85 protein-coding genes and 2 pseudogenes (1 of these 87 cut by a window edge) are annotated in these 99,086 nt (G+C 53.4%); 32 read left to right on the forward strand and 55 right to left on the reverse strand.

Features of this window, described 5'->3' with window-relative positions:
• The 9 genes from HOL66_00760 to HOL66_00800 form a co-directional block, all read right to left on the reverse strand.
• On the reverse strand, positions 1 to 974 hold the 5' portion of the coding sequence (locus HOL66_00760) for an ABC transporter substrate-binding protein (GenBank protein MBT5242755.1). 736 nt of this gene lie to the left of the window's left edge; only the first 974 of its 1,710 coding nucleotides appear in the window; its start codon is at positions 972 to 974; the stop codon falls past the left edge of the window.
• A gap of 401 nt (positions 975 to 1,375) precedes the next feature.
• The gene (locus HOL66_00765) at positions 1,376 to 2,332 is read right to left on the reverse strand and encodes an NAD(P)-dependent oxidoreductase (GenBank protein ID MBT5242756.1); all 957 of its coding nucleotides are present in this window, start codon (positions 2,330 to 2,332) and stop codon (positions 1,376 to 1,378) included.
• Between the two features lie 10 nt (positions 2,333 to 2,342).
• On the reverse strand, positions 2,343 to 3,530 hold the full coding sequence (locus HOL66_00770; protein ID MBT5242757.1) for a mandelate racemase/muconate lactonizing enzyme family protein: 1,188 nt from the start codon (positions 3,528 to 3,530) through the stop codon (positions 2,343 to 2,345).
• 18 nt (positions 3,531 to 3,548) lie between these two features.
• Complete coding sequence (locus tag HOL66_00775; protein ID MBT5242758.1) at positions 3,549 to 4,628, reverse strand: Zn-dependent alcohol dehydrogenase; 1,080 nt, start codon at positions 4,626 to 4,628, stop codon at positions 3,549 to 3,551.
• A 51-nt stretch (positions 4,629 to 4,679) separates the two neighbouring features.
• Positions 4,680 to 5,465 (reverse strand): crotonobetainyl-CoA hydratase, encoded by a 786-nt coding sequence (gene caiD / locus HOL66_00780; protein ID MBT5242759.1) that lies wholly within the window; start codon positions 5,463 to 5,465, stop codon positions 4,680 to 4,682.
• 1 nt (position 5,466) lies between these two features.
• Positions 5,467 to 7,506 carry an acetate--CoA ligase family protein gene (locus tag HOL66_00785; GenBank protein ID MBT5242760.1) on the reverse strand — a complete coding sequence of 680 codons (2,040 nt, stop codon included), beginning with the start codon at positions 7,504 to 7,506 and terminating at the stop codon, positions 5,467 to 5,469.
• The gene (locus tag HOL66_00790) at positions 7,506 to 8,666 is read right to left on the reverse strand and encodes an acyl-CoA/acyl-ACP dehydrogenase (GenBank protein MBT5242761.1); all 1,161 of its coding nucleotides are present in this window, start codon (positions 8,664 to 8,666) and stop codon (positions 7,506 to 7,508) included. Before HOL66_00790 ends, HOL66_00785 begins: the two co-directional genes overlap by 1 nt.
• Positions 8,666 to 9,655 (reverse strand): L-carnitine dehydrogenase, encoded by a 990-nt coding sequence (locus tag HOL66_00795; protein ID MBT5242762.1) that lies wholly within the window; start codon positions 9,653 to 9,655, stop codon positions 8,666 to 8,668. The genes HOL66_00790 and HOL66_00795 overlap by 1 nt, the downstream gene beginning before the upstream one ends.
• Positions 9,652 to 10,551 (reverse strand): 3-keto-5-aminohexanoate cleavage protein, encoded by a 900-nt coding sequence (locus HOL66_00800; GenBank protein ID MBT5242763.1) that lies wholly within the window; start codon positions 10,549 to 10,551, stop codon positions 9,652 to 9,654. The genes HOL66_00795 and HOL66_00800 overlap by 4 nt, the downstream gene beginning before the upstream one ends.
• Positions 10,552 to 10,589: 38 nt before the next feature.
• Here HOL66_00800 and HOL66_00805 point away from each other — a divergent pair, with 38 nt between their 5' ends.
• Positions 10,590 to 11,600, forward strand: coding sequence for a GlxA family transcriptional regulator (locus HOL66_00805; protein ID MBT5242764.1), 1,011 nt, complete (start codon positions 10,590 to 10,592; stop codon positions 11,598 to 11,600).
• Here HOL66_00805 and HOL66_00810 read toward each other — a convergent pair.
• The 20 genes and pseudogenes from HOL66_00810 to ccoN all read right to left on the reverse strand — a co-directional run bounded on the left by HOL66_00810 (position 11,595) and on the right by ccoN (position 31,248).
• Positions 11,595 to 12,056: a thioesterase gene (locus tag HOL66_00810; protein MBT5242765.1), complete on the reverse strand. Its 462-nt coding sequence runs from the start codon at positions 12,054 to 12,056 to the stop codon at positions 11,595 to 11,597. The genes HOL66_00805 and HOL66_00810 overlap by 6 nt on opposite strands.
• 12 nt (positions 12,057 to 12,068) lie before the next feature.
• Positions 12,069 to 13,685, reverse strand: coding sequence for a 5-guanidino-2-oxopentanoate decarboxylase (locus tag HOL66_00815; protein MBT5242766.1), 1,617 nt, complete (start codon positions 13,683 to 13,685; stop codon positions 12,069 to 12,071).
• A gap of 26 nt (positions 13,686 to 13,711) precedes the next feature.
• Positions 13,712 to 15,691 carry an FAD-dependent oxidoreductase gene (locus HOL66_00820; GenBank protein MBT5242767.1) on the reverse strand — a complete coding sequence of 660 codons (1,980 nt, stop codon included), beginning with the start codon at positions 15,689 to 15,691 and terminating at the stop codon, positions 13,712 to 13,714.
• A 13-nt stretch (positions 15,692 to 15,704) separates the two neighbouring features.
• On the reverse strand, positions 15,705 to 16,532 hold the full coding sequence (locus HOL66_00825; GenBank protein MBT5242768.1) for a pirin family protein: 828 nt from the start codon (positions 16,530 to 16,532) through the stop codon (positions 15,705 to 15,707).
• A gap of 30 nt (positions 16,533 to 16,562) precedes the next feature.
• Positions 16,563 to 17,468, reverse strand: coding sequence for a dihydrodipicolinate synthase family protein (locus tag HOL66_00830; GenBank protein ID MBT5242769.1), 906 nt, complete (start codon positions 17,466 to 17,468; stop codon positions 16,563 to 16,565).
• Between the two features lie 3 nt (positions 17,469 to 17,471).
• The gene (locus HOL66_00835; protein ID MBT5242770.1) at positions 17,472 to 18,515 is read right to left on the reverse strand and encodes a proline racemase; all 1,044 of its coding nucleotides are present in this window, start codon (positions 18,513 to 18,515) and stop codon (positions 17,472 to 17,474) included.
• Positions 18,516 to 18,530: 15 nt separating this feature from the next.
• Positions 18,531 to 19,265, reverse strand: coding sequence for a sulfite exporter TauE/SafE family protein (locus tag HOL66_00840; GenBank protein MBT5242771.1), 735 nt, complete (start codon positions 19,263 to 19,265; stop codon positions 18,531 to 18,533).
• Positions 19,265 to 20,284, reverse strand: a complete 1,020-nt coding sequence (locus tag HOL66_00845; protein ID MBT5242772.1) for a D-cysteine desulfhydrase family protein — start codon at positions 20,282 to 20,284, stop codon at positions 19,265 to 19,267. Before HOL66_00845 ends, HOL66_00840 begins: the two co-directional genes overlap by 1 nt.
• 37 nt (positions 20,285 to 20,321) lie before the next feature.
• Positions 20,322 to 20,978, reverse strand: coding sequence for a DUF3394 domain-containing protein (locus HOL66_00850; GenBank protein MBT5242773.1), 657 nt, complete (start codon positions 20,976 to 20,978; stop codon positions 20,322 to 20,324).
• A 124-nt stretch (positions 20,979 to 21,102) separates the two neighbouring features.
• Positions 21,103 to 21,381 (reverse strand): annotated as a pseudogene (locus tag HOL66_00855) (alcohol dehydrogenase catalytic domain-containing protein).
• Between the two features lie 13 nt (positions 21,382 to 21,394).
• The gene (locus HOL66_00860; protein MBT5242774.1) at positions 21,395 to 22,582 is read right to left on the reverse strand and encodes a glycine C-acetyltransferase; all 1,188 of its coding nucleotides are present in this window, start codon (positions 22,580 to 22,582) and stop codon (positions 21,395 to 21,397) included.
• Positions 22,583 to 22,660: 78 nt separating this feature from the next.
• Positions 22,661 to 22,972 (reverse strand): hypothetical protein, encoded by a 312-nt coding sequence (locus tag HOL66_00865; protein ID MBT5242775.1) that lies wholly within the window; start codon positions 22,970 to 22,972, stop codon positions 22,661 to 22,663.
• A gap of 393 nt (positions 22,973 to 23,365) precedes the next feature.
• Complete coding sequence (gene ccoS, locus HOL66_00870; protein MBT5242776.1) at positions 23,366 to 23,593, reverse strand: cbb3-type cytochrome oxidase assembly protein CcoS; 228 nt, start codon at positions 23,591 to 23,593, stop codon at positions 23,366 to 23,368.
• A gap of 12 nt (positions 23,594 to 23,605) precedes the next feature.
• A complete protein-coding gene (gene cadA, locus HOL66_00875) occupies positions 23,606 to 25,939 on the reverse strand; it encodes a cadmium-translocating P-type ATPase (GenBank protein ID MBT5242777.1) in 2,334 nt (777 codons plus the stop codon).
• 5 nt (positions 25,940 to 25,944) lie between these two features.
• Positions 25,945 to 26,436, reverse strand: a complete 492-nt coding sequence (locus tag HOL66_00880; protein ID MBT5242778.1) for a FixH family protein — start codon at positions 26,434 to 26,436, stop codon at positions 25,945 to 25,947.
• 26 nt (positions 26,437 to 26,462) lie between these two features.
• Positions 26,463 to 27,914 carry a cytochrome c oxidase accessory protein CcoG gene (ccoG, locus tag HOL66_00885; GenBank protein MBT5242779.1) on the reverse strand — a complete coding sequence of 484 codons (1,452 nt, stop codon included), beginning with the start codon at positions 27,912 to 27,914 and terminating at the stop codon, positions 26,463 to 26,465.
• Between the two features lie 80 nt (positions 27,915 to 27,994).
• The gene (gene ccoP, locus HOL66_00890) at positions 27,995 to 28,861 is read right to left on the reverse strand and encodes a cytochrome-c oxidase, cbb3-type subunit III (GenBank protein MBT5242780.1); all 867 of its coding nucleotides are present in this window, start codon (positions 28,859 to 28,861) and stop codon (positions 27,995 to 27,997) included.
• 2 nt (positions 28,862 to 28,863) lie between these two features.
• Positions 28,864 to 29,025, reverse strand: coding sequence for a cbb3-type cytochrome c oxidase subunit 3 (locus HOL66_00895; protein MBT5242781.1), 162 nt, complete (start codon positions 29,023 to 29,025; stop codon positions 28,864 to 28,866).
• Positions 29,026 to 29,036: 11 nt separating this feature from the next.
• Positions 29,037 to 29,756 carry a cytochrome-c oxidase, cbb3-type subunit II gene (gene ccoO / locus HOL66_00900; GenBank protein ID MBT5242782.1) on the reverse strand — a complete coding sequence of 240 codons (720 nt, stop codon included), beginning with the start codon at positions 29,754 to 29,756 and terminating at the stop codon, positions 29,037 to 29,039.
• Between the two features lie 16 nt (positions 29,757 to 29,772).
• Positions 29,773 to 31,248, reverse strand: coding sequence for a cytochrome-c oxidase, cbb3-type subunit I (gene ccoN, locus HOL66_00905; GenBank protein ID MBT5242783.1), 1,476 nt, complete (start codon positions 31,246 to 31,248; stop codon positions 29,773 to 29,775).
• 201 nt (positions 31,249 to 31,449) lie between these two features.
• On the opposite strand from ccoN, the gene HOL66_00910 reads away from it, so the two are divergent.
• Positions 31,450 to 32,220 carry a sulfite exporter TauE/SafE family protein gene (locus tag HOL66_00910; GenBank protein MBT5242784.1) on the forward strand — a complete coding sequence of 257 codons (771 nt, stop codon included), beginning with the start codon at positions 31,450 to 31,452 and terminating at the stop codon, positions 32,218 to 32,220.
• A gap of 449 nt (positions 32,221 to 32,669) precedes the next feature.
• Here the strand turns inward: HOL66_00910 and HOL66_00915 are convergent, their stop codons facing one another.
• Entirely contained in the window at positions 32,670 to 33,029 is a 360-nt protein-coding gene (locus HOL66_00915) for a cupin domain-containing protein (GenBank protein ID MBT5242785.1), read from the reverse strand.
• A 41-nt stretch (positions 33,030 to 33,070) separates the two neighbouring features.
• Positions 33,071 to 33,403, reverse strand: coding sequence for a hypothetical protein (locus HOL66_00920; protein ID MBT5242786.1), 333 nt, complete (start codon positions 33,401 to 33,403; stop codon positions 33,071 to 33,073).
• Positions 33,404 to 33,860: 457 nt separating this feature from the next.
• Here HOL66_00920 and HOL66_00925 point away from each other — a divergent pair, with 457 nt between their 5' ends.
• The 7 genes from HOL66_00925 to HOL66_00955 all read left to right on the forward strand — a co-directional run bounded on the left by HOL66_00925 (position 33,861) and on the right by HOL66_00955 (position 43,523).
• On the forward strand, positions 33,861 to 34,478 hold the full coding sequence (locus tag HOL66_00925) for a helix-turn-helix domain-containing protein (protein ID MBT5242787.1): 618 nt from the start codon (positions 33,861 to 33,863) through the stop codon (positions 34,476 to 34,478).
• A 123-nt stretch (positions 34,479 to 34,601) separates the two neighbouring features.
• Entirely contained in the window at positions 34,602 to 35,513 is a 912-nt protein-coding gene (locus HOL66_00930; protein ID MBT5242788.1) for an amidophosphoribosyltransferase, read from the forward strand.
• Positions 35,495 to 37,453 carry a glutamate synthase gene (locus HOL66_00935; protein MBT5242789.1) on the forward strand — a complete coding sequence of 653 codons (1,959 nt, stop codon included), beginning with the start codon at positions 35,495 to 35,497 and terminating at the stop codon, positions 37,451 to 37,453. Before HOL66_00930 ends, HOL66_00935 begins: the two co-directional genes overlap by 19 nt.
• A complete protein-coding gene (locus HOL66_00940) occupies positions 37,454 to 39,988 on the forward strand; it encodes an FAD-dependent oxidoreductase (protein MBT5242790.1) in 2,535 nt (844 codons plus the stop codon).
• Between the two features lie 100 nt (positions 39,989 to 40,088).
• Positions 40,089 to 41,396 (forward strand): type III glutamate--ammonia ligase, encoded by a 1,308-nt coding sequence (gene glnT / locus HOL66_00945; GenBank protein MBT5242791.1) that lies wholly within the window; start codon positions 40,089 to 40,091, stop codon positions 41,394 to 41,396.
• Positions 41,397 to 41,884: 488 nt separating this feature from the next.
• Positions 41,885 to 42,634, forward strand: coding sequence for a cytochrome c (locus HOL66_00950; GenBank protein MBT5242792.1), 750 nt, complete (start codon positions 41,885 to 41,887; stop codon positions 42,632 to 42,634).
• A gap of 157 nt (positions 42,635 to 42,791) precedes the next feature.
• The gene (locus tag HOL66_00955; GenBank protein ID MBT5242793.1) at positions 42,792 to 43,523 is read left to right on the forward strand and encodes a Crp/Fnr family transcriptional regulator; all 732 of its coding nucleotides are present in this window, start codon (positions 42,792 to 42,794) and stop codon (positions 43,521 to 43,523) included.
• A 1,027-nt stretch (positions 43,524 to 44,550) separates the two neighbouring features.
• Here HOL66_00955 and HOL66_00960 read toward each other — a convergent pair.
• The 5 genes from HOL66_00960 to HOL66_00980 form a co-directional block, all read right to left on the reverse strand.
• Complete coding sequence (locus HOL66_00960; protein MBT5242794.1) at positions 44,551 to 44,964, reverse strand: acyl-CoA thioesterase; 414 nt, start codon at positions 44,962 to 44,964, stop codon at positions 44,551 to 44,553.
• Positions 44,965 to 45,024: 60 nt separating this feature from the next.
• The gene (locus tag HOL66_00965; protein ID MBT5242795.1) at positions 45,025 to 46,653 is read right to left on the reverse strand and encodes an ABC transporter ATP-binding protein; all 1,629 of its coding nucleotides are present in this window, start codon (positions 46,651 to 46,653) and stop codon (positions 45,025 to 45,027) included.
• 12 nt (positions 46,654 to 46,665) lie between these two features.
• The gene (locus HOL66_00970; protein MBT5242796.1) at positions 46,666 to 47,496 is read right to left on the reverse strand and encodes an ABC transporter permease; all 831 of its coding nucleotides are present in this window, start codon (positions 47,494 to 47,496) and stop codon (positions 46,666 to 46,668) included.
• A gap of 6 nt (positions 47,497 to 47,502) precedes the next feature.
• Positions 47,503 to 48,462 carry an ABC transporter permease gene (locus tag HOL66_00975; protein ID MBT5242797.1) on the reverse strand — a complete coding sequence of 320 codons (960 nt, stop codon included), beginning with the start codon at positions 48,460 to 48,462 and terminating at the stop codon, positions 47,503 to 47,505.
• Between the two features lie 104 nt (positions 48,463 to 48,566).
• The gene (locus tag HOL66_00980; GenBank protein MBT5242798.1) at positions 48,567 to 50,210 is read right to left on the reverse strand and encodes an ABC transporter substrate-binding protein; all 1,644 of its coding nucleotides are present in this window, start codon (positions 50,208 to 50,210) and stop codon (positions 48,567 to 48,569) included.
• A 394-nt stretch (positions 50,211 to 50,604) separates the two neighbouring features.
• Here HOL66_00980 and HOL66_00985 point away from each other — a divergent pair, with 394 nt between their 5' ends.
• Genes HOL66_00985 through HOL66_00995 form a run of 3 tightly spaced genes read left to right on the forward strand, consistent with a single transcriptional unit; the run spans position 50,605 to position 54,941 of the window.
• Positions 50,605 to 52,032 carry an amidase gene (locus tag HOL66_00985; protein ID MBT5242799.1) on the forward strand — a complete coding sequence of 476 codons (1,428 nt, stop codon included), beginning with the start codon at positions 50,605 to 50,607 and terminating at the stop codon, positions 52,030 to 52,032.
• Positions 52,033 to 52,038: 6 nt separating this feature from the next.
• A complete protein-coding gene (locus tag HOL66_00990) occupies positions 52,039 to 53,310 on the forward strand; it encodes an acetyl-CoA hydrolase/transferase family protein (protein ID MBT5242800.1) in 1,272 nt (423 codons plus the stop codon).
• A gap of 32 nt (positions 53,311 to 53,342) precedes the next feature.
• On the forward strand, positions 53,343 to 54,941 hold the full coding sequence (locus HOL66_00995) for an amidohydrolase (protein MBT5242801.1): 1,599 nt from the start codon (positions 53,343 to 53,345) through the stop codon (positions 54,939 to 54,941).
• Between the two features lie 32 nt (positions 54,942 to 54,973).
• Here HOL66_00995 and HOL66_01000 read toward each other — a convergent pair whose 3' ends face one another.
• The 7 genes from HOL66_01000 to HOL66_01030 all read right to left on the reverse strand — a co-directional run bounded on the left by HOL66_01000 (position 54,974) and on the right by HOL66_01030 (position 62,313).
• Positions 54,974 to 56,140, reverse strand: a complete 1,167-nt coding sequence (locus tag HOL66_01000) for an acyl-CoA/acyl-ACP dehydrogenase (GenBank protein MBT5242802.1) — start codon at positions 56,138 to 56,140, stop codon at positions 54,974 to 54,976.
• Between the two features lie 16 nt (positions 56,141 to 56,156).
• The gene (locus HOL66_01005) at positions 56,157 to 57,794 is read right to left on the reverse strand and encodes an AMP-binding protein (protein ID MBT5242803.1); all 1,638 of its coding nucleotides are present in this window, start codon (positions 57,792 to 57,794) and stop codon (positions 56,157 to 56,159) included.
• 63 nt (positions 57,795 to 57,857) lie between these two features.
• Positions 57,858 to 58,658 carry an SDR family oxidoreductase gene (locus HOL66_01010; protein ID MBT5242804.1) on the reverse strand — a complete coding sequence of 267 codons (801 nt, stop codon included), beginning with the start codon at positions 58,656 to 58,658 and terminating at the stop codon, positions 57,858 to 57,860.
• A 32-nt stretch (positions 58,659 to 58,690) separates the two neighbouring features.
• A complete protein-coding gene (locus tag HOL66_01015) occupies positions 58,691 to 59,485 on the reverse strand; it encodes an enoyl-CoA hydratase/isomerase family protein (GenBank protein MBT5242805.1) in 795 nt (264 codons plus the stop codon).
• Positions 59,486 to 59,503: 18 nt separating this feature from the next.
• Positions 59,504 to 60,268, reverse strand: coding sequence for an alpha/beta fold hydrolase (locus tag HOL66_01020; protein ID MBT5242806.1), 765 nt, complete (start codon positions 60,266 to 60,268; stop codon positions 59,504 to 59,506).
• An 11-nt stretch (positions 60,269 to 60,279) separates the two neighbouring features.
• Positions 60,280 to 61,281, reverse strand: a complete 1,002-nt coding sequence (locus HOL66_01025) for an LLM class flavin-dependent oxidoreductase (protein MBT5242807.1) — start codon at positions 61,279 to 61,281, stop codon at positions 60,280 to 60,282.
• A gap of 138 nt (positions 61,282 to 61,419) precedes the next feature.
• Positions 61,420 to 62,313 (reverse strand): LysR family transcriptional regulator, encoded by an 894-nt coding sequence (locus tag HOL66_01030; GenBank protein ID MBT5242808.1) that lies wholly within the window; start codon positions 62,311 to 62,313, stop codon positions 61,420 to 61,422.
• Between the two features lie 161 nt (positions 62,314 to 62,474).
• Here HOL66_01030 and HOL66_01035 point away from each other — a divergent pair, with 161 nt between their 5' ends.
• Genes HOL66_01035 through HOL66_01050 form a run of 4 tightly spaced genes read left to right on the forward strand, consistent with a single transcriptional unit; the run spans position 62,475 to position 66,808 of the window.
• Positions 62,475 to 63,386, forward strand: coding sequence for a hypothetical protein (locus HOL66_01035; GenBank protein MBT5242809.1), 912 nt, complete (start codon positions 62,475 to 62,477; stop codon positions 63,384 to 63,386).
• Positions 63,383 to 63,838 (forward strand): 2Fe-2S iron-sulfur cluster binding domain-containing protein, encoded by a 456-nt coding sequence (locus tag HOL66_01040; GenBank protein ID MBT5242810.1) that lies wholly within the window; start codon positions 63,383 to 63,385, stop codon positions 63,836 to 63,838. The genes HOL66_01035 and HOL66_01040 overlap by 4 nt, the downstream gene beginning before the upstream one ends.
• Positions 63,835 to 66,048 (forward strand): xanthine dehydrogenase family protein molybdopterin-binding subunit, encoded by a 2,214-nt coding sequence (locus HOL66_01045; protein MBT5242811.1) that lies wholly within the window; start codon positions 63,835 to 63,837, stop codon positions 66,046 to 66,048. The genes HOL66_01040 and HOL66_01045 overlap by 4 nt, the downstream gene beginning before the upstream one ends.
• Positions 66,049 to 66,058: 10 nt before the next feature.
• Positions 66,059 to 66,808 (forward strand): enoyl-CoA hydratase/isomerase family protein, encoded by a 750-nt coding sequence (locus HOL66_01050; GenBank protein ID MBT5242812.1) that lies wholly within the window; start codon positions 66,059 to 66,061, stop codon positions 66,806 to 66,808.
• 18 nt (positions 66,809 to 66,826) lie between these two features.
• On the opposite strand, the gene cofE is transcribed toward HOL66_01050, so the two are convergent.
• Positions 66,827 to 67,597 (reverse strand): coenzyme F420-0:L-glutamate ligase, encoded by a 771-nt coding sequence (gene cofE / locus HOL66_01055; protein MBT5242813.1) that lies wholly within the window; start codon positions 67,595 to 67,597, stop codon positions 66,827 to 66,829.
• A gap of 238 nt (positions 67,598 to 67,835) precedes the next feature.
• Here cofE and HOL66_01060 point away from each other — a divergent pair, with 238 nt between their 5' ends.
• The 6 genes from HOL66_01060 to cofH all read left to right on the forward strand — a co-directional run bounded on the left by HOL66_01060 (position 67,836) and on the right by cofH (position 75,992).
• A complete protein-coding gene (locus tag HOL66_01060) occupies positions 67,836 to 69,128 on the forward strand; it encodes a 4Fe-4S binding protein (protein ID MBT5242814.1) in 1,293 nt (430 codons plus the stop codon).
• The gene (locus tag HOL66_01065) at positions 69,125 to 70,918 is read left to right on the forward strand and encodes a 2-oxoacid:acceptor oxidoreductase subunit alpha (GenBank protein ID MBT5242815.1); all 1,794 of its coding nucleotides are present in this window, start codon (positions 69,125 to 69,127) and stop codon (positions 70,916 to 70,918) included. The genes HOL66_01060 and HOL66_01065 overlap by 4 nt, the downstream gene beginning before the upstream one ends.
• Positions 70,915 to 71,778, forward strand: a complete 864-nt coding sequence (locus tag HOL66_01070; GenBank protein ID MBT5242816.1) for a 2-oxoacid:ferredoxin oxidoreductase subunit beta — start codon at positions 70,915 to 70,917, stop codon at positions 71,776 to 71,778. The genes HOL66_01065 and HOL66_01070 overlap by 4 nt, the downstream gene beginning before the upstream one ends.
• An 82-nt stretch (positions 71,779 to 71,860) precedes the next feature.
• Entirely contained in the window at positions 71,861 to 72,871 is a 1,011-nt protein-coding gene (locus tag HOL66_01075; protein ID MBT5242817.1) for a 2-phospho-L-lactate transferase, read from the forward strand.
• A 2-nt stretch (positions 72,872 to 72,873) separates the two neighbouring features.
• Positions 72,874 to 73,575, forward strand: coding sequence for a 2-phospho-L-lactate guanylyltransferase (gene cofC / locus HOL66_01080; GenBank protein ID MBT5242818.1), 702 nt, complete (start codon positions 72,874 to 72,876; stop codon positions 73,573 to 73,575).
• A complete protein-coding gene (gene cofH, locus HOL66_01085) occupies positions 73,572 to 75,992 on the forward strand; it encodes a 5-amino-6-(D-ribitylamino)uracil--L-tyrosine 4-hydroxyphenyl transferase CofH (protein ID MBT5242819.1) in 2,421 nt (806 codons plus the stop codon). The genes cofC and cofH overlap by 4 nt, the downstream gene beginning before the upstream one ends.
• 1 nt (position 75,993) lies before the next feature.
• Here cofH and HOL66_01090 read toward each other — a convergent pair whose 3' ends face one another.
• The 3 genes from HOL66_01090 to HOL66_01100 are packed head-to-tail and all read right to left on the reverse strand — an operon-like array spanning position 75,994 to position 79,696.
• Complete coding sequence (locus HOL66_01090) at positions 75,994 to 76,410, reverse strand: TIGR03618 family F420-dependent PPOX class oxidoreductase (protein ID MBT5242820.1); 417 nt, start codon at positions 76,408 to 76,410, stop codon at positions 75,994 to 75,996.
• A gap of 29 nt (positions 76,411 to 76,439) precedes the next feature.
• Positions 76,440 to 78,539 carry an acetate--CoA ligase family protein gene (locus HOL66_01095; protein ID MBT5242821.1) on the reverse strand — a complete coding sequence of 700 codons (2,100 nt, stop codon included), beginning with the start codon at positions 78,537 to 78,539 and terminating at the stop codon, positions 76,440 to 76,442.
• Complete coding sequence (locus HOL66_01100) at positions 78,536 to 79,696, reverse strand: acyl-CoA dehydrogenase (protein ID MBT5242822.1); 1,161 nt, start codon at positions 79,694 to 79,696, stop codon at positions 78,536 to 78,538. The genes HOL66_01095 and HOL66_01100 overlap by 4 nt, the downstream gene beginning before the upstream one ends.
• 200 nt (positions 79,697 to 79,896) lie before the next feature.
• Between HOL66_01100 and caiD (HOL66_01105) the strand changes: the two genes are divergently transcribed.
• The gene (caiD, locus tag HOL66_01105; protein ID MBT5242823.1) at positions 79,897 to 80,709 is read left to right on the forward strand and encodes a crotonobetainyl-CoA hydratase; all 813 of its coding nucleotides are present in this window, start codon (positions 79,897 to 79,899) and stop codon (positions 80,707 to 80,709) included.
• Between the two features lie 4 nt (positions 80,710 to 80,713).
• Positions 80,714 to 81,664 (forward strand): 3-hydroxybutyryl-CoA dehydrogenase, encoded by a 951-nt coding sequence (locus HOL66_01110; GenBank protein MBT5242824.1) that lies wholly within the window; start codon positions 80,714 to 80,716, stop codon positions 81,662 to 81,664.
• On the opposite strand, the gene HOL66_01115 is transcribed toward HOL66_01110, so the two are convergent.
• The 5 genes from HOL66_01115 to HOL66_01135 all read right to left on the reverse strand — a co-directional run bounded on the left by HOL66_01115 (position 81,661) and on the right by HOL66_01135 (position 86,493).
• A complete protein-coding gene (locus HOL66_01115; protein MBT5242825.1) occupies positions 81,661 to 82,095 on the reverse strand; it encodes a nitroreductase family deazaflavin-dependent oxidoreductase in 435 nt (144 codons plus the stop codon). The two genes, HOL66_01110 and HOL66_01115, sit on opposite strands and share 4 nt — an antisense overlap.
• Before the next feature lie 883 nt (positions 82,096 to 82,978).
• Positions 82,979 to 83,302, reverse strand: coding sequence for a DCL family protein (locus HOL66_01120; protein ID MBT5242826.1), 324 nt, complete (start codon positions 83,300 to 83,302; stop codon positions 82,979 to 82,981).
• A 74-nt stretch (positions 83,303 to 83,376) separates the two neighbouring features.
• Complete coding sequence (locus HOL66_01125) at positions 83,377 to 84,399, reverse strand: hypothetical protein (GenBank protein MBT5242827.1); 1,023 nt, start codon at positions 84,397 to 84,399, stop codon at positions 83,377 to 83,379.
• Positions 84,392 to 85,312: an IS1595 family transposase gene (locus tag HOL66_01130; protein MBT5242828.1), complete on the reverse strand. Its 921-nt coding sequence runs from the start codon at positions 85,310 to 85,312 to the stop codon at positions 84,392 to 84,394. The genes HOL66_01125 and HOL66_01130 overlap by 8 nt, the downstream gene beginning before the upstream one ends.
• A gap of 119 nt (positions 85,313 to 85,431) precedes the next feature.
• Positions 85,432 to 86,493: a GlxA family transcriptional regulator gene (locus HOL66_01135; GenBank protein MBT5242829.1), complete on the reverse strand. Its 1,062-nt coding sequence runs from the start codon at positions 86,491 to 86,493 to the stop codon at positions 85,432 to 85,434.
• A 105-nt stretch (positions 86,494 to 86,598) separates the two neighbouring features.
• Here HOL66_01135 and HOL66_01140 point away from each other — a divergent pair, with 105 nt between their 5' ends.
• Positions 86,599 to 87,483: a 3-keto-5-aminohexanoate cleavage protein gene (locus HOL66_01140; protein ID MBT5242830.1), complete on the forward strand. Its 885-nt coding sequence runs from the start codon at positions 86,599 to 86,601 to the stop codon at positions 87,481 to 87,483.
• Positions 87,484 to 87,499: 16 nt separating this feature from the next.
• Here HOL66_01140 and HOL66_01145 read toward each other — a convergent pair whose 3' ends face one another.
• Positions 87,500 to 88,141 (reverse strand): nitroreductase family protein, encoded by a 642-nt coding sequence (locus tag HOL66_01145; GenBank protein MBT5242831.1) that lies wholly within the window; start codon positions 88,139 to 88,141, stop codon positions 87,500 to 87,502.
• A 336-nt stretch (positions 88,142 to 88,477) separates the two neighbouring features.
• Here HOL66_01145 and HOL66_01150 point away from each other — a divergent pair, with 336 nt between their 5' ends.
• From HOL66_01150 to HOL66_01170, 5 genes are all read left to right on the forward strand, one after another.
• Positions 88,478 to 89,683: an ABC transporter substrate-binding protein gene (locus HOL66_01150; GenBank protein MBT5242832.1), complete on the forward strand. Its 1,206-nt coding sequence runs from the start codon at positions 88,478 to 88,480 to the stop codon at positions 89,681 to 89,683.
• A gap of 78 nt (positions 89,684 to 89,761) precedes the next feature.
• Positions 89,762 to 91,618 (forward strand): ABC transporter permease, encoded by a 1,857-nt coding sequence (locus tag HOL66_01155; GenBank protein ID MBT5242833.1) that lies wholly within the window; start codon positions 89,762 to 89,764, stop codon positions 91,616 to 91,618.
• Complete coding sequence (locus HOL66_01160; GenBank protein MBT5242834.1) at positions 91,615 to 92,367, forward strand: ABC transporter ATP-binding protein; 753 nt, start codon at positions 91,615 to 91,617, stop codon at positions 92,365 to 92,367. The genes HOL66_01155 and HOL66_01160 overlap by 4 nt, the downstream gene beginning before the upstream one ends.
• On the forward strand, positions 92,360 to 93,061 hold the full coding sequence (locus HOL66_01165) for an ABC transporter ATP-binding protein (protein ID MBT5242835.1): 702 nt from the start codon (positions 92,360 to 92,362) through the stop codon (positions 93,059 to 93,061). The genes HOL66_01160 and HOL66_01165 overlap by 8 nt, the downstream gene beginning before the upstream one ends.
• Positions 93,062 to 93,081: 20 nt before the next feature.
• Positions 93,082 to 94,263, forward strand: a complete 1,182-nt coding sequence (locus HOL66_01170) for an FAD-dependent oxidoreductase (GenBank protein ID MBT5242836.1) — start codon at positions 93,082 to 93,084, stop codon at positions 94,261 to 94,263.
• A gap of 316 nt (positions 94,264 to 94,579) precedes the next feature.
• On the opposite strand, the pseudogene HOL66_01175 reads toward HOL66_01170, so the two are convergent.
• A pseudogene (locus HOL66_01175) lies at positions 94,580 to 95,474 on the reverse strand (restriction endonuclease).
• A gap of 372 nt (positions 95,475 to 95,846) precedes the next feature.
• Here HOL66_01175 and HOL66_01180 point away from each other — a divergent pair.
• A complete protein-coding gene (locus tag HOL66_01180; protein MBT5242837.1) occupies positions 95,847 to 96,905 on the forward strand; it encodes a Fic family protein in 1,059 nt (352 codons plus the stop codon).
• A gap of 189 nt (positions 96,906 to 97,094) precedes the next feature.
• Here HOL66_01180 and HOL66_01185 read toward each other — a convergent pair whose 3' ends face one another.
• Complete coding sequence (locus HOL66_01185) at positions 97,095 to 97,709, reverse strand: site-specific integrase (protein ID MBT5242838.1); 615 nt, start codon at positions 97,707 to 97,709, stop codon at positions 97,095 to 97,097.
• Between the two features lie 752 nt (positions 97,710 to 98,461).
• Here HOL66_01185 and HOL66_01190 point away from each other — a divergent pair.
• Positions 98,462 to 99,086, forward strand: a 625-nt coding sequence (locus HOL66_01190) for a phosphate/phosphite/phosphonate ABC transporter substrate-binding protein (GenBank protein ID MBT5242839.1), incomplete at its 3' end; no start/stop codon positions are given.

A 99,086-nucleotide genomic window follows, 5' to 3' on the forward strand; every position in this document is an offset into this window, starting at 1 on the left:
TTAACGCCCGGCATGGTCTCGGCGGCGCCGAGCAGCGTCAGGTCGAGCACATACATAGTATCGACCTGGCCCGAAGCGAGTGCCGCAAGGGAAGCGGCAGAGTCCTGCCCGGTGTCGATGTAGTGAATTTCATCAAGGAGTGGGTCTTCGCCCCAATACTTGAAACCACCACCACGGCGTTTCAGGATCGCAATTTCACCAACCCTGAATTCGGCCAGCGTATAAGGACCGGTGCCAAGATCAGGTGTCTTGGTAATGTTGGCACCTTTTTCGGCAAAGCTGCGATGCATGATAACAGCCGGGTAATGGTACATTTTTTCGGGGATCGACAGATCCGGCGAATTCAGGTGAATGCGAACGGTGTAAGTGTCAACCTTCTCGACAGAGCCTTCGATCATACGCTTGACCTTGATCGCCTTGCCGTCTTTGTCCTTACCGTCTTCTTCCTTAAGCATGGTGTTGAGCATACCGACCATGGAAGAGCCGACATTAGGGTCGAGCCAGCGCTTGATGTTGACGATGACATCGTCGGCGGTCAACTCGTCGCCGTTACCAAACTTGACGCCTTTGCGAATATGGAACGTCCATGTTTTCAAGTCATCTGAGGGCACCCATTTTTCAGCCAGATAGGGCCGGGTCACGTTATCGGAACCGGTGATCGTCAGATATTCAGCCATCTGCCGCGTGACGTTGGATTTTTCAACCCAGTCATAGACTGCCGGGTCGGACATGTCCTGAACCTGCATGGCGCAACGGATGGTGCCGCCTTTTTTCGGGGTCGCGGCTTCGGCGCTGGAAATCAGGCTTGGAAGTTCATTGCTGAATGTATCGGTAAATGAATAAGCGGCGGCGGCGCTAAGTCCCAGAAGCGTGGTTGTGCGCAGGAATTCCCTGCGGTCCACTTCGCCTTTTAGAAATTTGTTCTTGAGGTCCGCTACTCTTGGGTGTACGCGACCCTGTTTTTCATGGTCCATCTTTGTCTTCGTCATAACTCCCCTCCCTAGGCTTGTTTTTGATGCTTTCATTAAAGAAGCTCTATGTAGACGTAGGACAGGTGATCGCATCGTTAGTTTATCTAACTTAAACGATCCTGAATTTAAGAACTTCTCCCGTTTTTTTTATAATGATAATGCTTTGTTACGTATCAGGGCATGATAACCCTTCAACCGCATTATTCAAGGTTACATATATTTTTCACAGCATTATCAATTGCGACCTTGCCATCCTCAACAGGCACGGAGAAATATAATATTCCCATTGCGACAATCCTTATTCCCTACCCGTCCTGCATTATCATCGTTGATAACAAAGATTGCGAGTGGGGATAGTATTGTGATCTCTGGTCACGTTTTTACACTGTCTTGCCAAAAAAATTCTATTGGGCCTTAACAACAACTTCATGCCCTGCTTCCTCTGTTTCCGTATCGATCATTTCTGGCGGGAAGCCAGGGGCACGCAAGTCCATCTCGCAAGCATCTTCAAGGCGTTTGACGATCATCGATGACCAGGCCCGTGATCCGTATTTTTCCTGCCCCTGTTTAAAAATGTCGAGCACCTTGGGGGAAATTTCAAGGGGAACCCCGGCCCGCTCTGCTACGCTTTGGAACAGCGTCATATCCTTGATTACAAGATCCATGGTGAAGTTGATATTGTAGCTGCCATTGAGAATGACCTGACTTTCAGTTTCATGTACGAAGGAGTTGCCAGAGGATATGCGGATCGCTTCAAACGTCGTGCTCATATCCATACCGGCCTTGGCAGCGGTCATCATGGCCTCGCCCAGCGACACCAGATGCACAGACGCCAGATAATTGGTCACCACTTTCAACACCGACGCAGAGCCCAGGGGGCCAGTATGAAGAATACGCCTACCCATGGCGCTGAGTGCTGGCAAGGCGCGCTCGAAGGCGGCGCGTTCACCACCCGCGAAGATGGCGATGTTCCCCGTCGCGGCCCTGTGACATCCACCTGATACCGGCGTGTCCATGGGCGTCGCCCCCGTGGCGATGACCTTTTCGGCCAGGCGCTTAACTTCGGCCTCGTCAGTGGTGCTCATCTCGAGCCAGATTTTCCCCTCCCCCAACCCGGCAAGGATACCGTCTTCGGCCTCCATAACGGCGGCGCTGGCTGCCGGGGACGGTAAACAGGTGATGATCATGTCAACCGCTTCGGCCATTTCCTTCGGGCTTTCAGCCCAAGTGGCGCCGTCGTCCAGAAACGGTTGGGCTAAATCCCGATCAAGATCGCGGACCGTCAGATCAAAGCCATTCCGCAGCAAACTTCCGGCCAATTTACCACCGACATTGCCAAGCCCGATGAAACCAATTTTCATGATGTTCTCCTTAAAGAGGGTCTTCCGACATTTCCAGGTGCAGTTTGTCGTCTGTATAAGGGTTGGCCAAGGCGACCTCCTCATTCAACTCGACACCCAGTCCTGGGTCTGTGGGTGGAATGACGTAACCATCTTCCCACTGGATTGGTTTTTTCAGAATTTCAGCGTGAAACCCGCCCCATTGCTGAATGCTTTCCAGGATCAGAAAGTTTGGCGTGCAGGTGCTGATTTGAATGTTTGCAGCCCCTTCGATCGGCCCGCAATAAAGATGCGGTGCGATCTGTGCATAGTAAGTTTCGGCCATGCCCGCGATTTTCTTGGCTTCCAGAATGCCACCGCAACGGCCCAGCGCCAGTTGCAGGATCGAGGCTGCCTGATCTTCCAGTACCCGGGCGAATTCATACTTTGTCGTCAGCCGTTCGCCGGTTGCAATCGGGATCGTCGTTTGACGGGCGACGCGACCCATCTCAGAGGTGTTTTCCGGCGGCGTCGGCTCTTCAAACCAAAGTGGATCGTAAGGTTCCAACTGGCGCGCCAATCGAATGGCGCCCGCTGTTGTGAATTGACCATGGGTGCCAAACAACAGATCGGCCCGGGTTCCAACGGCCTCACGAATTTTCTTCACAAATTCAACAGAGCGGGCAATGTCATCAAGCGAGGGCTGACGGGGATCGTAAACACTGTAGGGTCCAGCCGGATCAAACTTCACCGCCGTAAAGCCTTGCGATACGTATTCCAGGGCGCGCTCGGCGGAGCGATCCGGATCGGCGTAGAAGGTCGTCGCATCCTCGTCCTCGTGCGGGTACAGATAGGTGTACGAACGGAGCCGGTCACGCACCATACCGCCCAAAAGCTCGTAAACGGGCTTGTCGACATCCTTTCCGATAATGTCCCAACACGCCATTTCGATGCCGCTTAGAACACCCATCACCGAAACATCCGGCCGCAAGGTGTATCCGGCCCCGTAAACATTTCGCCACAAGCGTTCGATCTTGAAGGGATCGTGGCCAATGACATGACGGGCGCACACATCTTCAATCATTTTGGCAATAACGTGGGGGCCGAAGGTCGCCGCGTAAACTTCACCGACACCTTCAATGCCGCTATCGGTTACCAGCTTCAGGAAGATGAAATAGCGACCGCCAAAATGTGGTGGTGGATTCCCAACGACAAACGTTTTGACTTCAATAATCTTCATACTCTTAACCCTTACCGGTCAAAAAACAATCACGTTACGCAGGGCCTCGCCGCGCCTCGCCGACGCGATGGCTTCATTGATATCTTCCAGTGGGTAGCGTCCCGAAATCAGCTCATCCAGCTTCAGGCGACCCTGCTGGTACAAGGTGACGAGATAGGGAATATCAATCTGGACCCGGCCGGAGCCCATCTTGGAGCCCAGAATGCGCTGGCTTTGATCGGCGATGTTGCCGGGCTCGAATTCAGACATCACACCATTTTCCGGCATCCCCACCAGAACCACCGCCCCCGTTGATCCCATCAGGGCGTAGGCGCTATTGATGGCGACGATGGAGCCAACCGTAACAAAGACATAATCGGCACCGCGTCCACCGGTCAACGCCCGAACCTGACTGACAATATCTGCATCGCTTGCGTTGATCGCGTGAGTTGCGCCAAATTCCTGCGCCGCTTTCAGTTTATCTGCTGAAACGTCAATGGCGATAATGGTCGCAGCCCCACTGATCCTGGCCCCTTGCACACTGTTAAGGCCAACGCCACCGGTGCCGATAACAACAACACTGCTGCCTGTTTCAACCGCTGCCGTATTAACCACGGCGCCAAAGCCCGTGAGCACCCCGCAAGCCAGCAATGAGGCGCTATCCAGGGCGACACTGCGGTCGATGGCGACGGCCTGAGAGTCGTGGACAACAACATATTCCGCAAATCCGCCGGTCCTGAGACCATGCTTCAGGACATCGCCATTAGCGGTTGAAAGCGGGCTTTGCTGATCAAGATGAAAAGTCGTCTCGCAAGCCACCGATGCCCCTTGTGAACAGTAGTGACAATGCCCGCAGGAGCGGATCAGGGTGACCACCACATGATCACCCGGGGTCATGCTTTCGACACCATCGCCGACACTCTCGACAATTCCTGCTGCTTCATGCCCGTATACGGCGGGAAGATCACCGCCCCAACCACCGTCCATAAAAATGATATCACTGTGACAGATGGCGCAGGCGGCAAGTTTGACTAGGACTTCACCCGGCCCCGGTGAGGCGATCGCGACGTCTTCGATTTGAAGAGGATCGCCAAACTTTCGACAGACAGCAGCTTTCATTTATTTGTTCTCCCTCCCTACCTGCATAATCTTTTTTTGTTCCTGTTGGTATTATTTTCCCTTCCACACAGGCTCGCGCTTTTCAGCAAAAGCCAATGACCCTTCCTTGACATCCTCACTGCCATAAAGAATATCGACGGTTGGCAGTTTACGGTTTGTCACCTGCGACAAGGCTTTATGAAATGTCATGCCTTCGGTTTCACGGGCGACTTCCTTGATGGCGGCGAAAACCAATGACGGCCCGGATGCCAGAAGGTCGGCAACTTCACGGGCTCGCTCCATCAGTAAATCCTGCGCGACAATTTCATTAATCAAGCCCCAGTGCAGGGCTTCGGGGGCATCCATCCAGCGACCGGTGAATAAAAACTCCATAGCCACATGATAAGGAATGCGCTTGGGCAATTTAATCGTCGCAGCATCCGCGACCGTACCCGCCTTGATTTCGGGCAGGGCAAAACGCACATGATCGGCGGCGATGATAATATCGGCTGATAAGGCAATCTCGAAGCCGCCACCAACCGTCATGCCATTCAGTGCGGCGATCACCGGTTTGTTCAGGTTCGGCAATTCCTGCAAGCCGCCAAAGCCGCCTACACCGTAATCGGAATCCGGAACTTCACCTTCGGCGGCTGCCTTCAAATCCCAACCGGCCGAAAAAAACTTGTCTCCGCCACCGGTGATAATGGCCACCTTCAAGTCGGGGTCATCGCGAAAGGATGCAAAGACTTCGCCCATTATACGGCTCGTCGCCACATCGATGGCGTTTGCCTTTGGCCTGTCGATGGTGACTTCAAGAACAGCGCCGCGGCGCTCAACCTTAATCGCATCTTCTGTCATCTTATTTCTCCAGTCTTATAAGGGCGTCCACAGCAACCGCCCCGTCAGATTTGACGATAAGCGGGTTGATATCCAGTTCGATTAATTTGTCTGCGTGATCAAGGGCGAATTTCTGAACCCCGATCACCGCATTGATAACAGCGTCCAGGTCAGCCGTCGCCTGACCCCTGTGCCCCAGTAGCAGGGGGGCTGCCTTCAGCGACAGGATGGACTGCCTGATCTCATCGGCCTCTGCTGGTATTAATATGATGCAGGAATCGCGAACAATTTCCGCCAGGATACCACCAAAACCAACAAGCAAATGCAGACCAATAACCGGATCACTGGTAACCCCGATGATCAATTCGCAAAGCGGGTTTTCGCTCATCCGTTCAACAAGAACGCCCTCGCCCTGATTAAAAAGATCAGTGGCCGCAGCGCGCACGTCGGCCTCGTTTGAAATACCCAGGCGCACCGCGTTCTGTTCGGTTTTATGGACAAGTTCCGCCCCGACAGCCTTGAGTACAAGTGGATAGCCCAGCGCCTGACCCGCCGCCACGGCTTTGTTAACGGAGCCACACATGCGGCCTTCTGGAATTTCAATGCCGTATTCAGCCAGTCGTTGCTTGCTTTGCCATTCGTTCAATGTTCGCACATCGTTTGAAGATAGTGGTCCGGGCAGGTGTTGGAATGGCTGGGCCGAACGGGGTGAACCCAACTTGGCCGCGGCGCTGATCGTCGCCATGGCGTCATCGATTCCTGACAAGGGGGTGATGCCCATTTCCAACAGACCCGTCACCACCCGCTCAGGCATATTTTCAGGCAAGGTCGCCAAAACGGCGGCGCGGCTCCCGGTTTCGTCAGCCGCCGCTTTCAGGGCGCGAAGGGATACATGCCATTCATCGTCACTGCCACTTTCTTCGCGGGGGAAATCCAGAACAATAATATTCAGGTCAAAACCGCTCTTCATCACCGCCGTGAACGTCGCCCCCAGACGCTCCTCATTGGCCCAGTCGAACATGTGATAATCAAACGGGTTGGAAACCGTGACCAGTTCATTGACGGTTTTCCCGATGCGTTCGCTGTCGACTTTCGTGAAGGGGCGGAAGTTAATGCCCCGGTGCGCCCCGACATCTGAAATCAGGGCCGCCTCGCCGCCTGAACAGCTCATGCTGACAACGCTGTTACCGGCAAGCGGCCCGCCAACGTGAAGCAGCATCAGGGTTTCGAGAAACCGGGACAGGGTATCAACCCGGGCGATCCCCAACCGGCCAAAATAGGCATCCATGACCACGTCACTACCCGAAAGAGAAGCCGTGTGACTAAGGGTCAGGCGGGCCCCACCTTCGGATTTGCCGGATTTAATGGCAACCACAGGAACGCCCTTTGCGTGAGCTTTTTCCATAACCGCCGCCAGCGCTTGCGGATCACTAATCCCTTCCATGTGAAGGCCAATGGCGGTGACACGCGGATCATCAAGAAAGGCCTCGATCAGGTCCGGCACGGTAACGACGGCCTGATTGCCAACCGTCGCCATGTAAGCAATGGGCAAGCCGCGCCTGTTCATGGTCAGATTAATGGCGATGTTGCTGGACTGGGCCAGTATGGCAACACCGCGCTCAACCCGTTTTCCGCCATGGACGTCCGGCCAAAGCAGGGCGCTGTCCAGATAGTTGATCAAGCCGTAGCAATTAGGGCCAATAACCGGCATCTCGCCCGCCGCCTTTATAAAGGCGTTTTGCAAATCTTCGCCTTCCTCGCCGGTCTCTTTAAAACCCGAGGCAAAAGCCGTCGCCCCGCCTGCACCCATGGCGGCAAGAGATTCAATCACCTCAATCGTCTGGTTGCGATTGACGCCGATGAAGGCCGCGTCAGGGACACCGGGAAGCGCTTCCACATCGGCAAAGCACTTGTGGCCGTGAATGTCACTACGCTTGGGATTTATCGGCCAAAGAGCGCCAGCGTATCCAGCCCGGTCGCATTGCTCAACCACCGCTTCGGCAAAGTGGCCGCCGAAGACGGCTATCGATCGCGGGCGCAGGAGCCGGGATAAATCCATCATTATCCGCCGATAGGCCGCAATAGTTCGCGCGAGATGATGTGGCGCTGGATTTCACTGGTTCCATCCCAAATACGCTCGACCCGGGCATCCCGCCAGAAACGTTCAAGCGGCAGGTCGCTCATCAACCCCATGCCGCCATGAATCTGGATTGCCTCATCGGTTACACGAGCCAGCATTTCAGTGGCGTAGAGCTTGGCCTGGGATATGGCAAGATTGGCGTCGACACCCTGATCGAGCTGCCAGGCTGCGGCCAGGGTGAGAAGATCGGCAGCGTCGATTTCGGTAATCATGTCAGCCAGTTTGAATGACACACCCTGAAACTTGCTGATCTGCTGGCCGAACTGTTTTCGTTCCGTCGTCCAGTTCAAGGCCAAATCGAAAGCCCGGCGTGCGCGCCCGACCGAAAACGCCGCCACAGAAAGCCGGGTCGCGACGAGCCAGGTATTGGCCACTTCAAAGCCGCCGCCTTCTTCCCCCAGCATCTGGTTTGAGGGCACCCGGCATTCATCAAAATTCAAAATACAATTATGATACCCACGATGCGAGACCGACTGGTAACCATCGCGGATTTCAAAACCGGGGGTTCCCCGATCAACCAGAAAGCATGATATTTGCTTGCGCGTGCCCCGCGACGTTTCATCTTCGCCGGTGGCCACGAAAACGATGATAAAATCGGCAATGTCTGCATGAGAAATGAAATGCTTGGTGCCGTTAATGATCCAGTCATCGCCGTCTTTGCGAGCCACAGTTTTCATACCACGCACGTCAGAACCCGCATCAGGTTCGGTCATCGCCAAGGCGTCAATTTTCTCTCCCCTGACACACGGATCAAGATAACGGGCGCGCTGCTCGTCATTACAGGCGCACAGGATGTTGGATGGTCGTCCCCAGAATGTGGTTAAGGCCATGGAGGCCCGCCCCAATTCCCGCTCAAGCAAGGTGAAGGTCAGGTGATCGAGGCCACCGCCGCCAAATTCTTCCGGAATGTTGGCCGCGTAAAACCCCAATTCCAGAACCTTGTTTTGAATTTCCCGGCCCATGTCGGGCGGCACCTGTCCGGTTCGTTCGACTTCTTCCTCCAACGGGTAGAGTTCTTTTTCAACAAAGGCGCGGACCGTGTCCACGACCATTTCCTGTTCATGGCTTAATCCGAAATCCATCACCAGTCCCCTTTTTGAAGACGCGCTTTGTACTGTCCCAGCACTTCACCCGCCCCGTAATTTTGGCTTTCAAGTCCCTGCATGACCGAAACCAGACAATCATCGCGCAGACGTTCCAGTTCGCGAATGGATGTGTCACCCGCCTGTTCGTCGGACTGCCTGGCAATCTTGTCGATCAAGTCGTCGGTCAAGTCCGGGACATCCATCAGCTTGGTCCACGGCAACTTAAGAGTTGGGCCGAATTGCTCCATAAAATGTCGCATTCCGCCGGTTCCACCGGCAACCCGGTAGGTCATGAAGGTTCCCATAAATGCCCACCGCAGACCGGGACCGAAGCGCATGGCATCGTCTATTTCTTCGGCCGTGGCGACATCGTCGTTGATCATCCACAGGGCTTCTCGCCACAAGGCTTCCATCAGGCGGTCGGCGATGAAGCCATCAATTTCCTTGCGAACATGCAAGGGCCGCATACCAATGGAGGTGTAAAATTCCATTGCCCGCTCTTTGGTTTCCGGTGATGTCAAATCGCCGCCGCAAATCTCGACAAGCGGCATCAGATAAACCGGGTTGAACGGATGACCGACGACAAATCTTTCAGGGCCCTTGATGCCCGCCTGAATACGAGAGGGAAGCAAGCCTGACGTTGAAGAGCCAATGATCACTTGCGGATCAAGCACCTGACAGAGCTCTGCCAGAACGGAAATTTTCAAATCCTCGCGCTCGGGCAAACTTTCCTGAACAAAATCTGCGGCCCCACCGACTTCACCAATACTGCCAGCAAAGCGAATCGTACCTTCGCCGGGCAGTGAAGAAGGAGAAATTTTCTGATATGCGCGGCGGGCGTTTTCCAGAACCTCGGTGGTTTTCTTCTCATTCTCCGAATCGGGATCGAAGACAACCACATCCAGCCCGTTAAGCAGGCAGCGAGCCGCCCAACCAGCGCCGATAACCCCGCCGCCTAGCAATCCAACCGTTTTAATTTTGTTCATTGTGTGCGCTTCGTTATTTCAAGTTTCTGGCGCACTTCATCCGGGCCAATAACCTTGACGTTCATGTTTTCAAGAAGCGTCGTAGCGCGCTCGACCAAGCCAGCGTTAGATGTCTTAACCCCCTTGGACAGGTAGATATTGTCTTCCAGTCCGACTCGCACGTTGCCGCCAGCAAGGGTTGCCATGGCGACAAAGGGGATTTGCATACGACCAATTGAAAACGCCGAAAAGACAGCCTTTTCCGGCAAGGCATTGACCATCGCCATAAACGTATTTGGATCATCGGGCGCGCCGTAGGGAATGCCCATGCAGAGCTGGATCATCACCGGATCATCAATCAGGCCTTCCTTGATCAAATCCTTGACCATGACGATGTGACCAAAATCGAAAACTTCCAGTTCCGGTCGCACCCCCATGGCTTTCACCTGTGCGGCCATGGCACGCAAGGTGTCGGGTGTGTTGGTCATCACATAATCGCCACCGGCGGCAAAATTCATGGAACCACAATCGAGCGTACAGATATCGGGCAGCAGGTTGGCGACATGAGTAAGGCGTTCGGTGGCCCCGGCCATATCAGTGCCCGCATCATTGAGCGGCAAAGGTGTTTCAGCACCGCCAAGCACAAGATCGCCGCCCATCCCCGCCGTCAGGTTGATCACCGCATCAACATCGGCGGAACGAATACGATCAACGGTTTCCTTAAACAGTTCAGGGTCGCGCGCGCCCTTTCCGGTTTCCGGATCACGAACATGGATATGAACGATGGCGGCACCGGCCTTGGCCGCGTCAATGGCCGAGTCCGCAATTTCCTGCGGGGTCACCGGCACATGTTCACTTTTATCGGCGGTGTCACCGGCACCGGTGACGGCGCAGGTCAAAAATACTTCCCAGTTCATTATCGCATCCTCCCCATTTGATTTAGTGGTCAAGTCTATTGCCCACGCGCCTGCGCTTTGATACATTTTTCGACAATATGATACCTTTATCGACAAATAATCTGACTGAACATCTTGGTTTTCTGCTTTTGCCGAAATTCAGCAGCCTGTGTCTGGCCAATGCCCTGGAACCGCTCAGGGCCACCAATCTTATTGCCGGGCGTCCGCTTTACCGATGGAGCCTGTATTCCCCTGACGGCGAAGACGTGGTCAGTTCCAGCGGAATCACGACCGGGCCGATCAAACCCCTGAATGAAGCCCGCGATGTAGACGCTCTTTTTGTGGTTTCCAGTTACGACTACAGACGTCAGATATCCAAGCCACTACTCAGAGATCTGGTCAGCCTGTCCCGGCACATCCCCACTCTTGGTGGCCTTGATACGGGAAGTTTCGTCCTTGCCGAGGCGGGTTTGCTTGATGGTTACCACGCCACCATTCACTGGCAAGAATTGGCAATTTTTGAAGAAGCCTTTCATGATGTTAGCCCTGTCAGCGATCGTTTTGTCATTGACCGCAATCGAATCACCGCTGGTGGAGCAACAACAACCCTTGATCTGATGCTTCATCTCATTCGCGCAAGCAACGGCGAAGCCCTGCGGTTGGAGGTAGCGGCCTTATTTATTTACGATGGAACCCACGTCGCCGAAGAACCGCAACGCCCGCCGCCACCCATAGACAGTTTGCCTTTTCCCGCCGACATGGGGCCGGTTATCGCACTCATGGAAACCAATATCGAAGCGCCCCTGAAGATCGGTGAAATTGCCCGCCGTCTTGGCCTGTCACAAAAGAAACTTGAACGCCGGGTCAGGCGTATCCTCAACACAACACCGGTCGCCTATTATCAACACATTCGCCTGTCGGCAGCACGGTCCATGGCTTTGGAAACCGTTATGCCCATTTCTGAAATAGCCGTGCGAACAGGGTTTTCCTCAGCCAGCGCCCTGACTCGCGCCTTTGCCCGGCATTTTTCCATCACCCCAAGTGATTTAAGGCGACGAGCCCTGCTATAGATTTGCGACGCTGCGACCGGCCCAATCGGGAAGTTCCGCAACACACGCTTGCCTAAGCGACGCCTGGGCCTCATCAGACATCGCTGCTGTTTTTCCGGCGCGGGTATCAAAATGCAGGCCTAAGCATTCAAAAGTCGCCCGTTGCACCCCATCCACATGCATCACATGGGCAATACGAAGGCGCTTGGCGTCAAGGCCAAGAACAAGTGATTCAATTTCCATAACCGCCGGGGCGCGAACTTCCTGTAAATACCGGACATGCGTTTCGACGGTGTAGAGAGCAGCCCCCGTGCGCTCAAAATAAGGAACGCCAATATCGAAATGCTCCTGAAGCGCCCATGTGGCATTGCTGAAAGGAACAAGATAATAGGCTTCGTTTAAATGCCCGTAAGCATCAAGCCAGATATCCTGCACGGGTTCTGAGTGCAGCTGTAAACCACCGGCATAAGAACTCATTTAATGATCCTATCAATTTTCAGAAAACACAGACTGCCTGACATCAATAAGCCAAACCCCGGATCCATCCTGCGCTTGCCGCACGTCAGCAGCCAGATCATCCAGCCCACCGGGGCGCAGATAGTGTACGCCGTAAGCATCGGCAAGCTTTTCAAAATCAGGATTGTGTAACTCGACGCCGGTCTTCTTAATGCCTCTGGCTACCATATCATCACGGATTTGGCCAAAGGCCGAGTTGTTCCACATGATGATTGTTAGGTTGAGATCAAGCTCAACGGCGACAGCCAGTTCCTGAAGGGTAAATTGGAAACCGCCGTCCCCGGCAAGGGCCACCACCGGTGTTTCCGGGGACGCCAGTTTGGCGCCAATTGCCGATGGCATGGCGATACCCAGGGTGCCAAAACCACGCGGATGAAACCATGACTTGGGCCGCGCCGCGGGGAAAATTTCATTGCCCGAGTAGGCAATCTGGGTCATGTCCGTAAAGACCGTCGCCGTATCGGGCAGCGCCCCATGCACAGCCAGCAAAACCCGCCGATGGGTTTGCCGAAGCTCTGTTTCATTATCAGCGGCGACTTTGCGCATACCACGGACCCGCTCTTCCATGCCCCTGACATCATTCGCCTTCTTGTCCGACAACGAGTCCGCCAATGCGCCAAGCGCCGTAGCCCCGTCACCGATCAGGCCAATGGTGGGAACGTACTGGGCGTTGACTTGTTCAGGGTCGATATCGACACGCACCAGTGCATCCGGCAAAGAAAGACGATCAACCCAACTGTCCGTTTCGGCTAACTCAGTGCCGACAGCGAGCACGACATCGGCCTCGGCCAGAAGATTCTGGGTCTCCTCGTGGGCTAACATGCCCGGCAAGTGAAGAGAATGGTCATGTGCCAAAAGGCCCTTCCCGGCGACCGTGGTGATAACCGGCGCTCCAAGGAGTTCGGCCAGTCGGGCCAAATCATCTGCCCCACCCCCATCGGAACCCCGAGCGCCACCACCGGCGATAATGACAGGCATTTTGGCCTCGGCAAGCATGGCAGCGGCGCTGGACAATCCCGCCGGATCAAGGGTCGGTTTGGATGCCCGTGGCCCGGGCTGCCAATCCTCATCAACTTCCATGGCCACCACATCAAGCGGTATCTCTATATGTACGGGACGTGGACGAGCGCTTTCAAAGACGGTGAACGCCTTATCAATCAAACCCGGCACTTCTTCGGGCGACATAGCGGTTGCCGAAAAAGCGCATAGCTGTTCGGTGACGCTGCGCTGGTCGACTATTTCATGCAAGCGGCCAAAGTTATCATCCAAATCGGCGGTTTTACGCACTGTCGATATAACCAGCATGGGCACGGAATCCGAATACGCCTGACCCATGGCCGTGGCGATATTGGTGACGCCGGGTCCGGTAATAACGAAGCAGACGCCCGGACGCCCACTGATACGGGCGTATCCGTCGGCCATGAAACCGGCACCCTGCTCGTGACGCACCAACACATGTTGGATGGGACTGTTCGACAGGCCGCGGTAGAGATCCAGCGTATGAACACCGGGAATGCCAAACACAGTATCAACGCCGCGGCGCTCCAACAATCTGACCAGTGCCTCACCGCATGTTTGTTTTTGTGTCATGATTCATTCCAGCTTTAAGCAAAAAATTATAAATTCAATCCCAGGGCACGGCCTTCATAGATGGCCGCGACGGCCAGCCTTGGTGACACGCAGTCGCCAATGGAATGAACCTCTAAATCACCTTCACCAAGGTCGTCAATAACTTTGCTTTCAGCGACATTGGTGGTAGCCAGAACCAGTGCATCTGCTTTGATGAATTCTTCCGAACCATCGAGCAGATTTCGAACGGTGCCGCCTTCGTCTTGCCAGTCAATCAGGGCCGACTCGGTCATCCACAAAGCGCCATTCCTCTTCAATTGCTCGCGCAATGTTCCGTCTGCCGCCGTTCGCACAATCCATTTTCCGACCATAGCAGCGCCGGTGACGATGATCACCTCGTGTCCCTGCAAAGCCAGATGCAATGCCGTACCGCCACCGCGCCAGTCGCTGGTGTCATCAACGAGCAGGACCTTTTTGCCGGGTCTTGCAGCATTTCCCATGATGTCTTCCACTGACCAGACATTGGCTTTGTTGACACCCGGCAGCTCATCAATACCCGGAATACCGCGCTGAAAACCGGTTTCTGCTGGCAATGAACCCGTCGCGACAACCACACAATCGGCCTCGTAGCCATCGATCTCGTCTGCCTCCACATAGGTATGGTATTTGATCTGCACCTGAAGTTTCTCCAGTTGGCGTCCATACCACTGAATCAATTCGATAATCTGTTCGCGGCGCGGCTGCATTCCGGCCAGACGGAACTGACCACCCAGTTCCCCCGATGCCTCAAGCAAGGTCACCCGGTGCCCGCGTTCTGCCGCCACGCGTGCGCACTCAAGACCGGCAGGGCCACCGCCAACAACCAGAATGTGGCGCGGGGTATCTGCAGGTGTAAAGCGATCTCCGCCCCATTCAAATTCCCGACCTGCCGATGGATTGACCAGACAGGATATCCAGTAATCCCGGGAACGCCGCCCCCAGCACATCTGATTACACGAGATACAACCGCGAACGTCTTCATCACGACCTTCCCTGGCCTTGTTAGCCAGATGCGGGTCGGCGATTTGTCCACGCACAAGACTGACCGTGTCGGCCTGCCCTGCGGCAATAACATAGTTGGCGTTCTCCGGGGTTCGGATATGGCTTTCGGCCTGAATGCGCGTGTGTTTAACCACCTGTTTGAGAGATTCAGCCAAAGGTACGCCAAGTTTTTCACCAAAAAAGAATGTCGGCATCAATTCGGCAAAATCGAAATAGCTGGCCGTGCCGCATGAAATATAATCGACCAGTGCCCGCTCGTCATGATAGGCAGCGATTTCCTGCAGGGCTTCGTTACTGAGGGCAATGTCTGTCTTGTGATCGGATGCCGTCGCCATACCGATGATGAAATCTTCCCCAACCCGGGCTCGAATCCTCGAGGTAATTTCGGTCGAAAACCGCATACGATTCTCAAACGATCCGCCCCAGCGATCATCACGACGATTGTTCCATGGCAGCCAGAACTGATCAATCAGGGCGTTGTAGGCGGCGAACAATTCAACGCCATCAAACCCGGCTTCATAGGCCCGCCTCGCTGCTTCGACAAAGCTCTCGATGATTTCTTCAATTTCCGCTTCGTTCATTTTGTGGCTGCCGTCGGCATCATGAAATGATGGCAATCCAGACGGCGACCAGTTGGGTTGAAAGGAAAGATCGTAATCACCGTGTTGGCCCACGTGATAGAGCTGGTGGATCATGACCACGCCTTCGGCCTTGCAGGCATCGGTAATTTTTCGAAAAGCAGGAATGATCGCATCGTCCCCGTGGCGAAAATTACCCCGCGTCAAAACGCCGGTGGCATGAACGGGTACAGGCTCAACGACGATCATTGCCGCCCCACCCAATGCGCGCTCAAGGTAATAACCCAAATGACGCTCTCCGGGCAGCCCCTGCGTTGCCATATTGGCTGTATGAGCACCAAAGACGATACGGTTGCGCAGAGTTTTGTGCCGTAAGTCGAGGGGCTCAAATAAGGGGAGGTGCGCCATCAATTCCCGTCCTTTAAAACCGGCCATTCTGGAAATCATCAATGGCCTGGCGGATTTCATCTTTGGTGTTCATGACGAAAGGTCCATATCGGGCAATCGGTTCACCAAACGGGCGGCCAGCCAAAAGAATAAACCGCCCACCCATGGAACTGTTGACGCTGACATGGTCTCCTTCACTTAATATCGCCAAATGGTCCGACGTCACAGGCTCTCCCGCGACGTCCACCATGCCATCAAAGACATAGATAAAAGACGTATGAGCAGCAGGCACGTCCTGTTGATAGACACCCCCACCGGGTAAGGAAACATCCACGTACAGGGGTTCAATATCGATGCCGTTGACAGGCCCTTCGACCCCGTCCACGACCCCCGCAATGATACGAATTTGCGTACCGTCTTCCCTGTTAACGGTGGGCACATCTTCAGGATCGATATCCTGATAACGCGGTTTACACATTTTTCTCGACGCCGGAAGATTAACCCACAACTGGAAGCCACTCATCTCCCCTTCGCTCTGTTCGGGCATTTCAGAATGAATGATGCCGCGCCCTGCGGTCATCCATTGAACACCGCCGGGCTTAAGCAAACCCTCCGCGCCCGTATTATCACGATGACGCATCAGCCCCTTGATCATATAAGTGACGGTCTCGAAACCGCGATGAGGATGATCGGGGAAACCGGCGATGTAATCGTCAGGGTTTTCAGTGCCAAAATTATCGAGAAGAAGAAACGGGTCGAGTTCTTCAAGCATTTGGGATCCGATTGACCGCCTGAGGGTAACTCCTGCTCCGTCGGATGTCAGCTGGGACTTAAGAACGTTGGTAACAGTGCGTTGGCTCATCGCGTTAACCTCCACAAAAAAGCAATGCCTTTATGCCTCGGCAAGAAGGGCCTGAATGTCTGACCTGGCAGACATTAGAACGACGCGCAGATTATCCACATCGGACTCCGGCAGGGGTTTAAGCGGCGGCCGCACCGTGCCTGCGGGAAGGTCAAAGAGTTGACAAGCGAACTTGGTGCATTGAATAAGCTGCCCGCCGCCTTCAAGAACGCTGGTTAATTCCGGCAGTGCCGCCATGATCCGCCGGGCCTTGACAAAATCATGCTGCTTCACGCAAGCGTCATACAAGGCAACGACTTCTTCGGCGAAGAAGTTGCCCATGGGCGTGACCCAACTGGTCGCCCCCCAGACGAAGAATTCCAGAGCCTGATCTTCGGCCCCACAGCTCAGCTCAATACCGGGATAATGATTGGCCAGCAAATGAAGGCGATTGATATCGCCACTGGCTTCCTTGATCGCCTTGATGTTGGGACTTTTTGAAACAAGATCAAGATAGTCCTCGCCCATGCTGACCCCGGTGCGGCCCGGATAATTATAAAGCATGATCGGCAGGCCTGTTGTCTTGTCGATGGCCAGACAATGGGCGGCGTTTTCCTGTTCCGTGGGTAACGAATAATAGGGTGCGGCAACAAGCAGGCCGTCGGCGCCTGCGTCACGGGCAGCTTCTGCATAACCACAAGCGACCGCGGTACTAATGTCATTGACCCCGCAAATAAACTGCGCCCGCCCGCTGATAACGTCACTGGCAAACTGGAACTGGCGAACCCGCTCTTCGGGCGACAGTGCATAAAACTCACCGGTGGTGCCACCAACGATAATGCCATACACACCCTTGTCGAGCATGTATTCGATGACCGTGGCAAAGCCGTCTTCATCAATGGAGTGATCGTCATGAAGCGGCGTGATCACCGGTGGTATAATGCCCTCGAATTTCATTGATTAATCCTCTAGTTCCGCAAGTGCCGGTCCCCAAGTGTCGGACAGGGAGAAACCTTCGGGGAACGGGTCCGTCGGATCAAGCCCTATCTGCTGAAATCCGTATATCCATGCCCGTCCGGTAACCCGGGGAAGAACAACAACCTTCTCGCCCAGCGTGTCGGTGCCAAGAAGGCTGACCTCAAATTCACTGCCGATAATCGAGATTGTCTTTGTTTGATCGCCCACCGTGACCTCGCCGCGCGCGAACTGGGTCGCCAGATTTGCCGAACTGCCCGTCCCGCAGGGCGAGCGATCGACGCGACCCGGGGACATGGTCGTACAGGTACGGACGAAATCCGGCTGACCGCGATCACGAAACATAACGTAGGCGATGCCATTGATTTCAGGTGTCGTTGGATGGACCACAGGATAATCCCGGTTGCAGGCGGCTTTCAATATCATCCCGGCTTCAACCAGCTCTCGTGCATTGTCAGGGGTGATGGTCAGGCCCAACTGCTGGACATCGACGATGGCGTAGAAGACACCGCCAAAAGCCAGATCAACACTGACCTCGCCCCATTCTTCGGTGCCGATGACCTGATCAAGACTTTCCACAAATGACGGCACCATATTGAGCGAGACCTGCTGAGCGCGGCCATCCTGGCAACGAGCCGTTGCCCGAACCAGCCCTGCGGCCGTATCCAGAGTGATGATGGTTTCAGGTTCTACCATCTCAATGGTGCCGGTTTCCAAAAGGGCCGTAACCACACAGATGGAATTACTGCCGGACATAGCATGGGCCTGATCGGGTTGCAGGACGATAAACCCGGCATCGGCGTCCGGATGTGTCGGTGGAGTCAGAATGTTGACCGATGCCTGAACGCAACCGCGGGGTTCAAAAATCAGAAACTTGCGAAGTTCCGTACCCGGCCCCGGTGCATTCAGATAGGCCAACTTGGCCGCCATGGTGTCGCCGGGAATATCGATAATCCCGGACGTTACGACCTTGCCGACCTCGCCTTCGCAATGAACATCAACAAGCTGTACGGTTTTCTTCCAGCGCAATGATCCAGCCTCCCTTTAGATCAACAAGGTAATACCCGAAAGCAGGATCAAGCCAATGATAATTCGTTTAAACAGGTTATCGTTCAGATGCGGGTAAAATTTCACGCCAAACCAGGAACCGATGATAACGGCGGGTACACACCACAAAAAATCAACAAGGGTGCGTTGGGTGATCATGCCGCTGGCGGCGAACGTGGCGACCCCCAAGCCATGCATGACAATCACAAAAGGCTGGTAGGTTCCGCGTTGCAAATCTTTTGGCCAACCCCTGATGCCGACAAACAAGGTTGGCAACAATCCGGACAACCCGGCAAAGCCACCCATGAAACCGCCACTTAAACCGACAAGGCCATCAACCGGGCGGCCGCCGGCCTCACCAACCGATGTATGTGGACGGAACAGCATCCAGATACCATAGGCGACCAGAAATGCACCGACGACGATGCGAAAAATATCCGGCCCCATATAATTTAAAGCCCAGGTGCCGATGGGAACGCCAAAGACCCCACAAACCACAAACGGCCACAGCCTCGAGAAATCCAGAGTTTTGCGCAATTTGTAAAGCGGCGTCATATGCATCATAAACCCGCAGGCAACAACAAGGGGGATGGCCGCCACCGGTTCCATAATATGTAACCAGACCGCATTGAGGATCAGGGCGTCGGCAAAGCCAACAGCGCCAATGACAAACGCCGCGGCAAAGGCTCCCGCGATCAGCACCGGCAAATAAAGGGTCGGGTCGAGGGCCATTATATATTATCGCTCAATAATGGCTCCAGATCGGCTTCGTAACCAAACACCGCAGGTTGGCCGCCCGTATGGATAAACAACAGCTTCTGCCCAGGCTCAGCTTGACGGGCGCGGCTCAGAAATCCGGCCATGGTGCGCCCGGTATAAACCGGGTCAAGGATGATGCCTTCACAATGGGCCGTCAGTTTGATGGCTTCGAGAACGGCGTCATTCATCTTGCCATATCCGGGAGCCAGGACATCATCATTGATATCGATGTCATGATCGGAAACCGGATTTTCAATACCTAACAATTCAGCAATTTTCTGACACAGGCCGACAATACGTAGGCGTTGTAATTCTTCAGACCTGCGAACGCAGATGCCTTTAACGGCGACGGAGCAGCCAAGGGCACGCAGGCCAAAAAGCAATCCCGCATGGGTCGCCCCGCTACCAGAGGCAACGATGATTTCATCGAACATGGCGCCTGTCTTGTCAAATTGTTCGACCAGTTCCCGTGCCGCGTCAACATAGCCCAAAGATCCCAATGGCGGGTGCCCCGCCCCCAGATGAATAACGTAAGGCTTTTTACCTTGCGCCCTTAAATCCTCGGCAATGTCTTCAAGGTTTTGATCAGCGCCTTCTTCATTTTCTCCTTCCGGGAAACTGTACAAGGTCGCCCCCAGAATCCTGTTGAGCAGCACATTTCCCGAGTGTCGATAAAGGGGTGACGGATTGGCGACACGTTCTTCGAGCTGGATGTGGCATTCCATGCCAACTTTGCGGGCCGCAGCTGCGGCCATGCGAACAAAGTTTGACTGAACCGCGCCGGTAATCAGGATGCAGTCGGCTCCTTGGGCTGCCGCCGCGCCAATATAAAACTCCATCTGGCGCGCCTTGTTGCCGCCCATGCCCAGGCCCGTACAGTCATCACGTTTGATGAACAGACCCGGACCAGCAAGGGCCGTCGTCAAATTGGGCATTTCCTCCAGCGGTGTCGGTGTGTGGCTCAACAACACACGCGGAATGTCAGCCAGCACGCCAAGGGCTGAAGACGTCACTTTCCAAAAACCTTTCTTATGCCTCGGTTTTACGCCGCCGCTGGCTGATGACAATGAAGCCTAACAGGATAAGAGCCGGTATGTAGAACAGTTCTTTAGGCATACGATCCGCTTTTTTCTGAATCGTAGACATGATCACCGGGGCGTCGCCGTAATAATCGAACAGGCTGCCGATACTTTGGAAAAACGGCGTTCCCTGCATTGGCTCCTCGATTTTAGTCAAGCCGTCTTCAACGGTTACTGACAGTCCAGCGGACCGCAAACGTTCCGCGGCTTCTAACGGCCGCCCCAGGGGAACCATCAATGTCGTCGTTGTCTGTTCGCCGGTATCATAGTCGGGCCCGGTAACAACAACGGTCATCATTCCGTTTTCCGGAACATCGTTGACGAATTCGTACACCTTACTTGGATTTACGGGAATAAAAGGCGATACGATCTGATCCAGCCAAAATCCGGGCCGGAACAGGGTAAAGGCAACCAGCAACAAGGCGACGGTTTCCCATATCTTGTTTCGAACAAGGAAAAATCCCTGCGTTGCCGCTGCGAACAGCATCATGGCTATGACCGCAATGACGAATACGAACACCGCCTTGATCGGCCCGACATTAATCAGCAGCAATTCGGTATTGAAGACAAACAGGAATGGCAGCAAGGCCGTACGAATGTCGTACATGAAACCCTGAATACCGGTCTTGATCGGATCGCCGCCGGAAATTGCGGCAGCTCAGCCTGATTTCCCTGATAAACAGGGAAAATATAGGGAATTTTTATACTTTTGGCCCCTAAATTGCTCCCTGACCTTCCCCCGACGCCCGTTGTCCAACCTGATACTTTTTAGCCGCAGCACCTGTCTCAACAATCTCGCCAAAGAATTCATGACCAACCACCATCGGCACAGGAATTGTCGCCTGTGCCCACGCATCCCAGTTATAAATATGCAGGTCAGTACCACAAATTGCCGTTTTTTTGACACGGATCAAAACATCATTTGGCCCAGGTTCGGGTAGAGGCACTTGCTCCACCCATATGCCCGGTTCAGATTTTGCTTTAACCAAGGCCTTCATTAAGTTTGGCATTTGGGTATCCTATTTAAATAAGACCAAGCTCACGACCGACCTCAATAAACACATCAATGGCACGGCTCACATCATCACTGCTGTGTGCAGCCGACATCTGGGTGCGAATTCTGGCTTGTCCCTCGGGCACAACTGGGAAGGTAAACCCTACGACATAAATACCTTTTTCAAGCATCCGAGCAGCCATATCCTTGGCTAGGGATGCATCGCCAATCATCACCGGAATTATTGGATGATCGGCCCCTGCGAGGGTGAACCCGGCCTTGCTCATCTCTTTCCTGAACAGATTACTATTGGCCGATAAACGCTCACGTAAGTCATCTCCGCTTTCGATCAAATCGAAAACTTTAAGCGTCGTCGCAGCAATCATCGGGGCAAGGGTATTTGAAAAAAGATACGGACGGGAGCGTTGGCGCAGCCAATCGATGACTTCTGCTTTACCCGAAGTATATCCGCCGGAAGCACCGCCTAAAGCCTTGCCGAGGGTTCCGGTGATGATATCGACGCGCCCATCGACGCCGCAGTATTCGACAGAGCCACATCCATTATCGCCAAGAAATCCAACAGCGTGGCTATCATCGACCATCACCATGGCATCATATTTTTCAGCCAGATCACATATCCCTTTCAGGTTGGCAATAATACCATCCATTGAAAAAACACCGTCGGTGGCAATTAGTTTAAAACGGGCTCCTTCTGCCGCAACCAGCTGTTCTTCCAGTGCTGACATATCGTTGTTGGCGTAGCGCAGTCGTTTAGCCTTGCACAACCGGACACCATCGATGATCGATGCATGATTTAAGGCATCTGAAATGACCGCGTCCTGCTCACCGAGCAAGGTTTCAAAAAGCCCGGTGTTTGCATCGAAGCAACTGGAATACAGAATGGTATCTTCCATGCCCAAAAATGTTGAGATTTTCGCTTCCAGCTGTTTGTGTTCTTCCTGAGTGCCGCAAATAAAGCGCACCGAAGACATGCCGTATCCATAGCGATCGAGAGCCGCCTTTCCAGCTGCAATAAGATCTTCACTGTTTGCCAAACCCAGGTAGTTATTGGCGCAAAAGTTAAGAACGTGCTGGCCGGAGTCGATCTCGATTTCGCTACCCTGCTTGGACGTAATGACGTGTTCGGATTTATAAAGGCCCGACGACTTTAAAGTCTCAAGCTCATCGCTCAGGCTGCTAATAAATGTCTTGGTCATGACAGGTCTTCTTTCATTCGGCGTTTTGGGATTTTAGCCAATCAGAAAAATATGATGCATAGCTGCGTTCAATTCCGATCATCCATTTGATCGCTGTTTTCGATGAATAATAGCAGGTATCCCGGCCATTATAGTACGGTTAGCGTGGCCTTCAGGAAGCCCCTCGTTTGCCAAAGAGATAAAACCTCCCTGACGTAAAGCATCCTCAGTAGCTTCTCCTTCAAGTGAAAGCCAGCAAAGATAATCGCTAAAGGCACTTGCGTGTATAGACCTGTCCGGGAAGTTGGCGTTTATGTTATCGAGCAACTCTGGTTCATCATCCAGCCTGCATGAAATTAGCCAGGACCGGGGCGACAACCAAACGGCGTAGCGCTCATCTGCTTGAGCCACAAGCCCGGATAATAAGGGGAATTTACAGGGGAATTTTCAATAATTGAGGTCAGGAAGCCAATCTGCACATCAAGACTGGGAGATGAATGGAAAGAAATTGTGAGTACGTTAATTATCGGCATGGATAAAAAATAGTCTGACATTGTGGATGGTTGTGGGGGCACGCAAGCACCTTTACCGAACAAGTGCGAAATGGTGGAAGAATTCGGTATAAAGTCTAATCATCGGCGGGATTATTGAATTACTTAACATACCCAATTCGCACCCCCCTCCTCGTCGCTTAATGCCCGTTGTTGGAGGTAAAGCGGACGTCATTTGGAGCTGGTGTTTGAATCCGAAAATGACCCAAAACAGACCTTCTGTAGGTCACGTATTTTAAGAGCTGAAACGGTTTTAATCCGGCGTTGATGCCTTATGTTGAACTTTCAGGTCTTTTTCGGCGGGCGACTTTTCTGAATTGGCGAGAAGTTGTTGGGAAGTGTCTTCATCGTCGAACAGAATACGATTGGCGGCGCCTTCCATGTCCTCAAACTGACCAGATTTCAGCGACCACAGGAAGGCGGCCAAAGCGATACTGCCGAGCAACAGTGCAATCGGGATCAGGTACAAAAGGATGTCCATCGATCTTGTTTCCTATTTTCGCGCAAGCCTGAGCGCGTTGACGATCACCACCAGCGACGACGACGACATGGCGATGGCCGCCACGAGTGGCGAGACGTAGCCCAGGATCGCCAGCGGGATCGTCACTGTATTATAAAGGAAAGAGAAGACGATGTTCTGTTTAACCAGAGCATCGGCCCGGCGGGCCGTCAACAGGGTTTCGACGACCGGTTGCAGGCACTCTCCCTGAAAAACAATGTCGGCAGCGTTCTGCGAAATATCCGCCGCCGTCGAGGGCGAAATCGAAACCCAGGCAGCGGCCAAGGCCGGTGCATCGTTAAGGCCATCGCCAACCATCAACGGGTATTGCCCCGCCGCTTTCAGCTCTTCCAGCCGGGCGACCTTATCGGCGGGCAGGGCTTCGGCGCGCCAAATGTCGATACCGGCGTTTCGGGCGACGTCGGAAACAACTGTCTCACGGTCACCCGAAAGCAGTTCCGGCTCCAGCCCCTGATTGACCAGGCTATCGATGACTTCCGTAGCGTCCGGTCGCAATTTGTCCTGAAACTGAAAGCGATACGGCACGTCTCCGGGACGGGATAACCACAATTCGGGAAGATCGCTGCCCGTCGCGCCGCCGCCGCACCATGCCCCGCGGCCAAGACGGATCTCCCCTTCGGGGGTCGACAAACTCAGGCCGCGACCGGGAATTTCCTCAACCCCGGAAGACGGAGTAGCCGCAGGAACGGTACGGACGAGAGCCCTGGAGAGCGGATGCTTGCTATTGGCCGCCATGGACGCTGCCAATTCAAGGACCTCGGGATCGGTCCCCTGTGACAGTAGTTCCGGCTTACCCTGTGTCAGGGTGCCGGTCTTGTCGAAGACAACCTTGTCGGCCAGGGCCAGGCGTTCAAGGGCGGCCCCCGATTTCAACAGGACGCCACGGCGGAACAGGCGACCGCTGGCGACCACCTGCACCGTTGGTACGGCCAGAGCAAGGGCGCACGGGCAGGTGATAATCAGCACCGCCACGGCATAGAGCAAAGCCTGTTGCCAGCCGATGTCGGTAAACAACATCCATCCGGCAAAGGTCAACAGGGCGAGGCCATGAACGACCGGGGCGTACAACCTGGAAATACGGTCGGCCAGGGTGACGTAACGGGATTTCGACTGCTCGGCGTTTTCCATCAGGCGGACGATCCCTGACAGCAGGGTTTCTTCGCCGGAGGCCGTCACCCTGATTTTCAGGGGGCCTGATAAGTTGAGGGCCCCGGCCTCGACGGGGTCGCCAGGACTGACCGGGTGCGGCAAGGTTTCGCCGTTAATCAGCGATCGATCGACCTCGCTCTCGCCCTCTATGATCTCGCCATCGATAGCTATCCGTTCGCCAACACTGGTCAGCACCGTCATGCCGGGGGTAGTCTTGTCGGGGGGGATGACTTTCGTGCCACCATCCGTATCAATGACCGTCACGGCGGCTGCGGAAAGTGACAGCAGATGCTCGCCGACAGCGCGCGCCCGCCCCCTTGCACGGAGGTCGAGATAGCGTCCTACCAGCAGGAAAAAAAGCAGGGTGAGGACAGAGTCGAAATAAACGTGTTCGGTTGCCCGGATCGTTTCGAACAGACTCATTCCGGCAGTCAGAATAAGCGCCAGCGAGATCGGGACATCCATGTTCATGCGTCCCCGGCGCAAGACGCTCAAAGCCGAACTGAAAAAATGCTGTCCTGCGTAGATTGTTGTCGGCAAGGCTATCAGGGCCGACAGCCAATGCAGCAGGCTACGGGTCGAAGGCCCCATATCGTCGCCGACCCCGGACCACACAGAAACCGACAGCAGCATGACGTTGCCGGCGGCGAAGCCGGCAACGGCCATAGCCCTGAGCAACACGTTCTGGCGCTGTGTGGTTTCATGTTCCAGCAATGCCGGATCATACGGGGCAAGGCGATAGCCAAGGGATGTAATTTTTGCAACAAGCTGATCGGCGTTGGTATCCTTACCTTTCCACGTCACAATAAGGCGCCGTGTCGTCATGTTGAGGCGGGCTGAAATCACACCTGGATGCCTGACCAGTACATTTTCGATCAACCAGACGCAAGCCGCACAATGAAGACCGCCAACCATTAAATGAAGGGTGAGGTTGTTATCCTTGTCCCGTTTTACGAAAGACGCATAGTTTCTTGGTGTTTCTTCATCATCCGGCTTGAGCGCAACTTCGTCGGGATCAAGGGAACGTTGATTGTAATAACGCTCTAGTCCCAATCCACGAACCAGCTCAAAAGCAGCCTGACATCCATGACAGCAAAAATCTTCACCACCCAGGCTACCCTTGGGAATTTCCAGCCCACAATGGTGGCAATCGGCCATAATTATTAAGGGGTCACAATCCGCTCGACGCGCTGATAATCATCTTTGCCGCGTCGGGCGAGAATACGAAATTCCCATTGGCCTTTCAGGGGAAGGCTAAAGGGCACGCGATAACGACCATTACCTTCATGCAGGACGAAAAATTCCTGATCGAAGCCATCATGGGTTGGCCGGGTTGCCAGAATTTTAACCGTTAAATCCGTCAAAGGATTTCCCGCCTTGTCTGAAAATTTGACATGGGCTAGGCCCGTCACGGGGATGCTGCTTCCCGTGAACTCAATTTCCATTTCATCATGCCACTCCAGAGCCTGTTGGCGTTTGGCTGCATCAAGATTATTGTTATAAGCCAATCCCTTGGCGTAATGCTGCTCGGTCTCAAGGCCCGTCCAGGTATTGAGCGCATAATAGACCAAGAAGCCGTTGGCGATCAGGACGATGGAAAATCCTGCGATGATTATCCATAAGGGCTTTTTTGATGAGGTTACGGGGCCGGGCATTGAAAATTCCATTGTTATCGGGTGCTTCAATCTTTGGGTCCGTAGAAGAATGTATCCTGTTCGGCTTTATCATCGCTTTCAAGATCAATCAGTTCTAATTCCATTTCGTTTGAGGCTTCATCCAGAATATCCGCAGGTGCGCGAACAAAGACACGGAAAGTTCCAACTCCGTCCGCCCTTACCGGTAACTCAACGGCCTCAGCACCATCTTTTTCAAAACCAATGACCGTGATCAAAGCCTGATCGATTCCACTGACCTCGAGCCTGAATACCCGTTGACGGTTTTCCATGTTGAGAATTTTCAGGGTGTAACCGTTGCGAATATCCCCGTTCGACAGGGTAACGAACAAGGGAGAACGATCGCGTTGTAAATTGATTTCCAGATTAGCGCGGGTGGCAAACGTAAACACCATCAAGGCTAAAACCAGAATCAGGGTAAATGTGTAAATAAGCGTTCGCGGGCGAATCAGATGAAAGGATGTAGGGCGTCCCGCCGCCCGGGCATTCATGTTGGCGATAGAATCATAAGCAATTAGATTGCGCGGGCGCTTAAGCTTTTCCATGATTGAATTACAGGCATCAATACAAAGCGCACAGCCAATGCATTCCATTTGCTGACCGTCACGAATATCGATTCCTGTCGGGCAAACGTTGACGCACAAATTACAATCAATGCAATCACCTAACTGAGCCTGTTCTTTATTTTTTGATTTGCCGCGTGGTTCCCCGCGCCATTCTTCATAAGTGACGATCAGGGAATCTTCGTCGAACATGGCACCCTGAAAACGCGGCCAGGGGCACATGTATGTACAAACCTGTTCGCGCGCCAATCCGGCCAGTACATATGTCGTTGCCGAAAACAGGCCGATAAACCCGTAAATGGTGAACGATGCACCTCCGCTAATAATTTCGCGTGTCACCGTGGGTGCATCGACGAAATACCATATCCACGCTCCGCCTGTGGCAACCGCGATCAACAACCAGATCACATGTTTGGTGCTGCGGCGTGCCATTTTGTTCAGGCTCATGGGTGCCGCATCCAGCTTAAGGCGTTTATTGCGATCACCCTCCACCCAACGTTCGACCAGCATAAATAGGTCCGTCCAGATCGTTTGCGGACAGGTAAAACCACACCACACACGCCCGGCAAGAGCCGTTACCAGGAACAGGCCAATGGCGCCAAGGATCAAAAGCCCCGTCAGGTAATAAATTTCCTGTGGCCAAATTTCGATTTCAAAGAAAAACAGGCGTCGCCCTGTTATGTCAGCGAGGATTGCCTGATCGGGCATGCCAGCGCCACGATCCCAGCGCAACCATGGAAGGACATAATAAAGTGCGAGCAGGATGGACAACACCACCCATTTTAAACGACGGAAAAAACCCGCTATGCGCTGCGGATGAATTTTTACCCGGCTGGCATAAAGAGGGCCGTCAAACTCGGCACCCGCGTCGTCAGGTTTGTTTACATTCATATCCATCTGTATTTTTTATCAGACAAATCGGGGGATACAGTGTTAACCGCATCCCCCGTTGTTGATGTTTTCAGTGCAAACGGTTGTTATTGACCGCCGCCCAGCGAGTGAACATACAAGCTGACCTGCTTGATTTCGACGTCACTCAAACGACCAAACCATGCCGGCATGACACCATGCTTTGGTGAGCCTATTTGAGTGCTGACTGCTTTTTCATCCTTACCAAAAAGCCAGATGCCGTCAGTCAAGTTAGGTCCGCCCATATCGGCAACGCCTTTGGCTTCTTCACCGTGACAAGAAGAGCACTCGTCTTCAAATACGGCTGCACCACGTTTTGCCGCATCCGCATTACTTGCTTCATTGGATAGGGACAAGACGTACTGGGTAACGTCGGTAATTTGCGATTTCTCAAGAACTTCGTCTGCCAGAAATTCCGGCATGGAACTATCGCGAGTGTCATCGTGGCCGGAACGGATGCCGAATGCCACAGTCGTATGAATATCTTCGCGGGTTCCACCCCAAATCCAGTCATCATCTGCCAATACCGGATAGCCTGGGGCACCCGAACCGGCGGCACCATGACACGGCGCACAGTTTTCAGCGAAAATGAATTTCCCACCCGCCATGGCAAAGTTAAGAAGCTGCTGGTCAGCACCGATTTCATCGATGCTCATCGTGTTAAATTTTGACGACCACTGAGAACGTTCCTGTTTGAGCGATGCCAGATCCTGATCAAGGTCGGCCCGGGAAGAATACCCGCCCATGCCCTTGGTGAACCCTGAAAGGCTCGGCCAAGCAGGGTAAACAACCCAGTATCCAACGGAAAAAACAATGCAGGCGTAATAGGTGTATAGCCACCATTTAGGCATTGGCGTATTGAGTTCCTTGATGCCATCCCACTCATGGCCGGTGGTTTCCTGGCCGGATATCTCGTCTTTTTCGACATTAGCCATGATTAAACTCCATTGCTTTCGTCTTTGAAGATGATTTTTGCATCGTCTTCAAAACGTTCTTTATTTCGGGGCAAAAAAGCCCACAACACGATGCCGCTAAACAGCATCACCATCCATATGACCCAGGTCGATCGGGCTAATTCATAAAGGGTTTCCAATGTCATGTTTTCCTCCCCTAACGCCGGTTCAATTCGGGTTTGTAGGTGGTGAAATCGACCATCTGGCCGAGCACCTGCAAATACGCAATCATGGCATCCAGTTCCGTAACCTTGTCGGGATTACCGTCAAAATCGCCAATGGCTGCCTTTGGATAGCGAGCAAGAAATCCATCAACATCACTATCTTCACCATTTGCCTGGATGTTGACGTCAGCGACGGCACTTCTGATTTGCTCATCTGTATACGGATCACCAACCTGGCGAAGCGTGTACAGATGCTCATCCATATTCAGGTAGCTAAGTTGACGTTCGGCCATAAAGCCGTATCCGGGCATGATCGATTCCGGAACAACGCTTCTGGGATCAATCATATGGGCGACATGCCAGTCATTGGAATACTTGCCGCCAACGCGGGCCAAATCGGGGCCCGTTCGTTTTGAGCCCCACTGGAAAGGATGGTCGTACATGCTTTCAGCAGCCAGAGAATAATGGCCATAGCGTTCCGCTTCATCACGGAAAGGACGGATCATCTGGCTGTGGCACAAATAGCACCCTTCGCGCAGGTAGATGTTACGCCCCGCCAGTTCCAGTGGAGAATAGGGCCGAACACCCTCAACTTCTTCGATTGTGCTTTCAATTGTGTACAAGGGCACAATTTGAACAAGGCCACCGACAGAAACCGTTACCAGAATGGCGACGATCAACAGGATCAGGTTTTTTTCGAGAATTTTATGCATTTTATTTCCTCCGATCCTAATTTCCGCCAACGGCAGCTGCCGTTGACGCACCAATCGGTGTTTCGTTACGAACATGCCCCTTGATGGTTTTGACCAGGTTGTAAACCATGATCAAAGAGCCCAGCAGGAACAGGACGCCGCCCAGACCACGAATGACGTAGTACGGATGCATGGCTTCGACCGTTTCGATGAACGAATACTGCAGGAAGCCCAGTTCATCATACGTTCGCCACATCAAGCCCTGCATGATGCCTGATACCCACATGGACGAGATGTAAAGGACGATACCGACGGTGGCGATCCAGAAATGCGTGTTGACCAGGCGCAGCGAATACAGGCGTTTGCGACCCCACAATCTGGGCACCAGATAATAAAGCGCGCCAAAAGTAATGAAGGCATTCCAGCCCAGAGCGCCCGAATGCACATGGCCAATGGTCCAGTCCGTGTAGTGGCTTAGCGCGTTGACCGCCTTGATGGACATGAGTGGTCCTTCGAACGTGCTCATGCCGTAGAATCCGACTGACGTCACCAGGAAGCGCAGGATCGGGTCCGTACGCAGTTTGTCCCATGCCCCGGAAAGGGTCATGAAGCCGTTAATCATGCCACCCCAGGACGGCATCCACAGCATGACAGAAAATGTCATACCCAGAGTCTGCGTCCAATCCGGAAGCGCCGTGTAATGCAGGTGATGCGGACCGGCCCAGATATAAAGGAAGGTAATCGACCAGAAGTGAACCACCGACAGGCGATATGAATAGACCGGTCGTTCGGCCTGTTTGGGGATGAAGTAATACATGATCCCCAAAAAACCAGCCGTCAGGAAAAAACCAACAGCATTATGGCCGTACCACCACTGGGTCATGGCGTCCTGAACACCGGACCAAAGGATGTAGCTTTTGGCGCCCGTAAACGATACTGGAACAGCAAGGTTGTTGATGATGTGCAACATCGCAATGGTCAGGATAAAGGCCATGAAAAACCAGTTGGCGACGTAAATGTGCTTTTCCTTACGGGTGAAGATCGTACCGGCGAAAACGACCAGATAGATCACCCAGACAACTGTCAGCCACAGGTCAATAAACCATTCCGGCTCGGCATATTCCTTGCTTTGCGAGAAGCCGAGCACGTAGCTCAAGGCAGCCATAACAATGAATATTTGGTATCCCCAAAAAATAACATGAGCCCACTTTTCGCCACCGAAAAGCGTAACCCGGCTGGTTCGCTGAACAACATACAGGGATGTCGCGAGCAGGATGTTTCCGCCAAAGGCGAAAATAACTGCTGATGTATGAACGGGACGTAGTCGCCCGAACGATGTCCACTCCAAATCCATGTTCAGGGCTGGAAAGGCAAGCTGAAAGGCGATAAGAACGCCGACGGTAAAGCCGACGACGCCCCAGAAAATTGTGGCAATGACAAATTTGCGAATGGCCTCGTCATTATAGACGGGGGCAGACACGGCAGATGTCATCGGACCGTTTTGGTCTATCATTGTTTGGCTCCGTTTAATTCTATTAATCTTTAGGGAACACTCTATCACGTGGGTGGCCGGGAGGGCTTCCTCAACATGCCATTAAATACAGGTTGGAAATGTACAAATGGCGACACGAGATTTCAACCTTTAAATTAGCCGTGCCTAATATTATTATGGTTGACGACGCTGAAGGTTATCTGAACACGGGCGAAAGCAAACATGGGTGAAAGCCAAGTCATGGATTTATTGGCGGCCGGCTTTTTTATATGCCGGGCCAGTGCCGTTGATAATTCCGCTACGCTGATGAGTCTGTTTCTGGCCGGCCTTGCCGGAAGCGGGGCCCATTGCATCGGCATGTGCGGCCCGATTGTCTTGTCGCAGGTGACGTCGCGCCTTGAGGGCATTCCGGCTTCCTCCATGGTCGAGATGAACCGCCTGAGCGGTGCGGCGCTGGTTCCTTATCATTTTGGCAGAATGACCACCTACGCCGCCTTGGGCGGGATTGCCGCCTCGCTCTCCGGAGGCATTATCGCTATCAGCGGCCTTCGCTTTCTCGCCGGAGTCCTGCTTGGCTTTGCGGGATTGTTCTTTCTTGGCTATGCGGGGCGCACCCTGGGGATTGCTATGCCCGGTTTCGGTGCCAGCAGCGGCAAAAGCAAGGCGGCGGCCATGCTTGGGGGCCATATTCGCCCCTTGTTTCGGAAACCCGTCGGCTGGAGAGGCTACTTGCTCGGCGTCGCCCTGGGCTTCCTCCCATGCGGCTTGCTGTATGGGGCGCTGGCCGCGGCGTCATCGACCGCCGATCCCATCGCCGGCGTTTTCGGCATGGTGGCGTTCGCCCTCGGAACGGTGCCCGCCCTTACCGTCGTCGGGATTAGCGGTCATATCGCGGCCGGGCGTTGGAACGCATGGATGGTTTGGGTAGCGCCGATCCTACTTTTGGTCAACGGCTTCTTCCTACTGATATTGGCAGGGGGAATGATGATATGAACCCGTTTCAATATAATATCCGCAGCTGGCTATTATCGGACTCATTTCCAACCCATGGTTTGGATCCTGAAAGGAGTCTCCAGAGACTTTTCGATATTTCCTGCCATTTCGTCTCTTTTCCGCCGTCTCTGCACAAAACAAATGCCGCCAAGGCCCCCGCAACCGCGAGGTTTGGGGCGATTCATGGTCTGGCTGTGGGTTCGTGTGAGAAAGAGTGGTGGTGGACGCAGCCTGGAGCGAACCCGTCTCTGTTCGAATTCCGTGATAAACAGGGAAAATACAGGGAAAGATAATCTTTGTTCAGGGAATGCTAACGTCCGTTTAGCAACGCATAACGGACTAACTTTATGGCTGTCATGGAAGTCTGCTTTTGACCCATAGCGGACGTTCTTACTGTCAAATACCGACTGTCCGCTATCGGCCATCAACGGAAGTTTTGACATGGCAAATCAATAGTAGGTGACGTCTCCGTCGTGACCACCGCTGGGAGGTGAATACACGTCGATAAAGATCACTGGTTTCTCGCCCAGTATCTCCCCGCCGTGAGACACACTGGAGGGTGCAAACCACATGTCGCCTGGGCCGACTTCACGAACTTCGTCACCCACGGTGAGACGCATGTGACCCTGAATTACGACACTCGTCTGCTCGTAGGGGTGGGAGTGAAGCGGATAACTGCTGCCGGGTTCGAACTTGACCCAGTGGAGCTCCTGGTGCGTGCCAGCAGCTAACATGGTGTGCCAAACCTGCATTTCGGGAAAGTACTCCGCTGCTGCTTCAGCTGCGGTCAAAGGAACAATATTGGACATGATCTACCTCTAGCGGCTTTAGGACGTAATCGTTTTGTCATTCAAAGCAAATCCTGCCAACAGATGAAGATAGGATCTTGCACTTTCTTGTATACGTCATTGTGCGATGATTCGCCTGGCTCGACATGCTTCTTGATATATGCGTATGCGGCGTCAACTTGAGTTTGGTTTCTAAAGGACATGATCACAAAATACTCGTGCTGGCGCTCGTTATCAGTATCCATTGGCGTGTCCGGCTGGCGGCGGCCGATGGCACCACTGTCTTCAACCAAATCAATGCTTTTCATGTAATCGACGAAATCAACATATGCGCTACGGAATGCGTCCATATCTTCGCCGAGTTTGAGATTAAAACACGAGAGCATGTGGAACATTGGTTGCATTACCTCTTCATTGGCTTTTTCTTGATGGATCCAAAGTTAATATAGGTGAGATTTTGCTGTTTGCCGATTATTACACGCCCATGTTTGGCGTAGGTATTGATGTCGGCTTGGGACCCATTGCGGACATTCTGGTGGACTGCCCTAAAATGGTCTTTCTGAATATTTAGGCAATTTAGCAGTCAAATGGAGAACAAGTTTCGCCTATCCGTATTCGGCGTCAGTGTAACAACCTTGTGGTAATTTCTTGAAAATACTGTTTCCGAAGAGAGACAGAAATCAAAAATCACTTAATGTGATAGACCTCAACGTCTTTAGCAAAAGAACACGGGCCCGGTAATCATCGCTAAACGGGAATGAACAGGGCGCTGTAACGTGTTGCCTTTGTGCGTGTTTCAAATACACTCAAGAATTCCTTGCAACGTATAACACGGGGAAGGGCAGGAAGTTCATGCAGCAAAATCCTCACGGATACGGGGCCTCACTTGAAAACAATCTGGAAGTTGCCATCGGCCGACAGGCCCGGGCCTTTCGCAAAAACCTGGGTATGACGGTTGTCGAAGTTTCCCGCTTGGCCAACTTATCGCCCGGGATGTTGTCTAAAATTGAACACGGGCAAACATCACCGTCCTTGTCGACGTTGCAAAATCTTGCCAAGGCCCTGAACGTTCCGGTTACCTCCTTGTTCCGACAATTCGAGGAAGAACGTGATGCCAGTTTCGTCAAGGCCGGGGAAGGAATCGAGATTGAACGTCGCGGCACTCGTGCGGGGCATCATTATCGCCTGCTTGGCCACACTGTCGGCGGCACGCTCAACGTCGAGCCGTATCTGATTACGTTGAGCAAGGAATCCGACGTCTTTCCGATTTTTCAACACGCCGGGGTCGAATTTGTCCATCTTCTGGAGGGTGCGCTTGATTACCGGCACGGTGATCAGATTTATTCAATGACACCCGGTGATTCACTTTTTTTCGATGCCGATGCCCCACACGGCCCGGAAAACCTTACAAAATTACCAATTAAGTTCCTGTCCATCATCAGCTATCCAAGTGGCGAAAGCACCGACTGAGCCTCTTATCCATTATTTTTGTGAATAAGGTGGAATTTTCCTCCCAAGAACATTATTTTCTTAGCATTGATTTCCTGATGGTTCTTCGCTAAACCGAAGACCACCAAAATTGAGGGCTGAAAGATGTGCGGTATTGCTGGCATTATGTATAAAAACGACCTGGGCAAATCACAGGTCGGCAAGGCCCTGATTTCAATGCTGGATGGTTGCCAGCATCGCGGCCCTGATTCCACCGGTTTTGCTCTTTATCATGGACACAAGGAAGATTTGTTGCGGCTGCGCTTCTTCGTTGAAGATGGCCCTGAGGGTGAAAAAACGCTGGAGCGTATCCGCGCCAAGCTGGGCGAATTTCAGGCAGAAGTGGTTGAAGAGGAGCGCATCGGCTCGACCGGTCGCTTCGAAGTCCATTTCAAGGGTAATCTGCAAAAGCTGTCCTACGCCCTGGAACACGTTGCCAAGGTTGTCTCGATTGGCGAAAGCCTGGATATCATCAAGGACATTGGCGGCGCCCATGATGTCGATGATGTTTATTCAGTTGAAAACTTTCAGGGCAGTCACGGCATTGGCCATGTCCGTCTGGCAACTGAATCCGACGTCGCCCCGGAAGCCTCGCACCCGTTCTGGGCCACAGGGTTCGCCGATGTTGCCATTGTTCACAATGGTCAGATCACCAATTACTGGAAAATGCGTCGGCGGCTCGAAAAACGACGTTTTGAATTCAACACGGACAATGACAGCGAACTGATCGCTGTTTATCTGGCCGACAAACTATCCCAAGGGTACAAACTGGCCGATGCGCTGAAGACATCGATTGACGACATGGACGGCACGTTTTCTTTTCTGGTTTCAACCAAAGGGGAAATCGGTTTCGCCAAGGACCATCTGGCGGCCAAGCCAATGGTCATGTTTGAGAGCAATGAGTTGATTGCAATCGCTTCGGAAGAAGTCTCACTTAATAAATTGTTTCCGGGCGAAGCATTAAGCACGTCGGAACCACCGCCGGGGACATACGGTACATGGCAACGATCGATTTAGCGGCGACTTCTGTCCGCCAAGCCAACGAACAAATACGAAATTTTGGAACCCAGGGTGAAGATGTAGAAGTCATCAACCCGGATGCCCGCCATCACATCGGGGTTGGGCTTGTCCATAACATCAAAGTCAAGATACGTGGATCGGCGGGTTATTTTTGCGCCGGGTTGACGGATGGTTGCCGCGTTGAAATTGATAATAATGTCGGCTGGGGACTGGCCGATAACATGCTGGGTGGTTGTGCCATCGTGCGTGGAAACGCCAGTGCCATCGCCGCCGTTGCCATGCGCGGCGGTGAAGTCGTCGTTCACGGCAATATCGGCTCACGTGCCGGTCAAGTGATGAAAGAAGGCACCTTACTGGCCGCCGGCAATGCAAATTTCATGGCCGGATACATGATGTACGGCGGGCGCATAATCATCCTGGGAAATTCCGGTGAAAAACTGGGCCAGGACATGACCGGTGGTGACATTTACGTCGGCGGCAAGATTGATTCCCTTGGCACTGACGCCCAACAGATCGATTTACCGGGTGAAGAAGAAGACTCGATCCGGGAATTTCTGGAGCACTACCAAATACCTTTTAAAGGCGGTTTTCAGAAGGTCGTTAATGCGGGTGAGAAACTGCGCTACGACAGGACCGAACCACGGGTTCGTAATGTTCCGTTTTTTGTTGCTTCAGGAAAATCCGATTACTGGAATGAAAAAGTACAGGAAGACATTCACGTAAAATCTGTCATTGGCCGCTACCGTATTCGTGGTTACGGGACGACGCGGGCGTTGCCGCACCTTTCCGACATCGCTTTTAAAAGAGATCTTTCGACCATCAAGGCCGACGCCGATGTCGTTAGAAAGGTTAATTTGGCGACCGAAGTCGGTGGTCGAAATGGCGGCAAACCTATTTCGCTAAGCATGCCGGTGATGATCGCCCCGATGAGCTACGGCGCGCTGTCAAAATCGACAAAACTTGCCCTCGCCATAGCCTCGAAAAAATCCGGCATATCGGAAAATACCGGCGAAGGCGGCATGATTGACAAACAACGCGAGGTTGCCGATCAACTGATCTACCAGTGCCTGTCGGGAAGACTGGGTTGGAATATTCACGACATGCAGCGCGCTGACGGCCTTGAGATTTATATCTCTCAAGGGGCCAAGCCTGGCTTGGGCGGCCAATTAATGGCCAAGAAGGTGACCAAAGAAATAGCAACTATTCGCGGCATCCCCGAAGGCATTGATTTGCGTTCGCCATCGCGTCATCCTGATGTTCTGGGGGCCGACGATCTGGTCATTAAAATTGAGGAATTCCGCGAGGCGACTGGCTACCGGGTACCGGTGTCAGTCAAGTTGGGAGCCGGTCGCGTTCGCGACGACATTAAGATCGCCTGGAAGGACGGTTTTGATTTTGTCGAACTGGACGGCTTGCAGGGCTCAACCGGTGCTGCCGGAAATGAAGTCCTGGAATACGTTGGCATTCCTACTCTTTCAGCCATTCAGGAAACCATGGATTCACTGGACGAGGTCGGTGGTCGCGAGGATATGCCGATAGTCCTTATGGGTGGCGTCAAAGATGGCGTCGATGCGGCCAAGGCGATTGCTTTGGGTGCTCATGCTGTTGCGGTTGGAACGGCGGCCATAATCGCGGGCGGCTGTATTGCCTGCCTGCAATGTCATGTCGGTCAATGTGTGGTTGGTATTGCCACACAGGACCCGGAACACGAAAAACGCTACGATACCGATGCTGAGGCTGAGCACATTCACAAGTTCCTGGAATCAGTGCGCTGGCAAATAGCGGCTATCGCTGATGCCCATGGCTACAAGGAGATTCACCAGTTAGGCCGTGATGATCTGGTTGCCCTAACACCGGAAGCGGCTGAAATCACCCGCCTTCCTTACGCCCCTGAATATCGCCAAAACGACAAAAACATGCGTAAGGATGCGCTCTAGATGGATAACGTATACAACCTTGATCGCATTAATCCGCCATGCGCGCCAGCTGGTTCCGAAGACGATACCGGTGACCCTCATTTTGTACCCGCGCCCTGCCAGGTAGCCTGTCCGGTCGGCACCGATGCGCCGTCCTACATCGCCCATATCTGGGACGGCAAAATAGAACAGGCTTTTGAAGCCATCACAGCGACAAATCCTTTCAGTTCTATCTGCGGGCGTGTCTGCGACGCACCTTGTGAACCGGCATGCCGTCGTGCCGACAGCGACGGGCCGATCGCCATCCGAAACCTGAAGCGATACGTTATGGAAAAACTGGGCCGCGATCACCATTTGCCACCGCTCAAGGTCTCTCGCAGTGAGAGTATCGCCATCGTCGGAGGCGGTCCGGCAGGATTAACGGCGGCTCAGGATTTGGCCGAGGCAGGGTTCGCGGTTCATATTTATGAAATGACCGACCGTTTGGGCGGCATGATGGTCTGGGGTATACCCGCCTTCCGGCTGCCGCCCGGCACCGTAGAGGAGGATCTGGAGCGCATGCTCAAGCGCTGTCCGGGGATCGAAGTTCATTTGAAAACCGGGCTGGGTGAAGGCGGCGTGACGCTGGACGAATTAAAAGACAAACACGATGCCGTGTTGCTGACGATTGGTGCCTGGTGGGGCAAGTCCATGGACATACCGGGTGCCGAAAACGAGCGGGTTATTGATGGCGTGGAATTCTTACGTCGCATCAATAGTGGTGAGCGACCTGAACTGCCGGATACTGTATTAGTGATCGGCGGTGGGGACGTTGCCATGGATGCCTGCCGCGCCGCCAAGCGCCTGAACGGTGGTAAGACCGTCAAGGTTCTTTACCGGCGTGGGCCGGATGAAATTCCCGCCCGCAAGGAAGAACTTGAAGACGCCATCAGGGAAGGTGTCGAAATTATCTACAACCGGCAACCGGTTGGTGTCGTTGAAGCTGAAGACGGTTTCGCCCTGAGCTGTGTCGAAACCAGTCTTGGCGCGCCCGATGAAGATGGTCGCAGACGTCCTGAAAACATCGCCGGAAGTGAAAGCGATTTTGCTTGCGGTCTTGTTGTCCTTGCCATCGGCCAATCTGCAGAAAGCGTGGAGCTGGACCGATTAGGCCTGATGAACAAGGACCGTATAAATACCGATTGGCAGACCATGACCACCGATGATCCTCGGGTATTCGCCGCCGGTGATGGCGCTTTTGGTGGTTCGACCATTGTCATGGCCATGCAGCATGGCCACCGGGCGGCCTATTACATACGCGCGTTTCTGGATGGTATTTCTGATCCGATGCCCTACCACACACCGTTCAAGACACGGCGGGTGGCGGTTTCGCAGGATCCCAATTGGGAAGTCTTCCCACGAATTGAACAACCTTTTCACGGCCTTGGCGACAAACCGGCGGCATTTCCGGAAATTATGTCCACTTACACCGACGAGGAGGCCCTTAAAGAAGCCGCTCGATGTTATCGCTGTGATGCCGAAACCGGGTCATCCGATTACACGGTTAAATCCCGCGAAGATATTTTCGTCATGGCCCGCACCGAACCCGATGATGCGGTCACGCAACGGGCGATCCTTGAAAAAAGGCTTGCACTGAGAGACGATCCTTTTGGTAAGGATGTGCCAGCTTCATTTGATGATTTGGTGTTTCTGCCAGCAAACCTGTCACGGCTTGTGATTGATCCGTACCGCGACCCCTGCAACGTCTCGACACTTTTATGCGAAACCCTGAACATCGATTCCCCGTTCATTGTCAGCGGCTTTGATGACGCCCCTGATGAGGTCAAGGCGGCCCTTGCTGAAGGATTGCGACAAGGGGGGTCAGCCTATGTGGGGCAGGTTGCGTTGGCCGATGACGTCCCCTGGCTACAGTTGATCGCCGAAGGCGACAAAGCCGATGATCGCGCCGCCGTTCAAATCCATTGCCCTGACGCGGGCAAAGTGACGCGCGTGCGCAAGGCGACCGGCGTTCCTCAAGGGTTAGCGGTGGGCCTAGCCGATCTGGAAACGGCCATTGAGTACGCACTTGAAAACGAATTTGATCTGCTGATGCTTCTTGGCAATGGCCCCATCACCTCGCAATGGCCTGAACTGGCTGGCGGGCCTGATTTAAAGGTCATTCGCGACACACTTGCCACCCTGCGCCGAATGAACCGGGAGGAAGATATCAAAATCGCCTTTTTTGGCGGCATTCGCACCGGCACGGATGGTGCAAAATTGATCAGCCTGGGAGCCAACGTGATGATTGTTGGCCTCGCCATGGCTTTCGCCATGGGGGGCAATCTGGAAGATGGCAGCATCGTCTTCCATTCCAATTACACACCAGAAGACAGGACAGAGGCCGCCACCCTGTTCCTGAAAGCGCTTTCCGGAGAGGCCGCTATTATGGCGCGCTGTACCGGGAAGACCGACGTTCACAACCTGGAGCCGGAAGATTTGCGATCCATCACCTTGCAGACATCAAAATCCACAGGCATTCCGCTTGCCGGTGCCCGGCCAAAAGCGGTGAGCGAATAGGACTTTGGATCTGTTCGGTAACGGGAGAATCCGGTGTCCAGTAAGAACGACAAAGTGTATAAAAAACGACGTCAAATAATTCAGTTTAGGGGAGGTTATAATGGCTAAAAATCTGGCCGAAATTGCAAAAAAACGGAAGATCAAATATTTCCTGATAAGTTTTGTCGATCTTTTCGGGGTGCTTCGGGCCAAACTGGTGCCGGCCCGTGCTATCGCCGGCATGCAAAAGGATGGTGCTGGCTTCGCCGGCTTTGCAGCCTGGCTCGACATGACCCCGGCGCATCCGGACATGTTTGCCATTCCTGATCCTGACAGCCTGATCCAACTTCCCTGGAAACCCGAGGTTGCCTGGTTGGCCAGTGACCTGTGGATGGACGGTAAGCCGGTTGCGGCCTCACCCCGCGTCATGCTGAAAAATCAATTAGCGAAAGCCAGCAAGAAGGGCTATCGCATGAAGGCTGGCGTCGAGTGCGAGTATTTCCTGACCAACCCGGACGGTTCCGCCATTTCCGATGGTTTGGATACTCAGGAAAAACCCTGTTACGACCAAAGCGCCTTAATGCGGCGTTATGACGTGGTTTCCGAAATTTGCGACTGCATGTTGAAACTCGGCTGGAATCCTTATCAAAACGATCATGAAGACGGCAACGGTCAGTTCGAAATGAACTGGGACTATGACGATGCCCTGAAGACAGCCGACAAGCACACCTTCTTCAAATACATGACACGGACAATTGCCGAAAATCATGGTTTTCGTGCGACTTTCATGCCCAAACCGTTCACCAACCTGACCGGCAACGGCTGTCACTCTCACGTTTCGGTTTGGGACAAAGCGGGCAAGAAAAACCTGTTTCTGGACAACAAGGATGAAAACGGCCTGTCAAAGGTGTCCTATAATTTTCTCGGTGGCATCCTTCACAGTGCCACGGCCTTGTGTGCGGTCTTCAATCCGACGGTCAACAGCTACAAGCGTATCAATGCGCCACGCACCATGTCGGGCGCGACTTGGGCACCGAACACCGTAACGTGGACCGGCAATAACCGAACTCACATGATCCGGGTGCCTGAGGCCGGGCGCTTCGAGTTGCGCCTGATGGACGGGGCCACCAACCCCTATTTGGCGCAGGCCTTTATCCTTGCGGCGGGGCTTGACGGTATTGCCAACAAGCGCGATCACGGCAAACGCAGCGATCACAATATGTATGCCGAAGGTTATAAGGTGAAGGATGCCCAAAAACTGCCTCTGAACCTGCTGGATGCGCTACGCCTGACGGAAAAGAGCAAAGTCCTGAAGGACGCATTTGGCGCCGATGTCATTGACAGTTATGTCAAACTGAAGATGGACGAATGGTTAAGTTACTGCAGTTATTTGACTGCCTGGGAACGTCAATACACACTCGATTGTTAGGCTTGGAAACTAAATCGTCATGATCCGTTTTTCCGCATGGAACGTTTTCCTTAATGGCCCTACCGGCCAGCGGAGAAGAGACCATCAATGGGGCTAATAGATCATTACTACGCATCGAGCCCCTGATATTCTGGATAGTCGGCCGTGAGGCTCTGGCTTTGTCGCCAGACGAAGGGGCCGTGCTGGATATTTCCCATTCCAGAACCCATATCCGGATTTCCGGTCCCCAGCTCGCGGATTTGTCTTATCTCTGTGGGAAGTACTGTTGGAGGGGGGCGGTTACAGGATCCTAACCGGAAGTTCGTGAAGCTTTCCAGATGACCTACTAGCAAATTGAAAACCTGTCACTTTCAATTTGGCTTTAATTTCTACTGTATGACATAGATCAACGAAACGGTTCATAAAGGTCCATAGGCTTCTGTCACAATTATAAGAGGGGAAAACCCCCTATTTTTGGCACCTTTTAATATCTGACAGAGGAAAAAATCATGCTCACAGTTCGATTGCTGATTTCGGGATTAATTATTATGGCTTTTGGAATCGTGACGATGCCAATTGCAAAATCAGATGAATTGACGATCAACACCTCCAATCTTACGGACATCCTTGACGGTGGTATGTTGTACGATAACTGGATCTCCGTTCTGGAGGCTGATAAGCCGGGCGCAACACACGCCTTGTGGCCAGCTTCCAACACCAAGAAAAAAGGCGGCACCACATGGCGCTGCAAGTCTTGTCACGGATGGGACTTCATGGGCAAGGACGGCGCCTATGCCAGCGGTTCCTACAAAACGGGAATTAAAGGCATCCGCGCCTCGGCTGGCAAAGCCCCGGCGGAAGTGGCGAAAATGCTCCGCGGTCCGAAACATGGGTACACAGCGGCTATGATACCCGACGCTGCTCTCAATAAAGTCGCCCTTTTCGTCGCCAAAGGGCAATACAGTCTTGATGTATATATCGACCGTGCTAGTAAAAAAGCCAAGGGTAACGTTGCAATAGGCAAGGTCTTTTACGACACCAGTTGCAACCGCTGCCATGGCGACGATGGCAGAGAAATGAACTTTAAGACTCCAGACAAACCCGAATATTTAGGCACCCTTTCCAACGGGAATCCGTGGGAAACCATCAATAAAATAAGGCACGGTCAACCGGACTCGCAAATGCCGGCACTTGGCGCTTTGGGTCTTCAGACCATGGCCGACATTTTGGCCTATCTTCAAACCTTGCCGCTTAAATAGCCGTTCCGTTCTCACATTAGCTTAAACTAGGTATCCGGTCCCTTCGGGGGCCGGTTAGGGAGCGTGATCTATGTCAATGCAAGTGGCAGAAAGAAATGGTTGTTAGGGCGCGCCATAGGCATACCCTTCTCGGCAAGGTGAGCAGGAAAGCTAGTTAATGAAAACCATCAACATTATAGGCAAAGCAGCCTGCCTAACCGGTAGAATGGCTCAAGGCACGGAATGGTCGGTCCTGACGCGGGAAGAAATTGAAATCTTCAATGAGAATGTTATTTGCAGAATCTATGACGCGGGCGAAACCATTTTCTACGAGAGGGATGACTGCAAAGGCCTCTATCTCGTTGAAGATGGGCTGGTCGGGGTCAGGAAAATCGATATAGAGGGGGGGCAGGTTCTCATCCGACTGGCCAATCCTGGAGACACCCTTGGCTATCGCCCTTTGCTGGCCGGAGAGAAACACCGGGCGGGGGCGGATGTCATTCAGCGGGCAAGGATATGTTTCCTGCCGAAAACGATCACGAATCGCTTATTCATCAGCAACCCGGAACTGGGTGCCGGATTCCTTCAACGTACCGCGCAAGCGCTTGGCGCAGCTGATGAGCGATTTTTTGAAACCGTCACCCTGCCAGCCCGGGTTCGCTTCATTCACTTGCTAATGTTAATGAGAAAGAACTACGGCTCAATCATCGAAGACGGGAGTCTTTCTTTGGAACTGCCATTAACGCGCCGGGACATAGCTTCAATGCTGGGAATAAAGGCTGAGTCATTATCGCGTGTTGTCCGTGATATTGAGTCTGAAGGCCTCGCCCATTTTTCCGGCAAACGGATAAAAGTTGCTAATCCAAATTTGCTTCTTGAGGAATTGGATGCCGGTCTTTGCTTGTTGTAGCGTCTGAATCGGACAACGCAATTTCCACCACGCTCTCTAACAATTATTCAATGCCTGCATAGCACCGGAAAACTGCCATTATCTATGAATGACTGATTTTATATTCCAATTTTAATAATCAGGACGAGGATCAGTTTACCTGAATTTTTTTATATTAGAGATTATATAAAATGAAAAAGGGTACGAGAATTATTACTAATATCCACACAAAGGCCAGCCATTTCTCCTTCCAAAAAAGCCATATTTGGGAAATGTCGTATCGTGGCCCCGAATCGGAATCAACATGTTTCATCCGCTCCATCCCTTGTTTAAATTTAGTGACCTAATACTTCTGTAATGTCGAAATTTCCATTTACGTCACAACGCCTGATAACGAATAGGTGAATTTTTTGGATATCCGCCCCTGCCTATGCCAAGCTCATTGCTTGTTTAATTGATTTTTGTAGTCAATAACCGGTAAAATTAGCAGAGACCAAACCGCCAACAATTGATCTATGTTATGATCCTTTTCATTTTGCTGTCGGCGGCTTGCCAACCACTGTTTTCCTATCGACGTCACAATGTCCGCTTCGGGTCAAAAGCAGCCCTAATTATCAGGCATTGTCACATTAACTGGCTGCGATCACAGAGAATCACCACCACCAATTTTCATGTAGCGGCACTCGCGCTTTTCCATACATCTATAGCCTCTGCCCGAAATTGCTTGAAAGTGGTTCTATTGAGAAGATGGCGTTGGACGTAGAAGGTGTTGTATGTGGCGGATTGAATATTGAGAAATTTCTGAAACCACCGCCGAACCGTTTTGCATGAAATATCCAGCCCACGTTCAGCAGGTAAATCCTCAATATCTCGATAACTCAAAGTGAATCGAGCATATAGGCAAATGGCATGACGGATGGCAGTGGGTGGGAAACGGTGACGCTTGAAGGAAATGTTCTGCATCCCAATATGCTACTTTGGTGCAGCACTCAGACGCCAGCCAGTTAAAGTGACAATGCCATTTTAGATGACGTGCCGTATTGTTACATCAGCTAAAATGGGCGCGAATGTTATCGGGGACGGTTTGGGCACGGAAACCACTTGGATGATTATCGTCTGGAACCACCCAGGCTCGGACTTCATGGCCCAAAACGGCTTCAACATCTCCATTGTAAATTTTGTGGCTGACTTTGAACGAGGTATTTCCCCATCTTTCGATACCGCTTTCAACAGTGATGACATCACGGAACCTGGACGGATGCACAAATTTTGAATGAGCGTCGAGTATTGGAATGCCGAGTATACCGCAATCGTCAAACATATGGGACCAATCCAATCCTACAGAAGCAAAAAGTTCTGACGTTCCATTGTCAAACCAGCGGAAAAAATTAGGGTAATAAACAATTTCGCCGGGATCGCAATCGCCAAATTGAACGGTCATTTTAAAGCGGTTTGTTTTCATGTTTTACTCGATCCAATTGTTTTCCACTGAAATATCATCGAGGTTTTTCCTGAGTAGCGTTCATTGAGTTTCAGATGCTGCGGCTTTTCGGGACTGCCTCAGATCATCCAGCCAGTCGGGATCCATTTCCGGTACCGAGGAAAGCAAAAGTTCTGTGTAGGAGGCATGGGGCGGCGAGAGAATATCAGCCTTAGGACCTTGTTCGACGACGGAACCCTGATACATCACCACGATTTCATCGGCAATCGACTTCACCGTCGCCAGATCGTGTGTAATGAACAGGTATGAAACACCTAGTTCCTGTTGAAGGTTGAGCAATAAATCCAGAATTTCTTCTGCGACCAGTTGGTCGAGTGCCGAGGTAACTTCATCGCAAATAATAATTTCCGGTTCAGCGGCCAACGCCCGGGCGATACAAACACGTTGCTTTTCACCGCCCGAAAGTTGCGCCGGGTAGCGCTCGGCATAATCTTCTGGAAGTTCAATATGACGTATTAATTCGAGAACCTTTTCGTCACGCTGCTTGCCTTTCATTCCAAGATAGAACTCCAGCGGACGACCAATAATATCCTTGATTTTATGACGTGGGTTCATGGCCACATCGGCCATCTGATAAATCATCTGAACTGATTTCAGATCCTTCTTGGGACGGGATTTTAGATCAGGCGTCAAGGCGCGACCATGGAATTTCACAGAACCCTGAGACGGCGGCAGCAAGCCGGTAATAACACGCGCCAGGGTACTCTTTCCGCTGCCGGATTCACCGACGACAGCCACCGTTTTACCTTTTTTTATCGTTATGTTTATGTCTTCCAGGATATTGAACATCAACCCCGGATACGTCGCCGTGATATTGTCAATGTGAAGTTGGAGATCCTGATCATCGTAGTCGGGTAACGCATCGCGGACGGCTCGAACATTGAGTAGCTTCCTTGTGTATTCTTCTTTTGGGTTGGCCAACATTTCCCGGGCATTTCCAAATTCGACAATATTTCCGTAGCGCAAGACCATGATCTGGTCCGCCATTTGCGCGACAACCGCCAGGTCATGGGTGATGTAAATGGCAGCGACATTGCGTGCCTTTACGGCCTCCTTGATGGCACCCAGAACCTCGATTTGTGTAGTCACATCCAGTGCCGTTGTCGGTTCATCAAAAATAACCAGATCCGGATCTGAACCCAGGGCCATAGCCGTCATGGCACGCTGCAATTGCCCGCCCGATACCTGGTGTGGGTAACGATCAAGAATGGTTTCCGGATCAGGTAAATCGAGTTGACGGAACAGATCGATACAGCGCTCACGCGCTTCGGTCAAATTGGATTTTCCGTGCTGTACCAGTGATTCGGCGAACTGTTCGAACAAGGTGTGGGCAGGGTTAAACGAGGCAGCCGCACTTTGGGCAACATAGGTCACCTTGTTGCCGCGAATATTGCGCAGATCTGCTTCGGATGCCCCTACCAATTCATCCCCATCAAGCTTGATCGACCCTGATACGACACGGCAGCCGGGTTTGGTGTATCCTAGCGCGGTCAGGCCGAAGGTTGATTTGCCGGCCCCGGATTCGCCAATAAAGCCGATAATTTCACCACGCTCCAGGGACATCGACAGGCCGTGAACAATAGGTGTCCATTTGTCATCGACGTCCGCTTCGATCACCAGGTCCTTAATTTCGAGCAGTTTTTCAGCCATGGAAAATAACCTCTATTGATCGTCGCGCAGACCGCTTGCCTTATGCACCCAGCGATCGACCAGAAAGTTGATACCAACCGTCAGGGCCGCTATACAGGCGGCCGGCATCAGCGGATGGTAATATCCCCAGGCTATGCCGTCGGCGTTGCCGCGCACCATTGCGCCCCAGTCCGCCAGGGGTGGTTGCAGGCCGAGGCCAAGGAAACTCAAACTGGCGATTAGCAGGAAGACAAAGCAGAAGCGTACACCGAATTCAGCAGCAAGTGGTGTCATCGAATTGGGCAAAATTTCCTTGCTCATGATCCACCACATACCTTCGCCACGAAGCCTAGCCGCTTCGACATAGTCCATGACTTCAATATCCATGGCCACGGCTCGCGCAATTCGGAATACAGGCATGGAATAAATAATGCCAATGACCAACACCAGTGTAGGGGTGGCTGTTCCAACAGCTGACAGGACGATCAAGGAGGCAATCAGGGTGGGAATTGAAATAATAATATCGACGATGCGGCTTAAAACCTGATCAACGGCACCGCCCATCGTGGCGGCGATAAAACCGAACAAAGCGCCCGTCGTAAAGGAAACCGTTGTCGAAACCATCGCCAGCGTCATTGTGTTGCGCGCACCGTAAATCAGGCGGGTCAGGATATCGCGGCCAATCTGATCGGTGCCGAGAATGAACGTTCCTCCAATCGGTTCCCAGACATCGCCGACAAGCTCACTTTCACCGTACGGCGCCAGCCACGGGGCGAAAATTGCACAAAACGAGAAGAACAAAACGATAAACAGGCCAACGCGGGCGCTTGCGTTAAGGGCATTCCAAATGTTGATGATAAACATGCCGGATTACCGCCTGTGCCGCATGCGCGGGTTGGCCAACATCGACAAAACATCGGCCAGCAAAAATAAAAGAACATATACGGTGGCAAATACCATCGCCGTCCCCTGGATAACGGGTAAATCCCGGTTTAACACAGCATCGACGATGAGCGCCCCCAAGCCGGGATAGACAAAAACCACTTCGATCACAACGACACCGACGATCATGTAGGCGAGGTTCAGCACCACCACCTGAATAATCGGTGACCAAGCGTTTGGCAGGGCGTGCTTGACGATAATCCGACTGGGCTTCAACCCCTTGAGTTTGGCCATTTCAATGTACGGACTGGCCATCAGGCTAACAATTGAAGCCCTTGTCATACGCATCATATGCGCGACAGTCACCAGCATGAGCGTGATGACAGGCAATGCAGACGCCTCAAGCCGAGCCCAGAATCCCATGGAATTGTCGATATTTGAAATCGCCGGGAACCAGCCCAAATTGACGGCAAAAACCGCCATTAGAATGTAGCCGACAAAAAATTCAGGCGACGAAATGGTCGTCAGAGTACTTGTGGAAATCAGGTGGTCGATAAAGCTGTTGCGGTACAGGGCGGCAATAACGCCCAGCAGAATCCCGATAGGAACGGCAAATATAGCCGTCGTGCCCGCTAGGTAGAGGGTATTGCCAAGTCGTGGGATCAGTTGTTCCAAAACATCGCGCCTGCTGGCCAGTGAAAAGCCGAAATCACCCTGCACGATGTTGAAAAGCCATTCCACATAACGAAGGTGCATGGGGCGATCAAGACCAAGTTCCGTACGACAAGCCTGGACCGTTGCCGGTTCAGCCGCCTGACCAAGAACGGCCTGGCAAACGTCTCCGGACAATCCTTCAATTCCAAGCGTGATCAGGACGGAAACCCCGAACAGGATGAAGACGCCCGCTGCGAGGCGTTTAAGAACCATGGCCAATAGAAAATTGTTCATATTGAATGGACCGACACGCCAAATATTACAAAAAAGGGTGATCAGGTTTTTTTGACCTGACCACCCTATCTTTTAATTACAACAAGTTCAAATTCGGACTGGTTTTACTTAAACCACCAACGCGCTGCGCTGCGTCCTCCATCCAACTCGTAATTTCCGGCCAGCTTGCTAGGCATGCCTAACTTATCAGACGCTGCATCGACATTATTGGCGAAGCACGGAATGACGGCGCCACCCTCGTCGCGACAAATGCTTTGCATTTCCTGATAGATTTCGCTGCGTTTGGCCTCGTTTAACTCGGCTCGGCCGGCAACCAGCAATTTCTCGAACTTGGCATTGTCCCAGAAGGTTTCGGTCCAGTTGCCACCGGCGGCATAGCCAATGGTGAACATCCAGTCAGCGGTCGGGCGACCACTCCAATAACTGGAGCTCCACGGAACTTTCATCCAGGTGTTGGACCAGTATCCGTCCGGCGACGCACGCTTAACGGTCAGATTGATGCCGGCCGCTTTCAGGGACTCGGCGTAAAGTTGGGTCGCATCAACGGCTCCTGCGAAGGCTGCGTCAGACGCAGACATTTCCACATCCAGGCCACTCATGCCGGCTTGCTTCAAGTGCCACTTGGCTTTTTCGGGGTCATATTTGCGTTGCGGAAGATTTCCGGCATGGTAGTTCTGCGAGGTGCTGATCGGATGATCGTTACCCAGAGAGCCATAGCCGCGCAACACGGTTTTGACAAACGTTTCACGGTCAATACCAAGTTTCAGGGCCATACGCACATCGTTGTTATCGAACGGAGCTGAGCGTACATCCATGGGATACGTGTAGTGCTTGGTGCCTGCTGCCTGCATAACATTTACGCCGGGTTTCTTGCCGAGCAGGGGAGCCGTTTTCAGATCACAACGGGCGATGGCATCAACCTGTCCCGTCGCCATCGCATTCATGCGTGAGGCCGCGTCGTTAATCGCGGTCATCCTGACCTCGTCAAAATTACCTTCATCGGGCTTAAAGTAACTCTTGTTACGCATCAGGTGAGCACGCACACCGGGCTCAAATTCCTTGATGCTGTAAGGGCCGGTACCGTCGCCGGCAAGCCAATCGACTTTTCCGTCTTTAGCTGCGCCGATCGTAATGTGGTAGTCGCTGAGCAGGAAGGGGAAGTCGGCATTGCCACTTTCCAGTTCAAATATCAGTGTGTCTGGGCCGTCCTTCTTAATATTGCCCATGGATTCGGCAACTGATTTAGCCGCTGACTTTGCTTCTTCACCCCGGTGATGGGCGATTGACGCCATGATGTCGTCTGCGTCCAGGGTTTTGCCGCTGTGGAATGTAACGCCCTTGCGCACCTTGACCACCCAGGTCTTGGCGTCCGATGAAGGTTCAAGGCTTGAGGCCAGTTCTGGAATGGCCTGACCGTTGGCATCCACTTCAACGACGCAGTTACGAACGGTACCCTGAGCCATATTGATCATAAAGACGTCACTGTTGGTGCCGGTGTCCATATTATCGCCGGTGTTGGCGGAACCCAGCCCGACCCGATAAACACCGCCTTTTTTGGGCGTCGCCGCCAAAGCATTCGAGGCTGATGTTATAATTGATCCCGCAGCGGTAAGTGAAACACCCCCTGCCACAAGCCAATTTGTGACCTGGCGGCGAGTGACGCCACGGCGCAACCCGGTCGAAATGATATCCCGGTCTGCCGCAGACAAGCTGTTATATGTTGGTTGATTCCTGTCGTCCTTTTTCATGAAAGTATCTCCCTGTTTTTTTGAGCCTGAGGCTCATTTTTTCAACAACAAAGGAACATTTATTGTCCCCATATTGACAATGATGACATTTTTAAATCGTTGTTAGCTACTCGTAACCTGAGCCTTTTTTTAGGCTTTTTTAAGGCACGTCCCCCCAATGGATTATTACGAACAGTTTCCAGAATTAGTAAATAATGGGGAGACAAAGTCCGTAAACCGATAAAAAACTGGCATAGCGTAACATTTTCATCACACGAAAGGGAATTTTTATCACTTTTGTTCAATTTGCCATCGCCGCCAGAAAAGGCCAGAAATTGGGCAAATTATTTCCCGTTTTTCCTCATTTAATCGTACACTTTCTTCTGATCAAACTTTTTTCCCGGAGCCTGAATTAATGGATGAACTTGCTTTTCTTGACGCCACGGCGCAATCCGATCTGGTGCGCCGCCGGGAGGTTACAGCGGGCGAACTGGTAGATGGGGCAATCAGCCGGATCGAGCGCCTTAATCCACAATTGAATGCGGTTATTTTCCCCCTGTTCGAGCAAGCCCGGGCCGCTGCCAGGACGGTCCCAGAGGATGCGCCATTTGCGGGCGTTCCGTTCCTGCTTAAGGATTTGGTCGCCGAACTTGCAGGTGTGCCACTATCCGATGGCTCCGCCTTTCTGGCAAATCATAATATCCCGACTGAGGATAGTGAACTTGTGCGCCGTTTCAAAAAGGCGGGCTTTATCATTCTTGCCAAAACTAATTCGTCGGAATTCGGACTTATGCCGACGACCGAACCCGAACACTTCGGTCCGACACGAAATCCATGGGATACAAACCGCGGCACGGGCGGGTCAAGCGGCGGCTCGGCGGCCGCCGTGGCATCGGGCATGGTCTCTGTAGCGCACGCCAATGATGGCGGTGGATCGATCAGAATTCCGGCGTCCTGCTGCGGTCTGGTCGGCCTGAAACCGACACGAGGCAGGAACTCCTTAGCGCCGTCCTATGGCGACATTGCCAGTGGCATCATTCACGAACACGTTGTCAGCCGTTCGCTCAGGGACAGCGCCGCCATTCTGGATGCCACATCGGGCCCCATGCCCGGCGATCCCTACATCCCCCCCACCCCGGAACGTCCCTACGCTCAGGAAGTCGGGCGGGAACCGGGACGGCTGCGCATAGGTTTTGGAACAATGCCACTGACCGGCGCACCGGCTCATGCGGACTGTATCACCGGGGCGAAGGCCGCAGCCCGCCTATGCGAGCAGTTGGGGCACGACGTGGATGACGCGTCGCCGAGTGTTGATGGTGGTATGTTGTTCAAGTCGTTTGGGGCTTTAATGACGGGCTATCTGCGCTGGGTCATTGATGATTCTGCTCGCCGCACCGCCCGCACCCCGACAGAAGATGATTTTGAACAGGTGACCTGGAAAATGTACCAGAACGGCAAACGCCAGAGCGGTGGAGATTACCTTCTTGCTTTGCAGGATTTACAACGGGTGAGCCGCGATTTCGGTGAATTCTTTAACGATCACGATGTCTGGCTGACACCGACTCTGGCGCAACCGCCGGTGCCGATCGGTTACTTCGATTACTCGCCGGAAACCCGCGATCAGCATCTAGCTCACCTGGGCGATTTCACCGGCTTCACCCTGATCGCCAACGCCACCGGGCAACCGGCAATTTCCCTACCGCTGCACTGGACAGATGACGGCCTTCCCGTCGGTATTCAATTGACCGGTCGCACCGGCGACGAGGCCCTGTTGATTCGCCTTGCAGCCCAATTGGAACAGGCACAACCCTGGTCTGACCGTCGACCGCCGATTAGCGCCTGAGCCGCCATGACCCGATGGATTGATGCTGACCAAGTCGCCGCTCTGCTGAAACCGGGCATGACAGTCTTCATCGCCGGTGCGACCGCGGAGCCAAGAGAAATTATCGCCGCTCTATCGCGCCACGGTGAAGCCTGCGCCGGAGTCCGCTTCGTCTCGGTTTGCGTTCCCGGCATGAATGGCGGCAATTTTACGGAACTTCATGATGATGCTCAGGCGACGGCGTTCTTCGCAACACCGGAAAATCGGGAAGGAGTGGCTAACGGGCGGATCGATTTTGTGCCAATGAACTACCGCGCCATCTTCGATTATCTTGCGCAAGATGTGGATATTGATACCGCAATCCTGCAACTGCCGCCCCTTGGGGATGGAGATACTTTTAGCCTGGGGATTAGCGCCGACTTTTCGCCCACGGTGATCCAAAAAGCGGGAATGGTGATCGGTGAGATCAATGAACGCCAACCGTCGCCTGCCGATACCCAGAGATTTCCCGTATCCGGGCTTCACTATGCGGTCGCATGCGAACGGCCCGTTCCCACTTTTCCGCCTGCCCAACTGGATGACACGGCGCGCGTTATCGGCGGGCATGTGGCTGACCTGGTCGAAGACGGGTCTTGTATTCAAATCGGTATTGGATCAATCCCCGAAGCGGTCCTTTCGGCCCTTCACGATAATAACGATTTGGGTTTGCATTCAGGCCTGATCGCCGGTGGTGTCATGAACCTGGTCAAAAACGGCAATATGACGGGACACAAAAAATCCATTGATACGGGCACACACGTTACCGGCGTGGCGCTTGGCGATGATGAACTGATCGACTGGGCGGGCAGCACACCTGAAATTTCCTTCCGCCCGGTCAGCTATACCCACGACCCAGGTGTGATCCGCCAGATCGACAATTTCGTTTCCATCAATTCAGCCCTGGAAATTGACCTTTTCGGCCAGATCAATGCGGAAATGATTTCAGCTCGGCAAATCAGCGGTCCCGGTGGCGCGGTTGATATGATGCGCGGCGCCGCGCTGTCACGGGGCGGACGGTCCATTGTCGCCTTGAATGCGACCGCAGGGGGCGGCCGATTTTCCCGTATTGTCGCAGCCTTGCCCCCTGGTAACGCGGCGACGGCGCTGCGCACGGACGTGGATTATGTTGTCACAGAATACGGGGCCCGAAGAATTCGCCATTTGTCGGTTCGGGATCGCGCCGAAGCCCTGATCGAAATCGCCGCCCCTGAATTCCGCGATCAGCTACGAGAGGACTTTCGGGCTCAACACATCAGGTGAAATGTCATCTGTAAATCAAAGAAGGGTCGGTTATGAAAAGGCCAGCAAAGCAAACAGCCATCCAGTGGGTCGATGATCGCTCTGGCGACTTATCGGACTGGAACCAGACTATCTGGCATTACGGCGAAACGGCATGGCGCGAATACAAATCGGCCGCCTGGTACGTGCAGCGTTTGCGGACCGAAGGTTTCGAAGTGGAAGAAGCGAGCGGCGGCATGCCGACAGCTTTTGCCGCCACCTGGACCAACGGCGACGGCCCGACAGTGATGGCCTACGCCGAATACGACGGCCTACCCGGAAATTGCCAAAAGGCAACAACTCATCGGGCCCCCCGCAAAGGGCTTAGCCCCCACGCAGGCGGACATACGGATCCTCATTCGGCCCTCGGCATGGGTGGATTAGGCGGCATACTTGCAGCCAAGGCGGCGATGCAGGAACTGGGCCTCGGCGGCACTCTAAAATTTATGGGTGAGCCTGCTGAAAAAGTGCGCGGCTCCAAACCCATCCACGCGGCCCACGGCTACTATGACGGCGTCGACGCCATTGTCAGCTTTCATCCCTGTTATATGTTGCCGCTTTCGAACACCACGCGCTGGGACACCCATTGCGGCCCTTGTTATGAAATTATCTATACTTTCCTGTGCGAAGAGCCGGAAACCTGGTTGACCTCGGCCAACGACACTCCCATACCCGTCGCTCACACCACGGCTCGGGCGCCTGGCGCAAACGACGCTGTCGTCGCCATGTATACCCTGACCAAGATGAACAAGGAATCGATGCTCGCCCATACTGGCGGCTGGTCGATAAACGAGGCCATCCTCGCATCAGGTCAGGCGACAGGTGACAACTTACCGGCCCAAATGGCCCAGATACTCTATACCGCCCGGGCGCCGAGCCTGGAGATGCTGGACTCGATTATTCAGGTCCTCGACAACAATGCCGAGGCAGCCGCCGCTGCCTCTCATTGCACCATCGAGCGCAATTGGGTCAGTAAATCCCGTCCCGGATTGGCCAACCATGTTCTGGCCGATGTCACATATAACAATCTGGCCGAAATCGGCGCCCCTAAATTCGGCCCAAACGCCATTCAGGCGGCGCAGGAAATCCAGAAAAATCTTGGCCTGGAATCTATGGACATGCCATATCTAGAAGCTTGTGAAAATTTGATAAAACCGCAGGAAGCCGAAAAATTATTGCGCCGCGATTTACCGGAATGGCAAACGCACTCTACTTCTGATGATTATACCGACATGTGCTGGCAGGCGCCGACGGCCAGGCTCTATATTGGCCGGCCTATGATGAAAGCGCCCCCCGGTTACCGTTATCCCGATTGGGCGATGAACGCGCTCGGTGGAATTCCGGCCTGTATTGACCCCATGATCCTGACCGCCGCCAAGACTATCGCCATGACGTTAATCGATTTCCTGACCGAGCCGGGTTTGATCATTGCTGCAAGGGAAGAATTCAACAAGCGGACCGGGGGCGGCATTGGCGGCGATAAATGGATACCTCCCCTTTGTGACTACGAACCGCCGCTTGATTTCCCATGGCCGGAATACATCACCACGGCCCGCGGCGAGGAATGGTGGATACCAGCACGAAAATCCGGCTGCACCACTCACAGAGAGTAAATTGAAGTTCCTGTAGAAGCCTTCACAAGGCCTTAGTACGACTTCGGCAAGCCGAGGGCCTTTTCGGCAATATTACAAAGGATTAACTGCGGACTGATCGGCGCCAGTCGGTTGATCAGAACTTCCCGCATCAGCCGTTCAACATGAAATTCTTTCGCATATCCCATGCCGCCGTGAGTCATGACAGCCCGGGTACATGCCTGGAATCCGGCTTCGCCTGCCAGGTACTTGGCGGAATTGGCCTCCAGCCCGCAGGGTTGGTCGGTGTCGTACAGATAAGCCGCTTTCATGGCCATCAGGAAGGCGGCTTCCAGTTCCATCCAGCTTTCAGCCAAAGGGTGCTGAATAGACTGGTTTTGTCCTATCGGGCGATCAAAGACGACACGGTCCTTGGCATATTGGCTCGCTCGGGCCAGCGCATTCTGGCCAATTCCTATGGCTTCACAGGCGATCAGGACCCGTTCGGGGTTGAGGCTGTGAAGCAGGTAATGGAAACCCTTTCCTTCCTCACCGATGCGGTCTTCTTCGGGAACCGGCAAGCCATCGATAAACGTTTCGCAGGAATCAACCGCCGCCCGCCCCATTTTCGGTATCGGCCTGACGTCACAATAATCGCGGTTCAGGTCTGTAAAGAATAAGGTCATGCCATCTGACGGCTTTTTGCATTCATCCTTCGGCGTGGTCCGGGTCAGCAGCATGATCTTGTCTGCTTCCATGGCCGTCGACGTCCATATTTTTTTACCATTGACCACATAACCGCTGCCACTGCGTTCGGCCCGGGTTTTGATGGATGTGGTGTTCAGGCCGGCGTCGGGTTCGGTAACGCCAAAGCAGGATTTGATTTGGCCTTCAATCAGGTCGGGCAGCCAGCGCTGTTTTTGTTCTTCGTTGCCAAAGACAACAATCGGATGGGGCCCAAAAATGTTGATGTGAATGGCCGAGGCCGCCGCCATGGCGCCAGACGAATTGGCAACCGTGTGCATCATCAATGCGGCGTCGGTGACACCCAGCCCGGCACCGCCGAATTCTTCAGGCATGGCAATGCCAAGCCAGCCGCCTTCGGCCATGGCAGAGTAAAAATCATAGGGGAATTTGCCTGTGCGGTCGCGCTCCAGCCAATAGTCGTCATCGAAATTGGCACAGGTTTTGCGCACCGAATCGATAATTGCTTCCTGATCCGGTGTCAGCGAGAAATCCATATGTCCCTCCCCGCGTTCATGCTGTTATTCCCGGCGTTGCGTTGATGTTTTTTTGCTCGATGTTTTCGCGCAAGGCGATGCGTTTCAATTTGCCCGATGATGTCATCGGCAAGGCGTCGACATACTCCAGTTTTTCTGGCCATTTGTACTTTGCCAGTCCCTGACGTTCGGCGATGTCGACAATATCGGCCAGGCCCAACTGATCGTCATTTTCGCCTGCGATGAGACAGGCGCAAACCTTTTCACCCAGGCGATCGTCGGAAATTCCAACAATGGCCAGTTGTTTGATTCTTGGATCGCGATACAGGGCTTCCTCGATTTCCGCCGGCGAGATATTGGCCCCGCCCCGGATAATAAGTTCCTTGCGCCGACCGGTGATGTGAAGCAGCCCTTTGGCATCTAACCTTCCCATGTCGCCGGTTCGGAACCAGCCGCCGGGCATGAACAACTCGTCATTTAATTCCGGGCGTTTGAAATATCCCATGAACATGGACGGCCCCCGCATAATGATATCGCCTTCATCCCCGACCGGGACTTCTGCGTCATCTTCAGAAATAATTTTAAGTTCCGTACCCCAAAAGGGAACGCCGTCCGATCCTGTTATGTCTTCGTCAGGCATGTCCGGGCGGCAGGTCGTTCCAACGCCCTCTGTCATTCCCCAGATTACAGTAGTCAGGGTTTGCGGAAGTTTTTCTCTCGCCTCACGAAGCAGGTCCGAAGGTACCGATGCGCCGCCGCACAGGACGACTTTCAGGGCAATGGAGCTGCCATACGATTGGAACTTCTGGCAATTCAGCAAATCGCGGATAAGGGTCGGTGTCGCCATTGAGAAGGTTGCCTTTTCGCGCGCCATGGTTTCCAGGGCGCGTTCCGTATCCCATTGATCCTGCAGAATTAAATGTGCGCCCAGGAAAATGGCGAGCCTGAGCCCATGACCATAACCGCCAGAGAAGCCCAGCGGCGCCGCCATGTAAATAATATCGTCTGAGGTCAATTTATAGCGGTGGGTGACGACCGTATTTAAGGTCGTGAAGCTGTTGGTGCTGTGCATGACACCTTTCGGATCACCTGTCGATCCAGACGTAAACAACAACAGGGAAAGTTCAGACGGCGACAGCAACTCGACGGGTTCGGGTTGATCGGCGGGCGCATTCGCCAACAGGGCATCGAAGGTTAACCAGCCTTCCTCATCCTTGTCATGGCCAACCGATATGCGCAGCTCCAGGCTGTCACACTTGTCAGCGATGCTGTTTATCACCGAGACATAATTGACGCTGCGAAACTGGCCTGTCACGGCCAGTCCCTTTGCCTGGGCGGTTCTAATGACGCCGGCGTACTCATGGGCGCCGCCGACAAAAGGCATATGGACGGCAATGGCACCGATGTAATCAAGCGCCAGGGCAAAGGCCGTAACCTGATACCAGTTCGGCATAGAGACGATAAACCTGTCGCCGCGATTGATACCGTTGGCCTGCAGGGCGGCGGCCAGGCGCCCGACCTGGGCGGCCAGATCAGCATAAGTGACGTCACCGAATCGATCATCCGTAACGGCTATTTTATCAGGACTGGATTTAACGGCTCGCTCGAAATACCAGGTCAGATGACGGTCCGCCCAATAGCCCTTTTCCAGATATGTTGCTGTATTATCTTTCACGTTTTTCAGGCCTATCTGGTTAGCGCTTTTGTCTGCGACATAAAACGGGACAGTCCCCCATTCTTACATGGCATAGCCACCGCTGACACTAATTGTCTGGCCCGTCATGTAGGATGACTGATCCGATGCCATCAGCAATACCGTCGGGACAAGGTCCTCAGGTGTGCCATGACGGCGCAAAGGATAATGGCGAACGACCTTTTTCATGGTTTCCTCGCCACTGAAAATTTTGCTCTGCGGGCTGTCTTTATGCCAAAGGCTGTTGGTCCCTGCGTCGCCTGGATCGCTTGGCAGCGTCAGGCCCGGACACACCACATTAAGATTAATGTTGTGCTTGCCGAATTCGCGGGCCAGCGCCTTGGTCAGGGTAATAACGCCACCCTTGCAGGCCCCGTAAACGGCCTCGTTGTATTCACCGACCCGTCCGGCATCGGATCCGATGGTAATGATCTTGCCGTATCTTCTTTCAATCATCGACGGCGCCATGGCCCGGATGCAATGGATCGGCCCCCAAAGATTGAGTTCGATCTCGCGTTCAAAATCGGAATAGGGCTTGTCCATGAACAGGGCGTTGGCAGTCCAACCGGCATTATTGACCAGGATGTCGATCTGGCCGAACTTGTCCAGAACCCACTTGGTAAGGGCCTCGATTGATTCGCGTTTGCCGGCGTCGGTTTCAACAAAGAACGCGCCCTCGCGGCCACCAGCGTTCAGGTCGGCTGCGACACGCTCTCCCTGTGGTACATCCACATCCGCAATAATGACGTTGGCGCCTTCTTCAAACAGGCCGACGGTAATCGCCTTGCCAATGTTCGACGCTCCGCCGGTTACGATGGCGATCTTGCCTTGCAGTCCTAAGTCCATAATTTTAATGCTTTCAAATTAATTCTGATCCGTCAGGACTTCTTCTTTTTGCTTCGGTCCTGGAATTTTTTTATCCGTTCGTCTATTTCGTCTTTTGCCATCGATGTTGCACGTTGGAAACTTACCTGTTCAAGCCACAAAGCTTCCTGATAAGGCAGTTCGAGCCCCATTTCGGCGACTTCCTTGATAAGGCGCACAGCTGTCTGACCATTCTCACTGATAGCCTGGGCAATTTTAACAGTTTCATCCAAAAGATCGTCAGCGGGGACCACCTTCTGGACAAGACCCAGGCGCAATGCTTCCTGGGCATCAACAGGCTCACCCGTGAACATCATCAACAAGGCGTTACTCATGCCAATGAGGCGCGGCAGGGTTTGGGTGCCGCCGCCGCCCGGTAAAGCGCCAAGCTTTGATTCCGGAAGTCCCAACATGGCGTTGTCGGCGCAAATTCTGATATCACAGCCCAGGGCCAGTTCAAGGCCACCACCAAGAGCGTAGCCATTAATGGCGGCGATGGAGGGTTTTTTACATCCCCAGGAATGTGGGGTCGCAAAGTACTTGTCCCGCGTTTCAGCATTCCAATGTAGATAATCCGGCGCTTTTTTTATGTCGATACCGGCTGAAAAATGTTTTCCTTCGGCCGCATAGATCAGCACACGAAGATCGTCATCGGCTTCAAATTCCGCCAGACGTTCGCGATTTTCCAGCATGGACTCCAGTGAGAATGAATTCATCGCCTTCGGTCGATTAAGGGTCAGGATGGCGACACCCCCGCGCTTTTCCCATTTAAGGGGTTCAACGTCATCTTGTGCTTTGTCTTCGCTCATTATTCGGTGCTCCTTGCGTCAGTGATCAAGGATGAAACGACTAACCAGATTGTTGGTCGTCTCGGTTTCTTCCCAGTGCATGCAATGGCCAGCGCCTGAGATAATTTCAAGTTCAGACCCGGGTATGGCATCGGCAATCATTTGCGAAGCCTTTGGCGGACAATATATATCCTTGTCCCCGGCAATCACCAATGTCGGTTTATTTATTTTACCCAGATCCTGAATGATCGGTTCCGTGCTAAGGCGCAACATGGCCCGCCCGGCATTTAAGTAACCTTCCGGGTCCCTGACGGCATTGATACGAATATTTTGATATTCGCTAATCAATGCCTCGTCACCGTTACCAATACATCCACGACCGTCTTCCATCGCTATGGATCGAAAAACGTCAAGCCCGCCCTTTTCGACTTGTGCGATGCGGCTTTCAAAATACTCGACGCCGGGACGACCGACCACACACGAACTGGCGACGAGCACAAGGCCGGCTACCATGTCCGGGAAATCCAGTGCGAAGCGCTGGGAAATAACGCCACCCATGGAAAAGCCGACAAGCCAGACAGGCCCCGCACCCGCGGCGCTGACTATCTGGGCCAGGTCATCGGCCATCTGATCGACGGTTCCATTTGCCGCCCCGACGGGACTGGCGCCAAAACCCCTGATGTCATAGGTAATGACATTCATTGAGTCCCTGAACGCAGGAACCTGTCGATCCCAGACCGAGCGATCATCACAAAGCCCGTGGATCAGGACCGCGGTTTTCGGATGGATCAGATTGTCAAACATATCGCCCTATATCACTTCAGGTGTTTGATAAGCTGATCGCTGATTTGCTCCATACGGGCCAGCCTGCCCATACCACCGGCCCGGAACGCCAGGGTAACGCCGTGAAGACCCAGGGTTTCAAGTTCCTTGATGTTTTCAAGGCAATCGTCCGGTGTGCCCACTAAGGCTACCCAATCGATAAATTCCGGCGATAGAACACCTTTGTGGGTGGCGTGCGATGACATGTGCTCCAGTTTGTCATAAGCATCGTAGGCCCGATCGAAATCCTCCTGGAAGGGGGCCATGAAATCGGGACGCACTTTCCACTTGGCGAAACTTTCGGCCTGCGACGCGGCCCAGTGCGAGACGTCATCGCGAGCCGCATCACGGTCTTCATTCATGCTGATGGCCGCCCACAGATGAAGCTGAATTTCACTGAAATCGCGGCCCACTTCGTCGGCGCCCTTGCGCACCTGGCTGATCTGCCACTCGGTAAAGTCTTTGTTGGCGCCGCCCATCAAAATGGCGCCATCGGCGACACGACCTACCATTTGCAGAATTTTTGGCTGATTGGCTGCAACGAAAACGGGAATGCGACCGGTTGCCGTCGTCAGGCGATACGGGTCACCATGTGGGCCTTCGACTTCCTTGCCCTCACACATGTCATGGATGTCGTTGATTGATTGCTCAAGGTCTTTAATCTTCGACGGCTTCAGGCCGACCTGATGAACAGCGGTCCAGCCTGAACCAAGGCCGATCACCGCCCGGCCATTGCTGACTTCGTTTAAAGCGGTGAATGAACAAGCTATGGTTGAAGGATGACGGGTTATTGGATTGGTCACGCCCGTCGCCAGCAAAATATCTGATGTGTTAACGGCGCATAACGGCAGGGCGGTATAACAATCCTTCATGGACATCTGAACGTCGGCTATCCAAGCGCTGTCGAAACCCAGCCTCTCGGCATTCTGGACAACCTCAACAGTGTGGGAAATAGGCTCGCGCGGACTAATCCCAAGTGATGTTCCAACCTTCATCTCGATATCCTCCTATGGCAGGTCTCCGGAACTGGTGATTGATTCCGGTTTTTGCATGTTTTACAGCTTCATTAGGGAATAATGAGATGTCTTTAAGGCGTAAACTTGTAAAAGGATTGCGGTCACGTAACAAATAATTCATGTCACGTTGGCAGCCCTCACGACAGAAGCACCGGCAGCCACATCCTTGATAATCCAGTCGAAAAATTTCTGGACGTTCGGGGTTAACGTTTTGCCGTTGGGAACGATCAGATAAACGGCGAAACTTGTCATCCGGGCGTATTCAATGGGCCGCACAAGCAGTCCTTTCGATAATAAATTATCGATGATTTCGCTAAAACCCAGAAACACACCCTGGCCATCAAGGGCAGCCTGTATGACGCTGGCATAGCTGTCGAACCCGAAGCTGCGGATTGTTGGCGGCAATTCCAGATCAAACTCTTCCATCCACCAGGTCCAGTTTTCCTGGGCATGTTGGCCATGTAAATGCAGCAGCACTTGGTTTGTAAGATCAGCCGGTGTTTTCATGGCAGTGGCGTTTTGAATATATTCCGGCGAGCACACCGGAAACGCTTCGACGTCAAACAAATGGGTCGCTTTGAACCCCGGCCAATTGCCGTGGCCATAGCGGAAGCCAACATCAATGCCTTCGCCAAGCATATCGGGTAGGGAGTCGGATACGTGAACGCGGATTTCCAGTTCAGGATATTTTTCATGAAAGCGGGGAAAACGGGGCGTTAACCAGAACGAGGTAATAGCGATCGTCCCGGTTATGGCAATCTTGGAGGGTTCTTTCAAATTTTGCAGGCTAACCGTTAACTGGGCGATATTCTCAAGCCCCTCGTTGACCACGAACTGGAATTCTTCTCCCGCTTTGGTCAGTTCCAGAGCCCGATACAGCCTGTTAAAAAGTTTCAGGCCCAGATAGTCCTCAAGTATGCGGATTTGCCGACTTACGGCCTCGCGGCTGATAAGCAATTCCTGACCTGCACGAGTAAAACTTAAGTGGCGGGCGGAAGCTTCAAATGCCACAAGGCTGTTCACAGGCGGCAATCTGGAGCGTAAACTTGGCATGAATGTATTGTTACGTAATCATAAACCTTTTACAAGTTTACTAATCTGGGGGAACAAGCAATTACTGGCTTATAAGCAATAAATTAGCCCTGTAAATTCAGCCTGGAGGTGGAATTTTTTTGTCAGAACCTTCTTCCGTACTTCCGGCCAGTAATTTGCCCGAGCTTGATCTGCACTGCCCGACAACTCTTGATGATGCCTTCACCGGTCTGGCCAATGGCGCTCACCCCTTGGCCGGAGGCACCGATGTCCTGTTATGGGCCTCCCAGCGAGGCGAGCCCCGGCAACTGGTATGGACGGGAGCCATCCCGGAGCTGCAAACCATAGAGGCCAACGTCGACAACTTTCGGGTAGGCGCCGCCGTGCCAATCGCCCGCCTCGTCCGTTCGTCTTCTTTTCGCACCGCCGCCCCCGCCGTGACCGAAGGGGCGCAATCAATCGGTTCCGTTCAAATTCGCAATCAGGCGACACTGATGGGGAATGTCTGCACCGCCTCGCCGGCCGGTGACACACTGCCGGGACTTCTTGTCCACGATGGTATTGTGGAAATTGCCAGCGGCGATGGGAGCCGCCGCCAGGTCAAGCTGGTCGATTTCCTGATCGGCCCCGGCCAAACCGGCCTGAAAGCCGGTGAACTTTGCATCGCCATATCCCTGACACCACTGGCTGCGGGAGAAATCAGTTTTTATAAAAGGTTTACGGAGCGCAACGCCCTGGACCTGGCATTTGCCAGCGTCGCCGCCCGCCTTAAATTCGAGCCCGACGGTGTTACGGTCAACGCCGCCCGGCTGGCGCTTGGCGCCGTCGGGCCGGTTGTCATCGACGCCAGCGAGGCTGCGGCAATTCTTATCGGTAAACCATTGACGGTTCAGGCAATGCAAAAGTGCGCTGGAGGCGCTGCGGAAATCTGTGCACCGATCACCGATCATCGAGCCAGCGCCGATTACCGTCGTCAATTAATCAAGGTTCTGGTTGCAGATGTGATCACTGAAACGGGACTTCGGGCAAATTCAGTAACGGAGCAAACATGACAAAAAGCCAATTTCTTCATGTGAATGGCGCCCGTCATGAAATTTCTGCGGCCTGGACGGGGCGACGGCTGCTTGATTTTTTGCGTAATGAGCTGAATTTGCTGGCCACCAAGGAAGGCTGTGGCGAAGGTGATTGCGGTGCTTGCACAGTGCTTGTTGATGGCGAGCCTGTATGTTCGTGTCTGCTTTTATGCGGGGTAGTCGCCTCGAGAACCGTGACCACCCTGGAAGGCCTTCCGGATGAACTGGTGGCCAGGTTTGGTCAAGACTGCGAGGCCAAAGGGGGCGTTCAGTGCGGCTTTTGTACCGGTGGAATCGCCATGATGAACGCCTGGATTGAAGGCGGTGGGACGGAAACGGGAACGGAGCCATTGGCGAAACTTCTGGAAGGCAACATTTGCCGGTGTGGCGGATATCAGCAAATACATGATATGTTGAAAAAAAGCCCATGAACGCTCCCCTTCCAAAATCAGCCGCGACCGTATGGGACAAGGCGACAGGAAAGTCTCGCTACACCGCCGACCTGATTCCACCCGGGACAATCGTCGCCGGAATGGCCCGCAGCCCCCATGCCTTCGCCCGGGTGACAGGTATCAATACGGCTGAAACCCTGAAAATCCCCGGCGTCCTTGGCGTCTTCACGGCAGAAGATTTCGAAGGTATTGCCTTAGGCCATCAACAGCCCGACCAGCCCGTCTTGTCATCCGTCGCCCGCTATTATGGCGATGGCGTTGCCGCCGTTGCTGCAAGGGACCTGGAATCCCTGCGGCTGGGCCTTGAAGCGCTACACATCGACTACGAGGTTTTGCCCCATGTCTGTACCTTTGATCAGGCGCTTGCTGCCGAAATCCCGGTCCATCAATCCTGCCCGGATAATGTCGCCTTCAAGTTTGCGTCATCACCGGGAGATTACGATGCCGCCGCTGCCCGGGTCGCGTTATGGGTCGAGGGAACTTTCGAGACCCAGGCCGTGCCCCATGCGGCCCTGGAACCCCGGGCCTGCCTGGTTCGTATCGATGGCGATGAGCTTGAACTGACAACGGCGACCCATGCGCCATCCGTCATTGTCGAACAATACCGGCAAATCGTCGAAAGCTGGGGCGCAAGGCTTGAAATCATCACCCCTGATATCGGCGGCTCATTCGGTGCCCGCTGGGAACATCCGACCCATCTTGTCTGTTTGCTGTTCGCCCACAGGCTGGGCCGGGATGTCGCCATGGTCCTGCCCCGACGCGAAGATATGATTGATGGGCGGACCCGCCTGGCCATGCGCATTCACACGCGCTTAGGCGCCACCGCAGACGGCGAATTTCTGGTCAAGGAGACGACGGTTCTGGCCGATAACGGCGCTTATTCCCTGCATGGGCCGCCAGTAACAATGGCCGCCATGATACGGGGCGACAATATTTATCGGTTTTCCGCGATCAGGGCCGAAGCACAACTTGTTTATACCAACACCATGCCGTCGGAATGCTTCAGGGGGTTCGGCATTCCCCAATCGTCCTTTGCACTGGAACAACTGATTGATGAATTGGCGCGCCGACTGGACATGGACCCGGTGGCGTTGCGCCGCAAGAATGCCAGCCGCTCCGGCGACACCACCATCCACGGTTGGGAAGTCGGCAGTTGCGGCATGGATGAATGCCTCGATGCCGTCGCCAGCCGAATGGATGCCCACAAACAAAGCGAAAACCCACCAGGCGATGAGCGTTTAAGAACAGGTTATGGCGTTTCAGCGGTCATGCATTGTATCAGCAACCGCGGCTATGACGCCCGCTTCGACAAGGCATATGTCTCCTTGAAACTGCGCCCGGACGGGACAATTGAAATCAGTTCCGGAGAGGTTGAAGTTGGCGCTGGCACGGTCGAGGTTCTGAAAAGCATCGTCGCGGGCGAACTTTCCATGGATCGCGAAAAATTAAATGTGGTTCTGGGCCATACGCCCAGCGGACCTTACGGGCTTGGCAGTTTTGCCAGCCGCACATCGTTTTTTGCCGGCGCCGCGGCCATTGACGCCTGCTTACAATTCAAAACCGCCTGCAACCAGATCGCCGCAGAACATGAATTAAAAGAAAATGCGTCGGTGGCGGAGGTTGTCAATCTGGTCCAGAAACGTAGCCTGAATGAAAAAATTGATGTGACCGGTTGTTATGAACCAAAAGGTGTCGTGGTGCCCGATCAATCCGGATATGGCAACATCTCGCCCGCCTATACCTTCTCTGTTCACGGGTGTTGTGTGCAGGTCGACAAACTGACCGGCAAAGTAACCGTTCAGCAATATTGGGCGGCCCACGATTCAGGAACCATCATTAATCCCCAGGGCGCTATCGGACAGGTTATCGGCGGTGTCACTCAGGGGTTGGGTTTTGCCTTAAGTGAAGAAGCAGCCGTCGGCGAAAATGGACAATTGCTTAACCCCGGATATTTAGACGACCGGGTCGCAACATTCCCCGACGCGGTTCCCATTGATGTTATTTTCGTCCCGACGACGGAAGAGGCCGGACCCGGTGGGGCCAAGACAATCGGCGAGCAGCCGATTATTCCGGTCGCCGGATGTGTCGCCAATGCTGTTTATGATGCTATTGGAGTCAGGCAATATAAGTTGCCCATGAAACCCGAGCGTGTCTGGCGCACGCTTCAGGACCAACAATCTAAGGAATAGAGGCAAAGGCATGGTTGAATTTATTGAAGTGGAGCTTAGGGACCGGGTCGTTGCCATAACCCTGAACCGGCCACAGCGCAAAAATGCCTTGTCCCTGGAATTGCTGGGCGACTTAAATGATGCCCTTGCAAACATTGTTGCTGAAGAGGTGAGCGCGGTGGTCCTGACCGGTGCCGGAGATTGCTTCAGCGCGGGCGGCGATTTCACCACCCTGACAGGGACGATTGACGATCTTGCCGTCGATGAAGGGATCGAGGCGGCGACGAGCGCAATCCGAAACTTGCCCGTTCCCGTTATTGCCGCCATCAATGGACCTTGCATGGGCGGGGCCTTTGACCTGGCCATGAGTTGCGATGTCCGGTTAGCGTCCGAGCAAGCTGTTTTTCAGGTTCCGGCAACCCGCTTAGGATTGCTCTACAATCCCCGGTCCATCGCCCGGTTGCGCCTGTTACTTGGCCGTGACGCGGTTTTTCGGATCATGATCATGGGGGAACGGCTTGACGCCCAAGCCGCCCTCAAAGACGGGATCGTCTCGCAAGTCATTGCCGGGGACGGCTGTCTCAAAGCAGCCATGGTCGTGGCCGAAAGCACGCACGCCAATGTCCCCGCCGCCGTCGCCGCCACCAAGGGTTTCCTCAATGCCTTCGACGGAGATAATTTTGACCCTGCCCACTGGCAGAAAGTATATGAAGAGCTGCTGTCGTCACCGGCAAGAGCTGCCGCTGTCAGCAAGGCCAAAGACCGGCACGGAAAATCATAATATCCTGGCCCAGGATATTTACCTGAACAGGTCCATGTCCTTCGGGCGGACCAGTGAGCCCGCCCCGGAATCCGGTTGATCCCAGGAAAAATCACCGCGAATAATCACCACCGGTTGTTTATCGGCCCCCTGTCCATGTAAAAGTGCTGCCGCCGAAGCCAGTTCATCGGCGATCGCCTGTTGGCTGACCTTCAGTTCGCGACCGAACAAATCCTCGTCACCGCGCAAATCCAACAAGGCCGGAATTCCGGCGACGCCAATAGCGATACCGGTTGTTCCCATGCGCCAGGGCCGGCCAAGGCTGTCGCTGATGATCACCGCCACATCGGCACCGCTAAGGTCCAACAGCCGGGCCCGGATTTCCTGACATGACTTATCAGGATCGACGGGCAGCAGAAGGACATTTTCCTGGCCCCCTTCGGAGCGAACGTTTGAGCGGTCCAGCCCGGCATTGGCCAGGATGACACCGGTGTGATGGACGACGATCAGAATATCGGGGACGGCGCGTAGAACTTCTACTGATTCCGACAGGATCAGTTCCACCTCACGGGGGTCCTTGCCGCATTGATCGGCGACGTCCCGGGCCCTGGGCGATGGCGTCACCTGGTTTAAGTCAACGGTTCGTCCTTCGATCTTGGAGATCACCTTCTGGGCAATTACTACAATATCACCACTCGCCAGATTGCGGCCCAGTGCGGCAACGCCTTCAATGATCGGTTCTGCCAGATCGTCACCGGGTTCCATCAAGGCTAAATGGGGAACGGCATAGGATTCAAATGAGGACGCCATGGTCAAAACCTGTTTTTTGGTGGCAATTTCTTGATGAAAATAAGTGACATGAAACTTTTGTTACGCGGCAACAAACCTTTTTGAAGTTTACAAAATATGCCAATTCAATCCTATTGGCGACAGAACGATTGATGAATTCCTAAGCACTGGTAATTGATCAATTTTTGTCATCTCCACACTCTCGCGCAGTATCATATTTGGGTGAGAGATCACAAGGAATTTTGGGAACCGGGTACCCATGGTCAAAGTCCAACAACCTCCCTTACGTAGCCTGGATAAAAGAACGTCTGACGTTGAAAGCCGTTTTCTGGGGCTGATCGAAGAGGGAACCGACCCTAACGAATGGGCCTTTGCCTGGCGCACGGAATTAAACCGTGGCGGTTTCCGCGCCGTCGATTTCCTGATGAAGACAATTGTCGATCCCGGCAAGTGCGTCGGCTGCGCTTCGTGCATCAGTATTTGTCCGGTTGACGTTTTCGATTATGTCGATGAGCGCCCCGTCGATACCCGAACCGATGCCTGCGTTTACTGTATTTTATGCGTCGAGGTTTGCCCGGTGCTGCGGCCCGTTGATCGGGACTTGCCGGAAATTCTTGAATTTCGTGAACCCGCCACGCTCGAGAGCTACGGCACCTATTCTTACGGCGTCTATGCCCGCGCTACCGACCCGGAAATCCTCGACCATGCACAAGACGGCGGTGTCGTATCGGCGCTTATTCTGCATGGCTTTGATAATGGCACCCTTGAAGGGGCCATTCTGGGCGATGTCTATCCCGACAATACCCAGATCGGCTTTCAGAAACTGGCCAAAACCCGTGAACAGGTGCTGAGCTGTGCTGCATCCCGTTACACCTATTCGCCCAATACCCTGGCCCTTCAGGAAGCTATGAAGGAAAACGTCTCGCCGCTTTGTGTGGTTGGTGTTCCCTGTCAGGTCGATGGCGTGCGCCTGCAACAGCACTCGAGCATCCGCATGGAAATGAGCAATTGGTACCGGGACAATATCGCCCTGGTTATCGGGCTGTATTGTTCAGAAAGCTTCACCCATGAAAGCATAGAAAAACTGGGCGAGTTGATCGACGTTGATCCGAAAAGGATCGTTAACATCAATATTAAGGGCAAGGTCGTGGTCCGCCTCGATGATGGCGAGGTCAGGGAATACTCGCTGGCCAAGTATCAGCAATTCGCCCGCCCGGCGTGTCTTTATTGCCTTGATTACGGTGCCGAAAATGCCGATCTGAGTTGTGGTGGCATTGGCATGGATGGCTGGACTTACACCCTGATCAGAACCGAACGAGGACATAAGGCCTTTGCAGCAGCATTGGAAGCAGGCGTCATCGAACAGCGGCCCTTGGCTGATGAACCCCGGGGCGAATACCTGATGGGAATGTTATCGAAAAATAAAAAACTGAACCGTCCCTTGCCCGTGCAAATGCCGACCCTGGAAGAACGAACAGCCTTAGGCTATTTGAGCCCTAAAACCTTTTACACAAAAGGACCCGGGGCACCGCCACCGGCTGAAGAGCAATGAACATTATCAACAATAAAATCAAATTGCCGAGCCCGGCCAAGGTTTGTAAAGATGTCAACGTGATGGTCGCGGGGCAAGGCGGTGATGGTTCGCTGACCATCATTTCGCTGCTTTCCCAAGCCCTTCGCAATCGCGGACTCGACCTTTATCAGACCAGCAACATTGCGTCCCGCATCAAGGGCGGTCATGCGGCGGCGATTTTACGTGCCTCGCAAGTCCAGCACGGCGGCCTTGGCGATAACCTGGATGTACTTGTCGCCTTTGATGAAGAAGCCATTGTCAACGCCGGTCCAACCATGGGCCCCCAAGGCATTGTCATTTACGATTTGTCGCGCGGGCCATTGCCTGTAAATTGTCTGAACGACGATGTCGTGGTTCTTGCCGTGCCGTTCAGCCGCTTTGCGGTCAGGGATTTACGGCGCGACCTGTTCAAAAACGGCATCGGTTTCGGCCTGGTTGCCCGGGCGCTCGGCATCGACGATACCGAAGCCGCCGATTGCATGAAAAAGCGCTTCAAAAGACTTTCCAAAGACGCCCTGAACGCCAACCTTCATGCCCTGAGCTTAGGCTTTGAAGTCGCTGATGAATTCGGAATCAAAGTGGGCAAGAACCTGATCGATTTGCCCAAAGGGGAAAAATCGGAACGCCTGTCCATTACCGGCAACCAGGCGACGGCGATGGGATTCCTGGCCGCCGGTGGGCGGTTCTTTGCCGGATATCCGATTACCCCTGCGACAGAAATCATGGAAACACTATCAAGACATTCCTCAAAGTTAGGCGCTGTGGTCATTCAGGCGGAAGACGAGTTGTCCGCCATTAATCAGGCTATCGGAGCTTCGCTTACAGGGGCGCGGGCCATGACAGCGTCTTCATCACCAGGCATAGCCCTGATGCAGGAAAGCATCAGCCATTGCGGTTCGGCCGAAATTCCCCTGGTTGTTGTCAACTGCCAACGGGCCGGGCCGTCAACGGGCATGCCGACAAAAACCGAACAAAGCGACTTAGGCATGTTGACCCAGGGCGGCAGTGGCGATTTTCCCCGTGTCGTGCTTTACCCCGGCAATGCCCAGGAATGCTTCAACATCGCCGCCCTGGCGACGAACATTTCACAGATCGCGCAAATCCCTGTCTACATCGCCCTGGATCGGTCGCTGGCCCAAAACACCGCCACCGTTGCCCCGTTTGATCTTGACAGTGTTGAACTGGATAAAGGGAAACTTCTCGATCAGGCGGCACTTGAAAAAATTGATACCTATCAGCGCTACGCCATTACCGATGATGGCATTTCGCCGTGGGCGGTGCCGGGTATGCCTGGCGGAATGAATCTTGTCACCGGCAATGAACGCAACGAATGGGGACAGGTATCCACCGAACCGGCCAACCGCGTTATTATGATGGACAAACGGGCCCGCAAGATCGACGCTATTTTGGACCTGCTGCCAGGGGCGGTCGAAAACGGTGACGAAAATGCGGACATCGGCCTGATTGGCACCGGCATGGAATCGGGTGTCATGTGTGAAGCTCAGGAAAAACTTGAAGAACAGGGTTTGAAAACACTGATCCACCGGCCATTAACCTTGTGGCCTGTCCTGGACGACACCATCGATTTTGTCAAAAAGTGCTCGAAAGTTTACGTCATTGAACACAACGAGAGCGGCCAGTTGGAACGGCTTCTTAAAGGAGCCGGTTGTCCGCCTGAAACCCTTCGCGGGATTCGTAAATATGACGGATTACCGTTCAGACCTTCGGAATTGGCGGACAGAATTATCACACAAGAGGCAATGGCATGACGACAACCTTCACACCAAAAGACCCGATCTGGTGCGCCGGTTGCGGCCACTACGGCGTTCAGGGAGCACTTGTTAACGCCTTGAAAGAACTTGAAATTCCGGCCCACGAAACTTTCGTACTGGCGGGCATTGGCTGTTCGGGTTCGATCCAGAACAATATCAATGCCTACGGTTATCATTCCATGCACGGTCGCGTTCTGCCGACAGCCGTGGGCGCCGCCATCGCCAACCCCGAGCTTACTGTCATCGCCGCCGGTGGTGACGGCGATGGATATGCCATCGGCATGGGCCATTTTGTCCACGCCATTCACCGCAATGCCAGTGTCCTTTATATCCTGATGAACAATGCCGCCTATGGGCTGACCAAGGGTCAGGATTCGCCGACTTCGGCGGCAGCCCGTGTCGCCGGTTACAGTGCGCCCATTGATGGCATTACGTTGGGTCTTTCGATCCCGGGTGCTACCTTTCTGGCGCGCGGTTTTACGCGCTGGTCGGACCAGCTTAACGGCTTGCTGAAACAGGGTCTGGAACATGTTCGGGCCAAGAAAGGCTTTGCCTTACTAGAAATCCTGTCACCCTGCGTCACCTATAACGACACCTATCCCGATTGGGATACACAACTGTTTAATGTCGATGAAGACCCGGATTACTCATCCGCTGACAGGGGTGTTGCTTTCCAGGCGATTGAACGTTTGCGAGGCGAGGGAAGAATAGCTGCCGGTTTGATCCACCGGGGAGAGCAATCGGCTTTCGAAGCACAATGGCTAGAAGACGGCATCTGTCCGGCCAATTTGGAAGCCCATGATCCGCAAAAAAACCTTGAAACCCTGCGTGACATTATGACGTCCTACTCGGCATAATTAACAAAGGTCTTAATATGGCAACTTAGGCGAAGAACGATATTGTGAAAAACAATACAAACAACCGGAGCCACCGAACACAATGAGCCGGTCTCAAGATTCCATATCCACCCGACCCCGGGTTCTGGCGCTCAGCGGCGGCATTGGCGGGGCCAAACTGGCCCTTGGTCTTTACAGGATACTTGAGCCCTGGCAATTGGCCGTGGTTGTCAACACAGGCGATGATTTTGAACACTTGGGGCTTCATATTTCGCCCGATGTCGATACCCTGATGTATACCCTGTCGGGTGAAAACAATACGGAATTGGGTTGGGGCCGGGCCGGCGAGACATGGGTTTTTCTCGAGCAGTTAAAACGGCTTGGCGGCGAGACCTGGTTTCAATTGGGTGACGGCGATCTTGCCGTTCATATAAGACGCACTGAATCCCTTAAGCAAGACCATACATTAAGCGCGATTACCGCCGATCTGTTCCTTAGGATGGGTATCGAAGCCCACGCATGGCCCATGAGTGACCAGTCGGTCAGAACCATGGTTGATACGGCGGACGGACAGGTCCTTCCTTTTCAGAATTATTTTGTCGGACAATTATGCAAGCCCGAAGTCAGTGGATTTCGTTTCACCGGTGCCCAGACGGCAAAACCCAATCAATCTTTCCTTCGCTTGCTTGGCGATCCCAAACTGGATGCGGTCATTATCTGTCCGTCAAATCCTTTCGTCAGTGTCGATCCCATCCTTGCCATACCGGGGGTGCGCGAGGCGCTGAAGGCTTGCCCGGTACCGGTCATTGCGATCAGCCCCATTGTTGGTGGCGAGGCGGTGAAAGGACCAACGGCAAAGATGATGCGTGAATTGAAGATGGATGTTAATCCGCTTAGCGTGGCAGGGCATTACGCCGGTCTGCTCGATGGCTTCGTCCTTGACGATGCAGACGCTGGTTATAGGGACTCCCTTGAAATTTCCTCGCTTGTTACCTCGACCGTCATGCAAACTCTTGCAGATCGTGACACTCTTGCCCGCGATGTTCTTGCCTTCGCCGAGCAGCTCAAGGCGAAGGAACTTTCGCTGCCGGTCGTCGCCAGGGGGGCTTTATAGCCATGCATCATTCCGGCTTCTGGGCCATTGTTCCGGTCAAAGACTTCAAAGGTGCCAAATCACGTCTGGCCACCGTGTTGGACGCAGGCGAGCGCCAACAGTTGTCTCGTGTCATGCTGCGCGATGTCTTGGGCGCTATTTCTGCCGTCCCGCAATTGGCCGGCACGGTGATGGTGACGCACGATCCGGAAGCGGCGGAAATAGCTACGGCCTTTGGCGCCCGAGTCTTTTATGAGGTTGAAAACAGAGGCCCGACAGAAGCGGTGATGATGGCCGTCCGTCTGCTGGTGGCGGAGGGACAAACGGGCATGATCAGCATCCCCGGGGACGTTCCCCTGGTAAACACTGATGAAATCAGCCACCTGCTCGACTCCCATGGTTCGGCACCGGCGGTGACAATAACCCCGGCTTGGGATGGCGGCGGCTCAAATGCCATTGTTTGCACGCCACCCGATGCTATTCCACTGAGTTATGGCGAAGGCAGCTTTTCATCACACCTTAAAACCGCAAAGCGACATGGTATTGAAGTCAACGTCATCGAACTACCCGGCTTTGGGCTTGATCTTGATCGACCCGATGATCTGTTCACCTTTATTGAAAAATCCTCGCTTTGCCTGACGGCACAGTACTTAACAGACAGTGGCATCGCCGCCCGTTTGAACGCTCCTGCTTCTTCAAGCGCATTACTCAGGAGTCACGGATGAGCGATAATGACCGCCTGTCAAAATCAAAGGCATTGGCACTGGCCGGGACAGGTGAGGGCGACCTCGCGGCAATGAAAAAAAGGGCCGCCAGCCTTCGCGACGAGGGCCATGGCAACATTGTCAGCTATTCGCGCAAGGTTTTCATTCCACTGACCCAGCTTTGCCGCGACGTTTGCCATTATTGCACTTTCGCCAAGACGCCGAAAAACCTTCGGCGGGCCTACATGACACGAGACGAGGTTCTCGCCATTGCCCGCGCCGGTCAGGCCGCCGGTTGCAAGGAAGCCCTGTTCACCCTGGGCGACAAGCCCGAGAAGCGCTACGACCAGGCCCGGGACGAACTGCAAGAACTGGGATTTGCAACAACTCTTGAATACGTCGCCGACATGGCCCGAATGGTTTTTGTCGAGACCGGATTGTTGCCCCACATTAATGCCGGCGTCATGAGCGGCCCGGAAGTCGCTATGCTAAAAGGTGTCTCCCTTTCCCAGGGGCTGATGCTGGAAAGCGGCTCGTCTCGTCTTTGTCAAAAGGGTCAGGCCCATTTCGGTAGCCCTGACAAAGATCCGGCCCTGCGCCTTGAAACCCTTCGCCAGGCGGGCATTCATCAAGTCCCCATAACATCGGGCCTGCTGCTGGGAATAGGCGAGACCCGCAAAGAATATATAGAATCACTTTTGGCGTTGCGCGCCCTTCATGACCAATATGGTCATATTCAGGAAATTATTATTCAGAATTTCCGCGCCAAACCTGACACAGTAATGGCCCAATCGCCTGAACCGTCTCCGGATTTACTGCTTTGGGCCGTCGCCGCGGCCAGGCTTGTTTTCGGGCGGACGATGAATATCCAGGCCCCGCCAAATCTGAGCCCGGGACTGATTGGCCAATTGATTGGCGCCGGGATCAACGATTGGGGCGGCATCTCGCCGGTAACCCCCGATCACGTTAACCCGGAAGCACCATGGCCGCATCTTGATGCCATTGCAGCGGAAACGAAACTCGCCGGAAAGACTCTGGTCGAAAGGCTGGCGGTATACCCCGACTATATTTTCAGCAACAAGGACTGGATCACGACTGACTTTCGCGCCCGGGTTCTCCATACCATTGATGCCAGCGGTTATGTGCGATCCGATTCCTGGTCGCCCGGGCAAGAAACCACGATCCCCGAAATGAAAACCGATGTACGGTCCTTTCATATTGAAGACTCCCTCAGTCGGGTTTTATCGAAAGCTACCGCAGGTGTGGAAATCAACGAGGCCGAAATCTCGACGTTGTTCGACACCCGGGGGACGGACTTTTCCAGGGTATGCCATTCGGCTGACCAATTGCGTCGGGAGGTCAACGGCGACACCGTCACCTATATCGTCAACCGCAACATCAATTACACCAACGTCTGTTATTTCCGCTGTGGCTTCTGCGCCTTTTCCAAAGGCAAAATGTCGGAAAACCTGCGCGGTCGCCCCTATGACTTGGGGCTCGACGAAATCGTTCGCCGGACAGGCGAGGCAAGGGACCGGGGAGCGACGGAAGTCTGCCTGCAGGGTGGCATTCACCCCGCTTATACGGGCGAGACCTATCTCGGCATTGTGCAGGCCATAAAACGGGCATATCCCGAAATCCATGTCCATGCTTTCTCGGCCCTTGAAGTGTGGCACGGTGCGCAAACCCTCGGGCTTGGCATTTCAGAATTCCTGCATGAGCTTTCCCAAGCTGGCCTTGGATCCTTGCCCGGAACGGCGGCGGAAATTCTTGATGACGACATCAGAAAAGTGATCTGCCACGACAAGATTAATTCCGGGCAGTGGGTCGACATTATCGAGACCAGCCATCAAGCGGGCTTACAAACAACGTCGACCATCATGTTCGGACACATCGAGCGACCCCGGCACTGGGCCCGTCATCTGCTGCATTTACGGTCTTTACAAAAGCGCACCGGCGGGATCACCGAATTCGTGCCCCTGCCTTTCGTGCATCAGGAATCACCGCTTTATCTGAAGGGCAAGGCCCGAAAAGGGCCGACCTTCCGCGAGGCCGTGCTGATGCACGCCGTGGCGCGCCTGGCCCTGCATCCGCATATCACCAATATTCAGACATCCTGGACCAAGATGGGCCCGGGCGGCGTTGCGGCCTGCTTGCAGGCTGGCGTCAATGATTTGGGCGGCACGCTAATGAACGAGAGCATCAGTCGGGCAGCTGGTTCGTCTTTTGGCGAGGAGTTGCCGCCCGAACAAATGGAATCTATCATCAGGGGAATCGGTCGCGCCCCCCGACAACGAACCACTTTATATGGGGATGCGCCAGCAGCGGCCATTGAGGCATCCTTTAACGCAGTGCCTCTGACGCCAATCACCAGTACAGAGCCGAAGCGCAATAAATCGCAAAACGAAAATCAGCCGCTGATACGGGCCGGCGAATAAATCAGTTGTAATCCTTGGCCAAAGTTTTCTCTGAATTGATGACGATAAGCTTGCGTTCTATTTCGCTTTGAACAACTTCATGACTCTGAGAATAACGCAGGCCTATTTTCTCTGCGATATCATGGAAGCGCGGGTCATTTGGTTCGACAAACCTGGCGGCACCATAAATCGTCACGGTCCGTGAATCCGGATGCTCACCGCCGACACAGAAACTGACCCGCGGATCGCGCGCGATATTCCGATGCTTTGCCGAGTTGGCATCAAATCCGATGTAAACCAGGCCTCGCTCATAGAGATACCAGACGGTGCTTAACTGAGGCGCGCCATCCTGGCGGTTGGTGGCAAGCACGGCATTTCGCACATCCGATAAGAAGGCATCAATTTGAAGCTGCGTCATGGGTGTTGAGGGATAGGTCATGATAAATTTTTCCAGGATTTCTATGGGGCTTAACCCATGCGCATTAATACGTCGACGGCGGCGACCCCATGTTCCAGGACCAGCAGCGGGTTGATATCCAGCTCGGTGAGTTCGCCTGTGTGATCTGCAGCAAATCGGCCCAGTTTCATAATGGTGTCGATCAAGGCCTCGCGGTCGCCCGGCTGTTGGCCCCGGTAGCCATTTAACATCGTTGATATTTTTAACGAATCCACGGCCGCGGATACCGTCTGCCGGTCTGTCGGCAATAACAGGGTCTTGGCGTCGCTCACCAGTTCCACAAATGTGCCGCCGGTTCCAATAATCAACGTCTGGCCGAACTGCGGGTCATTCTGGATGCCGACAACGAGCTCTGCGACGGCGCCCATGACCATGCTCTCGACAAGAAATTCTTCACACGCAAACTCGGGAGCATAGTCGGCCACGGATTTGGTGATCTCTCTTATTGCGTCGTTAACCTGCAAAGCGTTCTTCAATCCGATTTTGACTGCCCCTGCTTCCGTCTTGTGAGGCAACCGGGAACTGATCAATTTTACGACGACCGGAAAACCAATTTCCGTCGCCGCTGCAGGTGCAGAAGTGCCATCGCATCGTCTACCTTCGGGAACAGGAATTCCCGCCTCCCTGATCAGCTCTTTGCCCTGCCATTCGTCCAGGGTTTCCGTTTTCTCACTTGTCGGGAGTACGAGTGGCAGACGCAAACTTTCAAGTGAGCCCGATGCCATAACTTGTTCGCGGCGGATACCGAAATTGGCAGCACCCGCAATGGCATCCAGAGTTTCTTCAATTCCCTGCAAGGGAGCAACGCCGGAAGCGATCAGGGCCTCACGAGTATCCTTGTCGATGTTTTCGCTCAAAACCGTGCAAACGGCCGCCGGGATTCCGGCTTCACGGGTGGCGCGGGCGAAGGCCCGGGCATCGGTGTGATAAGGCTCCATACCTTCGGCTGACTGACTGACCGGATAATCCTGAACGATTACCGCGGCGTCATAGCCGCTCTTGAACATGGTCGTCATAACTTCATACAGGGGCTCTTCATAACCCCAAAGCGGTGTCGTGTAATCCAACGGATTGGACACCGTGGCGATAGGTGGCAACTGCCCCACCAGACGCTCGGCAACCTCGCCGGATGGTTGCGGGAATTCCAGTCCCCGGAGTTCGCCACCATCGGCGATCATTGCGCAATCGCCGCCAGATGCGGTAAATGTGGCGATGCGCTTGCCCTTGGGTGCACCCGAAACAGTAATAAATTTCAAGGTTTCCAGCATCGAAATAGGTGATGTCACCCGAATGATCCCCAAACGGTCGAACAGGGCCTGATACAGATCGTCCGTTCCCGACAGGGTGCCTGTGTGGGTCACCGTCAGACGAGAGCCAATCTCAGACGTTCCGGCCTTCAGCACAACGATGGGGATATTCTTTTCAAGTGCCCGTAGGGCGGCGTCCGCAAATTCGGGAATATTGTTCAGACCCTCGATATAGACGCCTATCGCGTTCACCGCCGGAATGTCGATCAGGACATCCAGATAGTGCTCGATGCCCAGCACCGCTTGGTTGCCCGCACTAATGACATACGAAAACGGAACCGAGCGCTGGTTCAGGGTCACGGTGTTTCCCAGCATGCCACTTTGGGTGATGAAAGCAACGCCGCGCTCTTCATGTTGAAATTTGAATGGAAACGGCCACAGGGGCGCATCGTCGATGAAATTGGTCAGGCCGGAACAATTGGGCCCCACCAGCGCCACATTGCCCGCGGCTTCGATCAACGCCTCCTCCAGCCTCGCGCCCTCCGGGCCGGTTTCGCCGAAACCTGCCGTATAACAAACGACGCCTCCCGCACCGGCCTTGCGTAAGGCCTCTACTGCCTCAACAGCCGCCGACTTGGGTGTGGCAAGGAAAACGATGTCGGGCGCACCCGGCAATTCCTCCACTGTTTTGAAGCACGGCTGACCGCCCATGGTCTTGCGCTTTGGATTGACACCCCAAATATTGCCCTTGAATCCGGCGTCGGCGCATTGACGGGCGGCAAAATCGGCGTCATTGCCACCAATGAAAGCCGCGCTTTCGGGGGACAGCAGCCGTTTCAGATTTTCTTTTTGTTTCGGTGTCATACGCCAAGCGGACGCAACAGGGACCGCGCAATGATATGGCGCTGGATTTCCGACGTGCCGTCCCAAATCCGATCAAGCCTAGCGTCCCGCCACAACCGCTCGACGGGAAGTTCCTCCATCAAACCCATGCCGCCGTAAATCTGCACAGTAGAATCGGCTGCCCGGCCAACAGCTTCGGAGGCGAACAATTTCGTCATGGCGGCGTCCTGGGGGTCCATTTGCCCTTCGTCGGCCTTTTTCGCTGCGTGCATGACCATCAAGTCGGCAGCGTGCAAGTCCGTCGCCATGTCAGCCAGCTTGAACGACGTCCCTTGGAATTTGCCGATGGGTTGGCCGAACTGAACGCGGGTTGCGGCCCATTCGGTCGCCAGTTCCAGCAGGCGCTCCATACGACCGCAGCAGCCAGCGGCGACCCAAACGCGGCCCATGCTTAGCCATTTGTCGGCCAGATCCAGGCCTTTGCCTTCTTCACCAAGTATATGGTCCTTGGAAACCCGGCAATCATCGAAGCTGAGTTCAAAGTGATTGTAGGCCCGTTGGGCTGCGCAACGCGACCCCCGCACCATATCGAATCCCTTTGTGTCGGCATCGACCAGAAAGGCGGTGACCCGTTTTCTTTCACCCCGGGGCGTCTCATCGACGCCGGTCTGGGCGAAGACGATAGCGAAATCGGGAATGCCGACCGAACTGATGAAATGTTTCGAGCCGTTGATGACATAGTCGTCGCCATCGGCTACCGCACGGGTTTTCATGGACATGATGTCCGACCCCGCACCCGGTTCGGTAAGAGCGAACAGCTCCTTCTTTTCGGCGCTCACGCAGGGCTTCAGATAGGTTTCGATCTGATCCCCTTCGCAGGCCATGAGGATTTCAGACGGCCTGTGGCAGTAGCCGTGCAGACCGAAACTCGAGCGACCGAAAACCCGCTCTAGCAACGCAAGACTGACGTAATCCAGGCCGCCGCCGCCGACTGATTCGGGCAGGTTGGCCGCATAAAAACCCATCTCCAGGGCGCGCTTGGTAATCTGTGCGCCCAGTTCCTCTGGGACTTCGCCGGTTCGGTCGACCTCGGCTTCGTGGGGTTCTATTTCCTGAGCCACGAAAGCGCGCAGGGATTCGACAAGCATTCTCTGTTCATCGTTTAGTTGAAGAGCCATGACTGTTCCCTCATCTATTTTAAGGTTCTGATCAATGATTGGAGATTTGCCCTGAATGATATAGCGATAATTCGACACCGATAAAATATTTTCGACACGCGTCGAATATCCATTACTCGTGTCGCAAAAGCACCGATAATACGAACCGCCATCGCCATCATTTATGGACGACGTGCTTAAACAGGATCAGGGCCAAACCTATGGAAGATAATTCGCAAGAGGTAAAAGTCGTTCGCCGCGGACATGTTCTCGAGATTACCTTGGACAGACCGAAGGTCAACGCCATCGACATGCCGACCAGTCGCAAGCTCGGCGAGGCCTTTGTGATGCTACGCGACGATCCTGATCTCAGGGTCGGCATCCTGACCGGGGGCGGCGAGAAAATATTCTCCGCAGGTTGGGATTTGAAATCTTTGGACAGCGGCGATACCCAACTGGATGAATGGTGGTTACAGGAAGACGCCAGCCTGGGCGGTTTCGCCGGCATTACGGAAATGTGGGACCTTAACAAGCCGGTCATCTGCGCCCTGAACGGCCTGACCATCGGCGGCGGCTTCGAGCTCGCATTGGGCTGTGATCTGGTCATCGCCGCCGAGCATGTGGAATTCGCCCTGCCGGAAATGCCGTTAGGGATTGTCCCCGATGCCGGCGCCATCCAACGCCTGCCCCGGCGCATTCCCTATAACGTCGCGCTCGAGATGTTGCTTTTGGGCCGCCGCATGCCAGCCGAAGAGGCGGCCAGGCACGGCCTGGTCAACCTGATCGTGCCAGCAGGTCAACTGATGGACAAAGCCCGTGAGTGGGCCGACCAGATCGCGAACTCTGCGCCCCTGGCAGTGCAAACCATCAAAGAGGTGCTGCGCGCCATCGAAGACGACACCATCCAGCAAGCCTTCAACACCATGCGCACCGGTGATTTGCCGATTTACCGGCAAATGCTGAAATCCGGAGATGCCCAGGAAGGCATCAATGCCTTCGTTGAAAAACGTGACGCCGATTTTAAGGGCGAGTAAGACCATGACCAGAAAAAATCCTGAAGACGTCACCCGGATAACCAGCATCGGCGGCGGCCCCATCGGCGGCGGCTGGGCGGCGCATTTTTTGGGCCGCGGGTACGACGTCACCGTCTACTTGCATGACAGCGCGGAAGAACAAACCTTTCGTCTGCTCATCGACACCGCCTGGAAATGCATTGAAGCCATCGGCCTTGGCGAGGGCGCATCAAAGGATCGCCTGCACATAACGACGGACCTGGCCGACGCCGTCGCGGGTGCCGAATTTGTGCAAGAGAGCGTGCCCGAGGATTTGAACCTGAAACAGTCTCTCTATAAACAGCTCGGCGATCTCGTCCCCGAAGACGTGGTCATCGCGTCCAGCACATCGGGTTTGCCGATGTCCGACATTCAGGCGACGTGCCCGAGCCCGGGCCGCACGGTCACCGGCCACCCGTTCAATCCGCCCTATATCCTGCCCCTGGTTGAAGTCGTCGGCGGCGAGCGGACGGACCCTGATACGGTGACCTGGGTGATGGATTTTTACAAACATTCGGGCAAGGCGCCATTGGCCCTGACAAGGGAAATTCCCGGCTTCATCGCGACGCGCCTGCAAGAAGCGATCTGGCGCGAAGCCTTGCACATGGTCGCCGAAGGTGAAGCAACGGTCGAACAGATCGACCAGGCCGTGGTTAATGGTCCCGGTCCAAGATGGGCTTTCATGGGGCCGTGCATGACGTTTCACGTCGGCGGCGGCGAAGGCGGCATGGCCTACAACCTCGATCAGTTTGGCCCGGCCCTGAAACTGCCGTGGACGCGCCTGATCGCACCGGAGCTGACCAAGGAGCTGCGCGATGACATGGTCGAGGGTTGCGAAGACATGGCCGGCGAGAAAACCTACGAGCACCTGCTGGAAGAACGCGATGCTGGCCTTGTCGCCATCGCCAAGGCGCTGAAACAGGTGGGTCTGGGTTAAACCGGTTCGGCGATAAAGACCGGAATCTTTCGCGATGTTTTTTCCTGATATTCCAGATAGGGCGGAAAAGCCTTGGCACTTAAATCCCATAAGCGTTGCCGTTCCGGATCATCCGTGACTTCGCGAACCTTCATTTTGAAGACTTCGGTCTTATCGCGTATTTCAACATCTGGAAGAGCTCTTAAGTTATAGACCCAGGCCGGATTTTTGGGATTGCCGCCCCGGGAGCCAATCAGGACATAACTGTTATCCACCTCGACGCGCATCAGGGGAACTTTTCTAATGGCCCCGGATTTGTGACTCAACAGGGTGACGATGATGCACTCCAGACCGGTTTCCCTCAGGGTGGCGCCTTCCCTGCCGCCACTACTTTCATACAATTCTACCTGTTCACGCACCCAGCCTTCCGTCGATGGGATGTATTCAGCCATGAGAGTTCCTTAACCTTAATGACAAATCCAAAAACCGTCTTGATTATATTACAGGCTTGGTGATGGAAGTTGATATCAATATTTGGGACCTATACACATGACTAGCCAATTGCCTGAGCATATGACAAGGCAACACCGCACAGAACGCCTATATGAAACATTAAAGGGGATGGGCCTCTTTGTGACGCCCATCTACGTCGATGATGAAATCGACTCCCTTCATGTTGCGGTTAGATTACCTGCCCCCAGAACCGCTGAGGAGGCCGCCAAGGCTGGCGTTGTTCCGCCAGTTGAGGGCGCGAAGGTTCCCGAGAATATCAGGTCCCCCGAGAGCGGTGGGGCGAATGTGGTCCACTTCCCACCCGTACTCTGATTGCCTGTTGCCATATTCTGACCAAACAATATACGAACCAAAATCATCCATTCTGACAAGATTGGGGTCGCGTCCTAGAACAGTCCTGGCTCTTTGCCACGCTGTGATTTTCTCAACTTCAGTAGCCATCGGATTGGCTCCTTATGCTTGGGCATCCGAACAAAATCGGTGCCCGATTAAATGAGCCATTGCTATGAATCCCGACTTTTCGTATAAAGAGTCGTCAAACAATCATACCTGCTAGGGCTCAAAAACCAGCAGGAGAAGCAATTCAAGAAGGTCGGGCGGGGTGCAACCCTCCGGCCTTTTTGCTTCTGTCGAGCGAAAACATACAATGTTTCCGTGTTTCTCGCAACAACGAGATACTAAGTGTCGCGCCTCACTTGGGGGAAGATACCCGGTTTCGGGGATGACACTCTATATTGTGTATAAAGGACGCCTTAACCTATTACTCTCCTTGCTCAATAAATCCTGCAATGTCGCTGTAATTTGGAAGAGAAAACGGCACTATTAATCTGTGTGCTTTGCCTTCAAGCAGTGAGGATACGAAAAGTCTATTCGGCTGCCGTCCTCCCTAATGAGCCAGAAACATCTTTTCGAATATGGGGGAGCGTCGGCTGGCGGCTCATTGACTTCAAAACAGGCGATTCCTGACCCTACTTTTTCGTCTTTTTCTTCATGCCGATTTAGAAGCGCCGTTAGATCAAGAGCATCTATAGCCGACACCCGCTCACCTATCGAATATCGGTTTAACATCGCGCTAAAGAAGGCCGTTGCATCGCCAGCTTTCGCAAAAATTCTGGTGTCTAGGATTATTTTTCGAGCCTTACCCATGACAATCCTCGCATTCGGCTTGCGGCAACACCACGAGAAACAGTTTCTTCATTGTTCGCCCTCCCCGAAAGTCGTTAGTCGTCTAAATCATAGGCATCGATCACCAACTGTGAAAATGATGCCGGAAGTTCTTTCTGTTTGATCTTGCTGTCTATGTATTTCGTAAATTTTCCATCTCCAATGTAGTTTTCCCGCATCCACCGCCGAAATTCCGGCAATGCCGACTCTGGATAGCAATTGGCGGGCTGTGGGTTTGATTTCGCTTGCGGGAAATAATCTGGGTAGTTGTGGCTCCATTTTTTCCGCGCGCCAAATTTTTGATCAAAATTCCCCGCTTTCCAGTGCCTTCCCCAGACACCACCAACGCTCCCGTCAGGAACGAATGAACTGTCAATATGAAGTCCTGCCTGTCCTAGCGTCACTATCATATCTGCGATTTCTTTAAATACGCTGAAATATCCTACAGGCACGGCGTTATATGTTAGGGACACTCGATCATGGAATTGTTTCCATACGTCAGGAACTGATTGATTAGGGTCATACCCAACTTGAGTGTAGATAAAGTCATGAAGTGCTTTCCCAGCGAGCAACCGATAATTGCTTTTTGCCACATCTCGCACAGACGGTGCATCAAAGGCGTAATACTCAAGTACTGCTAAACATAGCGTGTCGGCATACGCATAATAAGTTCCACTACGTTGGTTGATTTCTATATATGGCGCTGATATCAGAACTCCTTTGTCTTGCAGAATAGACTTAATGCCCTGCGTCATTTGGTTTGGCGTTTCTAAGTTCCAATTCTGTCCCAATTCAACAATTCGAGCATTATTGATTCCGCACAACCTCGCCAAGCCCCGACCATTAAGGAAAGCAGTTCCATCCGATAGAACTCCCATCCCAATGCCGTCTATCTCCTTTTGTTTCTCAATAAAGAGATCAAGCTGGTCAGGATTTTTGGTGATCGAATTTTGCGTGCTGGGATGTATTAACACATTAGAATCGCTATGTTTTTTGGTGATCGAATTTACCATAGACCCTGCCGTTTCTTCAAAATCTGCATTAATTGGTTCAATTAAATTGTCCGATCTTTTAACCATTAATCAGTTCCTTATAAGTCAAGCGCTGTCCGACCATTCTGCCAGCGGTCATTTCAATAAACTGCATGGTGCCGACCTTGGCTGTATTATGGCGGAATGAAAACTCGTTCACGTAGCGATGTAAGTGCTTCACGCTCATGTGGTGATATATGCCGTAGTACCCGCGCATCAACAGCGCCCAGAAGCTCTCTATTCCGTTTGTGTGGGCTTGGTCGCGGACGTATTCGCCAACGCCATGATTGACGGAATGATGATTGTTTCCAGAAAGGCCGCAGTATCCCCGGTGGGCATCGGTGTAGACGGTAGAGCCACGCATCACATGATATTGAATAGCGCCTTTTAAGGTGTACCCGTCTGCGTTAGCAATAGGTCCGGCAACAACATGACCGCCACGTTCCATGATGCCCATAACGGCTTGTTTGCCGACCGGGCCGCGCCCGATACGTTGCTTTTTGTGGGAGTGCTTGTTGCGCTCTTTGCCACCAATATAGGTTTCGTCTACTTCGACTGTCGGCCCCATATCACCGCCCTGCGAGGCCATCCAGGTTTCGCGGATACGCTGGGCCAAAAACCAAGCCGTTTTCTGTGTGACGCCAAGCTCGCGGGCCATTTGAGTGGAAGGAATGCCTTTGCGGGCCGTGGTCATCATGTAGATCGCCATAAGCCATTTGTGCAGAGGAAGGCGGGACTCTGCGAGAACCATGCCGACACGAACGCTGAAATGCTTGCGGCACGATTTGCAGCGGTACGGCATAGGAATATGGTTTTTGCACTCAGAAACTTCGCTCGAACCACAATGCGGGCATTCCGCCCCGTCCGGCCAGCGCTTGTTCTCAAAGAACAACCGGGCGGACTCTTCGTCGGGGAACCGTTGGAAGAACTCGTAAAAGCTGATAGTTTCTGGTTTCGACATCTCACACTTCCTTGTTGGTGTGAGATTATACTAGCCAAATATATCGGGCTAGTCAAGCATATTATGGCTAGTTAAGTATATAGGTCCCCAATATTTGTTTGCTGTGGACGGTGAGGCGGTTACATTTTTCGCCGCTTCAATTCCTGGGCCTCGTTGGCGAAGCGGGTCAGCGATGCGGTCATGCCGGGCCACACCGGCATGGCTTCGGAATGGGGCCAGGCCTCGCGGTGATCGCGCGGTCGCTTGCCGAATTGCTGAGAAAATGATTTGGCGAAATGCGACAGGCTTGAATACCCGCAGGCAATGGAAATTTCCCTGATCGCCAAGTCTGTATTGGTCAGCAGTACGCGCGCAAACTGTAACCTGAGAACCCGGTAAAACCTGACCACCGAACAATCCATGTCACGCTTGAAGGCCCTTTCCAGCTTGCGTTGGGAAACACCAAGTTTGGCGGCGATCTGCGGGATGCTCAGGGGATCCTCGATCTGGCTTTCCATAATTGAAACGGCTTTCCTAACCAGGGGATAGCTGGCCATCGGGGTGCCGGCCGGGGCAATCCGCTGCGGCGTTTCGCTGCCACGTGATGGGAAATGCAGGATATGTTCGGCCACTTCCTGGGCCAGTTGCGGGCCAAAACGGTGATTGATATCGTCCAGCATCATGTCCAAACCGGCGGCACCCCCGGCAATGGTGGTGCGATTGCGATCAACGACGAAAAGTTTCTCTTCGGCCAGGGTTCGGGGATAGGCCTCCTGAAAGGCCTGAATGCAATACCAAAGGATGGCGGCGCGATAACCGGACAGTAACCTGGCGCGGGCAAGAATGTAGGTGCCGATATCCATCGCGCCCAAGTGAATGCCGAAACGATCCATACGCCGCAGCCAAGCGAACAGTTCGGGATCATCATAATGTTCAGACCCCCAGCTGCCGCAGACAAAGATCGCCCGCAATTTTTCATCGGCATTTTTATAATCGCTGGTCGCCAGGGGCATGCCGTTGCTGGCAATGGTGTTGGCGCCATCATCAGACAGGAACTGCCAGTCGTATAATTTACGCCCGGTGATGTAATTGGCGACACGCATGGGCTCCAGGGTGGCGGCCAGCGCCATCATGTTAAACCTGGGGATCAGCATGAAAGCGATCCGGTAGGGCGCTGCATCAATATCTTGAGTGACCATCACAATAGGCTATCCTAATGTCGAAAACCCATCAACAGTGGCGAAAAATTACCTGCTGCCGGAAAGACTTTCGTCGATGCTTTTACCAATCAGATAAAGGGGATTGCCATGAACAGAGACGTCATCATTTCATGTGCCGTGACCGGCGCCGGAGACACCCTTTCCAAACATCCCGGCGTGCCGGTGACACCCGAACAAATCTCCGATGCCGCCATTGAAGCGGCCAAGGCCGGTGCCGCGGTCGCCCACATTCACGTTCGCGACCCGGAAACCGGGCAAGGCTCCCGCGATGTCGAGCTTTTCCGGGACGCCGTTGAGCGGGTTCGGGCCAGCGACACCGACGTCATCATTAACCTGACCGCCGGCATGGGCGGCGACTGGTTTCCAGGCGACGTTGAACCCGGAAATGGTGGACCGGGAACCGATATGATCGGCCCCGAAGAACGCCTGGCCCATGTCGTTGAATTGCTGCCCGATATTTGCAGCCTTGATTGTGGGTCAATGAATTTTGGCGACAGCAACTATGTTTACCTGAGCCCGGCCGACTACCTGCGCAAAATGGCGAAAAAGGTTCAGGAGCTGGGCGTCAAGCCGGAACTGGAAGTTTTTGAGTTGGGCCATCTTCGCTTCGCCGCTCAGATGATTGCAGAAGGCCTGATTGACGCACCGCCGCTGTTCCAGATTTGCCTCGGCATGACCTGGGGCGCCGGTGCCGACACCGCGTCCATGAAATGCATGGCAGACGCCCTGCCTGACAACGTCAACTGGGGCGGCTTTGGTATCTCGCGCATGCAAATGCCCATGGTGGCACAGGCCGTTCTACTGGGCGGCAACGTGCGCGTCGGTCTGGAAGACAACATCTATCTGGATCGCGGCGTCCTCGCCAGCAACGGCCAACTTGTGCAACGGGCGAAGGAAATCATCGAACGCATGGGTGCCCGCGTGCTCGGCCCGGATGAGGCGCGGCAGAAACTGGGGCTGGCGGCCAAGTAGTGTAAATCGGTCAGAGTTACAAAAACCGAACCACTTTCTCGAGCGGCAGGCGGCCGCGTTTCTTTGGTGGTTTGTCGGCCCAGCCGAGGGTGATAAGCGCCTGGGGCATCCACTGTTCGGGCAGGTTCATATCCTTCGTGATGGCATCAGGACAAAACAGCGGCGCGCACATCCAGCAGCCGCCCAATCCTTCCCAATGGGCCGCCAGCAGAACATTGTAGGCCGCCATGGCGACGCTTTGAACGGCCATCAGGTGTTCCGCTTTATTGCGCTTGTCGTCGGGGTAATGATCCATGTCTTCCATGGTCAGGCAACACAGGATAACGACGGGTGCACTGACGATACGGTGGTTCGAGCGGGCGACATCTTCGTTGACAACCTTGACCTCGTCGCCATCGGCCAGCCGGTCGGAACGAAGCCTGTCACCCATGACCTTTGCCAGGGCCTGCTTCTTCGGCTCGTCAGTCATCACCGCGAACCGCCAGGGCTGGCGGTTGTGGGCCGATGGCGCGAAACGAACGGCCTGGAGGATACGTTCCAGTTGATGGGGCTCTATTTTGCGCGATTGAAAGCTGCGTATTGTCCGGCGTTGCTCGATAAACTCCAGCCATCCGCCTGGGTCGTCTGAAATCTGCATTTTGTTCATCTTGTTGGTCATTTATCCCTGCCTGAGCATTGTCGCATTAAAAGCCTGCGGACACAGAAGTATATTGACGGGTCGCGGGTGGGAAGGAGCCTGGTTTATAACAGAAAATCTTCGCATGATAAAATTGTTACGCAAGAATTGTTTTTTGGTACATTTACGCTTCCGGGTCCCGGCATTAGACTTTCTCCCAGAAGGTGGCGAAATAAACTTAAGTAGCCTTCGATAACACACAGAGTGATCGCCGCAGCGGGGATCGGATAAAACCCCCAAGGAACAAGGTACATGACAGGGCCTGACCAGATTTTTTTTCACTTGTTTGGTAGCGGGCCTATTTAACAGGAGGAACACATGAGGCGAAGTAAATTTCTAAAAATCAGTTCGATTGCGCTTTTAGGGGGGCTGGTTGCCTCTATGGCGACCGCCGCGGAAACCATCAAACTTGGTGACATGAACGCCTACACCCGCTTGGCGGCCATTGCCGGACCTTACAAAAAAGGCCTGGATCTGGGCATCAAGGAAATCAATGCCGCCGGCGGCGTCCTTGGCCAGCAGCTTGAAGTCATTTCACGCGACACCCAGGGCAAGCCAAGCGTTGCCGTGAAAATCGCTGAAGAAATGGCGTCCCGCGACAAGGTCGCGATGTTAATCGGCACGACGTTCTCCCATGTCGGCCTTGCCTTAGGCGCCTTCGCCGACAATCGTAAAATGGTTTATCTGGCTTCGGGCCCTCTGGCCGACGCCATTGTCTGGGGTAAGGGCAACCCATACACCTTCCGTCTGCGCTCCAGCGTTCACATGATGGCTTCCATGCTGGTTGATCAGGCCGTTAAAAAGAATGCCAAGCGCTGGGCCACCATCGCGCCGAATTTTGCTTTCGGCAAAGAAGCCGTTGCCGCTTTCAAGAAGGTCCTGAAAGAACGTCAGCCTGATGTCGAATTTGTCGCCGAACAATGGCCGGCCGCTTTCAAAATTGATGCCGGCGCTGAAGTTCAGGCCCTGGCACAATCAAAGCCCGATGCCATTTTCAATGCCACGTTTGGATCAGACCTTGCCAAGTTCGCCCACGAAGGACGCCTGCGCGGCTTGTTTAAGGACCGCCTGGTGGTCAGTGTGCTGACCGGCGAGCCGGAATACATCGACCCCTTGAAAGGCGATGCACCTGAAGGCTGGTTGGTGACCGGGTATCCCTGGTATGGCATCGATACGCCAATCCACAATGTTTTCAAAGCGGCCTACGAAAAGGAATACAACGATTATCCCCGGGTTAATTCTGTGATCGGATACGTCACCGCCTACACCGTTAAAGCGGCCTTGATGAAAGCCGGTTCAACGGATTCAGAAAAAATCCGCGCCGCCATGGAAGGCTTAAAAGTGGGCACCCCGTTCGGTGATATCAAATTCCGTGAAATTGACAACCAGGCGACACTTGGAATCTATACCGGCTGGACCAAGTTGAAAGACGGCGGCGGAATTATGGTCGATTACGAATTCCGTGATGGTGCCAATTACTCGCCATCAGACGAGGAAGTACGTAAGATGCGACCTGCAGACTAATTAGCACCCTCCCCGGGGCACTGCTAATGTAAAGCGTGCCCCGGTTTTTTTTGTCTTTTTTACGAGGACAGGTGAAGAATGGGTTTCTATGTCGTCCAGTTTCTCACTGGACTTTCCAGTGCCTCGGCGCTTTTCCTGGTTGCATCGGGCCTGTCGATCATCTTTGGCGTCACCCGGGTGGTCAACTTCGCCCATGGGTCCCTGTACATGCTGGGCGCTTTTATCGGCTATTCGCTGGTTGGGGTGCTGAGTGGCATGTTCGGCTATTGGATCAGTATTCTCCTGGCCGCCGTGATTGTCGGGCTGATCGCGGTGCTGATTGAAATTCTGATTTTGCGCAGGGTTTATCAGGCCCCCGAACTATTCCAGCTTGTCGCCACCTTTGGCCCCATTCTGATTATTCAAGACGTCGCTTTGAGCATCTGGGGCCCCGAAGACCTGTTCAGTGTCTCGGCCCCGGGCCTGGATGGCGCGATCATGATCATGGGCACAGCCATGCCGGAATATGACCTGGCCCTGATCGCCCTCAGTTTTCTGGTTTTGGGCGGATTGTGGCTTTTATTTAACCGCACCCGCTGGGGAACCCTGGTCAGGGCCGCGACCGAAGACCGCGACATGGTCAGCGCACTGGGGGTCAACCAGACATGGCTGTTCACGGCGACTTTTTTCTTAGGCTCGTTCCTGGCCGCTTTAGGGGGTGCCGCGCAACTGCCCAAGGGCGGCGCTTCGCTGATTATGGATTTTGAAATTCTGGCGCCGATATTTGTCGTTGTCGTCATCGGCGGCATGGGTTCGATTCTAGGCGCTTTTCTGGCCGCCTTGTTGATTTCCGAACTGAACGCCTTCGCCATTCTTGTCTGGCCGGAAAGCACCCTTGGCCTGATGTTCGTGGTTATGGCGATTGTCCTGATCGCCCGTCCCTGGGGCTTGTTCGGCAAACCCGAGGCGGCCGGCCAGCATGGCCAGGTCGGTCCACCCGACCAGCCCTACCGGCCGCTGTCGCGAAAGTCGTTGCTGGCGTTCGCCGGGGTGTTGGGGTTGTTGCTGTTGCTTCCTGTGCTGGTCAGCGAGTTTTCCCTGGTCCTGGTCATGGACATGGTGATCCTGTCCCTGTTTGCCGCCAGTATTCATTACTTGATGGGGCCGGGCGGGCTGGTGTCGTTTGGTCACGCCGCCTTTTTCGGTGGCGGCGCCTATTCCGTCGCCCTGCTGCACGAACATTTCGACACCCCCATGGAAATCGCCTTCATTATGGGGCCCATCGGTGCCGGTATTCTGGCCCTGGCCATCGGCTGGTTTTGCGTCCGACGATCAGGCGTCTATCTGGCCATGCTGACCCTGGCTTTTGCGCAAGTCGCCTGGTCGATCTCTTTTCAGTGGGGCGACGTCACAGGCGGCGACGACGGCATTATCGGCGTCTGGCCAAGTTCCTGGGCCAGCTCGAAGGTGGCTTACTATTACCTGACCCTTTTGTTTGGTATTGGCGGCATTATTGTTTTGCGCCGGACCCTGTTCACGCCCTTTGGTTACGCCATGCGGGCGTGCCGGGATTCAAGGCTGCGCAGCGCCTCCATCGGCATCAACATTACCCGCCAGCAATGGCTGTCGTTCGCTTTTTCCGGGGCTATGGCCGGGTTGGCCGGGGCCCTGTTTGTCTACCTGAAAGGTAGTATTTTCCCAGATGAAATGTCTCTGGCGAGATCTTTCGACGGCCTGATCATGGTCTTGTTGGGTGGCGTCAAGACGCTGACCGGCCCGATCGCCGGGGCCACCGCCTTCACCTGGCTGGACGACGTGATTTCCAGGCTGGATTACTGGCGGTTTATCCTGGGAAGCCTGATCATCCTGATCGTGCTGGCCTTCCCACAAGGAATTTCGGGCTATTTCAGGGAACGCTTCGGTTCCTGGTTCGGCCAGGGGGAGGCGGACCAATGACGGAGTTGGCGCTTGAAGTCAGGGGCCTGGAAAAAGCCTTCGGCGGCGTTATCGCCGTCAACGGTTTGAATTTCGATCTTCCCAAAGGGGAGCTGTTGGCCTTGATCGGGCCCAATGGCGCAGGCAAGAGCACCAGCTTCAACATCTTGAACGGCCAGTTGAAACCCAGCGCCGGTTCAGTCAAATTCTTAGGAACCGAACTGGTCGGCTTAAGCCCCCAGGAGATCTGGCGGCACGGGGTCGGGCGAACCTTCCAGATCACCGCCACTTACGCTTCGATGACGGTTTGTGAAAACGTCCAAATGGCGCTTCTCAGTTATCATCGGCGGTTGTTTTCCCTGCTTCCCATCGCCGCCAGGCTTTATCGGGAAGAGGCCCTGGCCCTGTTGGAGCGTGTCGGTATGGTCGATCAGGAAAACAGGCCGTGCAGCGTGCTCGCTTATGGTGATCTTAAACGGGTCGAACTGGCCGTGGCGCTGGCCAACCAGCCCAACCTGCTGTTGATGGATGAACCAACGGCGGGGATGGCGCCGAAAGAACGGATCGAACTGATGGCGCTGACCAACGAAATCGTCATTGAACGCGGAATTTCCGTGCTGTTCACCGAACACGATATGGATGTTGTTTTCACCCATGCTGACCGGATCATCGTCCTGGACCGGGGCACCCTTGTCGCTGAAGGAACGCCGGAAGAAGTCAGGAACAACGATCACGTCCGACAAATCTATCTGGGGTCGCAACATGCTTAAGGTCAGTGGACTTCATTCATATTACGGTCGCGCCCATATCCTGTCAGAGGTATCGCTGGAAATCGGACGCGGCGAAATTCTCGCCCTGCTAGGCCGCAACGGAGCCGGCAAATCGACGACCTTGAAAAGTATTATCGGCCTGGTCACACCGGCCCAAGGAACCATCGAATTCCAGGGTGAGGCCATCCAAGGCCTGCCCTCCTTCGTGATTTCAAGAAAAGGCATTGGTTACACGCCCGAAGACCGGCGCATCTTCGCCGGACTGACGGTTACCGAAAACCTTGAAGTCGGCAGGCAGCCCGAACGCCAGGGCGCGCCTTTCTGGACGCTGGAGAAACTGTTCGACATGTTTCCCAATCTGGCCGAACTGAGGGACCGCCCGGGCGGTTATATCAGCGGCGGCGAACAACAAATGCTGACCATCGCCCGCACGCTTATGGGCAACCCGTCGGCGATCCTGCTGGACGAGCCTTCCGAAGGCCTGGCCCCGATCATTGTCGACAAAATGATTGAAACCATCCTGACCCTTAAATCGGAAGGCCTGTCGGTTATCCTGTCGGAACAAAACCTGAGCTTTGCGTCCCGAGTCGCCGACCGGGCGACGATTATCGAAAAAGGCCAGATCAGGTATGAAGGCACCATGGCCGAGTTGCAAGACAACCCGGATATTCGAAATGCCTACCTGAGCGTCTAGACATTGGCCGGAGAAAACCCATGCAGATATCTATAATCGGCGGCGGTTTTGCCGGTCTTTGGGCGGCCATGAGCGGGGCCGCGGAGAGAAGCCGTTTAGGCGTTTCCTCCGAAGATTTATCCATTAACCTGATCAGCGACAGCCCCGATCTGGTTATTCGCCCGCGCTTGTATGAAGGGGCCGCCAGCGACATGCGGGTGGCCTTGCAGCCGTTGCTTCAAGTGATCGACGTCGACTTCCGGATCGCCCGGGTTGCAGATATTCAGCCCAATGAAAAACAGATCGTCCTGGAAGGAGCGGAACCGGGCTCAAGCCTTTCCTATGACAGCCTGATTTTGGCCAGTGGCAGTCGCATGAGAAAACTTCAGTTTCCGGGCGCCAGCCAATACGGCTTTAACATCGATACTTATGATGAAACCGCCCGCTTCGATCAACATCTGGCAGAGCTTGTAATAACCAGTGAAACATTAACCGTCGTTGTCGTCGGTTCCGGCTCGACGGGCCTGGAACTGGTGACGGAATTGCGGAAGCGGCTGGGCCCCGAGGCCCACTTGATTTTACTGGACCATTCATCGCAGGTGGCCCGCAATATGGGCGTCAGCCTGAACCCTGTCATTGTTCGCGCTTTATCGGACTGTGATGTTGATGTCAGGATTAATTCAAACATTGCCTCCATGGATAAACAGGGACTCGTTTTGGAAGATGGCGGGGAAATCAAATCCGGGGCCGTGGTCTTCGCAACCGGCCTGGAGGCGAGCCCGCTGACCGAGGCTTTCGACGGTGAAAAAGATCGCGCCGGGCGGCTTCATGTGGATCAATATCTGAACCTGCCCGCTGACGGCAGTGTTTTCATTGCCGGCGATACGGCACGGGGCATGGCCGATGACGACCACACCACATTCATGTGCTGTCAGCATGCCCTGCAGCTGGGCCGTTTTGCCGGCCATAATTCCGTGCGCAGTCTGATGGGAAAACCGTTGAAGCTTTATCGCCAGGAGAACTATGTCACCTGTCTGGACCTGGGCCCCGCCGGCGCCGTTTATACCACGGGGTGGGAACGGGAAATTCAGAATACGGGAGTCGAGGGAAAGGAGATCAAAAAAAGAATCAACCATAAAAGAATTTATCCTCCCGGGGCCGAGGCAAGTGCAGAGTCGATTTTTCAGTTCATTACGCTCGAGCCCGAAGCCGTGTCCCGCTGAATATAGCAGAGGGTCATCGGTTTCGACCAGACGAGGTCGAAAGTTCTGTTCGTTTCATGGAGTGCCTCTGCTTTCTTGTTTTTCGCGACGAGTCATATTTGACCATTATGCGAACTCAAGAAACCAAAGCAGAACGGAATCAGTATTCACAAATAATCTCATGAAGAGATTTTGGGGGCGATTCCTGGTTGTAGGGACAGTCATTATTCAGGGAGAATAATTTATATTCAGGTGACTGGTCGAAAAGTAATAATGCTCGAATTCAAGAAGAACTAAAGCACTATGCTCTTGAATCCTAAAACTCCCTAAAATACAGCTAACCCTTAAATACATTTTCTCGATGATATTTAAGAAAATGAGGGTGCGGGCAGAACTCCTTACATAACGGAGGAAATAATTTTCCTTCAGGATTTATCAAGCGTTCCATGGTGTCAGGCACACTTTCTCTCGCCTGAAGTATCGTCAAGTCATCATCCAGCGATAGCAATCCTCTATCAAACATCCAATGAACAGTGCCGGAAAGCGCCAAGCCATTCCGGATGGTATCGGGGCCATTTTCTGCCACGGGGCGTATGTGTGCCGCCTGGGCTTCCGAGCGCCCTCCACCATTGATAATCCTCAAACCGGTGATCGCACACGTATTATTGTACGCAGACTTAACCTGACGGGAGAACGCAGCATCTCGAAATGGTCTCGAAACCAAGCGTTCAACCATAGGCCTTTCGAATTCCAGTTGCTCTTCGGCCAGGCCGGGGGTCACATTTTGATTTTCTGTCACGGGTCCGATAATATTTGAGAACCCGGCTTGAAGAATAAGGTCATACTCTTCATCTGGCATTGAACGAACGGATCGACCAAAGGCACCTTTGTTTGTGCTTCCATCGTCCTTTTGAAGCGCACTTTCAAAATATTGCTCACCCTCTTTAAAAGGAACTTCTCGTTCGAATTCCAGATAATCTTCAACAAAAGCATAGATAATGATCGGTCACAACCGGATCAGGTTGAATTGAATTCAAACGGGCGGTTGCAAAATATTCTTGCCTACCGCCACTGCTGTTCAAATCTGTGCTAGATCTGCGGGGCTCATAATAGACAATCCAATCGCCCTTCGCCGCTTCAACCTGACGTAAATATGTGCGTGGAAAATGGTATTTTCCTGGTTGATCATCATAAGCAGAGTCGGGTTTCGCTATAAAAACAGCTTTTGTCATTGCTAGCCCCCATCCCCTCAAATTGATCTATATGGTCTTACAACCGTACCAGGTATTTTCTGGACAGACCAGAACCCCCCTAAGGGGCGACAAGAAATAAAAATTCAATAAGTGTATTATGAAAAGGGTTGGTGGGCCCGGCAGGACTATGGAAATCCCCTAATGTCAAAGGGTTAAGGGAAAGTTTGGAGAACTAAAGTTGCATTTGAGATCAATGGGTTGCATGGGATTTTCCCAAACTTTTCATCCCCATTTTCTGGATTGATCGTACCATACTTATTCTGACAATCCCATGAATGTTATTGGATGAAAATGGATGGACAATTGGATGGCGCTGTGGCATCCTCAAATTGGATGAAAATGGATGGATAAATGGTTGCCACAATCAACACCTCGACACTCAAGGTCACCAACGAGATTTTATCTCTGATTTCCGAGATTGATGAGTTCAAAGGTGCATGGCGTGCAATCGGACGGATTGCACCGGAACGATTGACCAGCCTTCGCCGTGTCGCGACTATCGAAAGTGTTGGTTCTTCGACCAGGATTGAAGGAGCAAAACTGACTGACCGTGAAGTTGAAAAGCTTCTGTCCAACATTGAGATTAAATCCTTCACCTCTCGAGACGAGCAAGAAGTAGCCGGTTATGCAGACGCCATGGAGGTCATTTTTTCCAACTGGGAATCGATAGACCTGACGGAAAACCATATCAAGCAGGTCCATCGTGATCTTCTGAAATTCTCCAACAAGGACGAGCGCCATCGTGGAGAATACAAGACCCTGCCAAATCATGTGGAAGCCTTCGGCGAAGACGGGAAAAGCATGGGTGTTGTATTTCAGACGGCGGCACCTTTTGATACTCCGCGCCTAATGGCAGAACTGGTCGAATGGACTAGGACAAACCTGAAATCCCGAGAGACCCATCCTCTGCTTGTGATTGCCGTATTCGTTGTCGTGTTTCTTGAAATCCATCCCTTTCAAGATGGAAATGGGCGCATCTCCAGAATTTTGACAACACTTTTGCTGTTGCGAGCAGGATACGCATACGTGCCCTTCAGTTCCTTGGAAAGTATCATTGAGCAAAGCAAGGAAGCTTATTATCTAGCACTGCGGCAGACTCAAGGCTCCATCCGTACTGACCAACCAGACTGGCAGTCGTGGGTCACTTATTTCTTGAAGGTGCTCAAACAACACAAGGATCGTCTGGAAAGCAAGATTGAGCGTGAGCGGCTCATTCTTGGAGACCTGCCTGAATTATCAGTTCAAATTCTGAATATGGCTCGGGACCATGGGCGGGTCTCCGTTGGTGACGTAGCCAAGGCGACCGGTGCGAGCAGGAATACCGTCAAAGATCATATTCGTTCATTAACCGAAAACGATCACTTGGAACGCCACGGTGCTGGTCGGGGCACTTGGTATTCACTTGCTTAAGTATGAGGCAAGGTAAAGCAGGGTATAACCCGCAAACCGTTGATTTGACAATACTCACCCCTCTTGGTGTGGATGGCACTTTACCTGCCAAAATGCATACCGATCATGAAGGCAATCAACCCTATCGTGGTCCACTTAATCAGAAACCATGCGGCACGAAACGGGAATGTGATCACACGAGCCATGGCGTCACCCACAATCCACTAATTTCCGCTTCGCCTCGGTATCGCTTTGGATATATCGCTGGGTGGTCGCGAGTGATGAGTGACCGGCAAGGTCTTGTACGTCTTTCAAACTTCCGCCAACACGTGATGTGTTCTTCGCCCAACGGGTAATTGCGGTACGCCTTCCTGAGTGGGATGAACAGCCATCAAACCCAAGGTTGCCATACAACCGTTTGAACCAGTGTGCGATGGAGTTGGCTGACATCCGCCCTCCTCTTTCGCTGGTAATCACGTTGGATGCCAGATCGAACGGAAAGCCTTTTTCCAATCGCTTTGCAACGGCAAAGTCCTTCAAGGTTTCCAATGCCACTTTCAAATCCTTATTCAGCGGGATCGTTCTGCCACCATTTTTGCCTTTCGAGGCTACGTTCTGAAGGGCAATAGAATTTCCGATGTTGCCTTCCGGATCTGTAACCATCTGCCAAGTGATAGATGCAATCTCTTTTGCGCGAAAACCGCTTTTCACTGACAGAAGCAGAATAACGATATCGCGCAGGCTGTTTCTCGTTGTTGAGAGAAACTGCAACGTAGTTCTGATCTGAACTTCGGAAAGAATCTTGGCCTGTTTACCCATCGCCATCATATTCACCATAATAAGTTATTATAGTAATATTTTATGTCGAATTTGATTATAGAGTCAAGTCAATACGTTCTGAAACCCGCATGGTTACTGGCCTCGACATAAAAGATGGGTTTGATGATAAATCCGATTTCATTCGATGAACCAACGAAGATGGTCATTTACAAAACCGCGCTACGGTAAAATTCTGTACTTGGAATGTCGGCTTGGGTGCAGATTGCGGAAGTTTGAAAAATCTGTCATTAATGACCGGGTGTAGCCAACAGCGGCTGTTTAGGTAAATCTAATATTTGCCATCCAGTGGACGTGATAGCGGCATTCTGGAACGTAGATAGCGGCGAGCGTAAGATTTCTTCAGCCGCCCACCGAAAAGATTCGCTGAATTGAATATGAACGACAAGTTCAATATTGGTTCAGTGCCAATCCGCCATACTTCTTTCAATTTAAATTGAAAACAAAGGAATTGGCATCATGCAAATCGTAATCTTTACCAGTGTTTGTCTTTTTATTGCGGTCATCGGGTTTGTATCCCTCAAATTTTCGGCCCTAAGCACAGGGTAGAACCCCCTATAATTATCCCCCTGAAAAGCTTATGGTTATTCCTATGGGCGCAGGGAACTTTTTATATATATTATTGCGGGGATATCCTTCCAAGTCGCCGTTATCTCGGCGCTTGCTTTCTTCCGTCATATGCGGTCCTACAAATATTTGCAGAAGCGTTTTTCCACTACAGCCCCAAAAGGATTAAGATTATGACATTTAAAAAAATAGCACTGATGTTTGCAACAGGCATCACCGTGACATGCCTATCTACACCTCAAGCATCAGCCCAAAATGAAGAAACTCTTCTTTTCGGTATTGTCCCTCAACAGGCGGCCAGTCGTCTCGCAAAAATGTGGGTTCCATTTATTAATGAACTTTCCAAAGAAACGGGTTACAAAATAAAATTCGCCACCATGAAAGATATCCCAAGTTTTGAGCAATGCCTTGCACAAGGGGCCTATGATCTCGCTTATATGAACCCCTATCATTATACGATCTTTAGCACCCTAACTGGCTATAAGGCCTTTGCGCATCAATCAGAAAAAAAACTTAAAGGTATTGTTGTTGTTAGACAGGATAGTGCCGCAAAGAAACTAGAAGATTTAGATAACCAAAAAATAGCCTTCCCTTCACCTGCTGCATTTGGTGCCAGTGTCTTACCCCGCGCTGAAATGAAAGCAGCGGGCATGATCATTGAACCAAATTACGTGAAATCACATGACAGTGTTTATCGTTCCGTTATTGCAGGGATATTTCCCGCAGGCGGTGGTGTGTTGAGAACTTTCAACAATATCCCTGATGACTTAAAAGCTCAGTTACGCGTGATTTATACTA

The sequence above is a fragment of the Rhodospirillaceae bacterium genome (genome assembly GCA_018662005.1).
Lineage (GTDB): Bacteria > Pseudomonadota > Alphaproteobacteria > Rhodospirillales > JABHCV01 > JACNJU01.

Coding starts and splice junctions, on each gene's coding strand:
- HOL66_00765 (MBT5242756.1), bottom strand. CDS start 2,332: ATGAAAATTGGTTTCATCGGGCTTGGCAATGTCGGTGGTAAATTGGCC.
- HOL66_00770 (MBT5242757.1), bottom strand. CDS start 3,530: ATGAAGATTATTGAAGTCAAAACGTTTGTCGTTGGGAATCCACCACCA.
- HOL66_00775 (MBT5242758.1), bottom strand. CDS start 4,628: ATGAAAGCTGCTGTCTGTCGAAAGTTTGGCGATCCTCTTCAAATCGAA.
- caiD (MBT5242759.1), bottom strand. CDS start 5,465: ATGACAGAAGATGCGATTAAGGTTGAGCGCCGCGGCGCTGTTCTTGAA.
- HOL66_00785 (MBT5242760.1), bottom strand. CDS start 7,506: ATGATGGATTTATCCCGGCTCCTGCGCCCGCGATCGATAGCCGTCTTC.
- HOL66_00790 (MBT5242761.1), bottom strand. CDS start 8,666: ATGGATTTCGGATTAAGCCATGAACAGGAAATGGTCGTGGACACGGTC.
- HOL66_00795 (MBT5242762.1), bottom strand. CDS start 9,655: ATGAACAAAATTAAAACGGTTGGATTGCTAGGCGGCGGGGTTATCGGC.
- HOL66_00800 (MBT5242763.1), bottom strand. CDS start 10,551: ATGAACTGGGAAGTATTTTTGACCTGCGCCGTCACCGGTGCCGGTGAC.
- HOL66_00810 (MBT5242765.1), bottom strand. CDS start 12,056: ATGAGTTCTTATGCCGGTGGTTTACAGCTGCACTCAGAACCCGTGCAG.
- HOL66_00815 (MBT5242766.1), bottom strand. CDS start 13,685: ATGACACAAAAACAAACATGCGGTGAGGCACTGGTCAGATTGTTGGAG.
- HOL66_00820 (MBT5242767.1), bottom strand. CDS start 15,691: ATGGCGCACCTCCCCTTATTTGAGCCCCTCGACTTACGGCACAAAACT.
- HOL66_00825 (MBT5242768.1), bottom strand. CDS start 16,532: ATGAGCCAACGCACTGTTACCAACGTTCTTAAGTCCCAGCTGACATCC.
- HOL66_00830 (MBT5242769.1), bottom strand. CDS start 17,468: ATGAAATTCGAGGGCATTATACCACCGGTGATCACGCCGCTTCATGAC.
- HOL66_00840 (MBT5242771.1), bottom strand. CDS start 19,265: ATGGCCCTCGACCCGACCCTTTATTTGCCGGTGCTGATCGCGGGAGCC.
- HOL66_00850 (MBT5242773.1), bottom strand. CDS start 20,978: ATGTACGACATTCGTACGGCCTTGCTGCCATTCCTGTTTGTCTTCAAT.
- HOL66_00860 (MBT5242774.1), bottom strand. CDS start 22,582: ATGACCAAGACATTTATTAGCAGCCTGAGCGATGAGCTTGAGACTTTA.
- ccoS (MBT5242776.1), bottom strand. CDS start 23,593: ATGGACATCCTTTTGTACCTGATCCCGATTGCACTGTTGCTCGGCAGT.
- cadA (MBT5242777.1), bottom strand. CDS start 25,939: ATGGCCGATTGCCACCATTGTGGGCTGGAAATTCCCAAGGGTAGCCTG.
- HOL66_00880 (MBT5242778.1), bottom strand. CDS start 26,436: ATGCCCGGCCCCGTAACCTCATCAAAAAAGCCCTTATGGATAATCATC.
- ccoG (MBT5242779.1), bottom strand. CDS start 27,914: ATGGATATGAATGTAAACAAACCTGACGACGCGGGTGCCGAGTTTGAC.
- ccoP (MBT5242780.1), bottom strand. CDS start 28,861: ATGGCTAATGTCGAAAAAGACGAGATATCCGGCCAGGAAACCACCGGC.
- HOL66_00895 (MBT5242781.1), bottom strand. CDS start 29,025: ATGACATTGGAAACCCTTTATGAATTAGCCCGATCGACCTGGGTCATA.
- ccoO (MBT5242782.1), bottom strand. CDS start 29,756: ATGCATAAAATTCTCGAAAAAAACCTGATCCTGTTGATCGTCGCCATT.
- ccoN (MBT5242783.1), bottom strand. CDS start 31,248: ATGATAGACCAAAACGGTCCGATGACATCTGCCGTGTCTGCCCCCGTC.
- HOL66_00910 (MBT5242784.1), top strand. CDS start 31,450: ATGGGTGAAAGCCAAGTCATGGATTTATTGGCGGCCGGCTTTTTTATA.
- HOL66_00915 (MBT5242785.1), bottom strand. CDS start 33,029: ATGTCCAATATTGTTCCTTTGACCGCAGCTGAAGCAGCAGCGGAGTAC.
- HOL66_00920 (MBT5242786.1), bottom strand. CDS start 33,403: ATGTTCCACATGCTCTCGTGTTTTAATCTCAAACTCGGCGAAGATATG.
- HOL66_00925 (MBT5242787.1), top strand. CDS start 33,861: ATGCAGCAAAATCCTCACGGATACGGGGCCTCACTTGAAAACAATCTG.
- HOL66_00930 (MBT5242788.1), top strand. CDS start 34,602: ATGTGCGGTATTGCTGGCATTATGTATAAAAACGACCTGGGCAAATCA.
- HOL66_00935 (MBT5242789.1), top strand. CDS start 35,495: ATGGCAACGATCGATTTAGCGGCGACTTCTGTCCGCCAAGCCAACGAA.
- HOL66_00940 (MBT5242790.1), top strand. CDS start 37,454: ATGGATAACGTATACAACCTTGATCGCATTAATCCGCCATGCGCGCCA.
- glnT (MBT5242791.1), top strand. CDS start 40,089: ATGGCTAAAAATCTGGCCGAAATTGCAAAAAAACGGAAGATCAAATAT.
- HOL66_00950 (MBT5242792.1), top strand. CDS start 41,885: ATGCTCACAGTTCGATTGCTGATTTCGGGATTAATTATTATGGCTTTT.
- HOL66_00955 (MBT5242793.1), top strand. CDS start 42,792: ATGAAAACCATCAACATTATAGGCAAAGCAGCCTGCCTAACCGGTAGA.
- HOL66_00960 (MBT5242794.1), bottom strand. CDS start 44,964: ATGAAAACAAACCGCTTTAAAATGACCGTTCAATTTGGCGATTGCGAT.
- HOL66_00965 (MBT5242795.1), bottom strand. CDS start 46,653: ATGGCTGAAAAACTGCTCGAAATTAAGGACCTGGTGATCGAAGCGGAC.
- HOL66_00970 (MBT5242796.1), bottom strand. CDS start 47,496: ATGTTTATCATCAACATTTGGAATGCCCTTAACGCAAGCGCCCGCGTT.
- HOL66_00975 (MBT5242797.1), bottom strand. CDS start 48,462: ATGAACAATTTTCTATTGGCCATGGTTCTTAAACGCCTCGCAGCGGGC.
- HOL66_00980 (MBT5242798.1), bottom strand. CDS start 50,210: ATGAAAAAGGACGACAGGAATCAACCAACATATAACAGCTTGTCTGCG.
- HOL66_00985 (MBT5242799.1), top strand. CDS start 50,605: ATGGATGAACTTGCTTTTCTTGACGCCACGGCGCAATCCGATCTGGTG.
- HOL66_00990 (MBT5242800.1), top strand. CDS start 52,039: ATGACCCGATGGATTGATGCTGACCAAGTCGCCGCTCTGCTGAAACCG.
- HOL66_00995 (MBT5242801.1), top strand. CDS start 53,343: ATGAAAAGGCCAGCAAAGCAAACAGCCATCCAGTGGGTCGATGATCGC.
- HOL66_01000 (MBT5242802.1), bottom strand. CDS start 56,140: ATGGATTTCTCGCTGACACCGGATCAGGAAGCAATTATCGATTCGGTG.
- HOL66_01010 (MBT5242804.1), bottom strand. CDS start 58,658: ATGGACTTAGGACTGCAAGGCAAGATCGCCATCGTAACCGGCGGAGCG.
- HOL66_01015 (MBT5242805.1), bottom strand. CDS start 59,485: ATGAGCGAAGACAAAGCACAAGATGACGTTGAACCCCTTAAATGGGAA.
- HOL66_01020 (MBT5242806.1), bottom strand. CDS start 60,268: ATGTTTGACAATCTGATCCATCCGAAAACCGCGGTCCTGATCCACGGG.
- HOL66_01025 (MBT5242807.1), bottom strand. CDS start 61,281: ATGAAGGTTGGAACATCACTTGGGATTAGTCCGCGCGAGCCTATTTCC.
- HOL66_01040 (MBT5242810.1), top strand. CDS start 63,383: ATGACAAAAAGCCAATTTCTTCATGTGAATGGCGCCCGTCATGAAATT.
- HOL66_01045 (MBT5242811.1), top strand. CDS start 63,835: ATGAACGCTCCCCTTCCAAAATCAGCCGCGACCGTATGGGACAAGGCG.
- HOL66_01050 (MBT5242812.1), top strand. CDS start 66,059: ATGGTTGAATTTATTGAAGTGGAGCTTAGGGACCGGGTCGTTGCCATA.
- cofE (MBT5242813.1), bottom strand. CDS start 67,597: ATGGCGTCCTCATTTGAATCCTATGCCGTTCCCCATTTAGCCTTGATG.
- HOL66_01060 (MBT5242814.1), top strand. CDS start 67,836: ATGGTCAAAGTCCAACAACCTCCCTTACGTAGCCTGGATAAAAGAACG.
- HOL66_01065 (MBT5242815.1), top strand. CDS start 69,125: ATGAACATTATCAACAATAAAATCAAATTGCCGAGCCCGGCCAAGGTT.
- HOL66_01070 (MBT5242816.1), top strand. CDS start 70,915: ATGACGACAACCTTCACACCAAAAGACCCGATCTGGTGCGCCGGTTGC.
- HOL66_01075 (MBT5242817.1), top strand. CDS start 71,861: ATGAGCCGGTCTCAAGATTCCATATCCACCCGACCCCGGGTTCTGGCG.
- cofC (MBT5242818.1), top strand. CDS start 72,874: ATGCATCATTCCGGCTTCTGGGCCATTGTTCCGGTCAAAGACTTCAAA.
- cofH (MBT5242819.1), top strand. CDS start 73,572: ATGAGCGATAATGACCGCCTGTCAAAATCAAAGGCATTGGCACTGGCC.
- HOL66_01090 (MBT5242820.1), bottom strand. CDS start 76,410: ATGACCTATCCCTCAACACCCATGACGCAGCTTCAAATTGATGCCTTC.
- HOL66_01095 (MBT5242821.1), bottom strand. CDS start 78,539: ATGACACCGAAACAAAAAGAAAATCTGAAACGGCTGCTGTCCCCCGAA.
- HOL66_01100 (MBT5242822.1), bottom strand. CDS start 79,696: ATGGCTCTTCAACTAAACGATGAACAGAGAATGCTTGTCGAATCCCTG.
- caiD (MBT5242823.1), top strand. CDS start 79,897: ATGGAAGATAATTCGCAAGAGGTAAAAGTCGTTCGCCGCGGACATGTT.
- HOL66_01110 (MBT5242824.1), top strand. CDS start 80,714: ATGACCAGAAAAAATCCTGAAGACGTCACCCGGATAACCAGCATCGGC.
- HOL66_01115 (MBT5242825.1), bottom strand. CDS start 82,095: ATGGCTGAATACATCCCATCGACGGAAGGCTGGGTGCGTGAACAGGTA.
- HOL66_01120 (MBT5242826.1), bottom strand. CDS start 83,302: ATGGGTAAGGCTCGAAAAATAATCCTAGACACCAGAATTTTTGCGAAA.
- HOL66_01125 (MBT5242827.1), bottom strand. CDS start 84,399: ATGGTTAAAAGATCGGACAATTTAATTGAACCAATTAATGCAGATTTT.
- HOL66_01130 (MBT5242828.1), bottom strand. CDS start 85,312: ATGTCGAAACCAGAAACTATCAGCTTTTACGAGTTCTTCCAACGGTTC.
- HOL66_01140 (MBT5242830.1), top strand. CDS start 86,599: ATGAACAGAGACGTCATCATTTCATGTGCCGTGACCGGCGCCGGAGAC.
- HOL66_01145 (MBT5242831.1), bottom strand. CDS start 88,141: ATGACCAACAAGATGAACAAAATGCAGATTTCAGACGACCCAGGCGGA.
- HOL66_01150 (MBT5242832.1), top strand. CDS start 88,478: ATGAGGCGAAGTAAATTTCTAAAAATCAGTTCGATTGCGCTTTTAGGG.
- HOL66_01155 (MBT5242833.1), top strand. CDS start 89,762: ATGGGTTTCTATGTCGTCCAGTTTCTCACTGGACTTTCCAGTGCCTCG.
- HOL66_01160 (MBT5242834.1), top strand. CDS start 91,615: ATGACGGAGTTGGCGCTTGAAGTCAGGGGCCTGGAAAAAGCCTTCGGC.
- HOL66_01165 (MBT5242835.1), top strand. CDS start 92,360: ATGCTTAAGGTCAGTGGACTTCATTCATATTACGGTCGCGCCCATATC.
- HOL66_01170 (MBT5242836.1), top strand. CDS start 93,082: ATGCAGATATCTATAATCGGCGGCGGTTTTGCCGGTCTTTGGGCGGCC.
- HOL66_01180 (MBT5242837.1), top strand. CDS start 95,847: ATGGTTGCCACAATCAACACCTCGACACTCAAGGTCACCAACGAGATT.
- HOL66_01185 (MBT5242838.1), bottom strand. CDS start 97,709: ATGGCGATGGGTAAACAGGCCAAGATTCTTTCCGAAGTTCAGATCAGA.